At 71.5% G+C, this 111,770-nt stretch carries 108 protein-coding genes and 6 pseudogenes (2 of these 114 only partly in view); 56 read left to right on the top strand and 58 right to left on the bottom strand.

Annotated features, from left to right (window positions below; genetic code table 11):
- Positions 1–239: the final stretch of a sensor histidine kinase gene (locus tag N8I84_RS36240; protein WP_263233693.1), read on the top strand. The gene continues 1,456 nt to the left of window position 1, outside the view; the window shows 239 of its 1,695 coding nt (coding positions 1,457–1,695); its start codon lies beyond the left edge, outside the window; it ends in the stop codon at positions 237–239.
- Between the two features lie 135 nt (positions 240–374).
- Here the strand turns inward: N8I84_RS36240 and N8I84_RS36235 are convergent, their stop codons facing one another.
- Complete coding sequence (locus N8I84_RS36235; protein ID WP_263233691.1) at positions 375–545, bottom strand: hypothetical protein; 171 nt, start codon at positions 543–545, stop codon at positions 375–377.
- 291 nt (positions 546–836) lie between these two features.
- Positions 837–1,778, bottom strand: a complete 942-nt coding sequence (locus N8I84_RS36230) for a universal stress protein (protein ID WP_263233689.1) — start codon at positions 1,776–1,778, stop codon at positions 837–839.
- A 207-nt stretch (positions 1,779–1,985) separates the two neighbouring features.
- On the opposite strand from N8I84_RS36230, the gene ppk2 reads away from it, so the two are divergent.
- The gene (gene ppk2, locus N8I84_RS36225) at positions 1,986–2,789 is read left to right on the top strand and encodes a polyphosphate kinase 2 (RefSeq protein WP_263233687.1); all 804 of its coding nucleotides are present in this window, start codon (positions 1,986–1,988) and stop codon (positions 2,787–2,789) included.
- Between the two features lie 290 nt (positions 2,790–3,079).
- Here ppk2 and N8I84_RS36215 read toward each other — a convergent pair whose 3' ends face one another.
- Positions 3,080–4,024 carry a universal stress protein gene (locus N8I84_RS36215; protein WP_263233685.1) on the bottom strand — a complete coding sequence of 315 codons (945 nt, stop codon included), beginning with the start codon at positions 4,022–4,024 and terminating at the stop codon, positions 3,080–3,082.
- A 165-nt stretch (positions 4,025–4,189) separates the two neighbouring features.
- The gene (locus N8I84_RS36210; RefSeq protein ID WP_263233683.1) at positions 4,190–4,819 is read right to left on the bottom strand and encodes a hypothetical protein; all 630 of its coding nucleotides are present in this window, start codon (positions 4,817–4,819) and stop codon (positions 4,190–4,192) included.
- Positions 4,820–5,344: 525 nt separating this feature from the next.
- Here N8I84_RS36210 and N8I84_RS36205 point away from each other — a divergent pair.
- Complete coding sequence (locus tag N8I84_RS36205; protein WP_263233681.1) at positions 5,345–5,800, top strand: Crp/Fnr family transcriptional regulator; 456 nt, start codon at positions 5,345–5,347, stop codon at positions 5,798–5,800.
- Positions 5,801–5,827: 27 nt separating this feature from the next.
- Positions 5,828–5,985, top strand: a pseudogene (locus tag N8I84_RS36200) (CBS domain-containing protein); the annotation flags it as partial.
- 213 nt (positions 5,986–6,198) lie between these two features.
- On the opposite strand, the gene N8I84_RS36195 reads toward N8I84_RS36200, so the two are convergent.
- On the bottom strand, positions 6,199–6,909 hold the full coding sequence (locus N8I84_RS36195; RefSeq protein WP_263233679.1) for a CBS domain-containing protein: 711 nt from the start codon (positions 6,907–6,909) through the stop codon (positions 6,199–6,201).
- 243 nt (positions 6,910–7,152) lie between these two features.
- Here N8I84_RS36195 and N8I84_RS36190 point away from each other — a divergent pair, with 243 nt between their 5' ends.
- From N8I84_RS36190 to N8I84_RS36175, 4 genes and pseudogenes are all read left to right on the top strand, one after another.
- The gene (locus N8I84_RS36190; RefSeq protein ID WP_263233677.1) at positions 7,153–8,028 is read left to right on the top strand and encodes a universal stress protein; all 876 of its coding nucleotides are present in this window, start codon (positions 7,153–7,155) and stop codon (positions 8,026–8,028) included.
- A gap of 35 nt (positions 8,029–8,063) precedes the next feature.
- Complete coding sequence (locus N8I84_RS36185; RefSeq protein ID WP_263233675.1) at positions 8,064–10,454, top strand: glycoside hydrolase family 65 protein; 2,391 nt, start codon at positions 8,064–8,066, stop codon at positions 10,452–10,454.
- A 108-nt stretch (positions 10,455–10,562) separates the two neighbouring features.
- Positions 10,563–11,006 (top strand): universal stress protein, encoded by a 444-nt coding sequence (locus tag N8I84_RS36180; protein ID WP_263233674.1) that lies wholly within the window; start codon positions 10,563–10,565, stop codon positions 11,004–11,006.
- 133 nt (positions 11,007–11,139) lie between these two features.
- Positions 11,140–11,328: pseudogene (locus N8I84_RS36175) on the top strand (pyridoxamine 5'-phosphate oxidase family protein); the annotation flags it as partial.
- Here the strand turns inward: N8I84_RS36175 and N8I84_RS36170 are convergent.
- Positions 11,267–11,767 carry a pyridoxamine 5'-phosphate oxidase family protein gene (locus N8I84_RS36170; protein WP_263233673.1) on the bottom strand — a complete coding sequence of 167 codons (501 nt, stop codon included), beginning with the start codon at positions 11,765–11,767 and terminating at the stop codon, positions 11,267–11,269. The pseudogene N8I84_RS36175 and the gene N8I84_RS36170 sit on opposite strands and share 62 nt — an antisense overlap.
- Before the next feature lie 245 nt (positions 11,768–12,012).
- On the opposite strand from N8I84_RS36170, the gene N8I84_RS42880 reads away from it, so the two are divergent.
- Together N8I84_RS42880 and N8I84_RS36160 are read left to right on the top strand one after the other, a co-directional pair.
- Positions 12,013–12,186, top strand: coding sequence for a hypothetical protein (locus tag N8I84_RS42880; protein WP_313884316.1), 174 nt, complete (start codon positions 12,013–12,015; stop codon positions 12,184–12,186).
- Between the two features lie 64 nt (positions 12,187–12,250).
- Complete coding sequence (locus tag N8I84_RS36160) at positions 12,251–13,633, top strand: MFS transporter (protein ID WP_263233671.1); 1,383 nt, start codon at positions 12,251–12,253, stop codon at positions 13,631–13,633.
- 89 nt (positions 13,634–13,722) lie between these two features.
- On the opposite strand, the gene N8I84_RS36155 is transcribed toward N8I84_RS36160, so the two are convergent.
- From N8I84_RS36155 to lnt, 4 genes are all read right to left on the bottom strand, one after another.
- Positions 13,723–15,642: a helix-turn-helix domain-containing protein gene (locus N8I84_RS36155; RefSeq protein WP_263233670.1), complete on the bottom strand. Its 1,920-nt coding sequence runs from the start codon at positions 15,640–15,642 to the stop codon at positions 13,723–13,725.
- A 68-nt stretch (positions 15,643–15,710) separates the two neighbouring features.
- Positions 15,711–16,499, bottom strand: coding sequence for a 3-hydroxybutyrate dehydrogenase (locus N8I84_RS36150; RefSeq protein WP_263233669.1), 789 nt, complete (start codon positions 16,497–16,499; stop codon positions 15,711–15,713).
- Between the two features lie 54 nt (positions 16,500–16,553).
- Positions 16,554–17,033, bottom strand: a complete 480-nt coding sequence (locus tag N8I84_RS36145) for an NUDIX hydrolase (protein ID WP_263233668.1) — start codon at positions 17,031–17,033, stop codon at positions 16,554–16,556.
- Positions 17,034–17,042: 9 nt separating this feature from the next.
- The gene (gene lnt / locus N8I84_RS36140; protein WP_263233667.1) at positions 17,043–18,707 is read right to left on the bottom strand and encodes an apolipoprotein N-acyltransferase; all 1,665 of its coding nucleotides are present in this window, start codon (positions 18,705–18,707) and stop codon (positions 17,043–17,045) included.
- A 220-nt stretch (positions 18,708–18,927) separates the two neighbouring features.
- On the opposite strand from lnt, the gene N8I84_RS36135 reads away from it, so the two are divergent.
- Positions 18,928–19,977, top strand: coding sequence for an O-antigen ligase family protein (locus N8I84_RS36135; RefSeq protein WP_263233666.1), 1,050 nt, complete (start codon positions 18,928–18,930; stop codon positions 19,975–19,977).
- 116 nt (positions 19,978–20,093) lie between these two features.
- On the opposite strand, the gene N8I84_RS36130 is transcribed toward N8I84_RS36135, so the two are convergent.
- Both N8I84_RS36130 and N8I84_RS36125 read right to left on the bottom strand, forming a co-directional pair.
- A complete protein-coding gene (locus N8I84_RS36130) occupies positions 20,094–20,639 on the bottom strand; it encodes a hypothetical protein (protein WP_263233665.1) in 546 nt (181 codons plus the stop codon).
- A 91-nt stretch (positions 20,640–20,730) separates the two neighbouring features.
- On the bottom strand, positions 20,731–21,516 hold the full coding sequence (locus N8I84_RS36125) for a glutamate racemase (protein WP_263233664.1): 786 nt from the start codon (positions 21,514–21,516) through the stop codon (positions 20,731–20,733).
- Positions 21,517–21,572: 56 nt separating this feature from the next.
- Between N8I84_RS36125 and N8I84_RS36120 the strand changes: the two genes are divergently transcribed.
- Positions 21,573–22,748, top strand: coding sequence for a glycosyltransferase (locus N8I84_RS36120; RefSeq protein ID WP_263233662.1), 1,176 nt, complete (start codon positions 21,573–21,575; stop codon positions 22,746–22,748).
- A gap of 36 nt (positions 22,749–22,784) precedes the next feature.
- On the opposite strand, the gene N8I84_RS36115 is transcribed toward N8I84_RS36120, so the two are convergent.
- The gene (locus tag N8I84_RS36115) at positions 22,785–24,002 is read right to left on the bottom strand and encodes a TerD family protein (RefSeq protein WP_263233661.1); all 1,218 of its coding nucleotides are present in this window, start codon (positions 24,000–24,002) and stop codon (positions 22,785–22,787) included.
- Between the two features lie 294 nt (positions 24,003–24,296).
- Here N8I84_RS36115 and N8I84_RS36110 point away from each other — a divergent pair, with 294 nt between their 5' ends.
- The 4 genes from N8I84_RS36110 to N8I84_RS36095 all read left to right on the top strand — a co-directional run bounded on the left by N8I84_RS36110 (position 24,297) and on the right by N8I84_RS36095 (position 29,070).
- Positions 24,297–24,752: a DUF6643 family protein gene (locus tag N8I84_RS36110; protein WP_263233659.1), complete on the top strand. Its 456-nt coding sequence runs from the start codon at positions 24,297–24,299 to the stop codon at positions 24,750–24,752.
- A 46-nt stretch (positions 24,753–24,798) separates the two neighbouring features.
- Positions 24,799–25,626 carry an MOSC domain-containing protein gene (locus tag N8I84_RS36105; RefSeq protein ID WP_263233658.1) on the top strand — a complete coding sequence of 276 codons (828 nt, stop codon included), beginning with the start codon at positions 24,799–24,801 and terminating at the stop codon, positions 25,624–25,626.
- A gap of 282 nt (positions 25,627–25,908) precedes the next feature.
- Positions 25,909–26,514, top strand: a complete 606-nt coding sequence (locus N8I84_RS36100) for an Rv1733c family protein (RefSeq protein WP_263233656.1) — start codon at positions 25,909–25,911, stop codon at positions 26,512–26,514.
- 117 nt (positions 26,515–26,631) lie between these two features.
- Entirely contained in the window at positions 26,632–29,070 is a 2,439-nt protein-coding gene (locus tag N8I84_RS36095) for a right-handed parallel beta-helix repeat-containing protein (protein WP_263233655.1), read from the top strand.
- Here the strand turns inward: N8I84_RS36095 and N8I84_RS36090 are convergent.
- Positions 29,040–31,415 (bottom strand): hypothetical protein, encoded by a 2,376-nt coding sequence (locus N8I84_RS36090; RefSeq protein WP_390898987.1) that lies wholly within the window; start codon positions 31,413–31,415, stop codon positions 29,040–29,042. The genes N8I84_RS36095 and N8I84_RS36090 overlap by 31 nt on opposite strands.
- 276 nt (positions 31,416–31,691) lie before the next feature.
- On the opposite strand from N8I84_RS36090, the gene N8I84_RS36085 reads away from it, so the two are divergent.
- Together N8I84_RS36085 and N8I84_RS36080 are read left to right on the top strand one after the other, a co-directional pair.
- Positions 31,692–32,522 (top strand): DeoR/GlpR family DNA-binding transcription regulator, encoded by an 831-nt coding sequence (locus N8I84_RS36085; RefSeq protein ID WP_200420102.1) that lies wholly within the window; start codon positions 31,692–31,694, stop codon positions 32,520–32,522.
- 67 nt (positions 32,523–32,589) lie between these two features.
- Complete coding sequence (locus N8I84_RS36080; RefSeq protein WP_263233654.1) at positions 32,590–33,099, top strand: SRPBCC family protein; 510 nt, start codon at positions 32,590–32,592, stop codon at positions 33,097–33,099.
- A gap of 62 nt (positions 33,100–33,161) precedes the next feature.
- Here the strand turns inward: N8I84_RS36080 and N8I84_RS36075 are convergent, their stop codons facing one another.
- Positions 33,162–34,271 carry an L-cysteine desulfhydrase Cds1 gene (locus N8I84_RS36075; RefSeq protein WP_263235000.1) on the bottom strand — a complete coding sequence of 370 codons (1,110 nt, stop codon included), beginning with the start codon at positions 34,269–34,271 and terminating at the stop codon, positions 33,162–33,164.
- Between the two features lie 419 nt (positions 34,272–34,690).
- On the opposite strand from N8I84_RS36075, the gene N8I84_RS36070 reads away from it, so the two are divergent.
- Both N8I84_RS36070 and N8I84_RS36065 read left to right on the top strand, forming a co-directional pair.
- Complete coding sequence (locus tag N8I84_RS36070) at positions 34,691–35,014, top strand: hypothetical protein (RefSeq protein WP_263233653.1); 324 nt, start codon at positions 34,691–34,693, stop codon at positions 35,012–35,014.
- A 244-nt stretch (positions 35,015–35,258) separates the two neighbouring features.
- On the top strand, positions 35,259–35,783 hold the full coding sequence (locus N8I84_RS36065) for an ATP-binding protein (RefSeq protein WP_263233652.1): 525 nt from the start codon (positions 35,259–35,261) through the stop codon (positions 35,781–35,783).
- Between the two features lie 78 nt (positions 35,784–35,861).
- Here the strand turns inward: N8I84_RS36065 and N8I84_RS36060 are convergent.
- Positions 35,862–36,047, bottom strand: a pseudogene (locus N8I84_RS36060) (ABC transporter ATP-binding protein); the annotation flags it as partial.
- Entirely contained in the window at positions 36,044–36,331 is a 288-nt protein-coding gene (locus N8I84_RS36055; RefSeq protein ID WP_200420106.1) for an SHOCT domain-containing protein, read from the bottom strand. The pseudogene N8I84_RS36060 and the gene N8I84_RS36055, both read right to left, overlap by 4 nt.
- Before the next feature lie 203 nt (positions 36,332–36,534).
- Between N8I84_RS36055 and N8I84_RS36050 the strand changes: the two genes are divergently transcribed.
- The 5 genes from N8I84_RS36050 (at position 36,535) to N8I84_RS36030 (ending at position 39,360) form a co-directional block, all read left to right on the top strand.
- Positions 36,535–37,095 (top strand): TetR/AcrR family transcriptional regulator, encoded by a 561-nt coding sequence (locus N8I84_RS36050; RefSeq protein ID WP_263233651.1) that lies wholly within the window; start codon positions 36,535–36,537, stop codon positions 37,093–37,095.
- A 12-nt stretch (positions 37,096–37,107) separates the two neighbouring features.
- On the top strand, positions 37,108–37,692 hold the full coding sequence (locus tag N8I84_RS36045) for a DUF4865 family protein (protein WP_263233650.1): 585 nt from the start codon (positions 37,108–37,110) through the stop codon (positions 37,690–37,692).
- Positions 37,689–38,597: a phosphotriesterase family protein gene (locus N8I84_RS36040; RefSeq protein ID WP_263233648.1), complete on the top strand. Its 909-nt coding sequence runs from the start codon at positions 37,689–37,691 to the stop codon at positions 38,595–38,597. Before N8I84_RS36045 ends, N8I84_RS36040 begins: the two co-directional genes overlap by 4 nt.
- Positions 38,598–38,713: 116 nt before the next feature.
- Positions 38,714–38,899, top strand: coding sequence for a DUF1272 domain-containing protein (locus N8I84_RS36035; RefSeq protein WP_263233646.1), 186 nt, complete (start codon positions 38,714–38,716; stop codon positions 38,897–38,899).
- Between the two features lie 17 nt (positions 38,900–38,916).
- Positions 38,917–39,360: a tautomerase family protein gene (locus N8I84_RS36030; protein ID WP_263233645.1), complete on the top strand. Its 444-nt coding sequence runs from the start codon at positions 38,917–38,919 to the stop codon at positions 39,358–39,360.
- Between the two features lie 7 nt (positions 39,361–39,367).
- Here N8I84_RS36030 and N8I84_RS36025 read toward each other — a convergent pair.
- Positions 39,368–40,604, bottom strand: a pseudogene (locus N8I84_RS36025) (ROK family protein).
- On the bottom strand, positions 40,601–41,290 hold the full coding sequence (locus N8I84_RS36020; protein ID WP_263233644.1) for an alpha-ketoglutarate-dependent dioxygenase AlkB family protein: 690 nt from the start codon (positions 41,288–41,290) through the stop codon (positions 40,601–40,603). The pseudogene N8I84_RS36025 and the gene N8I84_RS36020 overlap by 4 nt, the downstream one beginning before the upstream one ends.
- Before the next feature lie 70 nt (positions 41,291–41,360).
- Between N8I84_RS36020 and N8I84_RS36015 the strand changes: the two genes are divergently transcribed.
- Entirely contained in the window at positions 41,361–42,503 is a 1,143-nt protein-coding gene (locus N8I84_RS36015) for a methyltransferase (protein ID WP_263233643.1), read from the top strand.
- A 45-nt stretch (positions 42,504–42,548) separates the two neighbouring features.
- On the opposite strand, the gene N8I84_RS36010 is transcribed toward N8I84_RS36015, so the two are convergent.
- Both N8I84_RS36010 and N8I84_RS36005 read right to left on the bottom strand, forming a co-directional pair.
- On the bottom strand, positions 42,549–43,433 hold the full coding sequence (locus tag N8I84_RS36010) for a class II fructose-bisphosphate aldolase (protein WP_263233642.1): 885 nt from the start codon (positions 43,431–43,433) through the stop codon (positions 42,549–42,551).
- Positions 43,434–43,445: 12 nt separating this feature from the next.
- Positions 43,446–44,342 carry an SIS domain-containing protein gene (locus tag N8I84_RS36005; RefSeq protein ID WP_263233640.1) on the bottom strand — a complete coding sequence of 299 codons (897 nt, stop codon included), beginning with the start codon at positions 44,340–44,342 and terminating at the stop codon, positions 43,446–43,448.
- Positions 44,343–44,474: 132 nt separating this feature from the next.
- Between N8I84_RS36005 and N8I84_RS36000 the strand changes: the two genes are divergently transcribed.
- Positions 44,475–45,254 (top strand): DeoR/GlpR family DNA-binding transcription regulator, encoded by a 780-nt coding sequence (locus tag N8I84_RS36000; RefSeq protein WP_263234999.1) that lies wholly within the window; start codon positions 44,475–44,477, stop codon positions 45,252–45,254.
- 102 nt (positions 45,255–45,356) lie between these two features.
- Positions 45,357–47,192 (top strand): glycoside hydrolase family 15 protein, encoded by a 1,836-nt coding sequence (locus tag N8I84_RS35995; RefSeq protein ID WP_263233639.1) that lies wholly within the window; start codon positions 45,357–45,359, stop codon positions 47,190–47,192.
- A 22-nt stretch (positions 47,193–47,214) separates the two neighbouring features.
- On the opposite strand, the gene arfA is transcribed toward N8I84_RS35995, so the two are convergent.
- The 4 genes from arfA to N8I84_RS35975 are packed head-to-tail and all read right to left on the bottom strand — an operon-like array spanning position 47,215 to position 51,531.
- Positions 47,215–48,741, bottom strand: coding sequence for an arabinosylfuranosidase ArfA (gene arfA / locus N8I84_RS35990; RefSeq protein ID WP_263233638.1), 1,527 nt, complete (start codon positions 48,739–48,741; stop codon positions 47,215–47,217).
- Between the two features lie 46 nt (positions 48,742–48,787).
- Entirely contained in the window at positions 48,788–49,861 is a 1,074-nt protein-coding gene (locus tag N8I84_RS35985) for a lactonase family protein (protein WP_263233637.1), read from the bottom strand.
- Between the two features lie 45 nt (positions 49,862–49,906).
- Positions 49,907–50,866: a sugar kinase gene (locus N8I84_RS35980; protein ID WP_263233636.1), complete on the bottom strand. Its 960-nt coding sequence runs from the start codon at positions 50,864–50,866 to the stop codon at positions 49,907–49,909.
- Positions 50,863–51,531, bottom strand: coding sequence for a bifunctional 4-hydroxy-2-oxoglutarate aldolase/2-dehydro-3-deoxy-phosphogluconate aldolase (locus N8I84_RS35975; RefSeq protein WP_263233634.1), 669 nt, complete (start codon positions 51,529–51,531; stop codon positions 50,863–50,865). The genes N8I84_RS35980 and N8I84_RS35975 overlap by 4 nt, the downstream gene beginning before the upstream one ends.
- Before the next feature lie 248 nt (positions 51,532–51,779).
- Between N8I84_RS35975 and N8I84_RS35970 the strand changes: the two genes are divergently transcribed.
- From N8I84_RS35970 to dgoD, 3 genes are all read left to right on the top strand, one after another.
- Positions 51,780–52,817, top strand: a complete 1,038-nt coding sequence (locus tag N8I84_RS35970) for a LacI family DNA-binding transcriptional regulator (RefSeq protein ID WP_263233633.1) — start codon at positions 51,780–51,782, stop codon at positions 52,815–52,817.
- A complete protein-coding gene (locus N8I84_RS35965) occupies positions 52,814–53,575 on the top strand; it encodes an SDR family NAD(P)-dependent oxidoreductase (RefSeq protein ID WP_263233631.1) in 762 nt (253 codons plus the stop codon). Before N8I84_RS35970 ends, N8I84_RS35965 begins: the two co-directional genes overlap by 4 nt.
- A 73-nt stretch (positions 53,576–53,648) precedes the next feature.
- Positions 53,649–54,794, top strand: a complete 1,146-nt coding sequence (gene dgoD / locus N8I84_RS35960; protein ID WP_263233629.1) for a galactonate dehydratase — start codon at positions 53,649–53,651, stop codon at positions 54,792–54,794.
- A gap of 116 nt (positions 54,795–54,910) precedes the next feature.
- On the opposite strand, the gene htpG is transcribed toward dgoD, so the two are convergent.
- Positions 54,911–56,818: a molecular chaperone HtpG gene (gene htpG, locus N8I84_RS35955; protein WP_263233628.1), complete on the bottom strand. Its 1,908-nt coding sequence runs from the start codon at positions 56,816–56,818 to the stop codon at positions 54,911–54,913.
- 148 nt (positions 56,819–56,966) lie between these two features.
- On the opposite strand from htpG, the gene N8I84_RS35950 reads away from it, so the two are divergent.
- Positions 56,967–58,412, top strand: coding sequence for a glyceraldehyde-3-phosphate dehydrogenase (locus N8I84_RS35950; RefSeq protein WP_263233627.1), 1,446 nt, complete (start codon positions 56,967–56,969; stop codon positions 58,410–58,412).
- Between the two features lie 87 nt (positions 58,413–58,499).
- Here the strand turns inward: N8I84_RS35950 and N8I84_RS35945 are convergent, their stop codons facing one another.
- The gene (locus N8I84_RS35945; RefSeq protein WP_263233625.1) at positions 58,500–59,615 is read right to left on the bottom strand and encodes a GNAT family N-acetyltransferase; all 1,116 of its coding nucleotides are present in this window, start codon (positions 59,613–59,615) and stop codon (positions 58,500–58,502) included.
- A gap of 459 nt (positions 59,616–60,074) precedes the next feature.
- Here N8I84_RS35945 and N8I84_RS35940 point away from each other — a divergent pair, with 459 nt between their 5' ends.
- Both N8I84_RS35940 and N8I84_RS35935 read left to right on the top strand, forming a co-directional pair.
- Positions 60,075–61,244, top strand: a complete 1,170-nt coding sequence (locus N8I84_RS35940; protein ID WP_263234998.1) for an MFS transporter — start codon at positions 60,075–60,077, stop codon at positions 61,242–61,244.
- Positions 61,245–61,368: 124 nt separating this feature from the next.
- Positions 61,369–62,103: a maleylpyruvate isomerase family mycothiol-dependent enzyme gene (locus N8I84_RS35935; RefSeq protein WP_263233624.1), complete on the top strand. Its 735-nt coding sequence runs from the start codon at positions 61,369–61,371 to the stop codon at positions 62,101–62,103.
- Here N8I84_RS35935 and N8I84_RS35930 read toward each other — a convergent pair.
- On the bottom strand, positions 62,096–62,509 hold the full coding sequence (locus N8I84_RS35930; RefSeq protein ID WP_263233623.1) for a MarR family winged helix-turn-helix transcriptional regulator: 414 nt from the start codon (positions 62,507–62,509) through the stop codon (positions 62,096–62,098). The two genes, N8I84_RS35935 and N8I84_RS35930, sit on opposite strands and share 8 nt — an antisense overlap.
- Positions 62,510–62,595: 86 nt before the next feature.
- Between N8I84_RS35930 and N8I84_RS35925 the strand changes: the two genes are divergently transcribed.
- Together N8I84_RS35925 and N8I84_RS35920 are read left to right on the top strand one after the other, a co-directional pair.
- Positions 62,596–64,074 (top strand): MFS transporter, encoded by a 1,479-nt coding sequence (locus tag N8I84_RS35925; protein WP_263233622.1) that lies wholly within the window; start codon positions 62,596–62,598, stop codon positions 64,072–64,074.
- Between the two features lie 117 nt (positions 64,075–64,191).
- Positions 64,192–64,500 (top strand): DUF6332 family protein, encoded by a 309-nt coding sequence (locus N8I84_RS35920; protein WP_263233621.1) that lies wholly within the window; start codon positions 64,192–64,194, stop codon positions 64,498–64,500.
- On the opposite strand, the gene N8I84_RS35915 is transcribed toward N8I84_RS35920, so the two are convergent.
- The 3 genes from N8I84_RS35915 to N8I84_RS35905 form a co-directional block, all read right to left on the bottom strand.
- The gene (locus N8I84_RS35915; protein WP_200420131.1) at positions 64,461–65,126 is read right to left on the bottom strand and encodes a response regulator; all 666 of its coding nucleotides are present in this window, start codon (positions 65,124–65,126) and stop codon (positions 64,461–64,463) included. The two genes, N8I84_RS35920 and N8I84_RS35915, sit on opposite strands and share 40 nt — an antisense overlap.
- Entirely contained in the window at positions 65,123–66,352 is a 1,230-nt protein-coding gene (locus N8I84_RS35910) for a sensor histidine kinase (protein ID WP_263233619.1), read from the bottom strand. Before N8I84_RS35910 ends, N8I84_RS35915 begins: the two co-directional genes overlap by 4 nt.
- Positions 66,353–66,451: 99 nt before the next feature.
- Complete coding sequence (locus N8I84_RS35905; protein WP_263233618.1) at positions 66,452–67,144, bottom strand: TetR/AcrR family transcriptional regulator; 693 nt, start codon at positions 67,142–67,144, stop codon at positions 66,452–66,454.
- A 252-nt stretch (positions 67,145–67,396) separates the two neighbouring features.
- On the opposite strand from N8I84_RS35905, the gene N8I84_RS35900 reads away from it, so the two are divergent.
- Positions 67,397–67,858 carry a nitroreductase family deazaflavin-dependent oxidoreductase gene (locus N8I84_RS35900; RefSeq protein WP_263233617.1) on the top strand — a complete coding sequence of 154 codons (462 nt, stop codon included), beginning with the start codon at positions 67,397–67,399 and terminating at the stop codon, positions 67,856–67,858.
- Here N8I84_RS35900 and N8I84_RS35895 read toward each other — a convergent pair.
- Complete coding sequence (locus N8I84_RS35895) at positions 67,848–69,080, bottom strand: geranylgeranyl reductase family protein (RefSeq protein WP_263233616.1); 1,233 nt, start codon at positions 69,078–69,080, stop codon at positions 67,848–67,850. The two genes, N8I84_RS35900 and N8I84_RS35895, sit on opposite strands and share 11 nt — an antisense overlap.
- A 211-nt stretch (positions 69,081–69,291) precedes the next feature.
- On the opposite strand from N8I84_RS35895, the gene N8I84_RS35890 reads away from it, so the two are divergent.
- Positions 69,292–70,647, top strand: coding sequence for a dipeptidase (locus N8I84_RS35890; protein WP_263233615.1), 1,356 nt, complete (start codon positions 69,292–69,294; stop codon positions 70,645–70,647).
- Positions 70,648–70,782: 135 nt separating this feature from the next.
- Here N8I84_RS35890 and N8I84_RS35885 read toward each other — a convergent pair whose 3' ends face one another.
- From N8I84_RS35885 to N8I84_RS35850, 8 genes are all read right to left on the bottom strand, one after another.
- Positions 70,783–71,919, bottom strand: coding sequence for an ABC transporter ATP-binding protein (locus tag N8I84_RS35885; RefSeq protein WP_390898986.1), 1,137 nt, complete (start codon positions 71,917–71,919; stop codon positions 70,783–70,785).
- Positions 71,920–71,945: 26 nt separating this feature from the next.
- Positions 71,946–73,022, bottom strand: coding sequence for an ABC transporter ATP-binding protein (locus N8I84_RS35880; RefSeq protein WP_263233614.1), 1,077 nt, complete (start codon positions 73,020–73,022; stop codon positions 71,946–71,948).
- 32 nt (positions 73,023–73,054) lie between these two features.
- Positions 73,055–74,047 carry an ABC transporter permease gene (locus N8I84_RS35875; RefSeq protein ID WP_263233613.1) on the bottom strand — a complete coding sequence of 331 codons (993 nt, stop codon included), beginning with the start codon at positions 74,045–74,047 and terminating at the stop codon, positions 73,055–73,057.
- 137 nt (positions 74,048–74,184) lie between these two features.
- The gene (locus tag N8I84_RS35870) at positions 74,185–75,852 is read right to left on the bottom strand and encodes an ABC transporter substrate-binding protein (RefSeq protein WP_263233612.1); all 1,668 of its coding nucleotides are present in this window, start codon (positions 75,850–75,852) and stop codon (positions 74,185–74,187) included.
- 82 nt (positions 75,853–75,934) lie between these two features.
- Positions 75,935–76,966 (bottom strand): ABC transporter permease, encoded by a 1,032-nt coding sequence (locus tag N8I84_RS35865; protein ID WP_263233611.1) that lies wholly within the window; start codon positions 76,964–76,966, stop codon positions 75,935–75,937.
- Between the two features lie 608 nt (positions 76,967–77,574).
- Positions 77,575–78,618: an NUDIX hydrolase gene (locus tag N8I84_RS35860; protein ID WP_263233610.1), complete on the bottom strand. Its 1,044-nt coding sequence runs from the start codon at positions 78,616–78,618 to the stop codon at positions 77,575–77,577.
- Between the two features lie 182 nt (positions 78,619–78,800).
- A complete protein-coding gene (locus N8I84_RS35855) occupies positions 78,801–78,995 on the bottom strand; it encodes a hypothetical protein (protein ID WP_263233609.1) in 195 nt (64 codons plus the stop codon).
- Between the two features lie 62 nt (positions 78,996–79,057).
- Entirely contained in the window at positions 79,058–80,011 is a 954-nt protein-coding gene (locus N8I84_RS35850; protein WP_263233608.1) for an ROK family protein, read from the bottom strand.
- 265 nt (positions 80,012–80,276) lie between these two features.
- Here N8I84_RS35850 and N8I84_RS35845 point away from each other — a divergent pair, with 265 nt between their 5' ends.
- The gene (locus N8I84_RS35845; RefSeq protein WP_263233607.1) at positions 80,277–81,338 is read left to right on the top strand and encodes a LacI family DNA-binding transcriptional regulator; all 1,062 of its coding nucleotides are present in this window, start codon (positions 80,277–80,279) and stop codon (positions 81,336–81,338) included.
- Positions 81,339–81,389: 51 nt separating this feature from the next.
- Here the strand turns inward: N8I84_RS35845 and N8I84_RS35840 are convergent, their stop codons facing one another.
- From N8I84_RS35840 to N8I84_RS35820, 5 genes are all read right to left on the bottom strand, one after another.
- Positions 81,390–82,694, bottom strand: coding sequence for an HpcH/HpaI aldolase/citrate lyase family protein (locus tag N8I84_RS35840; RefSeq protein WP_263234996.1), 1,305 nt, complete (start codon positions 82,692–82,694; stop codon positions 81,390–81,392).
- Positions 82,695–82,888: 194 nt separating this feature from the next.
- A complete protein-coding gene (locus tag N8I84_RS35835) occupies positions 82,889–83,851 on the bottom strand; it encodes an electron transfer flavoprotein subunit alpha/FixB family protein (RefSeq protein WP_263233606.1) in 963 nt (320 codons plus the stop codon).
- A gap of 57 nt (positions 83,852–83,908) precedes the next feature.
- On the bottom strand, positions 83,909–84,694 hold the full coding sequence (locus N8I84_RS35830) for an electron transfer flavoprotein subunit beta/FixA family protein (RefSeq protein WP_263233605.1): 786 nt from the start codon (positions 84,692–84,694) through the stop codon (positions 83,909–83,911).
- Between the two features lie 224 nt (positions 84,695–84,918).
- Positions 84,919–85,428 carry a flavin reductase family protein gene (locus tag N8I84_RS35825; protein WP_263233604.1) on the bottom strand — a complete coding sequence of 170 codons (510 nt, stop codon included), beginning with the start codon at positions 85,426–85,428 and terminating at the stop codon, positions 84,919–84,921.
- Positions 85,429–85,635: 207 nt separating this feature from the next.
- Complete coding sequence (locus tag N8I84_RS35820) at positions 85,636–86,049, bottom strand: thioredoxin family protein (RefSeq protein WP_263233603.1); 414 nt, start codon at positions 86,047–86,049, stop codon at positions 85,636–85,638.
- Between the two features lie 75 nt (positions 86,050–86,124).
- Between N8I84_RS35820 and N8I84_RS35815 the strand changes: the two genes are divergently transcribed.
- Together N8I84_RS35815 and N8I84_RS35810 are read left to right on the top strand one after the other, a co-directional pair.
- Positions 86,125–86,541 carry a DUF4395 domain-containing protein gene (locus tag N8I84_RS35815; RefSeq protein WP_263233602.1) on the top strand — a complete coding sequence of 139 codons (417 nt, stop codon included), beginning with the start codon at positions 86,125–86,127 and terminating at the stop codon, positions 86,539–86,541.
- Positions 86,542–86,723: 182 nt separating this feature from the next.
- Entirely contained in the window at positions 86,724–87,452 is a 729-nt protein-coding gene (locus N8I84_RS35810; protein ID WP_263233601.1) for a lysophospholipid acyltransferase family protein, read from the top strand.
- 6 nt (positions 87,453–87,458) lie between these two features.
- On the opposite strand, the pseudogene N8I84_RS35805 reads toward N8I84_RS35810, so the two are convergent.
- The 5 genes and pseudogenes from N8I84_RS35805 to N8I84_RS35785 all read right to left on the bottom strand — a co-directional run.
- Positions 87,459–87,773: pseudogene (locus N8I84_RS35805) on the bottom strand (cytoplasmic protein); the annotation flags it as partial.
- 34 nt (positions 87,774–87,807) lie between these two features.
- Complete coding sequence (locus tag N8I84_RS35800; protein ID WP_263233600.1) at positions 87,808–88,401, bottom strand: transglutaminase domain-containing protein; 594 nt, start codon at positions 88,399–88,401, stop codon at positions 87,808–87,810.
- Between the two features lie 97 nt (positions 88,402–88,498).
- The gene (locus N8I84_RS35795; protein WP_200420152.1) at positions 88,499–89,569 is read right to left on the bottom strand and encodes a threonine aldolase family protein; all 1,071 of its coding nucleotides are present in this window, start codon (positions 89,567–89,569) and stop codon (positions 88,499–88,501) included.
- Positions 89,566–90,317: pseudogene (locus N8I84_RS35790) on the bottom strand (SDR family NAD(P)-dependent oxidoreductase). The gene N8I84_RS35795 and the pseudogene N8I84_RS35790 overlap by 4 nt, the downstream one beginning before the upstream one ends.
- Before the next feature lie 41 nt (positions 90,318–90,358).
- Complete coding sequence (locus N8I84_RS35785) at positions 90,359–91,756, bottom strand: DUF6421 family protein (protein WP_263233599.1); 1,398 nt, start codon at positions 91,754–91,756, stop codon at positions 90,359–90,361.
- Positions 91,757–92,177: 421 nt separating this feature from the next.
- Here N8I84_RS35785 and N8I84_RS35780 point away from each other — a divergent pair, with 421 nt between their 5' ends.
- The gene (locus N8I84_RS35780; protein WP_263233598.1) at positions 92,178–92,861 is read left to right on the top strand and encodes a glycerophosphodiester phosphodiesterase; all 684 of its coding nucleotides are present in this window, start codon (positions 92,178–92,180) and stop codon (positions 92,859–92,861) included.
- A gap of 34 nt (positions 92,862–92,895) precedes the next feature.
- On the opposite strand, the gene N8I84_RS35775 is transcribed toward N8I84_RS35780, so the two are convergent.
- On the bottom strand, positions 92,896–93,453 hold the full coding sequence (locus N8I84_RS35775) for a GNAT family N-acetyltransferase (RefSeq protein WP_263233597.1): 558 nt from the start codon (positions 93,451–93,453) through the stop codon (positions 92,896–92,898).
- A 74-nt stretch (positions 93,454–93,527) separates the two neighbouring features.
- Here N8I84_RS35775 and N8I84_RS35770 point away from each other — a divergent pair, with 74 nt between their 5' ends.
- On the top strand, positions 93,528–93,920 hold the full coding sequence (locus N8I84_RS35770; protein ID WP_263233596.1) for a VOC family protein: 393 nt from the start codon (positions 93,528–93,530) through the stop codon (positions 93,918–93,920).
- A gap of 61 nt (positions 93,921–93,981) precedes the next feature.
- Positions 93,982–94,746, top strand: a complete 765-nt coding sequence (locus N8I84_RS35765; RefSeq protein WP_263233595.1) for a VOC family protein — start codon at positions 93,982–93,984, stop codon at positions 94,744–94,746.
- 153 nt (positions 94,747–94,899) lie between these two features.
- Here N8I84_RS35765 and N8I84_RS35760 read toward each other — a convergent pair whose 3' ends face one another.
- Both N8I84_RS35760 and N8I84_RS35755 read right to left on the bottom strand, forming a co-directional pair.
- Positions 94,900–95,466 carry a MarR family winged helix-turn-helix transcriptional regulator gene (locus N8I84_RS35760; protein ID WP_263233594.1) on the bottom strand — a complete coding sequence of 189 codons (567 nt, stop codon included), beginning with the start codon at positions 95,464–95,466 and terminating at the stop codon, positions 94,900–94,902.
- Positions 95,463–97,094: an FUSC family protein gene (locus tag N8I84_RS35755; protein WP_263233593.1), complete on the bottom strand. Its 1,632-nt coding sequence runs from the start codon at positions 97,092–97,094 to the stop codon at positions 95,463–95,465. The genes N8I84_RS35760 and N8I84_RS35755 overlap by 4 nt, the downstream gene beginning before the upstream one ends.
- 169 nt (positions 97,095–97,263) lie before the next feature.
- Here N8I84_RS35755 and N8I84_RS35750 point away from each other — a divergent pair, with 169 nt between their 5' ends.
- The 4 genes from N8I84_RS35750 to N8I84_RS35735 all read left to right on the top strand — a co-directional run bounded on the left by N8I84_RS35750 (position 97,264) and on the right by N8I84_RS35735 (position 100,374).
- Positions 97,264–97,809, top strand: a complete 546-nt coding sequence (locus tag N8I84_RS35750; RefSeq protein WP_263233592.1) for a DUF5134 domain-containing protein — start codon at positions 97,264–97,266, stop codon at positions 97,807–97,809.
- A 126-nt stretch (positions 97,810–97,935) separates the two neighbouring features.
- On the top strand, positions 97,936–98,871 hold the full coding sequence (locus N8I84_RS35745) for a M56 family metallopeptidase (RefSeq protein WP_263233591.1): 936 nt from the start codon (positions 97,936–97,938) through the stop codon (positions 98,869–98,871).
- A gap of 64 nt (positions 98,872–98,935) precedes the next feature.
- Entirely contained in the window at positions 98,936–99,643 is a 708-nt protein-coding gene (locus N8I84_RS35740; RefSeq protein WP_263234995.1) for a phosphatase PAP2 family protein, read from the top strand.
- Between the two features lie 32 nt (positions 99,644–99,675).
- Positions 99,676–100,374, top strand: coding sequence for an HAD family hydrolase (locus tag N8I84_RS35735; RefSeq protein ID WP_263233590.1), 699 nt, complete (start codon positions 99,676–99,678; stop codon positions 100,372–100,374).
- 22 nt (positions 100,375–100,396) lie between these two features.
- Here the strand turns inward: N8I84_RS35735 and N8I84_RS35730 are convergent, their stop codons facing one another.
- Positions 100,397–100,642 carry a DUF2630 family protein gene (locus N8I84_RS35730; protein WP_263233589.1) on the bottom strand — a complete coding sequence of 82 codons (246 nt, stop codon included), beginning with the start codon at positions 100,640–100,642 and terminating at the stop codon, positions 100,397–100,399.
- 211 nt (positions 100,643–100,853) lie between these two features.
- Here N8I84_RS35730 and N8I84_RS35725 point away from each other — a divergent pair, with 211 nt between their 5' ends.
- Positions 100,854–101,537, top strand: a complete 684-nt coding sequence (locus N8I84_RS35725; RefSeq protein WP_263233588.1) for a TetR/AcrR family transcriptional regulator — start codon at positions 100,854–100,856, stop codon at positions 101,535–101,537.
- Here the strand turns inward: N8I84_RS35725 and N8I84_RS35720 are convergent.
- The gene (locus N8I84_RS35720) at positions 101,525–103,024 is read right to left on the bottom strand and encodes an LVIVD repeat-containing protein (RefSeq protein ID WP_263233587.1); all 1,500 of its coding nucleotides are present in this window, start codon (positions 103,022–103,024) and stop codon (positions 101,525–101,527) included. The two genes, N8I84_RS35725 and N8I84_RS35720, sit on opposite strands and share 13 nt — an antisense overlap.
- Positions 103,025–103,170: 146 nt before the next feature.
- On the opposite strand from N8I84_RS35720, the gene N8I84_RS35715 reads away from it, so the two are divergent.
- Positions 103,171–103,791: a DUF305 domain-containing protein gene (locus N8I84_RS35715; RefSeq protein WP_263233586.1), complete on the top strand. Its 621-nt coding sequence runs from the start codon at positions 103,171–103,173 to the stop codon at positions 103,789–103,791.
- A 29-nt stretch (positions 103,792–103,820) separates the two neighbouring features.
- On the opposite strand, the gene N8I84_RS35710 is transcribed toward N8I84_RS35715, so the two are convergent.
- Entirely contained in the window at positions 103,821–104,285 is a 465-nt protein-coding gene (locus N8I84_RS35710) for a DUF6214 family protein (protein ID WP_263233585.1), read from the bottom strand.
- Between the two features lie 214 nt (positions 104,286–104,499).
- On the opposite strand from N8I84_RS35710, the gene N8I84_RS35705 reads away from it, so the two are divergent.
- Together N8I84_RS35705 and N8I84_RS35700 are read left to right on the top strand one after the other, a co-directional pair.
- Positions 104,500–105,852, top strand: a complete 1,353-nt coding sequence (locus N8I84_RS35705) for an FAD-dependent oxidoreductase (RefSeq protein WP_263233584.1) — start codon at positions 104,500–104,502, stop codon at positions 105,850–105,852.
- A gap of 37 nt (positions 105,853–105,889) precedes the next feature.
- Entirely contained in the window at positions 105,890–107,269 is a 1,380-nt protein-coding gene (locus N8I84_RS35700) for a nucleobase:cation symporter-2 family protein (RefSeq protein WP_263233583.1), read from the top strand.
- Here N8I84_RS35700 and N8I84_RS35695 read toward each other — a convergent pair.
- A complete protein-coding gene (locus N8I84_RS35695) occupies positions 107,189–107,548 on the bottom strand; it encodes an ArsR/SmtB family transcription factor (protein ID WP_200420171.1) in 360 nt (119 codons plus the stop codon). The two genes, N8I84_RS35700 and N8I84_RS35695, sit on opposite strands and share 81 nt — an antisense overlap.
- Before the next feature lie 158 nt (positions 107,549–107,706).
- Between N8I84_RS35695 and N8I84_RS35690 the strand changes: the two genes are divergently transcribed.
- The gene (locus N8I84_RS35690; RefSeq protein ID WP_263233582.1) at positions 107,707–108,786 is read left to right on the top strand and encodes an NADH:flavin oxidoreductase/NADH oxidase; all 1,080 of its coding nucleotides are present in this window, start codon (positions 107,707–107,709) and stop codon (positions 108,784–108,786) included.
- Positions 108,787–108,895: 109 nt separating this feature from the next.
- Here the strand turns inward: N8I84_RS35690 and N8I84_RS35685 are convergent, their stop codons facing one another.
- On the bottom strand, positions 108,896–109,465 hold the full coding sequence (locus tag N8I84_RS35685; protein WP_263234994.1) for an Rv1733c family protein: 570 nt from the start codon (positions 109,463–109,465) through the stop codon (positions 108,896–108,898).
- Positions 109,466–109,754: 289 nt separating this feature from the next.
- On the opposite strand from N8I84_RS35685, the gene N8I84_RS35680 reads away from it, so the two are divergent.
- From N8I84_RS35680 to N8I84_RS35670, 3 genes are all read left to right on the top strand, one after another.
- Positions 109,755–110,840 carry a WD40/YVTN/BNR-like repeat-containing protein gene (locus N8I84_RS35680; RefSeq protein WP_263233581.1) on the top strand — a complete coding sequence of 362 codons (1,086 nt, stop codon included), beginning with the start codon at positions 109,755–109,757 and terminating at the stop codon, positions 110,838–110,840.
- Positions 110,841–110,953: 113 nt separating this feature from the next.
- On the top strand, positions 110,954–111,631 hold the full coding sequence (locus N8I84_RS35675) for a uracil-DNA glycosylase (RefSeq protein WP_200420174.1): 678 nt from the start codon (positions 110,954–110,956) through the stop codon (positions 111,629–111,631).
- 59 nt (positions 111,632–111,690) lie between these two features.
- Positions 111,691–111,770, top strand: partial view of an N-acetylglucosamine kinase gene (locus tag N8I84_RS35670; protein WP_263234993.1) — the beginning only. Its footprint extends 889 nt past the window's final position; only the first 80 of its 969 coding nucleotides appear in the window; its start codon is at positions 111,691–111,693; the stop codon falls past the right edge of the window.

Raw genomic sequence — 111,770 nt, 5'->3', positions numbered from 1 at the left:
ACACAGTTCGGCATGCACACGCCAGCATTGTCGACGTCGGCGTCGAGGTCACCGACGCCGCTCTGAAGCTGCGTGTCGCCGACAACGGCCGCGGAATCGACCCGGCCGTCACCCGCCGCAGCGGCCTCGCCAACCTCCGCCGACGCGCGGAGGAAATGGACGGCACGTTGACGCTGTCCGCGAACCAACCCAGCGGCACCGTCGTCGAGTGGGTCGTCCCGCTCCTCTCAACCGCCTGACGCTGCCCGTCCGCGGTCGGCGTCGCGACCGTTGACGGGCGTTCGGTCCGCTCACCTCACGCCCGCCTCAGTCGGCCGTTCAAGGGAGCCGCCGGGGCTGAGCGTGCCCATGCGCTGCCAGGTGTTCCTCGGGTGTCACCCTTCTACGTGGGCGAGCCACAGGTCGGGGCCGAAGACCTCGTAGCGGATGCCGCGCGCGGGGATGCCGTCCTGGAGCAGCTGGGTGCGTAGGGACCGCATGAAGGGGAGCGAGCCGCACAGGTACACGTCCGCGTCGGCGGGCAGGTCCAGGCCGTCGAGGTTCATCAGACCCGTGTGGGAGCCGGATTCCTCGGTTGCGTCCTGCTCGTACCAGAACTCCTCCCTCGCGTCGGGCAGCTGCTCCAGCAGACGGCGGGTGTCGGCACGCAGCGGCGCTCGCCGTCACGGCCGGGATCCGTCGCGCGGATCCGACAGGCATGTCGATCAATCAGACGGGGCCGCACTGGGAATAGGGCCGAACTTCCCCGGCGACAGGGCCCGTCGGTACGGTCCCCAGCGCAAGCCCTGGCACCCGGCCTCACGCGGGATGACCGGCGCACCGGATCGAGAGAGGTCTCACTCGTGGGGAACTACGGCCAGCGGGCAGCCGACGTGATGGATGGCGGCATGGGTCACGGGGCCGATGCTCGGGAGCGTCGGCCGCTCCGACATGCGGCGGCCGACGACCAGGAGGCCCGCCGCGGAGGCGGCCCGGACCAACGCGGTGGAGGCCTTGCCCTCCACAACGGTCTCCAGGACCTCCGTCTCGCGGTACTTGTCGCGCCACACCGTCAACACCGCGGACAGGAACTCCTGCCACTCCTCGGCCCGCGCGGGATCGTTGACCAGGCCGATGTCGCCGGGACCGAGACTGATCGCGGACGGTGACTGCCAGGCGTACACGACGCGCAGCCGGGCCCGGCGCAGCCGGGCTGCCTCGAACGCGAACTTGATCACCTCGTCGCAGGCATCGGTGAGGTCGATGCCGAGCACCACATCGCGGCAGCCGTTCCGGGTGGACGGGCTGCCGTCGTCGGCCGGGAGGTGCTCGTCGTCGCCCTCCTCCCCCTTCCGCACGAGGACCACGGGGCGCCGGGCCTCGGCGACCACGCCTTGGGCGACCGAGCCGACGAGAAGTCCGCTGAGGCCGCTGAGTCCGCGGGAGCCCAGCACCAGCAGTTCGGCCTGCTCAGCGGCCTTCAGCAAGGCCGCGGTCGCCGGGCCCTCGACCTGCTCGTCGGTGAGGCGCGCGCCGGGTACGGCGCCGCGGATGCGCTCCCCCGCCTGCTTCAGGACACGACTCGCCAGGTGCCGCTGCGCGGCGATGGGGGTGCCTCCCTGCTCGAGCGGAGCCGAGAGCTTGGAGGAGCGCTCGCCTACCGTCCGACGAGGATGCCAGTTCCAGGCGTGCACCAGACGAAGCGGTCGGTGACGACGCACCGCCTCCCGCGCCGCCCACTCGGCGGCGGCGAAACTCTCGGACGATCCGTCGACTCCGGCGATGACGGGCGAAAGCACGGTGCGCACCTCCTGCGCTCGGTCTGCTCGGTTACTGCCAGCATCTTCCTGCGACCACCCGGCGGATATGGGCCGCAAAGACCGCGCCAGGTCCATTCGGCCCTGCAACCGTCCCGAGTCTTCGTCGGAGAGTCCGGGGCACGGTGGCGTCCTGGTGATCGACCTGGACGTGGTCGACACGGTGAGTCTTCGGGCGGTGGAGGCGGCATGGCCGGTGAGAAGGCGGCGAAGCTGCCGCGCAAGGTGTACGAGAAGGAACTGCTCCGCCTGCAGACGGAGTTGGTGAAACTGCAGGAATGGGTGCGGGCCGAGGGCGCCCGGCTGGTCGTGGTCTTCGAGGGCCGGGACGCGGCGGGCAAGGGCGGCACCATCAAGCGGGTCGCCGAACACCTCAATCCGCGGGTGGCGCGGATCGCGGCGCTGCCCAGACCGACCGAGCGCGAGCGCAGCCAGTGGTACTTCCAGCGTTACGTCGAGCACCTGCCGGCGGCCGGGGAGATCGTGCTGTTCGACCGGTCCTGGTACAACCGGGCCGGGGTCGAGCACGTGATGGGGTTCTGCTCCAAGGAGGAGTACCAACTGTTCCTGCGGCAGTGCCCGATCTTCGAGCGGATGCTCGTGGAGGACGGGATCCTGCTGCGAAAGTACTGGTTCTCGGTGAGTGACAGCGAGCAGCAGGAGCGGTTCCGGCGCCGCCTGGAGGATCCGCTGCGCCGCTGGAAGCTGTCACCCATGGATTTGGAGTCCATCACCCACTGGGAGGCCTACTCGCGGGCGAAGGACGAGATGCTGGTCCACACCGACATCACCGAGGCGCCCTGGTTCATCGTGGAGAGCGACGACAAGCGGCGAGCGCGGCTGAACATGATCGCCCATCTGCTGGACTCCGTCCCTTACCACGACGTGCCGCCCCCCGTCCTCGAGCTTCCGCCTCGGCCGCCGTCGACCGGCTACGAGCGCCCACCGCGCGATCTGCAGACCTACGTCCCCGACCACGCGGCGAGCCTGTGAACCGCCGGTCGCCTTCCTGCCACCCGCAGGGGTACGACGGCGACGGGGCAGCCGGAATGATGCGGCACCGCGTGGGCGACGCGGCCGAGTCGGAGGCCCTGGTGGTCCTCGCGGCGCCGGCCCCTGGGACGAGCAGGTCGGCGTCGGCCGAGGCGTCGAGCAGGACCTGCCGGGCGTGCCCCTCGACGGTCTCGACGTAGGCCGGGGCGCCCCGCAAGGCGGCTCCCGGCCGCTGCATTCATGGTCTCGTCTCTCCTCTGCGGTGGTGCCTGCGCTGTGACAGTGGTGTGTCAGTCGTGCGCGACGACGGCGACAGGAGCGGTGGCGTGGTGCAGGACGGCGTGGGTGACGCTCCCGATGTGGGCGCCGACGGAGGAGCGGCGGATACGCCGGCCGACGACGACCAGGGAGGCTTCGCTGGAGGCGTCGATCAGGAGGAGCGAGGGGCTGCCGCACCGGGACCGCTCGACGACCTCGACGTCCGGGTACTTCTGCCGCCACGGGGTCAGCGCCTCGGTCAGGGCGGCGGCGACGCCCTTCGCCATTTCCCGCTGGACTGCGGGCTCCAGGGCCATGCCGTAGGCGTAGTAGGGCGGCCGGTTCCAGCCGTGCACCACCCGCAACGGCACCGAGCGGCGCGCAGCGGCCTCGAAGGCGAACTCGATCGGCGCCGCGCTCGGGCGGCTGACGTCCAGTCCGAGAAGGACGGGGCGGAACGGTGTGGCCGCGGAGGGGATACCCGCCGGGTCCATCTCGTGCTCGTCCGCGGCCTGCTCGCCGGCGCGGACCAGGACGACGGGCCGCTCGGTGCGCGCCACGACCGAGAGCCCGACCGAGCCGACCAGGAAACCGCCGATCCCGCCCAGACCGCGCGAACCGAGGACGAGCATCTCGGCGTCCTTTGCCGCACTGACCAGAGCTTCGGCGGGCACTCCGGTGAGTTGCTCGGTGGTCACCTCGACGCCCGGGTGGCGCAGCCGCAGCCCTTCGGCGGACTCGCGGGGGATCCTCTCCCAGCCTTCGGCCGGGGGTACCCCCATCTCGCTGAGCTCGGTCCAGTGCTGGTGCGTCTCGGCACCCAGAAGCGGTGCCTGAGCCATGGGCTCCGGCACCGGCTCCCAGACGTGGACGAGCTTCACCGGCAGTCCACGCAACTGCGCCTCACGGGCCGCCCACTCGGCGGCGGCGCGGCTTTCGGCCGAACCGTCGAGACCCACGGTGATGGTGCGGGGCATGTTCTCCACCTCCTGAACCGGGGCCCTGAAGGGACCCGATTCCAGCGTCGTGTTCAGGGGTCGGTGCGGGGCAGGGGCCACTGGTCCTCCAGCAACGACTTACGGGCCCCGCGCACAGGTCGGCGGGACGGATCCGGGGCGGGGTCGGACCCGCCCGCGTGCGGGTCAGCGCAGCCAGGTGTGGTCGCGGACGATGGGCAGCCGCGCCCACAGCCGGCCCAGGCCCCAGGTGGCGCCCGCGCCCGCTGCCGCCACAACGATCAGCGCGACGGCGTAGATGACGTGGTAGTCGGCGAACGGATTCGTCGACATGCTCGGCGATCCGTCCGACAGGTGCCTGGCCGGCGGCCACTCAGCGATCCACATCAGCGCCATCATCGCCGTGCCCGCCACCGCGGCCGGCCGCAGCGCCACACCGGCCATGACGGCCAGACCGATGCCGAGCAGACCCAGCATGAAAAGCCAGTCCGCCCAGGTGTCGCCGGCCCACGAGTGGAACGTCGACTCCATCGGCCCGGCGGCGACGGAACCGAGGAAGCCCTTCGTCGGCGACCCGCCGTCGATCCATCCCTTGCCGGACGCGGTGGCGTAACCGAAGCCGAAGGTCTTGTCCAGGAACGCCCACAGGAAGACGAATCCGGTCAGGATGCGCAGGGACGCGAGGGCGAAGGCCTGCGCGGTGCGCGTGTCGGGGTGTGCCGACACGGCGGGCGCGGAGGCAAAGACGGTCCGGAGCCGGCGCAGGGCCGGCAGGTGGAATCCCGGGCTCCGGTGAGGGTGCTCGTGTAGGGCCATGATCGTGATCCCTTCGGGGTCTGGGTCGCCCTGTCTCGACGTCCCACACTCTCGCCGGGTGTGCCGGATTGCACCGGATGCCGAAGGGCTCCAGCCCTGGGGCTGAACGTCCCTGTCCGCGGGGTCCGTTGGCGGGAGACGTGCAGCCCTGCCGATGAGACGCCGAACATGTCCCGCGGACGATCGCGCCCAGTGGATGCCGAGCCCGGACAGAGGGGCGGCACATGGCGCGGGACTCGGGTGGACGCGCTCGCCGTGTACGCCCCCGTCCGCGTGATCGACCTGGCGGGATTCCACCGCCTGGCCTCCTTCCGCCGCCGCGAACTCATTCGACTGCGCGGCTCGCGCTCCCGGCCTCCTGCGACCCGGAGGACGGCGACGAACACGGAAGCCGCTCTTCCGCGCACGGAGCGCCCCGTTCAGGGACGTGTGGCCCTGCTCCGGACCGGATGGCCCCTCGCCGGACCCCGGCCCCCGCCACACGCTGGAGGTGCCAGTTTCCACACCTCGACCGGGAGGCAGGCCATGAACACTCCGAGCATGCTGCGCGCGCTATCCGCCGAGTACCGGCAACGACTCATGGGTCTCGCCCGGGAGGTCTCCTTCCCGCAGGGAACACGCATCTTCAACGAGGGTGCTCGCGCGGACCGGTTCTGGATCCTCCGCACTGGCTCGATCGAGCTCGACGCGCACGTGCCCGGCCGACGTACCGCCGTCATCGAGACCCTCGGTCACAACGAACTCGTCGGCCTGTCCTGGTTGTTCGCGCCGCATGTATGGCACCTGGGCGCCACAGCGTCGACCCCGGTTCGCGCCTACGAGTTCGATGCCACGGCCGTCCGCTCCCTGTGCCAGGACGACCCGGCTCTCGGCCAGGCCATCACCAGGTGGGTCGGCGAGGTGCTCGCCCACCGCCTGCGCTCCACCCGTACCCGACTGCTGGACCTCTATGCCCCGTACGGCGCCGGCAGCGCCGTGTGAACGGGCCGACGCCACGAAGGAGTCACCATGCACGGCACCCCACACATCGTCAGTGCGTCATGTCCCACACGGTCGCCGCCGTCGGCCGCCGGGCCGCGTTCGAGGAGATCGTGCATCTGATGCAGGACTGGAAGGTCAGCGCCGTACCGGTCCTCGAGGGCGAGGGCCGCGTGGTCGGCGTCGTCAGGCTCAGCGGACATGCCTGGGGCACGTCCTCCGTGCCCGTGGCCGCGCGTCTGGTCCGGGCCGTCGAGGGTGTGGTCGACGTGGAGTTCGGGCTGACGCGTTCCGAGGGCTCGACGGCAAGGACCGTTACCCCCGCCAACGGTGACGCGAGCCTGCCTCCGGCCTGACCGACGAGGTGCTGCGCAGCGTACGGAGCTCACCGGGGCGCTGCGTCACACACTGCTGTGGCCCCGGTCAACGGCAGGTGTGGGCCTGTCGGTCGGCTCGGCGCCGGCGCTGCGGGCCTCAGTGAGGTCGCATTCCACGTCCACGACACCCTCCACGGCTCGAGTCAGACGTGCGGCGAGGGAGATGAGCGGGGAGTCCGCGATCCGACCGCGGAGGGTCACGACTCCGTCTCTCACGTCCGCGTGGATGGTATGTGCGAGGGCTGGGAAGAGCGGGGCGATGACGATGCGGCGGACCTCTTCCTCAAGGTCCTCGTCCGACCGCAGGAAGACCTTCAGCAGGTCGGCGCGGCTGACGATCCCCCGCAGCATCCCTTCGTCGTCCACGACGGGGAGCCGCTTGATGTGCTTCACGGCCATGATCCGGGCCGCCTGCGCCAAGGTGACGTCGGGATGCACGGTGATCGCCGGGGTGGTCATGAGGTCTCCGGCGGTCGGACCTCCGGCCTTGGCCGTGGCGGACAAGCGCTCTCGCGGCTCGGACAGGCTCGGGACACCGGCGCGGAACTCCTCCTTGGCCAGCACGTCGGCTTCGGACACCACCCCGATGACGCGGCCGTCGCCCTCCAGGACGGGCAGGCCGCTGACCTTCCACTGCTCCATGGTCCTGACGATTTCCCTGAACGGCGCGTCACGTCCGACGGCCACCACCGCCATGGTCATCACATCGCTCACGATGTGCGGTGTCCCGGCCATGAAGACCTCCTCGTGCCACTACCTGGCCGGGCGCGGCAGGAAGCGCACAGCGCCTCGTCTGAAGGCATCGGTGCGTCGCGGCCTCGGCCCTGTACCTCCAGCGTCCCAGGGGAGCGACCGGTCGGAACCCGGCCGAAGGTCCCCGTCCCAGGGCCATTGCGCCTGTCGCGGGCCTCGTCCGGCGGTGCGACGGTGGTGACAGGGGGCCTCACAGTGAGCTGCGACGGGAAGGCGGTGGGGACGATGGAGCTGCCCCTGGTTGTCGGCGCCGACGGTTCGCAGTCCAGTCTTCGGGCGGTGGACTGGGCTGTGGACGAGGCAGCGCGCCACGGACTGTCACTGCGGCTGCTGTATGCCTCCCTGTGGGAGCGCTACGAGGGCAGCCGGCCGGCCTTCAGCACCGAGCGTCCCTCCGAGGAGGTCATGGCGGAGCACATCGCCGCGTCCTGCGCGGAGCGTGCCGAGCGCCGCAACCCTGGGGTCAAGGTATCGGCCGAGGTGCTGCCCGACGAGGCCGTGCACGCACTGGTCCAGGCGGGCCAGGAGGCGTTCGCCGTGGTGGTCGGTTGCCGGGGCCGGGGTGAGGTCGCGGGGATGCTGCTGGGCTCGGTGAGCCTGGCGGTGGCGGCGCGCGCCGTGAGTCCGGTCGTCGTCGTCCGTGGTCCCGAGCGAAACCGGGACGGCCGGCTCGGGCGGGTGGTGGTCGGCGTCGGGGACTCCCCCGAGAACGAGGCCGCCGTCGGCTTCGCCTTCCGTGAAGCCCAAGCACGCGGCTGCGCCCTTCACGCCGTCCGCGCCTGGCGGCGTCCGGCCCATGCACACCGGGACAGCCCCCTCGTTGCTGACGACGCGGGCACCACGCACGAGGAAAGGGCCGCCATCGCTCTCACAGCGGCGCTGCGTGAGGCCGAACGAGAGCATCCCCGTGTTCAGGTGCACCGCCGCACGGTGCAGGGACCCGCGCACAAGGTGTTGCTCGACACCGCGGCGGACGCGGACCTTCTGGTCGTCGGCGCGCAGCGGAACCCCGGCCACCATGGTCTTCAGCTCGGCCGGGTCGCCCACGCCGCACTGCACCACGCGGACTGCCCCGTCGCCGTCATTCCCCAGAGGTCATGAAGGCGAGCGCTTCAGCCACGGAGGCGGGAGGGCGGATGGCGGAGTGGATCTGGGAGTACGAGGGTTACGATCCCGCTGCCGAGCGGCTGCGCGAGGCGCTGTGCACGCTCGGCAACGGCCGTTTCGCCACCCGGGGCGCGGTACCCGAGAGCAACGCGAGCCTGGTGCACTGTCCGGGGACCTACGTCGCCGGCTGCTACAACCGTCTGGAGTCGACGGTGGGTGGACGGCGCGTGGAGAACGAGGACCTGGTCAATCTCCCCGACTGGCTGCGTCTGCGGTTCCGCTCGCACGCCGGTGGCGCCGCGGGCCCGTGGTTCTCGGCCGACACCGAGCGGCTGCTCGACCACCGTCACCTCCTCGACCTGCGCCGGGGCACGCTGACCCGTAGGTTCCGCTACCAGGACGAGGTAGCCGGTGTGCTGGGGGTCGAGCAGGTGCGGCTGGTCCACATGGGAGACCCGTATCTGGCCGCTCTGCGAACGGTGTTCACGGCCGAGGACCTGCCGGTGGAGCTCGAGGTGGAATCCTCGATCGACGGTGCCGTGATCAACGGCAACGTGCACCGCTACCGGTTCCTCAACCGCAAGCACCTGATCGGTGTCCATACGGGTGCGGTGGAGCCGGGCACGGGATGGCTGAGCTGCCGCACCAGCACCTCGGACATCGGTGTCGCCATGGCGGCACGGACGGTGGTCACCGGGCAACCGCCGGTGGTGTCCGAGCTGCGTCCCGGCCGGCAGCGTGCCGTGCACCGCCTGGTGATCCCCGTGGAGCCCGGCCGCCCAGCCGTGGTGGACAAGACGGTCGCGCTCCACACCTCACGCGACACGGCCATCGGCAGTCCTCTCCAAGCGGCGCTCGACCGGGTGGCCACCGCACAGGACTTCGACGCTCTGCTGGAATCGCACACCGCCGCATGGGCCCGGTTGTGGCGACGCGCCGACATCCAGGTGCCCGGCGAGGCGGGCCGTATCCTGCGCCTGCACCTGTTCCACGTCCTGCAGACGCTGTCACCGCACACCGCCGACCTGGACGTCGGCGTGCCCGCACGCGGTCTGCACGGCGAGGCCTACCGAGGGCATGTCTTCTGGGACGAACTGTTCGTCCTGCCATATTTGGACCTGCATCTGCCCGAGATCTCGCGCGCCGTGCTGAACTACCGCTACCGCCGCCTGCCACGGGCCTGCCGCGCGGCGGCCGAGGCGGGAAGGTCCGGGGCGATGTACCCGTGGCAGAGCGGCAGCGACGGCCGCGAGGAGAGCCAGGTGCTGCACCTCAATCCCCGCTCGGGCCGCTGGCTGCCCGACAACTCCCGCCTCCAGCACCATGTGGGCTCCGCTGTCGCCTACAACGTGTGGCGGTACTGCGAGGCGACCGGCGACACCGAGTTCCTGCACACCAAGGGCGCGGAGATGCTGGTGCAGATCGCCCGCTTCTGGGCCTCCACCGCGGTCCTCGACCACGGCTCCGGCCGTTTCCGCATCCTGGGCGTGATGGGCCCCGACGAGTACCACGACGGCTATCCGGACGCGGTCCGGCCGGGGCTGGACGACAACACGTACACGAATGTGACGGCGGCCTGGGTACTCAGCACCACCCTCGACCTGCTGCGGCGCCTGCCTGCCTGGCGCCGCGAGGAACTCATGGACCGTGTGGGGGTGGCAGACGAGGAACCTGCCGAGTGGGAGGAGATCTCACGGCGGCTGCGCGTGCCCTACCACCAAGACGTCATCAGCCAGTTCGACGGTTACGGGGACCTCGCCGAACTCGACTGGGACGCCTACCGCGCACGGTACGACGACATCAGGCGGCTGGACCGCATCCTCGAGGCCGAGGGCGACACCGTCAACCGCTACCAGGCCTCCAAGCAAGCCGACGTGCTGATGCTGGGGTACCTCTTCTCCCCGGCCGAACTGCGCGACCTCTTCCACCGCCTCGGATACGCCATGGACGACGAGGTGTGGCGCAGGACCCTCGACTACTACCTCCGGCGGACCAGCCATGGCTCCACGCTCAGCGGCCTGGTCCACGGCTGGGTGCTCGCACGCGCCAAGCGGGCCGAGGCATGGACGTACTGCCGACAGGCGCTGGAGGAGGACATCGCCGACCTGCAGGGCGGCACCACCGGCGAGGGCATCCACCTCGGCGCCATGGCCGGCACCCTGGACCTCGTCCAGCGGTGCCTGCCCGGCCTGGAAACCCGTGAGGACTCGCTGTGGCTGGACCCGGTGCCCCTGCGGGAACTGTCGGAGTACGGATTCTCGCTGCGCTACCGCGCCCACTGGGGCATCGATGTGCGCCTGAGCAGCGGGCAGCTGTGGATGGGTGTCCCCGACTCCGACGGAGCACCGATCCGTGTCGCTCTGCCCGACCGCACCGTCACCATCGCTCCGGGCGAGACCTGCACACTGCTCCGCGCATAGCGCCCACTCGGCCGCCCTTCCCTGGCGCGCTGCCACGCAGTCGCGCAGCGTGGAGGTGAAGGACGGCATTCGGCGTGGCCGGAGAGGGTCACAGGAGAGGTGAGGCGTATGGGCGCGGAGACCGCCGGGCCTCGTGTCGTGGTCGGTGTCGACGGTTCATCGTCCTCGCATGCGGCGTTGCGCTGGGCCGTGCGGTACGCGGGTCTGATCGGCGGCACCGTCGAGGCGGTGGCCGCGTGGGATCTGCCGGGCGCGTACGGCTGGTCGGCTCTGGCCGTGGACGCCGACTTCGACGAGGCCGTCGCCCGGCAACGCCTGAAACAGGAGCTGAACGATGTGCTGGGACCCGAGGAAGCCGCCTCCGCCAGGGCGCTTGTGCTCCGCGGCAACACCGTCGACGTGCTTCTGACGGCCGCCGAGGGGGCCGAGGCGTTGGTGGTGGGCAGCAGGGGGCGGGGCGGGTTCGCCCGAGCCCTGCTGGGGTCCGTCAGCCAGCACGTCGCTCAGCATGCGAAGTGCCCGGTCGTCATCGTGCGCCCGGAGACGCGCTGAAGGCGCTCCGGCAGGCAGGCATGACGACGGCCCTCGGTAACGGTCCCACTCCCGCCGAGCGCGGGTGAACTCACTCAGCGCCCCTCCTGCCGCTGCCGGTCCCGGACCTGGGTGGCGATGACGGCGGCCTGGAATCATCCGCACCCATGAGGGCGCGGCACTGACCGCACGCGCCGGGCAGGCCGAAGGCCAGGGGGGCGTCGTGGCGTACGAAGCCGACGCCATCGACCCCGACACGCACCTCGGCTGGAGCGTCGTGGTCACCGGCTACGCCCACCTGGTGACCGACTCCGAAGAACTGGCCCGGTGGCGCCCGGTGCTCGGGCAGAGAGGTGCAAGCCGTACATCGTGCGGCCGCCGACGAGCTCACGTCCGGTGACCAGTTCGGGCTCGATGCGCACGAAGACCTCCTCGGATGAGGGAGCCCAGGAGCGCGGGCCGATCCGCTCCAGGCGTTCGACCTCGGCCGTGTCGGTCACGACGGCGGCCCGGCCGGTGACCACGACGCTCCAGCCGGAGTGGGTTTCCACGTCGACCGCGTCCGCTTCGAAGGCGACGACCGCGCCGTCGACCGCACGGGCCAGTTCCGAGGCCGCCGCGGTCCGTAGCAGCACCGCCCCGTCGCTGTCGAGGCCGAAGTCGACCGGCACGACCGCGGGCAGGGCCTGGCACGTGTGGACGACACGGCCGATGGGCACGGTCGGCAGCAGGCCCAGGCACTCGCGACGACCGAGTGCGCGGAAACCATCGTTCGGGTACATGAGCAGCACGTCTTTCGCCCGGTGGAGGGGGGTTACGTTCCATGCTGAGCCCGGCAACGGCCGCGGGTGAGGGGCCGGCAGTCCCGCCCTGACCGGAGAGCGGCCCGAGGAAGCGTGGCGGCGAAGGGGGGCCGTCCGGCCCTTCCGGCCCGCCCATCGGCCCGGATGTCCCCTGACCATGGCCGAAACCCACATCACGTCCGCACTGCCGCCACACCGAACGCGCCTTCGGCGGAACGACCGTCGTGGACCTGGACGGCGAAATCGACATCCTCACGGCACCACCTCTTGGGGAGCGCCTCGACGACCTGACGGCGCCCGTCCACCCCGACCTCATGCTGGACCTTCGCGCAGCCAGCATGGTGGCCGCGCGCATAACCAACCCCCGAACTATGGTGCCCCGCCACATGTGCGCCTGACCTGCGTGTTTCTACCGTGTCCCAGCACGTACCCGTCCCCACCGCACACGAGGAAGTGGCGCACATGGCCTCCGCAGCATCCGCTCCACCCACGCCCGCCAGGCTCCCCAGGATCGTCGCCGCCAGCCTCATCGGCACCACCATCGAGTGGTACGACTTCTTCCTCTACGGGTCCGCAGCCGCGCTCGTCTTCAACAAGCTCTTCTTCCCCGACTCCGACCCGCTGGTCGGCACGCTCCTGTCGTTCCTGACCTACGCGGTCGGGTTCGCCGCCCGTCCGCTCGGGGCCCTGGTGTTCGGGCACTACGGCGACCGGCTCGGGCGCAAGAAGCTGCTGGTGCTGAGTCTGCTGCTGATGGGCGGGGCGACCTTCGCCATCGGGCTGCTGCCCACGCACGCCACCGTCGGCAGCGCCGCACCCGTGCTGCTCACCACGCTGCGTCTGGTGCAGGGCTTCGCGCTCGGCGGCGAGTGGGGCGGCGCCGTTCTGCTCGTGTCGGAGCACGGCGACGCCCGGCGACGGGGCTTCTGGGCCTCGTGGCCGCAGACCGGCGCGCCGGCCGGGCAGTTGCTCGCCACAGGTGTGCTGTCGTTGCTGACCGCCGTGCTCTCCGACGACGCGTTCGGCTCCTGGGGCTGGCGCATTCCGTTCCTCCTGTCCGGGGTACTGGTGATCGTCGGTTTGTGGATTCGTCTGTCCGTCGATGAATCGCCCGTCTTCCAGCAGGCGTTGGCTCAGGCCGAAGCCCGTAAGGCGGCCTCCGACGGCGATGCGGAGAAGTTGCCGCTGGTGTCCGTGCTGCGCCACCACTGGCGGGACATACTGGTCGCGATGGGCGCCCGCATGGCGGAGAACATCAGCTACTACGTGATCACCGCCTTCATCCTCGTCTACGCCACCACGTCGGCCGGCGTTTCCAAGCAGACGGCCCTCAACGCCGTCCTCATCGGCTCCGCCGTGCACTTCGCCGTCATCCCGGCCTGGGGCGCGCTGTCGGACCGGATCGGCCGCCGGCCCGTGTATCTGCTGGGCGCGGCCGGAGTCGGCCTGTGGATGTTCCCGTTCTTCTCGCTCATCGACACCGGCGGCTTCGGGAGCCTGATCATTGCCGTGACCGTCGGTCTCGTTCTGCACGGGGCGATGTACGCGCCGCAGGCGGCCTTCTTCTCCGAGATGTTCGCGACCCGCATGCGCTACTCGGGTGCGTCGATCGGTGCCCAGTTCGCGTCGGTGGCGGCCGGCGCTCCGGCCCCGCTCATCGCGACCGCGCTGCTGTCCGACTACGGCAGTTCCACGCCGATCGCCCTGTACGTGATCGCCGCTGCCGTACTGACCCTGATCGCCGTCGGCGCCGCCAAGGAGACACGCGATCGCGACCTCGCCCGGGTCGAGTCCGCGGACACCGAGCCCTCGGGGGCCCGAGCCGCTGATGCGCGGACCGTCTGAGTCCGACTCTTCCCGGCCGGCCCCGTGCGTTCACGCGTGCGGGGCCGGTGCGCGTCGTACCAGCGGCGTACCGAGTGAGCCGCTCAGCGTCAGGGCCGGGACGACAACCGGTGCAGTCGAAGCGCCAGTTGTATCTCCAGGGCGCGGGCGGGGCTCTGCCAGTCGTCCCCGAGGAGCCGGCCCACCCGCTCCAGGCGCTGCGCCACCGTGTTCACATGGACGTGCAGTTCGTCCTTGGTGCGGGCCGGGCTCATCCCGCAGGCGAAGTACGCGTCGAGCGTGCGGACGAGGTCGGTACCGCGCCGTTCGTCGTAGGCGACGACCTCACCGATCGTGCGTTCGACATAAGCGGCGATGTCCCGGTCGCCGGCGAGCAGCAGGCCCAGGAAGCCGAAGTCCTCGGCGGCGGCTCCGTCCCCTGCGCGGCCCAGCAGGCGCAGGGCGTCGAGGCAGCGCTGTCCCTCCGCGTAGGCGGCGGCCACGGCGTCGGGGTCGCCGGTGAGGTCCTCGACGGGGGCGGAGGCGCCGACGGTGACCGGTTCGTGGACCGCGGTGCCGAGGTGCCGGGCGGTGCGGCGGGCCAGGTCCGTCGCCGTGTCACCTGCTTCGAGCGGCAGCAGAAGCACCGTACCGCCGTCGCGGGCGGCGGCGAGTCCGTGCCGTGTGGCCGCGAGGTGGGACGCGGCGGACCACAGGCGGCGACGGGCGGCCGCTTCCTGGTCGGCGTCGGCGGCGGCGCCGTCCAGGCGGGCGGCGAGCACCACGTGGGTGGCGTCGAGGTCCGCGTGCAGCCGGGCGGCGCGTTCGCGCAGCACGCGCGGATCACGGTCGCGGGCATCGAGCAGGTCGTCCAGCAACTCGCCCCGGACGCGCTGTTCGGCCTCGACGGCCGAGCGGCGGGCCAGCAGCAGCAGGGAGGTGACCATGGCCGCGCGCTCCAGGGTGCGCTGGTCGACGGGGTCGAGCCCCGGATGTCCGCGCACCACCAGCGCACCGAGCAGTTCGCCGCCGGCGGTCACGGCGGCGATCCAGTCGTCCCCGTGCCGTACGGCGTGGCCCTCTGCGCGGGACGCCTCCAGGGGCGCGGCGGGCGCGGCGTCCGCCTCGGTGAACTCGACCGTGCCGTCCAGGACCTGGGACACCGCTGCCGCCACGTCGTGGACGCCACCGCCGCGCAGGACGAGTTCGGCGAGCCGGTCGTGGACGTCCGAGGCGCGCTCGATGACCGCGCTGCGGTCGCGGATGATCTCGTTGGCACGGGCGAGCCGGTCCAGGGCCGAACGTGTCTCGGTGAGGAGGTTGGCGGTGTCGATGGCGGCGGCGGCCAGCGCCGCGAACGAACCGAGGAGCGCGATCTCCTCCCGCTCGAAGACCCGGGCCCGCCGGTCGGCGGCGAACAGCACTCCGATGACCTGGGCGCCGATCATCAGCGGCACGCCGAGGATCGCCACGAGCCCCTCGTCTCGCACGCCCGTGTCGATCGTCCAGGTGTGCTGGAAGCGGTCGTCCTCGAAGTAGTCGGGGGTCACATACGGGCGGGCGGTCTGGGCGACGAGCCCGCCGAGCCCCTCCCCCATGCCGAGCCTGAGCTGCTGGAAGCGGGCGGCGACCGACCCCTCGGTGACCCTCATATAGGTGTCGCCCGCGGCCTCGTCGTGCAGGGTGAGATAGGCGATGTCGGTGCTCAGCAGGGAGCGGGCGCGCTGGACGATCGCCTGCAGGACGGCGTCGAGATCGCGCAGCCCGGCCAGGTCGTGGGCGGTCTCGAAGAGCGCGGACAGCTCCGCCTCGCGGCGGCGTCTGCCTTCCATCTCGGCGCGCACGTGCAGCGCGAGCCGCTTGGCCTGCTCGAGCGCGCGGATGCGCTCGGGCGGCAGGCCCTCGGCGCGGGCGAGCAGCACCGGCTGCTCGTAGGCGTCGGCCGAAGCGCCCCGGGCCAGGAGCTCCAGGAAGGGCGCCTCGGCGCCGGTGCCGGGGCGCTGCGCGGACTGTACGTGATCGCGGGACATGCCCCCAGAATGGCCCACGACCGGCCTGGACCCATCGGGCCTGTGGACAACTTCCGACATGTTCCTGCTCAGTGGGCGGTCCAGCCGCCGTCCAGGACCAGCGACGTACCGGTGATGAAGGACGCCTGCGGGCTGCAGAGATAGGCCACCGCCTCGGCGACCTCCTCCGGTTCGATCAGCCGTTTGACGGCGCTGTCCTGGAGCAGCACCTCGGACAGCACGCGTTCCTCGGGGATTCCGTGTGCCCGTGCCTGGTCGGTGAGCTGCTTCTCCACGAGGGGTGTGCGCACGTACGCCGGGTTCACACAGTTCGAGGTGACGCCGTGCGGGGCGCCTTCCAGGGCGGCGGTCTTCGAGAGTCCTTCCAGCCCGTGCTTGGCGGAGACGTACGCCGCCTTGTACGCGGAGGCGCGCAGCCCGTGGACCGACGAGATGTTGACGATACGGCCCCAGCCCTGCCCGTACATGTGGGGCAGCGCTCCGCGGATGAGCCGGAACGGGGCTTCCAGCATCACCGTCAGGACGGTGTGGAACACGTCGGGCGGGAACTCCTCGAGCGGCCGAACCAGTTGGATCCCGGCGTTGTTGACGAGGATGTCGGTGCCGGCGGCGGCGTGTTCGGCGGCGTCCAGGTCGGTGAGGTCCAGGACGTGTGGTTCGACGGTGCCCGCGAGGTCGCGGGCCGCACCGGCGAGGGCGTCGAGGCCGGCGGCGTCCCGGTCGACCGCTCTCACCTTGGCCCCGGCGGCGGCCAGCCGCAGCGCGCAGGCGCGGCCGATGCCGCCGGCGGCGCCGGTGACGAGGGCGGCTCGTCCGCCGAGATCGACTGAGGTGGTGTGGGGGTGGGGCACGGTCATGTGCCGACCCTAAGCAGCGCTGGTGCCCCACCCCATATGGCCATCACCCATACTTCACAGTGAATTCGTGGGGTCGAACCATGTGGGTGCATCCGATAGGGCCTGCTTGATCCGCACCAGGCCGTACTCGTTCAGCTCCGGCAGAGAGTCCACCGGGAACCAGCCGACCTCCAGGGACTCGTCGTCGTTCACGCGCGCTTCGCCCCCGACGGCCCGGCAGCGGAACGTGATGTCCATGTACTGGCAGGTGTCGCCGTTGCCGTAGGTCACCGGAGTCAGGGCCTGCACGAGGACCACGCGTTCGGCCACGCACCGCACGGCCGTCTCCTCGTAGACCTCGCGCACGGCGCAGGCCGCGGGCTGCTCCCCCGGCTCCGGGATGCCGCCGATCACCGACCACCGGCCGGTGTCGGCCCGGCGTCCCAGCAGCACCCTGCCGTCGTCGTCGAAGACGATGGCGGTGACGCCGGGGAGCCAGAGCAGCTGATGACCGGCGGAGGCCCGGATGGTCCGGATGAAGTCGGGAGTAGCCATGGGCAGACCCTAGCGGGTCGGTTCCGCCACTCCCGCGTCTTCGGGACGGACGACCTGCACCTTGCGGTCGCGGCGGCCGCGTGCCGCCGACGCCGCCGCCCACCCGAGGCCGCCGGCCGCGACGAGCACCAGGAGCATCTCGGGGAGGGTGCCGAGCCGGGTGGCGGGGGTCGTGTAGGAGCGCAGTGGCACCTTCTGGACGAGCGAGTCGGCGACGAACATGCCCGTGCGCTGGGTGATCCTCCCGTCGGGCATGATGATGGCGCTGACGCCGCTGGTCACCGGGACGGTGACCGTACGGCTGTGCTCCACCGCCCGCACACGGGACATGGCGAGCTGCTGGTAGGTCATCTCGCTGCGGTCGAAGGTCGCGTTGTTGCTGGGCACCGAGATCAGCTGGGCGCCGTCGGTGACGGTCGAGCGCACCGTCCAGTCGAAGGCCGCCTCGTAGCAGGTGACCAGCCCCACCTTGGCGCCCGCCATGGTGAACACACCGGGCTTGTGTCCCCGGCTGAAGTCCTGGCGCACCATCGCCGTCCAGTCGGGGTTGATGGCGTTCAGCAACGAGCGCAGCGGAAGGTACTCGCCGAACGGCTGCACCTGCCGCTTGTCGTAGGTGTCGACCGGGCCCTTGGCCGGGTCCCACAGGATCTGCTCGTTGTAGAGCCTGCCGCCCCGCTCGACGACGCCGCCGACCGAGATGGGCACCCCGATCGCCTTGGCGGCGCGGTCGATCACGGCGGCGGCGTCGGGGTTGGCGAAGGGGTCGACATCGGAGGAGTTCTCGGGCCACAGCACGAAGTCGGGCCGCGCGACCTTGCCCGCCTTGACCTCGGCGGCCAGACGCTCGGTCTCCCTCGCGTGGTAGTCCAGTACGGCGCGTCGCTGGGCGTTGAACTCGAGTCCGGAGCGCGGCACGTTGCCCTGGATGACGGCCACGGTCGCGGTCCCGTCCTCCGCCTTGTCGCTGACCAGGGAGCGCGCGGCGACAGCGCCCGCCACCGGAGCGGCGACGCTGATCAGCGCCGCGACGGCCGCCCCGCGCCGCAGCGCGTTTCCGGTGCGCCGCCACTCCACGACGAGCCGCACTGTCTCGTAGAGCCCGAAGCCGCACAGGACGACCGCGAAGCCGAGCACCGGGGTGCCGCCGACCGCGGCGAGCGGCAGGAAGACACCGTCCGCCTGACCGAAGGCGATCTTCCCCCAGGGGAAGCCGCCGAACGGCACGTGCGCGCGTGCCGCCTCTCCGGCGATCCACACGCCCGCCGCCCAGACCGGCCAGGCGGGCAGCCGGGAGACCAGCGCGATGCCCGCGCCGACCAGCGCGATGAAAATCGCCTCCACCGCGACGAGCGCGAGCCACGGTCCGGAGCCGACCTCGACCCCGGTCCACACGAGCAGCGGCAGCAGAAAGCCGAGGCCGAACAGATAGCCGAGGCCGAGACCCGCCTTCCAGGTACGGCCGCGCAGGGCCCAGCCGAAGACGGCGAACGCCGGAAGGGCCAGCCACCACAGAGTCCGGGGCGGAAAACTGACGTAGAGCAGCACGCCGGACAGCGACGCGGCGGCGGCCGGAACGACACGCCGCACCCGGCGGACGCCGCGGGCGGGTGCTGGTGCGGCCGCGGGTTCGAGCTGTTCCGGCTCGCCCACGGATGTTGCAGTGACGGTCACCCGGGGAGTCTACGGCGCGCCACCACGGCGCGGACAGCGCGGCCGTGCCTGCACCATGGACGGTCCGCCCCTTGTGCCCGGACATGGGCCACCCTCTGCTGCATCGTTTCTGCACAACCCGTCCACAAACCGGCGCATCAGCCGATACGGTGTGCCGGAGCTCTGCACCACGGCCGGACGGGGCGGCCGGGACGGTCGGGTCCGTCACAGGGGGGCGGCGGTGGGATCCACGGGGACGGAGTCCGAGGCCAGGGCCGCGGACACGGAGGACGAGAGACGGAACGCCTCGGACACGGCGGGCGTCCTGGTGCTGGGCGGGTGCGCGGCATGGTCGCTGATCACGGCCGCCGCACACGGCGGCAGGCCCGAGGGCGTCCTGCTCGCGGTGCTCGCGGTCGCCGCGGGATACGCGTCCGGACGTATCTTCGGCGCGCTGCTCCCGGTCGCGGCACCCGTCGCGGGCGCCCTGGCCGGTGTCGCACTCGCCGTGGCCGCCCCGCACGTCGCGGTGGGCCCGCAGTTCGCCGTGCCGCTCGGGCGCACCGGCGGGACCGCAGCGCTGCTGACGCTCTCCTCCGGGGCCGCGTGCTGCGCCGCGTGGGCCGCCAGGGGCCCCGCGGCACGGCTGGCGCTACGTCTGTCGGCCGCCGGGATCGCGGTGGTCGCGGCGGCGATCGGTTCCACGACCGGGCTCGTGGCCTGCACCGGTGTGCTGCTGTGCTCGCTCGCCGCCGACCGGACCCGGCACCGCGCCCCGGCACTCGCCGCTCTCGGGCTCGTGGCGGCCCTGGTGACGGGCCTGACCTGGGGAATCACCGAGGGCCTCCTCCCCGAGGGACTCAGGTCGTTTCTGACCGACCAGCTCAGCCGGCACCGGGTTCTGCTCTGGCAGGACGCGCTGGCGCTGGCGCACCGGGACCCCGCGCTGGGTGTGGGCCCCGGCCGCTTCGGGGATCTGAGCGTCACGGCCGCGCAGTCCCTCCTGCCCGACGGCAAACCGCACTCCGCGCCCTTTCAGCAGGCCGCCGAGGAGGGGCTGCTCGGCGCGGCCCTGCTCGCGGCGGTCTTCTGCTGGGTGCTGTACGCGCTGTGGCGCACCCGGCGCCCCACCCCGCTCGCGCTCACGGCGGGCGCCGCGCTGACGGCGCTGGCGGTGATCGCGTCGCTCGGCAACGCGCTGAGCTTCACGACGGTGACGGCGGGAGCGGGACTCCTGGCCGGGATCGCGACCGCGCGTCCGCTGGTGGACGAGGAGCCGCCGAACGAATGAGGAGGAGGGCGGCCCCTGATACCGCGGCCGACAGAGAGGGGCCGAGCCGGTTGATTCGAGTAATACGAGTAATCGAGTCATAGAGGAGAAGGAAGAGAGCAGACAGTGCGGAGCCGTCAGTGCGTGGCGCCGGGAAGCGTCGGATGCAGCCGGGCGCGGATGACCCGTACCGCCGTCTCGGCGTTGTCCACGGTGATCGTGAAGGTGTGACCGTCCCACAGGCGCAGGACGAGACCCTCACCGCGCCGTACGACGACGGCGGTGCCCTTCTCGGGCCTCCAGCGGTAGCCCCAGCCTCCCCACTGGCACGGTGTGACGCGGGGCACGAATTCGGCACCGGCCACGTGGGCGAGGGGGATGCGGCGGCGCGGCACACCTATGTGGCCGCAGCGCACCTCGAGGCATTCCTTGTCGACCTTCACGGCGACGTGCACGAACGCGAGCGTGCCGAAGAGGACCAGCAGGCCGGCCGCGATACAGCCCACGACCGACATGACGAGCGGGGCGATGCCGGACGTCCAGGCGGAGTCGACGGCCAGTTCGATGCCGAGCGCCATGCAGGCCGCACCGACGAGCGCCGCCAGCCACTGCGCCCGGTTGGTCGCCCGCCCTGTCCAGATGTCGGGGTGCGGGGCTTCGTCGCCATGGGGGTGGTCCCTCATGCCACGAGAGTACCCAGGTTCCGTGACGGGGGCACCGCATCGTGCGGCATCACCGGTTCGGGCCAAGAGCCGGTTCTGTCGCCCGCGTCGCTCACCGCGCCGGGCTGACCGCCTGCAGGAACCTGCCCTCGGGGTACGTCAGCGCCTCGGCCGGCAGTACGCCCTCCCGACCGCTCAACAGGACCGTCAGACCGCCCTCGGCGGGAGCCTCCGGCACCGGGTCCTCACCGATGCGGCGCAGCGCCTGCGCGGCCACCGCCCCGGCGCTTCCGTGCAGGATGAGCGGCGCCGCGCCGGGCTTCTGCACGGCTTCGCGGATGCGGTCGGCGACCAGTTCGTAGTTGGTGCAGCCGAGCACCACGGTCGTGACATCGTCCGGGGTGAGCGCCGCAGCGGCGGCGATCGCGGCCTCGGTCGCCGATTCGTCCGCATGGTGCACGGCGTCCGCGAGTCCGGGGCACGGCACCTCGGTCACCGTCACGCCGTCGGCGAACTCCTGGATGAGCCCCCGCTGGTAGGGGCTGCCCGTGGTCGCGGGCGTGGCCCAGATCGCGACGGGTCCACCCCCTGCGGCGGCCGGCTTGATCGCCGGGACCGTGCCGATGATCGGCAGGTCCGGTTCGAAACGGGCACGCATCTCCGGCAGCGAGTGCACGGACGCGGTGTTGCAGGCGACGATCAGGACATCGGGACCATGGGCGGCGGCGGCCTCCGCGACGGCCAGCGCCCGCTCCGTGATGTCCTCCGGTGTGCGCGGCCCCCACGGCATCCCGTCGGGGTCCCAGGAGAGGACGAGGTCCGCGTCCGGCCGCAGACGGCGTACCGCGGCGGCGGCCGGCAGCAGTCCGATTCCGGAGTCCATGAGCGCGATCTTCACCCGGCAACCATAGACGATGCGCCCAACGGACCCCGTTGTGGGGCAGACTGCCACGGGTGAGTGCCGTTGTGTGGATCGCCGTCGCGTCACTTGCAGCCTGGATGTGGCTGCTGCTCGGCCAGGGCCTCTTCTGGCGTACGGATGTGCGGTTGCCGCCGCGCCGGGACCCCGAGGAGTGGCCGTCCGTCTGCGTGGTCGTACCGGCGCGGGACGAGGCCGCCGTACTCCCGCGCAGTCTCCCCTCGTTGCTCGCGCAGGACTATCCCGGGCACGCCGAGGTCTTCCTGATCGATGACGGCAGTTCCGACGGCACCGGGGAGCTGGCCCGCGAGTTGGCGGAGCGGCACGGTGGGCTGCCGCTCACCGTGGGCTCCCCCGGCGAGCCTCCTGCGGGCTGGACGGGCAAGCTGTGGGCCGTACGCCACGGCATCGGACTGGCACGCGCGCGTGCACCCGAGTATCTGCTCCTGACGGACGCCGACATCGCCCACGCGCCCGACAGCCTGCGGGAGTTGGTGGCGGCCGCGCGCACCGGCGGCTTCGACCTCGTCTCCCAGATGGCGCGGCTGCGGGTGGAAAGCGTGTGGGAGAGGCTCGTCGTGCCCGCCTTCGTGTACTTCTTCTCGCAGCTGTATCCCTTCCGCCGGATCGCGGTGAAGGGGTCGCGGACGGCGGCCGCGGCGGGCGGCTGCGTGCTGCTACGGGCCGACGCGGCCGAACGGGCGCGGATTCCGGACGCCATCCGGCAGGCCGTCATCGACGACGTGGCGCTCGCTCGCGCGGTCAAGAGGAGCGGCGGCCACGTCTGGCTGGGGCTTGCCGACCGGGTCGACAGCGTGCGCCCGTACCCGCGGCTGCACGACCTGTGGCGGATGGTCTCGCGCAGTGCCTACGCCCAGCTCAGGCACAATCCGCTGCTGCTCGTCGGTACGGTGCTCGGACTCACCCTGGTCTACCTGGTGCCGTCCGTCGCGTTGGTCGCCGGGATCGTCACCAAAGATGTGACGGCCGTGGTGGTGGGCGGGCTCGCGAAGGCGGTGATGACGGCGACGTACGTGCCCATGCTGCGCTACTACCGTCAGCCTCTGTGGCTCGCTCCGCTGCTGTCGGTCACCGCTTTCCTGTACCTGCTGATGACGGTCGATTCGGCGGTGCAGCACTACCGGGGGCGTGGCGCGGCGTGGAAGGGCCGCACGTACGCGCGCCCGGACGCGGTGCTGGACGAGCGGTGAGCGGTCCGGAGGCGATGGCGATGGCGCACGATCCGGTCACTTCCTGCCCGGTGTCCAGTTCATGCCCCATCCGTAGGCACGGTCGACGGTGCGCTGAGGGCTGACCCCGCGCTCCGGGACGAGATAGCGGGCCTCGCGCTGGACGACCAGATCGCCGCCGGTGTTCGTGATGAGGGCGAGCGCGCACACGGTGGAGGGCACCGTGCACTCGTCGAGGAAGAACTCGACGGGGACGCCGTGCTGCGGCTGGAGCGTGACCGTGGCGTGCAGGTCGGCGAAGGACCGGGCGCCTTCGTAGATGGTCACGAAGACCAGGATGCGCCGGAAGCGGTCCTTGTGGTCGAGATTGACGGTGAGGTTCTCGCCCGTGTCCAGGGCTCCGGTGCGGTCGTCGCCGTCGAGGTGGATGTACGGCGGCCGGTGCAGCGAGCCGAAAGCGTTGCCGAGCGCCTGGACGACGCCCTTGCTGCCGTCGGACAGCTCGTACAGGGCGCACAGGTCCAGGTCGAGGTCCGCATGGCGGGGCACTGCCCGGCCCTGTTCGCGGCCCCCTCCGGAGTACTGCCCGCGCACCTGCCAGTTGAGATTGACGCGCATCGCTCCGGAGGTGCCGCCCTGTTTGGCCAGCGAGACGCTGGGGGCCTGCTTGGTGAGCGTGACCTTGGTGAGGCGTACCGGGGTGGTGGGCGCCGCCGGTGCGGCAGGGGGCGGAGGCGGGGGCGCGGCGTGCTGCGGCTCGTCCACCGTGATTCCGTAGTCCGTGGCCAGGCCCTCGAGTCCGCTGCTGTAGCCCTGGCCGACGGCGCGGAACTTCCAGGCGCCCTGGCGGCGGTAGAACTCCCCCAGCACGAACGCCGTCTCGACGGTGGCGGCGGGGTCGAAGCGCGCGACCTCCGTGCCCTGCCGGGCGTCGAGCACCCGGATGTACAGGCCGGGCACCTGGCCGAACGTGCCGCCGTCGGCCGAGGCGGCGAGCACCACCGTCTCTACCTCGGGCTCCACGCGCGTGAGGTCGACGAGGAGGGTGTCCGTCACGTGGCCGCCCAGGTCCTGTTTGCCCTCGTGGCGCACCGCGCCGGAGGGATGCACGGGCTGGTTGTAGAAGACGAGGTCTGCGTCCGTACGGACCCTGCCGGAGACCAGCAGCAGCGCCGAGGCGTCCGCGTCGGGCACGCCCGGTCCGGAACGCCGGCCCAGTTCGACGCGCAGCGCCGTGATCGGCACCTGAAGGTTGGACCCCTTCGCCATCGACATGTCCGCCCCCATCCACTTGTCGCCACGCCGGGACCGGGGCCCGGGCAGCGCCTCGCATCCTCGGGGCCAAACCTATTCCCCCCGGGGCCCGCGCTCCCACGACCCGCCACGCAAGACCGCTGCTCAACCGCCGGTAACCCACCCGGAGCTCGGCCTTTACACGATCCGGACCCCGTTCGCCGCCCTTTTTTGCCAAGTTCGCTCGCATTGAGGATCCCGCGTCACCCACGGCACGGAAAACAACCCTCTTATCGGTCTCCCCAACCAGCACATCGTGGGCTTAACTTATGTCCCATGACCTCCCCCCGCTCCACCTATGGCGGCGGTTACTACTCCGCGTCGCCCTTCCCGGACACTCCGATCTACGACAAGCTCGTCGCCGAGCGGGGCACCCCGCAGATCGCCCCGATCCGGGTCCCCTCCGCGTACGAGACGCCGAGCAGCAGCCTGCCCGCACTGCCGTCGGCGCTGCCCGCACTGCCGTCCGGTCCCTCCCATCAGGCCCCGGCGTACGGCTACCCCCAGACACCGCAGCCCGCGCCGCTCCAGCAGGCCCCGACGGCGTACATCCCGCAGCAGGCGGGGCCGCGCGGCTACCCGGCCCCGCAGCAGATGCAGCAGATGCAGCAGATGCAGCAGCCGCGCCCGATGGCCTCGGGCTACGAGTCGATGCGCCCCGCGGCGCAGCGGCCGGCCCCGGCGCCCTACCAGGACCCGTACAACAACGGGCAGCAGTACCGCGGATACTGATCCGCGAACCGGGTGAGGCCGTCGATGCCGGTGGCACGATGGCCTCATGCCGAATTCAGCGCTGCACTCGATTCACGTCCACCCGGTCAAGGCACTGCGCGGCCAGGCGCCCCACGAGGCCGTGGTGGACCCATGGGGGCTGGCCGGGGACCGGCGCTGGGCACTGCTCGACGACACCGGCAGGGTCGTCACCCAGCGCGAGCACCCGACTCTGGCGTTGGCGGCCGCCGAGCCCCTGCCCGGCGGCGGTGTCCGGGTGTCCGCGGAAGCTCTTGAGCCGCTGACCGTCGCCGTGCCCGATCCCGTCGGCACGACGACCGCGAAGTGGGCGGGAGAGAAGATCGAGACGGTTCCCGCAGGCCCCGAGGCGAGCGAGTGGTTCAGCGCCTTCCTCGGTGAGCATGTGACCCTCGTCCACCTCGACGATCCGGCCACCCGCCGCCCGATCGACGACCCGCCGTACGGACGCCCGGGCGAGACCGTGAGCCTGGCGGACGCCTACCCGCTGCTGCTCACCTCGGTCGCCTCCCTGGATGCCCTCAACTCCCTGATCGCACAGGGTGATCACGCCGACGAGGGCCCGCTGCCCATGAACCGGTTCCGGCCGAACCTCGTCGTCGCCGGAACCGAACCGTGGGCCGAGGACGGCTGGAAGCGGATCTCCATCGGCGAGGTCACGTTCCGGGTCGCCAAGATGTGCGGGCGCTGTGTCGTCACCACCACGGACCAGAGCACCGCCGAGCGCGGCAAGGAGCCGCTTCGCACGCTCGCCCGCCACCGGCGCTTCGGCGGCCAACTCGCCTTCGGGCAGAACCTCGTACCGGAGACGACCGGCGTGGTCCGCGTCGGCGACCCGGTCACGATCCTCGAGTAGGTCCCGGCCGGCCTCTCCGACCGTTTCCCCCGACCGGGCCGAGGCGTTTCCGGCCGCTCCCGCCGCAGTGCGGAACAGGATGCTGTGAATCCGGGGCGAGAAAGGCCTCGATGCCACGCACGGGCGGGAACCGGGGCGAGGGCCGCGGTCGTTGAGTCCGCGTGAGAAGTCCGTGAGAGGCGTGTGGGGCGGGAGAGAGGTGATTTCCCTCTCTCTTCCCCGCCCTCGCGAGTGAACGGCCGGGTGCGGGGGTTATCACGGACGCGGAAGGGGGTGCGGGACGTGCGAGCAATCAACGGCCTGTGGCGCTGGCGGCACAATCCGCTGTGCCGTACGACCGACCTGATCGAGGCATGGGTGGCGCTGGTCGCCCTGCTGCTGATCCTCGTCGCCGCGCCCGTCGCCGGGTCGCTGATCGGCTCGGTCGCCCAGGACTCCCTGCAGCGCTCCGTACGGGCCCAGCAGCACAGCCGTCACCAGGTGACGGCCACCGTCGTCAGACAGCTCAACCGCGGCCCCCTGGACCCAGATCCGGACTCCTCGACGACCCGGGACGCGCACAGCCGCGTTCTCGCCGACTGGACCGCCCCGGACGGCACCGCACAGCACGGCGAGGTTCTGGCCACCCTGTCCTCCCCGCACCCGGGTGACCGCTTCCCGCTCTGGACCGACGACCACGGCCGAATATCCACCCGCCCGCTGGACAGCGCCACCGCCACGACGCACGCCGTGCTGGCCGGCCTCGGCGCGGCCGCGATGACCGCGGGACTCATCGAGGGCTGCCGCCGGCTGATCGTCTGGCGCCTGGTCCTGCGCCGCTTCGCCCGCTGGGACCAGGCGTGGGACAAGGCGGGCCCGGACTGGGGCCGTACCGGCACGGGCAGTTGACGGCGTTCGGCCTCCGGTCAACCGGCCTCGTCCCCGCACGCTACGGTGGACCCGCCGGGCCGTCCGGCATCTTCGCGAGAACCCGCGTGAGCAACGAGGTGGGGGCACAGCAGCGCCATGGCACAGGGCACGGTCCAGGTGACGCACACCGGCACATCGCGGTGGCGGCGCCGCACGGGTGAATACGCGTCACTCGCCGCCGCCCTGGAGGCCGCGGGCGACGGGGACGTCCTGACCGTCGCGCCCGGCACCTACCGGGAGAACCTCGTCGTCCAGCGTGCGGTGACGCTGCGCGGGCCCGAGGGCTCCCCCGGCTCGGTGCGCATCGCGCCGGTGGACGGCGTGCCGCTGACCGTACGGGCCTCCGCCGTGGTCCAGGACCTGCACGTAGAGGGGCAGGACGCGGCGGCGCCCGCGCTCCTCGTCGAGGAAGGCACGCCCGAGCTGGTCGACGTGCGGATCATGACGCGGTCCGCGGCCGGCATCGAGGTCCGCGGCAACGCTCGCCCCACGGTGCGGCGCTGCACGGTCGACAATCCGGCCGGCATCGGCATCGCCGTCCTGGACGGCGGTGGCGGGGTGTTCGAGGAGTGCGAGGTGGTGGCGGCGGCCCAGTCCGGCGTCGCGGTGCGCGGCGGAGCGCACCCGCGCCTCGAGCGCTGCCGGGTGCACCACACCTCGGGCGCGGGCCTGTCGGCGACGGGAGAGAACTCCTCGCTGGAGGCGGTCGGTTGCGAGGTCTACGAGGTGAGGGGCTCCGGTGTGCAGATCACCGGGCGGGCCACGGCGCACCTGACGGACTGCGATGTGCACCGCACCACCGCGGACGGCGTCACGATGGACACGGACGCGGTGCTCACCCTGGCCGACTGCCGCATCCACGACATCCCGGAGAACGCGGTCGACCTCAGGTCCCGTTCGGTGCTCACGCTGACCCGCACGACGGTGCGGCAGTTCGGCCGCAACGGCCTGTCGGTGTGGGACCCGGGCACCCGTGTGGACGCCAACCAGTGCGAGATCTTCGACAGCACCGGGGACTACCCGGCGGTGTGGGTCAGCGACGGCGCGACCGCGGTGCTCGACTCCTGCCGGGTGCACGACGTGCCGGACGCCCTGTTCGTCCTCGACCGGGGCTCGCGCGTGGACGTCGTGGACAGCGACCTCTCCCAGGTTCGCAACACCGCCGTGTCGGTGAGTGACGGCGCCACCGCTCAGCTGGACGACTGCCGTGTCCGGGAGGCGGCGACGGGCGCCTGGTTCCGGGACCACGGCAGCGGCGGCACGCTGTCCGGCTGCACCATCGACGGCACCCAGACCGGCGTGATCGTCACCAAGGGCGCCGATCCGACGATCGAGCGCTGCACGGTGACCTCGCCGGCGGAGGCGGGCTTCTACGTCTCGGCGGAGGGCCGGGGCAGCTTCCTGAACTGCCGGGTGACGGGCAGCGGCGGCTACGGCTTCCATGTGATCGACGGCTGCCGCGCCACACTGCGGAAGTGCCGTACGGAGCGGTGTGCCCGCGGTGGTTACGAGTTCGCGGACGGCGGCCCGGGCGCGCCCGGCGGGGGCGGTGCGCTCGTCGAGGACTGCACCAGCGACGAGAGCGCCGGACTGCGGCCCGCGGTGACCCAGGAGACGGCCGTGCAGACGACGAGCCCGTCGCCCGGTCTGCTGGGCATTCCCAGCCAGCGCACCACCGAGCAGGAACCGCTCGTCACGCCGGTCCCCGAGCAGCCGAGGCCCACACGCACCTCGCAGGATGTACTCGGCGAACTGGACGCGCTCGTGGGCCTGGAGAGCGTCAAGCGTGAGGTGCGGGCCCTCACCGACATGATCGAGGTGGGGCGCCGCCGTCAGCAGGCGGGCCTGAAGGCGGCCTCCGTGCGGCGGCATCTGGTGTTCACGGGCTCCCCCGGCACCGGCAAGACGACGGTCGCCCGTCTCTACGGCGAGATCCTGGCCTCACTCGGCGTCCTGGAGAAGGGCCACCTCGTGGAGGTCTCCCGGGTCGACCTGGTCGGCGAGCACATCGGCTCGACCGCCATCCGCACCCAGGAGGCATTCGACCGGGCTCGGGGCGGAGTGCTGTTCATCGACGAGGCGTACGCGCTGTCGCCGGAGGACTCGGGGCGGGACTTCGGGCGTGAGGCGATCGACACGCTGGTGAAGCTGATGGAGGATCACCGCGACGCGGTGGTGGTGATCGTCGCGGGCTACACGACGGAGATGGAACGCTTTCTGTCCGTCAACCCCGGTGTCGCCTCGCGCTTCTCGCGGACGATCACTTTCGGCGACTACGGTGCGGAGGAGCTGCTGCGGATCGTCGAGCAGCAGGCCGAGGAGCACGAGTACCGGCTCGGACCGGGGACCGCCGAGGCGCTGCTGAAGTACTTCACGGCGATCCCGAAGGGGCCGACATTCGGCAACGGCCGCACCGCGCGCCAGACCTTCGAGGCGATGGTGGAACGGCACGCGGGCCGGGTCGCCCAGCTCGCGGACGCCAGCACCGACGACCTGTCCCTGCTCTACCCCGAGGACCTGCCGGAGCTGCCCTGAGCGCGCCCGCCGGGCGCCCCGCCCGGCGCCCAGGAGGTGTTCGCCTCTCGCGGCGCCGGCAACCCGGGTCTGAGGCGCGCCAGCAGTCGCTCGCGCTCCTCGGCGAACGCTGGGTCCGCCTGGTAGTCCCCGTGTCCGAGGATCGGCGCGGGCAGCGGGTGCTCCGGGGTCCGGCCGTAGGCGAGCGGGTCCTTGAGCGGTGGGTGGTCCACCTGCGGGCCGCAGTCGCCGGGCAGCCGGATCGGGCCGCCGATCGGGTCGGTGAGGCGGTACAGATTGCGCCAGCAGTCCACCTCACGGTGCAGGGAGTTGAGCGCGGCCGGGCCGAAGTACGCCGGGAACCAGCGTCCGTAGAGCCGCTCCAGGGGCGAGCCGTACGTCAGGAGGGCCACCCGCCTGCGTACGGAGGGCCCCAGCTGCCGGGCCGCGGCCGCCGCCAGCACGCTGCCCTGGGAGTGCCCGGACAGGACCAGGCGCCCCCCGGTGGAGCCCGTCCAGGTGGCCATGCGCCAGGTCAGGTCGGGCACGGCGCGCTCGGCGTAGCAGGGCGGTGCGAAGGGGTGGGCGGCGCGCGGCCAGAACGTGCCGACGTCCCACAGGATGCCGATGGTGCGGCGCGCGGAGGCGTCCTTGTAGGCGCGGCGCCCCCAGGTGACGAAGAGCAGGAAGCCGATGCCGATCAGCCAGGAGCCGAGGGCCTGGCAGGTCTCGGCGGCGGCCCGGACGAACGGTGGGCTGCCGCGTGCGGCTCCTCCCGGAGTGTCGCCGGTGGCGAAGGCCCCCGCCAGGGCGGCGGCGCCCAGGATCAGGGTCATGGCGGAGGTGACGGCGACGACGAGCGGTGCCCGGTCGGTGAGGGCGGCCATCGCGCGCGTGTGCGCGATCCGCAGCGTGCGGGCCGTGTCCCTGGACTCCCCCGGGTACTCCGCCTCGACCGCGACCGTCTCGGCGCGGCGTAGCAGCCGGGTGCGCCAGGCCAGCCGGACGGCGAGGAGGAGCAGGACGAGCAGCAGGGGCGGGATCGTGGACGCCTGCCAGGTCAGCAGCGCGGGCGGGCCGGCGAGGCCGTGCCCGGGGCCGTCCAGCCAGTCGGCGACCCGCTGGGCCACGCCGCCGGACATCACACCGCCGAGCGCGCAGGCCAGCAGCGCGACGGCGGGTCCGGCCAGTCCACGCATCGCGGTGCGTGTGTCGGGGTGGGTGCGGTACAGGACGTGCGCGACGGCACCGAGCGCGATGACGAGGAGACCCTGTACCAAGGTGAGCGCGCCGAACGCCGCCTCGCCGGGCAGCCGGCCCGTCGAGCGCCAGCCGGGACGGGACCAGGCGGCGTAGACCATGGTCAGGACGAGCAGGGCGAGGGCGCCGGCGGGCAGCCATCGCACCAGTGCCCGGTCGAGATCCTTGTCGAGCCGGTTCTCCGAGCGCCCCCGGCGGCACACCACCCACAGCACGACCACAGCACCCCCGAGGAACACCAGGTGCAGCAGCCAGCCCAGCGCTTCCAGCTCCACCGAGCCGTGGCGGCGGTCGTAGCGGGCGGCGCTGCCGCCGAGCGCCGCCGTGACCGTCAGGAAGCCGGCGGCGGTGTGCGCGGCGCGCAGCCGGGCCACCAGTCGGCGCCCGTACCAGAACCCGGGGCGGCCGAGCGGGAGACGGTGGGACTCGTCGTCGGTCCCGGGATCGCGAGAGATCGGCTGCTGGGACTCGTAGGCGCTCCACGTGCGGTGCGACAGGTACCACAGCAGGCAGGTGAGCGCCGTCGGCATCAGCGACGCCAGGGCGAGGCGACAGCCGGGCCGGCTCCACCAGCCGTGGCCGGAGACGGCGGGCGAGAGGAAGCCGAGCCAGGTGTGCCGCCCGGCGCACGCGCGCGTGCCCGCGCACTGCCAGGCCACCAGGTCCAGGGCGACCTCGCAGGCGGCGGCGACCAGCAGCACGGTCAGGGAGAGCCCGACGAGCCGGACGATCACTCCGTACAGGCGGACGGTCCGCCGTCGGCCGATGGTCGTGGGGCGCATCCAGTGGGCGAGATTGGCGACCATGAACGGCAGCAGCAACAGCCACAGGGCGCGAGCGGCGTTCCCGGAGGTCAGGTTGCACCAGACGTATGCCTCGGGCACCGGCTGATCGCGGTTTTCGCCGGGCCGCCGTTCCGCGTCGGCGTCGTCGGCGCGCCGGTACACCGCGGCCGTCTCGTCACCGGTGATCCTCACCGTGCGCGGATCGCCGAGCATCGCCTCGGGCGTGGTGCCGCCGACTCCGTGGACCAGGAGTTCCAGGGCCGGCGCGGACGGCTCTGCGAAGTCGCCGCACTCCCCCTCGTGTTCCCGTGCACGTTCCACTGTTCCGCTCTTCCCCCGCGCTGCGTACGGTGTGTCCGGGCAGCGACAGGATCTCCGCTGTGCCGGCGGCGCACACCTGCCGGCGCGGAATCTCCCCGATATGTGTGACAGCGGCGGGGAGGACGGAAGGATCCCAGGTGACGGGCGATGGCGCCACCTGCGGCGAGGCCGTGCGAGGATGGGGCGTCCGCGGTGCCGGCGGCGGGACAATGACCTCGTCGGAGCCGGTATAGGCGACATGTGGGATGTGGTGGGATGAAAGGGGACGGAGCGGACGTGAGCGAGAATCAGAACCTCCTCGCGGAGCAGCGCCGTGCCCTGATCCTGGACGAGGTGCGACGACGCGGCGGTGTCCGCGTGAACGAGCTGACGCGCAAGCTCGGCGTCTCCGACATGACGGTCCGCCGCGATCTCGACGCACTCGCCCGCCAGGGCGTGCTGGAGAAGGTGCACGGCGGCGCGGTGCCCGTGGTGGAGGCCAGTACGCACGAACCGGGGTTCGAGGCGAAGTCGGGCCTGGAGCTGACGGCCAAGGAGGACATCGCCCGGGCCGCGGCCGAGCTGGTCACTCCGGGCACGGCGATCGCGCTGTCCGGCGGCACGACGACGTACGCGCTGGCCCAGCACCTGCTCGACGTGCCGGATCTGACCGTCGTCACCAATTCGGTGCGGGTGGCCGACGTCTTCCACGCCGCGCAGCGCACCTCGGGCCAGCGGCAGGGCGCGGCCACGGTCGTCCTCACCGGCGGTGTGCGCACCCCGTCCGACTCGCTGGTGGGCCCCGTCGCCGACCGGGCGATCGCCTCCCTCCACTTCGACGTGCTGTTCCTCGGGGTGCACGGCATATCGCTGGAGGCGGGCCTGTCGACGCCGAACCTGGCGGAGGCCGAGACCAACCGGCAGCTCGTGCAGTCCGCACGGCGTGTGGTGGTGGTCGCCGACCACACCAAGTGGGGCACGGTGGGCCTGAGTTCGTTCGCCGCGCTGGAGGAGGTCGACACGCTGGTGACCGACGCGGGACTGCCGACGGACGCGCGGACGGAGATCTCGGAGCACCTGCGGCGGCTGGTGGTCGCGGGAGAGTCCGAGGAAGGAACAGACAGCTGACACCACGTCAGCTAGGCTGAACGCAGCCGGCTTCCGTTCGCGCACGTCCCGCGAGGAGGTTCCGTCCATGGCACACCGCCTGCGCCCGGTGGGACTCGCGTTCACGCGGACCGCTCCCGTGCGGCTCGTGTTCGCCGGGGAGATGGCCGCCGCACCCGAGGCGGTCTTTCGGGCCCTCGCCGACGACGTCCCCGGCTGGAGCGACTGGTTTCCCGCGGTGAGGTCCATAGGTCTCATCGACGAGGGCGCGGGACGCAAGGTGCGTCTCGCCGGCGGCACCCGCTTCCGCGAGACGATCGTCGCGGCCGAGCCCGACGAGCTGTACGCGTACCGGGTCGACGAGGCGACCGTCCCGGGCGTCCGCGCGCTGCTCGAGGAGTGGCGGCTCACCCCCGTCGGTACGGGCACCCGTGTGCAGTGGACGTGGGCGGCCGACGGCAACGCGCTCTTCCGCCTGCTGGTGAGGCTGTCGCGTGGTGCCCTGGCACGGGTGTTCCGCGGCGCGGTGACGGCACTGGACCGCAGGCTCGCGGATCAGAGCTCCGGACAGGACGGGCGCCGGGCTCGCGACGCCTGAGACGCACTCCCCGAGCTCTTCGAGCGGGGCCCCCGGCCGCGCCACCGAGGCACCGGCCGGGATCAGCCCGGCCAGACCCCCGTCCGCAGCAGTGACTCGATCGCCGCGGCGTACGGTGCGATGTCCAGTCCCTGTTCGGCCAGCCACACGTCCGAGTAGTACTTGTCCAGATAACGGTCCCCCGGGTCGCACAGCAGGGTGACCACGCTGCCCGTGCGCCCGTCGGCCACCATCTCAGCGACGATCTTCAGCGCGCCCCACAGGCCCGTGCCGGTCGAGCCGCCCGCCTTGCGGCCGATCCCCCGCTCCAGGGCCCGTACCGCGGCGACGGCGGCCGCGTCCGGGACCTTCATCATCCGGTCGATGGCGCCGGGTACGAAGCTGGGCTCCATCCGGGGCCGGCCGATGCCCTCGATCCGCGAGCCGCGGTCACAGGTGACCTCCGGATCGCCGGTCGTCCACCCTTCGAAGAAGCAGGAGTTCTCCGGGTCGGCGACACAGACGCGGGTGTCGTACCCCATGTAGTGCACGTACCGCGCGATGGTCGCCGAGGTGCCGCCGGTGCCGGCCGTGGCGACGATCCACGCGGGCTCCGGAAACCGCTCCAACTCCAGCTGGCGGAAGACGGATTCGGCGATGTTGTTGTTGCCGCGCCAGTCCGTGGCCCGTTCCGCGTAGGTGAACTGGTCCATGTAGTGCCCCCCGGTCTCCTCCGCGAGGGCGGCCGAGGCCTCGTACATCGTGCGCGGGTCGTCCACGAAGTGGCACCGCCCGCCATGGAACTCGATCAGGCGGCACTTCTCGGCGCTCGTCGTGCGCGGCATGACCGCGACGAAGGGCACGCCGATGAGCTTCGCGAAGTAGGCCTCCGAGACGGCCGTGGAACCGCTGGACGCCTCGATCACCGGGCGGCCCGGCCGGATCCAGCCGTTGCACAGCCCGTACAGGAACAGCGAACGCGCCAGACGGTGCTTGAGGCTGCCCGTGGGGTGGGTCGACTCGTCCTTCAGATACAGGTCGATGCCCCAGTGCTCGGGCAGCGGGAAGCGCAGCAGATGCGTGTCGGCGGAACGGTTGGCGTCGGCCTGGACCTTGCGGACGGCCGCTTTCAGCCAGGCCCGGTATTCGGGCTCACTGCGGTCCACGTCGAGGGTCTCGCCGGGTCGGGTCATCTGGGAGGTACTCACGGCGGGACTCCTTACCGGGGCGTGCAGATGTCCGGATCACTCGGTCGGACCTCTGCATCATAGGCACCTTTCACATGCCTTCTCACCTGCATAAACGCATCTTTGAGCCACCCAAAGGCGCACCTGGGAAGGGAGCGGGGAACAGGCGGAAATCCGTGGGGGCGCATCCGCGCGAGTGCGCCGGCCGGCTGCCGCCGCCTCGGTGTGCGCACTGGTGCGACGCGCTGGGCCGGGGCAGACTGCACGGCGGGACGGGAGCCGGTGCGGCGGACTCCGCACGGGAGACCCGTCCGAGCCGGGGATGCACACTGGATCACGACCGAACTCTCGATCGAGATCGCGGGATCGCGCCGCCGGGCGGGATCCGCGGCGGGGCCAGCCGAACGCACAAGGGGGCGGACATCATGGCGGAGCCGGAGTTCACGGCCACGGGTGTGCGGATCGGGAAGGGGCTGCGGTCGCTCACCCGGGCCGGGCAGGTCCGGATCAGCGACGGCAGGCTGCGACTGCTCACCAGTTACGGCAGCGAGATCGACAGCGCGCCGGTGCAGGCGGTGCGTGCGTCCCAGCCCTGGTTCGCGCCCGAGGACCGGGCGCTGGCGGATCTCAACGGCACCCGCTATTCACTGACGCTCGGTGATCACGACCCGGCGCCGGGTCAGCCGGGGCCGCCGTCGGCGCGGCGGTTCATCGAGGCGGTCCGCAAGGCGGCAGGTCGCGGCGGCTGAGCGCGGCGTGAGTTGCGGCGCGGCGTGCCCTGCGTCACTCTGGTCTCACATCACTCTCGGTTTACCGGCGATTACGCTGAAGAACCAGCCGCCGGTCACGACAGCGGGCGGCCCCCGTACGAAGCCGTTCCGCACCAGGCGGCCGGAGTACTCAGCCGCACAGCAGGCGGCGTGCACACCCGGCCACCCTGCTGGATCCGATCTCCGTGTCTTCTTCCGGACCTCAATTCGGGGAGTCGCAGCCGTGATCAGCCAGCCAAGCAGGCACTGCACGGTGGAGCTCCAAGCCCTGCCGTCGCGGATCGGCCAGGTCCGCAGAATCGTATCGGCGCAGTTGCGCTACTGGCATCTCGATTCCTTGATCGACCGGGCCGCGCTCGGTGTGACGGAGCTGTTGACCAACGTCCACCTGCATGCCCAGCCCGACAAGACGTGCACCGTGGAGATGGAGTTGCTGCTCGACCGGCTCACCGTCTCGGTGCACGACCACGATCCGCGCCTGCCGGAGTTGCGCGCGCCGGATCCCTCCGCCACCAGCGGACGCGGGCTGGCGATGGTCGCCGCTGTGGCCGCCAGCTGGGGTGCGCGTCCGGACGGCGATTCGGGGAAGGTCGTCTGGTTCACGCTTCCCGCGCCGTCGGCGGCGCCGGCCGGGCCCGTGCGCAGCCGTACCCCGTACGAACGTGCTCTCGAGGCGCCCGCCCATGGGTCGGCGGTCGACGAGCACACTACCCGCCATGCTCCCGCCCGGTCCGCCGTTGCCGGCTGACCGGGCGGTGACCCTCTTCCCGGTGCGTACCGGCCGGGTCGTTCCGTGGCGATGGCCCGCAGGACATCAAGGCGGGCCGCCCGCCGAGCAGTGCGGCAGCGTGGACCGGCCGGACGCCGAGAGACCGGTGACCACGGTGTAACGGTCGGCCGGGAAGCCGGAACTCACCTCGTCCAGGGCCCGCACGGCGGTGTCACCGCTGCCGTGGACCTTGACGGCGTCGACGACCCGGGCGGCCGTTCGCGTGCCGGTCGCCGCGGTCATGCGGGACCGCCCTTGCCGGTGCGGCCGAACTGCTCGTCCAGGACGGAGAGGCGGCGCCAGTACTCGTCCTCGTCGATCTCTCCGGAGGCGAAGCGGCGCCCGAGCACCGCGATCGGCGAGTCGCCTGTGGGGCGGCCGTCCATCGGGCGCCAGGGGCCGCCGCGGCCGCGCCGGGCGGTGCGGCGCAGGACGGTGACGGCGCCGACGACGACGGCCGCCCAGATCAGCGGGAAGAACAGGATCCACGGGCCGGGGCCGCCGTCCCAGTGAGCCAGGGTCTGCATCGTGAGGCCATCTCCCTCGGTGGGTTGTCGGGTGATGCCTCGAGACTGGCTCCGGTAGGGGGTCCGGGTCGTCGTACGGCCGAGGGCAGTGCGCGTACCTCCCGGGGAGTAGGCGGGCGTTCGGCGCTGCTCCCTCACGAGCGGGGTTCGAGAGGCGGTTCGGCAGGTCGACTTCTGTACCTACCAGTATGTACAGTGCTCGGATGGGCACACCGGAGCGACTGATCGAGTCCACCCGCGAGCTGCTGTGGGAGCGCGGATACGTGGGCACCAGCCCCAAGGCGATCCTGGAGCGCTCGGGCGCCGGGCAGGGCAGCATGTACCACCACTTCAAGGGCAAGCCGGACCTGGCGCTGGCCGCCATCCGGCGCACCGCCGAGGAGATGCGCGCCACCGCACAGGGCGTGCTCGACGGGCCCGGGACACCGTACGAGCGGATCCAGGCGTATCTGCGGCGCGAACGCGACGTGTTGCGCGGCTGCCCGATCGGTCGGCTGACGATGGACCCGGACGTGGTGGCGAGCGACGAGCTGCGGGCGCCCGTCGACGAGACGATCGACTGGCTGCGCGAGCAGCTGGCCGGAATCGTCGAAGAGGGCAAGGAGCAAGGCCAGTTCGGGCAGTCCCTGGACGCGGAGGAGATCGCGGCGACGATCCTCGCGACGGTGCAGGGCGGCTATGTGCTGGCCCGCGCCTCGGGTTCACCGGCGGCTTTCGACGCGGGGGTGCGAGGTCTGCTCGCCCTTCTCCGACCGACCTCTTAGGAGCTGTTGACGATGCATGCCATGCAGTACGAACTGGCCCTGCCCGCCGACTACGACATGGGGATCATCCGAGACCGCGTCTCCCGCATCGGGCATCTGCTCGACGACTGGGACGGCCTCGGCTTCAAGGCGTACCTGATGCGTGAGCGGGGCGTGCACGGCTCTCCGGTCAACCAGTACGCGCCGTTCTATCTGTGGAACACCGTGGAGGGCATGAACACCTTCCTGTGGGGAGGCGCCTTCCAGGGGCTCGTGGGCGACTTCGGGCGGCCGGTGGTCCGGCAATGGACGGGGCTGGCATACGAGGAGGGCGTGGCCGCGGACTCCCCCGCCGTCGTGGCGGTGCGCCGGCGTCAAGCGGTGCCCGACGGCGTCCATCTGTCCGAGGTCATGGAGGACGCGGTGCGCGAGGCCGGGCGGCTGGCCGGGGACGACGGTGCGGTGCTCGCGGCGGCGGCCGTCGACACGCGGGGCTGGGAGTTGGTCCACTTCTCGCTCTGGGAGCACGACACGCCGAAGGCCGAAGGCGACGTGTTCCAGGTGCTGCACATGTCGGCGCCCGGACGGGGTGAGCTGCCGCGGGGGCGGCAGTGGTGAGCTTCGTCCGTACGGTCCTCGGCGACGTGCGTCCCGAGGACCTGGGCGTGTGCGACGCCCATGACCACCTGTTCTTCGCCAGTCCGCAACTGCCGGGCCAGGAGCTGCGCAGCGTGTCCGCGGCCCGGGCCGAGCTGGCCGCGTTCCGCGCCCAGGGCGGCTCGGCCGTCGTGCAGTGGACCCCGTACGGCCTGGGCCGGCGCGCCGCCGACCTACCGCCGTTGTCCCGGGAGACCGGTGTGCACCTGGTCGCCGCGACCGGACTGCACCAGTCCGTCCACTACGACGACGGCACGCTCGCCGGCCTGCGCGACCGGCTGGCCGACGTCTTCGTCCACGAACTCACCGAGGGCATCGGCACGTCCGGGATCAGAGCAGGGCTGATCAAGATCGCCGGCGGTTTCCACGCCCTCGACGCGCACGCCCGCTGGACGATGACCGCGGCGGCGGAGGCGCACCACGCGACGGGCGCGCCGATCGCGGTCCACCATGAGCTGGGCACGGGCGTGCTCGACGTACTGGACCTGCTGTGCGACGAGTTGGCGGTCCCGGCCCACCGGGTGATCCTCGGGCACCTCAACCGCAACCCGGACTCCGTCGTGCACCGCCAGGCCGCGGAATCCGGCGCCTACCTGGCGTTCGACGGTCCGTCACGGGCGAACCACGCCACGGACTGGCGGATGCCGGACGCGGTACGGGCCCTGGCCGACGCCGGCTTCGGCGACCGGCTGCTGCTCGGCGGCGACACGACCACCGCCGCGGCCCGCTCCGTGGCCGGCGGCCCCGGCATGCCGTATCTGCTGCGCCGCGTGCGGCCGAGGCTCGAAGTCGCCCTGGGCGAGGAGCTGGTGCACCGCATCCTCACGGAGAACCCCGGCCATGCCTTCGGCGTGGACTGGCGCTGAGCGCCGCGGACCCGCCCATGGCCCGATCGTGTCGAGCATTGTCCCTGCCGGCGCTTTCGGCCTGCGTGGCGGACCGGAGGATGTGAAGGAACAGGTCCCGGACGAAAGGCGACGACATGGCCCTGGAGATGCGTGACCACTGCGAACGCTGCGAGACCGCCGCGCTGCCGCACGACGGGCCCGCCCGCATCTGCTCGTACGAGTGCACGTTCTGCGAGCCGTGCAGCGAGGCCATGCGGCACGTCTGTCCCAACTGCGGCGGCGAACTGGTCGCGAGGCCCCGCCGTGCCGCAGCCGCCTGAGAAAGGAACACGAGCCCATGCCCTTCGTACGTGTAGACGCCCTGGGCGCCGGCCCCGAGCGGCTCGACGCGCTCGGCCGTGCCGTGCACGACGCCCTGGTCGAGACGCTCGGCATCCCGCCCGACGACCGTTTCCAGGTCCTCACCGGCCACGACGGCACCCGCAGCACGCTGCGCTACGACGACTACCTGGGCGTGCACCGTGACGAGGGCATCGTGTACGTCGCGATCACCATGCGCTCCGGGCGTCCGCCCGAGCGCAAGCAGGCCCTGTACCGGCGGATCGCCGAACTCGCCCAGACGTACGCGGGAACCGAGCCGCGCAACGTGTTCGTCACCGTGACCGAGAACGAATCCGCCGACTGGTCGCTCGGCGACGGGGTGGCGCAGTACCTGGTCCGCCGGGGTGCGCCCGCACCTGCCGCACACGGCCCAGCCGGCGAAACCCCGGGCGGTGCCTGACGCGGCGTCAGGTGAGGGCGGCCAGTGGGTCGTCCAGTACCGGCTGCCACGCCAGCTCCGCCGCTCCGACCAGGCTGTTGTGGTCGAGTGTGCAGGCGAGGACGGGGACTTGGCCGCTGCGACCCCACAGGCTGCGGTCGGCGACGACGGCGCGCAGCCGCTCGGGGTCGGCGTCGAGCAGGGTGCGGTGCAGCCCGCCGAGGATGATGCGGTCCGGGTTGAGGATGTTGACGAGGCCGGCGAGACCGAGGCCTAGCCGGTCGATCAGCAGCTCGACGGCGCCGCGGACGGCCGGGTCGGTGGCGTACGCGGTGCGGATGAGGTCGTTGGCCTGTTGAAGCTGTGAGACCTCGGGACCGGCCTCGCGCTCGGCCGCCGCCAGGAAGGCCAGCGGGTCCGCCTCCACATCGAGACAGCCACGGCTGCCGCAGTGGCAGGGGCGGCCCTCCGGGTTCACGGTGAGGTGGCCGACCTCGAGCGCCAGACCCGAACTGCCCGTGTGCAACCGTCCGTCGAGCACCAGCGCGCCGCCCACGCCCCGGTGCCCGGTGGCCACGCACAGCAGGTCCCTGGAGCCGCGGCCCGCGCCGTGGCGGTGCTCGGCGAGCGCGGCCAGGTTGATGTCGTTGGCGGCGAAGGCGGGCCCCGTGATGCCGGCGGCGCGCACCCGCTCGGCGAAGATCTCCCGTACGGGTGCTCCCGCCGGCCAGTCGAGGTGCAGCGGGTTGAGCGCCAGGCCCTCCGGCTCGGCGACCGCGGACGGCACGGCGAGCCCGGCGCCCACACAGCGCCGCCCGGTCTCGCGCAGCAGTTCGGCGCCCGCTTCGACCACCGAGCCGAGCACCTTGGCCGGGTCGGCGTCGACGGTCTCGCAGCCGGGGGCGGTCGCGACGATGCTGCCACCGAGGCCGACGAGCGCGGCCCGGAAGCCGTCGGCGTGCACCTGGGCGGCGAGCGCCACGGGTCCGTCCTCGGCGATCTCCAGCCGGTGCGAGGGCCGCCCTGCGTCCCGGCGGCGGCCCCGGGTGGGCGTCGACGCGGATCAGGCCGAGCGCCTCCAGTTCGGCGGCCACCGCTCCGGCGGTCGCCCGGGTGACGCCCAGCTCGGCGGTGAGCACGGCGCGCGTCGGCGCACGGCCGGTGTGCACCAGCTCCAGCGCGGGTCCGAGCGCGCCGCGCCCGCGGTCCAGCCGTGTCCGTGTGTTCCCTTCCCCTACCGCCCGGGGACCCGCCTTACCGCTCATGAGGGGGAGTCTCCCATGATCCGCTGCGGGTCCCGGCCGAAGCCGCTGACCCTGAGGGTGATGTTCAGCCGGCCCGTCAGCCCCAACGCGGGCGGCGCGGTCCCCGGCCGTACCTTCGGCACCCCGTGGTGGGCGAGCCGCGCCGGTCCGCCGAAGACGAACAGGTCCCCGCTGCGCAGCTCCACGTCCGTGTAAGGGCGGGTGCGCGTCTCGGTGTTGCCGAAACGGAAGACGCAGGTGTCGCCGAGACTCAGCGACACCACCGGGGCGTCGGACGTCTCGTCGCTGTCGCGGTGCATCCCCATACGGGCGTCCGCCTCGTAGAAGTTGATCAGGGCGATGTCGTACGGCTCCCACGGCACCGCCCGCGGGCCCAGGGCGGCCTCGACCGCCTCGCGGCCCAGTGCGGCGAGCCAGTCCGGGAACGGCTTCACGGGGGCGCCGTCGCCGTCGACGACCGTGCGGGCGTACCCGTAGGGATACCAGTGCCAGCCGAGGCAGACCTGCCGCGAGGTCATCGTGCCCCCGCCGGGCGTGCGCACGGTCCGCAGTCCGGCCGGCGGGCGGGCCCACTCCCGGCAGGCGTCCAGGAGCCGCTGCTGACGGTCCCCGTCCAGCCAGTCGGGCACATGGACCGCACCGGGGGCGACCTGTGCGCGGCTCCGCGGGAACAGCTCGGCGTCCATGGCTCCATCATCACGTATCCGACCCACCGGGACGGGGCCCCACCTGCGGCTCGGCTAGCCTGGACGCACCATGAACGACCGATTGACCACGCCGTGGGGCGAGTGCGCGCTGGCCCGCTTCCCGGAGGACCCCCGCGACCGGCTGCGCGCCTGGGACGCCTCCGACGCGTATCTGCTGCGGCACCTCGCGTCGAGCGGCGCCCCGCTCGACGGTACGGTCGTCATCGTCGGCGACCGGTGGGGTGCGCTCACCACGGCGCTCGCGGCGCACCGCCCGACTCAGATCACCGACTCGTTCCTGGCGCAGGAGGCGACCCGCGCGAACCTCGCGCGCAACGGTGTCGACGCGGGCGCCGTCCGGCTGCTCAGCACCCGGGACGACCCGCCGTCCCGGGTGGACGTGCTCCTGATCCGTGTCCCGAAGAGTCTCGCGTTGCTGGAGGACCAGTTGCACCGGCTGGCGCCCGGTGTGCACGAGGGGACGGTGGTGATCGGCACCGGCATGGTCAAGGAGATCCACACCTCGACGCTGGAACTGTTCGAGCGCGTCCTCGGGCCTACCCGTACCTCGCTCGCCGAGCAAAAGGCCCGGCTGATCTTCTGCACCCCGGATCCGGACCTCGACCGGGGCAGCAACCCGTGGCCGTACCGCTACCGACTCCCTGACGGCATCGGCTCGTTGTCCGGTCGGACCGTCACCAACCACGCGGGCGTCTTCTGCGCCGACCGCCTCGACATCGGCACCCGTTTCTTCCTCCAGCACCTTCCGCGCGGCCGGGGCGCCGAGCGGATCGTGGACCTCGGCTGCGGCAACGGCATCGTGGGGCTGGCGGCCGCGCTGGCCGATCCCGAGGCCGAGGTGCTGTTCACCGACGAGTCGTACCAGGCGGTGGCCTCGGCGGAGGCGACCTACCGGGACAACGCCCGGGGGCGGGCTGCGTTCCGGGTCGGTGACGGTCTGTCCGGGGCGCCCGCCGCGAGCGTCGACCTCGTCCTCAACAACCCGCCGTTCCACTCCCACCAGGCGACGACGGACGCCACCGCCTGGCGCATGTTCACCGGCGCGCGGCGCGCCCTGCGGCCCGGCGGCGAGCTGTGGGTGATCGGGAACCGTCATCTGGGCTACCACGTGAAACTGCGCCGCCTCTTCGGCAACAGCGAACTGGTAGCGAGCGGCCCCAAGTTCGTCGTGCTGAAGGCGGTCAAGAAGTAGCCGAACCCGCCACCGTCTTCCGCGTGGAGCGTGCCGGGGGCACGCCTACGGGGGCGGGGGCTCCGATGCGGGAGTGCCGCCGTTTCGCAGCACGGTCACGAGACGGGTCACGGTCCGGGCCATCGCCTCCCGTCCCACGCCGAGGTAGCCGCGCGAGTCGACCGCCTCGGGCCGCCCGGCGAGGAACTCCCGGATCGCGTCGGTCATCGCGACGTTCAGGGCGGTGCCGATGTTGACCTTCGTGATGCCGCCCGCGACGGCCGCGGTCAGTTCGTGGTCCGGCAGTCCGGACGAGCCGTGCAGCACGAGCGGTACGTCGAGGGCGGCACCGAGCCGTTCGATCAGGGCGTGGTCGAGTGCGGCCGTGCGCGTGGTCATCGCGTGCGTGCTGCCGACGGCGACGGCCAGCGCGTCGACACCGGTGTCCGCCACGAAGGCGGCGGCCTCGGCCGGGTCGGTACGGGCGCCGGGTGTGTGCGGGCCGGGCGGCGGTTCGCCGTTCTTGCCGCCCACCTGTCCCAACTCCGCTTCGATCCACAGCCCTTGGGCATGCGCCCAGTCGGCGGCGGCCCGGGTCGCGGTGAGGTTCTCCTGGTACGGCAGCCGGGCCGCGTCGTACATCACGGAGCCGAACCCGGCGCCGGGTGCCTGGCGGAGCAGGTCGTCGCTCTGGACGTGGTCGAGGTGGAGGGCGACGGGCACGGCGGCACGCGCGGCGGCCGCGGCGGCGGCACGGGCGAGCGGGAGGAGCCGCCCGTAGCGGTACTTGACGGCGTTCTCGCTGACCTGGAGCACGACGGGCGTGTCCGCGGCCTCCGCGCCCGCGATCACGGCCTCGATGTGTTCGAGGGTGATGACGTTGAACGCGGCGACGGCACCGCCCGCCGCTGCGGCGGCGGCGATCAGCTCACCGGTGGGGGCGAGGGGCACGGCTCCTCCTTCTCACCTGGCGCGGGAATCGGGTGCGAGGATCACCGAGCGGGTCAGATGGCGCGGCCGGTCGGGATCGAGTCGGCGGGCGGCGGCGAGGGCGACGGCGAGCCGCTGGACACGGAGGAGTTCGGCGAGCGGGTCGAGGCCGCCGGCCACCCACAGCCCTCCCGTCTCCCGGACCTGTGCGGCCAGTCGGTCGGGTGCCTCGCCGAGCATCCAGGTCGCGGTGGTGTGCGTGGTGATGCTGATGGGGCCGTGCCGGTACTCCATCGCGGGGTACGCCTCCGTCCACGCCTGCGCGGCCTCCCGCAGTTTCAGCGCGGCCTCGTGGGCGAGTCCGACGGTCCAGCCGCACCCCAGGAAGGTGAACTGCGTGCGCCGGACGAGCCCGTCGGGCAGCGGGGACTCCAGGGCGGTGCGGGCGTCGGCGACCACGGCGTCCGAGTGCAGGCCGAGGTGGGCGCGGAGCAGGGTGAGGGCGGTGGTGGCGAACCGGGTCTGGACGACGGAGCGTTCGTCGGCGAAGCCGAGCTCCACCACCTCGTCGGCGCAGTCCGTCACGGGCGTGCGCGTATCGGCGGTGATCGCGGTGGTCCGCAGCCGACCGCGGAGCCGGCGGAGGAGGTCGAGGACCTCGGTGGTGGTCCCGGACCGGGTGAGTGCGACGACCCGGTCGTAGGCCCGGCCGTGCGGAAACTCGGAGGCGGCGAAGGCGTCCGTCTCGCCCTGCCCGGACCGCTCACGCAGCGCGGCGGCGGACTGCGCCATGAAGAACGAGGTCCCGCACCCCACGATCGCCACCCGCTCCCCCGCCGCCGGCAGCGCGTCCTTGTGGCCCTGCGCGCTCTCGGCGGCGCGCGTCCAGCACTCGGGCTGGCTGGTCAGCTCCTGCTCGACGTATGTCATGCCGCGCCCTCCCAGCAATGCCGGTAATGCTTGTTCTTGCAAGATAGAGCCAGATTTCGAGCAGGATCAAGCATGGCGACGGAAGTGCTGTGCGCTAGGGTCACCCGCAAGGCCGAGGAAACGGAGAGTGGGATGTCCCGCGACGCCCGCTGGAAGGCGCTGCTGGAGCTGCTCGTCGAGCGGGGCCGGCTGGAGGTCGAGGAGGCGGCGGCCGGGCTCGGGGTGTCGGCCGCGACGATCCGACGCGACTTCGACCAGCTCGCGGAGCAGCAGATGCTGGTGCGCACCCGGGGCGGCGCGGTGGTGCACGGGGTCTCCTACGAACTGCCGCTGCGCTACAAGACCGCCCGCCGCGCCTCGGAGAAGCAGCGCATCGCACATGCGGTGGCCGGCCTGATCACGCCCGGCGAGGCGGTGGGTCTCACCGGCGGCACCACCACCACCGAGGTGGCGCGGGCGCTCGCGGTGCGCGGCGACCTGACGTCGGGCTCCCCCGCGCTGACGATCGTCACCAACGCGCTGAACATCGCCAACGAGCTGGCCGTGCGTCCCCAGTTCAAGATCGTGGTCACCGGCGGGGTCGCGCGACCGCAGTCGTACGAGCTGATCGGTCCGCTCGCGGACGGCGTACTCGGCCAGATCACCCTGGACGTGGCCGTGCTCGGCGTCGTGGCCCTGGACGTCACGCACGGCGCGGCGGCGCACGACGAGGCGGAGGCAGCGATCAACCGTGTGCTGTGCGAGCGCGCCGCGCGCGTGGTCGTCGCGGCGGACTCGAGCAAGCTGGGGCAGCGCGCCTTCGCGCGGATCTGCGCGGTGGAGGCGGTGGACACCCTGGTCACGGACACGGCGGCCGGGGCGGACACGGTGCGGCGGTTCGAGGAGGCGGGCGTCCGCGTGATCACGGCCTGAGGACCCCGAGGCCGGGCGCGGATCCGCTCCCCGTGCCGCCCCCTCGCCTTGCGCCTACCCTGGGACCTGCGGTGCGCGTATCCGGTGGTCAGGGAGGCTGCGATGGCCGAAACGCCGAGCGAGCAGTACGGGCCCGGGCGCTCCCGGTACCTGCCGATCGCCGACCACGGTCTGATCGGTGACATGCGCACCGTCGCCCTGGTGGGAAGCAACGGCACCATCGACTGGTACTGCTGCCCCTCCTTCGACTGCCCGAGCGTCTTCGGCGCCATCCTGGACACCGAGCGGGGCGGGTGCTTCGAACTCGCCGCGACCGTGCCGGGCCGCACGAAGCAGTTCTACTTCCCCGACACCAATGTCCTGATCACGCGGTTCTTCACCGAGGACGGCGTCGGCGAGGTGCAGGACTTCATGCCCGTCGGGGCGGCATCGGTCGAGACCGAACGCCACCGACTCATCCGGAGGGTCCTGTGCGTGCGGGGCTCCCTGCCCTTCCGCGTACGGGTGGCTCCACGGTTCGACTACGGCAGGCAGCCGCACACTCTGCGGCTGCTCGGTGACGTGGCGGTCTTCGAGTCCGCCGACCTGTCACTGGCCCTGACCGCCACCGTCCCGCTGGAAGGCGACGACCGGGACGTGTGGGCGGACTTCAAACTCGCCGAGGGCGAGTCGACGGTGTTCGCCCTGGACCAGGTCGGTGACCATCTGGCGCCGCGCATGTGCGCACGTGTCGAGGCCGAGAAACAGTTCGCCGCCACGGTGGAGTACTGGCGGCGCTGGCTGCACCAGTCCCGCTACCGCGGTCGCTGGCGGGAGATGGTGCACCGCTCCGCCCTCACTCTGAAGCTGCTCACCTATGCCCCGACCGGCGCGATCCTGGCGGCGCCGACGACCAGCCTGCCCGAGCGGCTGGGCGGCGAACGCAACTGGGACTACCGCTATGTGTGGGTGCGCGACGCGGCCTTCTGCGTCTACGCCATGCTGCGGCTCGGGTTCGCCGACGAGGCCGAGGCGTTCATGAAGTTCGTGACCCGGCACATCACACCCGGCGACGGCGGACCGTCCGGCCCGCTGCAGATCATGTACGGCATCGACGGCCGCAGCGACCTGCCCGAGTACGAACTCGACCATCTCGAGGGCCATCAGGGCTCCGCGCCGGTCCGGGTCGGCAACGCGGCCGCCGACCAGCTCCAGCTCGACATCTACGGCGCCCTGATCGACTCCATCTATCTCTACGACAAGTGGGCGCAGCCCATCTCCAGCGACCAGTGGGACCAGGTCTGCGCGCTGGTGGACTGGGTCTGTGACCACTGGGACCAACCGGACGAGGGCATCTGGGAGACCCGCGGCGGCCGCAAGAAGTTCCTGTACTCGCGGCTGATGTGCTGGGTGGCGATCGAACGGGCCATCCGGATGGCCCGACGCCGCAGCCTGCCCGCCGACATGGTGCGCTGGCTGCAGTGCCGCGACACCATCTACCGGCGGATCATGCAGCGCGGCTGGTCCGCCAAGCGCCAGGCCTTCGTCCAGCACGAGGACAGCGACGTGCTGGACGCATCCGTGCTGATGATGCCCCTGGCCAAGTTCATCGCGCCCACCGACCCAAAGTGGTTGTCCACACTGGACGCACTCACCCAGGACCTGGTCTCCGACTCCCTGGTCTACCGCTACGACCCACAGGCCAGCCCGGACGGCCTGCGGGGCGACGAGGGCACGTTCTCCATCTGCTCCTTCTGGTACGTCGAGGCACTGGTCCGCGCCGGACGGCTGGACGAGGCACGGCTGGCGTTCGAGAAGATGCTCACCTACGCCAACCATCTGGGCCTGTACGCCGAGGAGATCAGCCACACCGGCGAGCAACAGGGCAACTTCCCGCAGGCGTTCACGCACTTCGCCCTGATCAGCGCGGCGTTCAATCTCGACCGTGCGCTGGGGTGAGGCGGAGCAGCGTGCCGCTGCCTCAGCTCTGCGTGCGTGTCAGGCGGATCATGTTCCAGGACAGGGGCTCCAGTCCGGCGCGCAGGACCCCGTCCTTGACGAGGGTGCCGGTGGCCGGGTGCGGTGTCACCCGGTCGGGGTGGTCCAGGGTGTTGCGGGCGTCGGGGTCGGCGTCGGACAGCACCAGGTGCTCCTCGACGGTGTGCGCGTCGACGCCGCGCAGGTCGATCTCGAGCGGCAGCGCCTCGCTCTGGCTCCGGTTGACGGTGAACACGGTGACGGCGCCGGTTTCGTCGTCGGTCACGGCGGTGGCGTGCAGCAGGGGCACATCGCCGAACCGGGCCGTGGGGTACGTGGGGCCGTCCACCTCGACGCGCAGCACCCGGCCGCGGCCGTACCGGGATGCCTGGGCGAAGGGGAAGAAGGTGGTCTGCCGCCAGGCGGGCCCGCCCGGCTCGGTCATGATCGGCGCGATGACGTTGACGAGCTGGGCGAGGGAGGCGGCGGTGACCCGGTCGGCGTGCCGCAGCAGGGCGATCAGCAGGGAGCCGAACACCACGGCGTCGGTGACGGTGTAGACGTCCTCCAGCAGGCGCGGCGCCTGCTGCCATTCCTCGACGTGATGCGGGTTGGGCCGGCTCTGGTACCAGACGTTCCACTCGTCGAAGGAGAGGTTGATGCGCTTGGTCGCCTTCAGCCTGGCGCGGACGTGGTCGCAGGTGGCCACGACCGACTCGATGAAGTGCTCCATGTCGACCGCGGAGGCGAGGAAGGAGTCCCGGTCGCCGTCGGTCTCCTCGTAGTACGCGTGCAGCGAGACGTGGTCGACCAGGTCGTACGCGGCTTCGAGAACGGTCGCCTCCCAGGCGGCGAAGGTGGACATCCCGGAGCCCGAGCTGCCGCACGCAACCAGTTCCAGGTCCGGCTCGATCATCCTCATGGCGCGGGCGGTCTCGGCGGCGAGCCGCCCGTACTCCTCGGCCGTCTTGTGGCCGATCTGCCAGGGGCCGTCCATCTCGTTGCCCAGGCACCACATCTTGATGCCGTACGGCTCCCCACCGCCGTGGGCGATGCGCAGGTCGGACAGTTCGGTGCCGCCCGGGTGGTTGCTGTACTCCAGCAGCCGTAGCGCGTCCTCCACTCCGCGGGTGCCGAGGTTGACGGCCATCATGGGCTCCGTGCCGGTCTTGCGGCAGAAGTCCATGAACTCGCCGAGGCCGAACTCGTTGGTCTCGGTGGTCTTCCAGGCGAGGTCGAGGCGTGCCGGCCGCTCCTTACGCGGTCCGACGGTGTCCTCCCAGCGGTAGCCGGAGACGAAGTTGCCGCCCGGGTAGCGCACGGTGGTGACGCCCAGCTCCCGGATCAGCGCGAGCACGTCCTGCCGCAGGCCGGCGGGGTCGGCGGCGGGGTGGCCCGGTTCGTACAGACCGCTGTAGACGCAGCGGCCCAGGTGTTCCATGAACGACCCGTACAGACGGGGGTGGACGGTTCCGATCCCGAAGGCCGAGTCGAGGGTGAAGCGTGCGGGGGTCGTGGTGGGGGCGGACATGGCTGCCTTTCACGTGGGATGCGGTGCGGGACGTTGTGCGGGCTTCTCAGAGGGGAAGCGTGCAGACCACCGACGGCAGGGATGCCGCCGGGGCGGGCTGTTCGAGGGTGCCGTCGTCCCGGACCCGTAGCGCGGCGAGGGTGCCGCTGTGCTGGTTGGCGACGAGGAGGTGACCGGCCGTCAGGGTGAGGCCGCGGGGCCAGGTGCCGCCGCTGGGGACCTCGCCGATCGGTGTCAGGCCGGAGCCGGTGATCCGGAACGCGGCCACCGTGTCCGCTCCGCGGTTGGTCACCCACACGAAGCGCCCGCACGGCGAGGCGACGATCCCGCCGGGATAGTTGTCGACGTCCTGGGCCGTGGTGGCGGGCACGGCGGAGCCCTCCGTCAGGATCCCCGTCTGGGCGTCGTAGTGGTGGCAGGTGACGGTGGAGGAGAGCTCGTCGCTGCTGAACACCAGCTCGCCACCGGGGGCGAACGCGAGATGGCGGGGGCCGGAGCCCGCGCGCAGCCGGCTCACCGCGCTCTGTGCGAGCGTTCCGGCGCGGGTGTCCAGCACATAGGCGAACACCGCGTCCGCGCCCAGGTCGGTGGCCAGCACGAAGCGGCCCGCCGGGTCGACGACGACCTGGTGGGCGTGGCTGCCCTCCTGCCGTCCGGTGACCGGGCCCGAACCCTCGTGCACGACGACGTCGGTCGGCCCGCTCACCCGCCCGTGCTCGTCGAGCCGGTGCACGGCCACGGTGCCGGGTTCCGTGTCGCTGCCGTAGTTGGCGGTCAGCAGCCAGCGGCCGTCGGGGTGGACGGTCAGATGGCACGGGTTCGTCCCGCCGCCGGCGACCGGGGTGCCCAGGGCCGCCAGGGCGCCGTCGGGCTGCCGGGTGACCGCGGTGACGGTTCCGGGGTCGGTCTCGTTCGTGCTGTAGAAGACGTCCAGGGTCGGGTGCGCCGCCAGGAAGGAGGCGCCGCTGACGGGCAGCGGTGGCAGTCCGCTCTCGGGGGCCGGACGGCCGCTCGCCGGATCGAAGCGCACGACGTCGAGTCCGGCGCCGTCGCCCCCGGTGTCGGGTGTGTAGGAGCCGGTGAGGACGAGGAGGGGGCCGGACGAGGCAGGTGTGGGCATGGGCTTCGCGGGACTTTCCTTGGGATGGGGCGATGGCGGGGCTGTTCAGCGGACGTTGTCGTCGTGGTGGTCGAGCAGGGCCAGTTCGGAGCGGCGGGGCAGGCCCTCCCAGTCGCCCGCGGTGCTGACCGCGAAGGCGCCGAGGAGGGCAGCCGTCCTCAGCCGCTGCTCGGGTGGCTCACCCGCGAGCAGTTCGGCGAGGTATCCGGCGGCGAAGGCGTCGCCCGCGCCCACGGAGTCGTGCACGCGCACGGGTATCGCGGGCTGCCGGTGGGGCTGTCCGTCGAGGAGGGCGAACGCTCCCTCGGCACCCAGTTTGATCACGGCACCGGACGGGCCGAGGTCGCGGATGCCCCGGGCGAGTTCCCCGGGGTCGTCGGTGCCGGGGACAGCGAGCCGGGCCTCGTGCACTCCCGCGAAGACCAGGTCGCAGCGGCGCAGCAGCGGCAGCAGGGCGTTCCTGGCCTCCTCCTCGCTCCACAGCAGGGAGCGGAAGTTGATGTCGAGTGAGATGGTCGCTCCCGCGTCGGCGGCGATGTCCACGGCCCGCGTGACGGCCTTCGCGGGTCCGTCGCCCAACGCGGGTGTGATCCCGGTGAGGTGCAGGACGGCCGCGCCGGCGACGACGTCTTCGGGGATGTCCTGCGGGGTCAGTCCGGCACCGGCCGTGCGGGTGCGGTAGTAGCGCGTACGGTGGTGGCCGGCGGTGCGCCGTTCCTTCAGCAGGAGCGACGTGGGGGCGGGGTCGCGTACGGCGAGGGCGGTGACCCCTTCCGCGCGCAGCTCGCGCAGGATGAGGTCGCCGAGCGCGTCCTCGCTGACGCGGCCGATCCAGACGGCGCGGCCGCCGAGCCGGCTGACCCCCACGGCGACGTTCGACTCCGCTCCGGCGAGCCCTAGACGCAGATCGGCGCCCAGGGACAGCGGGCCCGGCTGCGACGCGGACAGGGCCGCGAGGGTCTCCCCGACCGTCACCAGGTACGGCGTGCGCGGGGCGCTGTTCATCGGCCGACCTCCTCGGCCGCGGCGGTCGCCCCGACCGTGTCGAGCACGGTGCGCGCCCTCTCGGTGAGCGCTCCCAGGGCCGTCGCACTCGGGTCCCGGTCCGCTCCGCGCAGCAGCGGCGAGCCGATGCCCACGGCGCGGGCTCCCGCGTCGATGTAGTCGCGCGCCTGGGCGATGTCCACGCCGCCGACGGCCATCAGCGGGATCTCCGGCAGCGGCGCGCGCAGCTGGCGCAGATGGGCGGGGCCGCCCGTGCAGGCCGGGAAGAGCTTGACCGCGGCGGCGCCCGCCTGCCACGCGGCGGCCACCTCGGTCGGCGTCCAGGCACCCGGGTAGCACGGGATGCCGCTGTTCGCGGTGGTGCGGATCAGAGCGGCGTCCACGACCGGGGAGACGAGGAACTCGGCCCCGGCTGCCAGCGCGTCACGGGCCTGGCCGGTGGTCAGCACGGTACCGGCACCGACCGCCACCGCAGGTCCGAGGTCGTCCCGGATGTCGGCCAGGGCGTCGAGTGCACCGACGGTGGTGAGGGTGACCTCGAGGCAGGTGACGCCGCCGTCCGCGAGCGCCCGGGCCACGGCGGGCAGTCCGGAGGCGTCTGCGGTCCGGAGGATGGCCATGACCCGGGTCCGGCCGAGCTGCGGGGTGATGGGGGGACGCTCCATCACCCCACCGGCCCGAGCGACTTGCCGATTCCTTGCATGTCCGTCATGCGAAGTTCCTTTGGCAGAAGGGTCGGAGTCAATGCCGGTCGGCCGACGTGCTGGGCCGCACGCAGAACTCTTGTTGGGCTTCGCCCAGATATATCGCCTATTTCCGTCTGAGGAAACCGGTTGACCCCGACTCCCGCGGACGTTAAGTTCCGTCGCCGGAACGTGTCAAGACCTCCCAATCCAGCGAGAGGGGTGCCCTGTTGGCTCAACAGACCATCCGGGCCAGGCTGGTGGACGTCGCACAGGCGGCCGGGGTCTCCAAGGCCACCGTGTCCAAGGTGCTCAACGGCCGCCAGGACCTGTCCGTCCGGCCGGAGACCCGGCGGCGCGTCCACGAGGCCGCCGAAGCACTCGGCTACCGTCCCCACTCCGGGGCGCGGGCGCTGGCGGGTGCGAGCACCCACGCCCTCGCGCTGCTGGTTCCCGCCCTCACCAACCCGACGTACGTCACCATCGCCCGCGGCGCCTACCAGCGGGCCCGTGAGCTCGGCTATCTCTCCCTGCTGGCCGAGGACTTCGACGGGCAGGAAGCGGACGAGTCCTTCAACGACCTGGTCCAGGAGGGCCGCGTGGACGGACTGCTGATCGCCTCGGCCCGTCCCGGTCACCCCCTGCTCGACGCGCTCCGCCGCAGTCCGGTCCCGCACGTCTTCCTCAACCGGTCGGTCGAGGGGTCCGGCCGGAACGTCACCATGGACGTGGCCCGCTCCAGCGTCACCGCCCTGGACCACCTGTACGACCTCGGCCACCGCGCGGTCGGCCACATCGCCGGTCCGCCCGGCATCGCCCCCAGCGACACCCGCAAGCAGGCGTTCCTGCGGCACGCCGAGGAGCTCTCAGTCGCCGCTGCGGTCGCCTCTGGCGACTTCACCGAGGACGGCGGCGTGTCCGCGGCACTGGAACTGCTCCGTCCCGCCGACGGCGGCACGCACCCCCCGGTCACCGCGCTCTACACCAGCTCGCTGGCCCAGGCCATAGGCGCGATGGGCGCGATCCGGAGCCTCGGGCTTCGGATACCCGAGGACATCTCGGTGGTCGGCAACGACGACCTGCCCGTCGCCGGGCACCTCCACCCGCCTCTGACGACCGTGGCCATGCCCCTGTACGAGCTGGGAACCGCCGCCGTCGACGCCCTCGTGGCCGCCATCCAGGGCTCGCCGTCAGGAGACGTGGTCGTGCCCACCGAGCCGCATCTGGTGCTCCGCGGTTCCACCGCACGCCCCGGAGACACACCATGACCGCCGCTCTCGCCCGCTTCGCGCGCCGCACCGCCCTGCTCACCGCGGCCGGCTCCGGCATCGGCGAGGCCACCGCCCACCGCCTGGCCGCCGAGGGAGCGTCCGTCGTCGTCACCGACGTCGACGCGGAGGCCGCCCACCGGGTGGCCGAGGAGATCCGCGCCGAGGGGGGCCAGGCGCGCAGCCGCCGTCTCGACGTGACCTCGCCCGACGAGTGGGCCGCCACCGTCGCCGAGATCACCGCGCTGAACCGGCATCTCGACGTGCTGCATCTCAACGCCGGCCGGAACCTGCCCGGAGCCGCCCACGAACTGGACGACACCTCCTGGCACGACCAGCTGCGGCTCTCCCTCGACTCGGTGTTCTACGGCGTCCGGGCGACCGTCCCCCTGCTCAGAGCCGCCGGGGGCGCGGTCGTGATCACCTCCTCGATCCACGCGGCCATCGGCTTCAACGGCTTTCCCGCGTACGCGGCGGCCAAGGGCGGGATCGGAGCCCTGGTGCGCCAGCTCGCCGTCGAGTACGGCGGTGAGATCAGGTTCAACGCCGTGCTGCCCGGCGCCGTGGTCACGGCCCTGTGGGCGCACACGCCCGCGGAGTACAGGGCCAGGACGGCCGCGCGGACGCCTGTCGGCAGACTCGGGACCCCCGAGGACATCGCGGCCGCCGTGGCCTTCTTCGCCTCCGACGACGCCTCCTTCATCACCGGTCAGAACCTGCTCGTGGACGGCGGCCGCAGCATCAGCGCCCACGAGTGACATCTGCCGACCGCCCCTACCACTGCCACCGCCACTCCCCTTCGTGCGCACAGGACCCGGAGGTCCCCGCAAGATGAAGATCGCTGGTTACGAGCTCTTCCTCGTCGAACCGCGCTGGCTCTTCCTGCGCGTCGACACCGACGAGGGGATGTCCGGCTGGGGCGAGCCCGTCGTCGAGGGCAAGGCGCACACCGTCGCCCGCTGTGTCGAGGAGATGTTCGACTACCTCGTGGGGCAGGACCCGGCGCGTATCGAGGAGCACTGGCAGACGCTCGCCAAGGGCGGCTTCTACCGGGGCGGTCCCGTGCTGATGAGCGCCCTGGCCGGCATCGACCAGGCGCTGTGGGACATCGCCGGCAAGACCCACGGCGTCCCGGTGCACCAGCTGCTGGGCGGTCATGTGCGCGACCGGGTCCGTGTCTACGGCTGGGTGGGTGGCGAAACCCCCGAGGAGCTGGCGGAGTCGGCGGCCGAGCAGGTCGCCAAGGGTTTGACCGCGGTCAAACTCAATCCCTGCGGTCAGTTGGAGCCGCTCGCCACGCCCGCCGCCATCCAGGCCGTCGTGGACAACGTGACCGCCGTACGCGAGGCCATCGGCCCGGAGTGCGACCTGGCGCTGGACTTCCACGGCAGGTTCAGCGGGGCGATGTCCCGGCGGGTGCTTCCGTTGCTGGAACCCCTGCTGCCGATGTTCGTCGAGGAACCGGTGCTGCCCGAGTTCACCCAGGACCTCGGCGCCGTGGTGCGCTCCACGTCGATCCCCATCGCCACCGGTGAACGGCTCTACTCCCGCTGGGACTTCCGCTCCGTGCTGGCGGACGGCATCGCCGTGGCCCAGCCGGACATCAGCCACGCCGGGGGCATCTCGGAGACCCGGCGGATCGCCGCGATGGCCGAGACCTACGACGTCATGGTCGCGCCGCACTGCCCGCTCGGCCCGATCGCGCTGGCAGCCAGTCTCCAACTCGACTTCGCCGCACCGAACTTCCTCATCCAGGAACAGGCGCTCGGCATCGGCTACGGCGACAGCAGCGGTCTGCTGGCCTACCTCGTCGACGCCGAGCCCTTCACGTTCCGCGACGGCTACATCGAGCGCCTGACCGCGCCCGGTCTGGGCATCACCATCGACGAGGACGCGGTCCGTGCCGCGGCGGAGCGCGGGCACCGCTGGCGCAACCCGGTGTGGCGCAACGCGGACGGGTCGCTGGCTTCCTGGTAGCGCCGGACCGGAAGCGTCAAGGACCGTAGGACGCAGTCGCGCGGCCCTCACACGGGATGTTCGGGGCGACCCGCGCGACCCGGCGCCCCGAACTCCCGCCGCTGCGGCCGACCCAGCTACAGCGTGCGCTCCAGGCGGTCCGCCACCAGCTTCACGAAACGCGCGGGCTCCTTGGGCTGGCCGCCCTCCGCGAGCACCGCCAGGCCGTGCAGCAGTTCGGTGGTCTCGGCGAGCACGGTACGGTCCTCGCCTTCCTTGTACGCCTGGTTCAGGCCCTTCACGAGCCGGTGGTCGGGGTTGATCTCCAGGATCCGCTTGGTGCGCGGCACCTCCTGACCCATCGCCCGGTACATGTTCTCCAGGGCCGGGGTCAGGTCCTGCGCGTCCGAGACGATGCAGGCCGCCGACACGGTGAGGCGCGACGACAGACGCACCTCCTTGATGTCCTCGTCCAGCTGCTCCTTCATCCAGCCGAGCAGATCCGCGTATTCCTCGGTCTGCTTCTCCCGCTCGTCGTCGCCCTTCTCGTCCCCCCGCGCGCCGAGGTCGATCTCGCCCTTGGTCACGGACCGCAGTGCCTTGCCCTCGTACTCGCCCACGGCGTCGACCCACACCTCGTCGACGGGGTCCGTGAGCAGCAGCACCTCGATGCCGCGGTCCCGGAACGCCTCCATGTGCGGGGAGTTCTCGATGCTCTGCCGGGACTCGCCGGTGATGTAGTAGATGTCCTCCTGGCCGCCCTTCATCCGCTCCACATAGCTCTTGAGCGTGGTCGGCTCGTCGTCGCTGTGCGTGGTGGCGAACGAGGAGACGGCGAGGATGGCGTCGCGGTTCTCGGGGTCGGTGACCAGCCCCTCCTTCACGACGGCACCGAACTCCCGCCAGAACGTGGCGTAGCGGTCCGGGGCACCGGCCATCATGTCCTTGACCGTGGACAGGACCTTCTTCGTCAGACGCCGCTGCATCATCCGGATGTGGCGGTCCTGCTGCAGGATCTCGCGCGACACGTTGAGCGAGAGGTCCGCCGCGTCGACGACGCCCTTGACGAAGCGGAGGTACGGCGGCAGCAGCGCCTCGCAGTCGTCCATGATGAAGACGCGCTTCACATACAGCTGCACCCCTCGCTGGAAGCCCTGCGTGAACAGGTCGTGCGGGGCGTGCGACGGGAGGAACAGCAGGGCCTGGTACTCGAAGGTGCCCTCCGCCTGGAGCCGGATCGTCTCCAGCGGATCACGCCAGTCGTGGCCGATGTGCTTGTACAGCTCGTGGTACTCGTCGTCGGAAACCTCGTCGCGCGAGCGCGCCCACAGGGCCTTCATCGAGTTCAGCGTCGCGGGTTCGCGCGCGCTGTCGTCGCCCTCTGCCGTGGCCGCCCGGGAGACCAGCCGGATCGGCCAGGTGATGAAGTCGGAGTACCGCTTGACGATCTCCCTGATCTTCCACTCGGAGGCGTAGTCGTGGAGCTGGTTTTCCGGGTCCGCCGGCTTGAGGTGCAGGGTGACCGCCGTGCCCTGCGGCGCGTCGTCGACCTTCTCCAGCGTGTACGTGCCCTCGCCGCGGGACGTCCAGCGGGTGCCCTGGCTCTCGCCCGCGCGGCGGGTCACCAGGGTCACCTCGTCCGCCACCATGAAGCCGGAGTAGAAGCCGACCCCGAACTGTCCGATGAGCCCCTCGGCTCCGGCCCCGTCCTCGGCCTCCCTGAGCTCCTTCAGGAGGGTGGCCGTGCCGGAGTGGGCGATGGTGCCGATGAGTTGCCCGACCTCGTCGTACGACATGCCGATGCCGTTGTCCCGCACGGTGAGGGTGCGGGCGTCCTTGTCGATCTCGATCTCGATGTGCAGGTCGGACACATCGGCATCGAGCGTGTCGTCCCGCAGCGCGGCGAGGCGCAGCTTGTCCAGCGCGTCGGAGGCGTTGGACACGAGTTCGCGCAGGAAGACATCCTTGTTCGAGTAGACAGAGTGGATCATCAGCTGCAGCAGCTGACGGGCCTCTACTTGGAACTCAAACGTCTGGGTCGACATGATTCGCGATTACCTCACGGGTCTGAGTCGCCGGAACGGTTGGTAGTCACTGTAGGACACCAGGTGAGGACGGACCGCCGACCCGTCGCCGATAATCGAACGACAGGGGGTTAGCATATGAGCGCCGCCTAGCTCGAAAGATAAGACTGTGACTGTCAATGACGACTCGTTCACCAGCTGGAAGCACCGCGAGGAGATCGCGGAGTCGATGATCCCCATCATCGGGAGACTGCACCGGGAGCGGGACGTCACAGTCCTCCTTCACAGTCGCTCCCTGGTGAACAAGTCGGTGGTCAGCATCCTCAAGACCCACCGGTTCGCCCGGCAGATCGCCGGGGAGGAACTCTCGGTCACCGAGACACTGCCGTTCCTTCAGGCGCTCACCGCCCTCGACCTCGGCCCCTCCCAGATCGACATCGGCATGCTCGCCGCCACGTACAGGGCCGACGACCGGGGTCTGTCGGTGGAGGAGTTCACCGCCGAGGCCGTCGCCGGCGCCACGGGGGCGAACAAGATCGAGCGTCGTGAGCCGCGTGACGTCGTCCTGTACGGGTTCGGCCGCATCGGGCGCCTGCTCGCCCGCCTGCTCATCGAGAAGGCCGGCTCCGGCAACGGGCTGCGACTGCGTGCCGTCGTCATACGCGGTGGTGGTGACCAGGACCTCGTCAAGCGCGCCTCGTTGCTGCGCCGCGACTCCATCCACGGCCAGTTCCACGGCACGATCACCGTCGACGAGGAGAACGGCACGATCGTCGCCAACGGCAACGAGATCAAGGTGATCCACGCCGACGACCCGAGCGAGGTCGACTACACGGCGTACGGCATCAAGGACGCCATTCTCATCGACAACACCGGCAAGTGGCGTGACCGCGAGGGCCTGTCGAAGCACCTGCGTCCCGGTATCGACAAGGTCGTCCTGACCGCCCCGGGCAAGGGCGACGTCCCCAACATCGTCCACGGTGTGAACCACGACACGATCAAGCCGGACGAGCAGATCCTGTCCTGCGCGTCCTGCACCACCAACGCGATCGTGCCGCCGCTGAAGGCGATGGACGACGAGTTCGGCGTGCTGCGCGGGCACGTGGAGACGGTCCACTCGTTCACCAACGACCAGAACCTGCTGGACAACTACCACAAGTCCGACCGCCGCGGCCGCTCGGCGCCGCTCAACATGGTCATCACCGAGACCGGTGCCGCCTCGGCCGTCGCCAAGGCTCTGCCCGACCTCAAGGCGAGGATCACCGGCAGTTCGATCCGCGTCCCGGTGCCGGACGTCTCCATCGCGATCCTCAACCTGCAACTCGCCCGCGAGACCACCCGGGACGAGGTGCTCACCCACCTCCGCGACGTGTCGCTGACCTCGCCGCTCAAGCGCCAGATCGACTTCATCAGCGCCCCCGACGCCGTCTCGAGCGACTTCATCGGCTCGCGCCACGCATCGATCGTCGACGCCGGCGCGACCAAGGTCGATGGCGACAACGCGATCCTCTACCTGTGGTACGACAACGAGTTCGGCTATTCCTGCCAGGTCATCCGGGTCGTCCAGCACGTCTCCGGCGTGGAGTACCCGACCTACCCGGCGCCGGCGGTCTGAGCGGAGGCGGGTCGGCCTCGACCGGATCCTGCGGATCCGGCGGACTCCCGGCACGGCGGACACGCGGTGCCGGGAGCGGGACGCCCCTCAGCGTGCTCCGGGTCGCCCTCTGCCGGAGTCCGCCCCGCCCGATGTGCGCAGGGTGCCGACCGTCTTCAGCAGCCGGTCGGCCGGTTTCCGAAGCTCGGGGTGGGCCAGGACCGTGTTGCGCAGGCCGCGCACCGGCCTGCGCCACAGCCGGTACGCCGCCGCCACCGGGTGGGGGCGGGTGGCGAACCCCTCGCCCACCCGCAACTCCCGGGTCTTGAGCCAGTCCTTGTACTCCTTGTCACCCCGCCCCAGGTCCACGAGCGTCACACCGTGCCGGGCCGCCGCCTCGGCCAGCCGGAGGTGCATCATCAACCCGGGTGAGTAGTAGCGGAGTTCGGGGTCGTAGGCGGTGAACCAGGCCGCGAGCACCGTGCTGGACCTCGGCCCGAAGTGGGCGGCCATCGGCCGGTCGCCCGCGTACAGCACGGACAGCACGCCGGTGAAGTGCTCCTCGCGGACGCGGGAGAGGTGGTCCACCAGGTCGACGATCCACGGCCGCGAGAACCGGTCCATCCGTCCGGTCCGACGGTACTGGGCGGACTTCCACTGCATCAGCGTGCGCAGCGCCCGCGGATCGCGCTCGTCGAAGACGAACCGCACCTCGCCGACGTCGCGCCCCACGCGGCGCTCCTTCTTCATGACCGTCTTGGCCAGCCCCGGATACGCGCCGCGCAGCCAGTGCGGGTAGTCGCCGTCGCCGGGCTTCACATCGATCACGGGTGAGGCGAACGTCCCCGTGACGTGTCGGCCGAAGGGTCTCTGTTCCTGGACGAGATGGTCGAACTCGAAGATGGACAACCCGCAGGCCTGCAACAGGTCCCGCGCGTCCCAGGAGATCCCGGGCCGGTGCACGAGGGCCTGGCAGTCGGACAGGCCCAGACCGATGGCCCGGCCCACACCCAGGGCGTTGCGCTCGTACGGGAGGAAGCCGACGGGCTCCCCGTTCTCACGCAGCACCGCCACCCGTGCCCCACCGCGGTACCGGCCGATCCCGGTGGCGAACTCGGGTGCCAGGAAGGGATTGGCGTACTCGGGCGACACGTCCATGGCCTGGTGCCAGGCCCCGCGCAGCGCGTCGCTCAGCTCGTGCGGCCGGTGAATGGTGATGTCCACCTCACATCAACCGCCCTTCCGCAGGCTCCGCGAGGAACGTGCCGGTGACGGCACAGCCCGGCAAGGCATGGTGACGACTACCCGTGGATCTGCTCGTGGACCGCATGGACGACCGCTCCCCCCTGTGACGCTGTCGCGTCCTGTCACTGCTTCGGGCTCTGTCGGCCCGAACGCCGTTGTACGCGCTCGTTCCACGATCGAGGACCGGGACGAAACACGTTCGGCAAGGATCAAACGTCGCGAAACAGTGCGCACACTGTCAAGAGTGCCTGCCGCCACGAAAGTTCGCGCGGGAGACGTTCCGTTCGGCCGCCTCAGGCCGCCGGTTCCCCGGACTTACCGTTCCGGCGCGTGCGACGCCCGGCTCGGGCGGTACCCGCCATCGCCTTGCCCAGCCGGGGCGGACTCTCCTAGCCTCATTTTGTGCCGCTCATAAACAAATCAGTCCTGCACAAAGGCGTGCCGGGCAGCGACCTCACCCGGATCCGTGTCGCCCTCACCGCCTTCTTCGCCCTCGACGGCTTCGTCTTCGCCGGTTGGGTCGTACGCATCCCGGACGTCAAGGAGCAGACGGGCGCGTCGGCGAGCACCCTGGGGCTCGCGCTGCTGGGGGTGTCCGCGGGCGCGGTGATCACGATGACGCTCACCGGCCGGCTCTGCCGCCGGTTCGGCAGCCACCCGGTGACCGTCGTCTGTGCGGTCCTGCTGTCGCTGAGCGTGGCCCTGCCCCCGCTCACCCACTCCGCACCGGCGCTCGGCGCCGTCCTGCTTGTCTTCGGGATGGCGTACGGAGGCATCAACGTCGCGTTCAACAGTGCCGCCGTCGACCTGGTGGCCGCACTGCGGCGGCCGGTCATGCCCAGCTTCCATGCCGCGTTCAGCCTGGGCGGCATGGTGGGCGCCGGGCTCGGCGGGCTGGTCGCGGGATCGCTGTCGCCCACCCGGCACCTGCTCGGGCTGACCGTGACGGGCCTGCTCGTGACCGCGGTCGCCGGGCCCACGCTGCTGCGTCAGCGGCCCCCGGAACCGCCGGACAGGGTGCGGCCCGAGGACGCCGCGCCGCACCGTCTCGGCACGCGAACGCGGGGCCTGGTCACCGTGTTCGGTCTGATCGCGCTGTGCACCGCCTACGGTGAGGGCGCGCTCGCGGACTGGGGCGCGCTGCACCTGGAACAGGACCTCGACGCCCACCCCGGGGTGGCGGCGGCCGGCTACTCCTGCTTCGCGCTCGCCATGACGGTGGGCCGGATCAGCGGGACCACGCTCCTCGAACGGCTCGGGCGGGTCCGTACGGTGGTGGCCGGCGGCGCCACGGCATCGGCCGGCATGCTGCTCGGCTCGCTCGCGCCGTCGGTGTGGGCGGCCCTGCTCGGCTTCGCCGTCACCGGGCTCGGCCTCGCCAACCTCTTTCCGGTCGCCGTGGAGCGCGCAGGTGCGCTCGCGGGCCCGGGCGGAGTCGCGGTGGCCTCGACACTCGGTTACGGCGGCATGCTCCTCGGCCCGCCCGCCATCGGTTTCATGGCCGACTGGTTCTCGCTGCCCACCGCTCTCACCAGCGTGGCGGTCCTCGCGGCCGTCGCCTCCGCGATCGGATACGGGGCGCGCCGTGCGACCGCAGGCCGCCTGTGACCGGAGGAGTCCGTCGAGGACTTCACACCGGCGGGGCGGCCCAGGTCACCTTCATACCGGGGTCGCTCTTCGACACGGGGGTCGCTCTTTCCCTGGAGTGCGCTTCATCCGGCACACTCGCCGCATGGAGACTGCCGAGTTCGTGCGAGCCCTGGACCGGGAGGGCCGGCTGCTGGCCGCGGCGGCCGAGGAGGCGGGTACCGAGGCGAAGGTGCCGACCTGCCCGGGCTGGCAGGTGCGGGATCTGCTGCGGCACACCGGCGTGGTGCACCGCTGGGCGGCGGCCTTCGTCGCCGAGGGGCACACCTCGTACCACCCTGACGGTGGGCTGCCGGACCTCGACGGGGCGGAGCTGACGGCCTGGTTCCGGGAGGGGCACCGCCACCTCGTGGACACCCTCTCCTCCGCCGCGCCCGACGTCCGGTGCTGGCACTTCCTGCCCGCCCCCTCGCCGCTGGCCTTCTGGGCCCGGCGTCAGGCGCACGAGACGACCGTGCACCGGATCGACGCCGAGTCGGCGCGCGGCGATACATTCACCGAGATCGGCCGGGAGTTCGCGGTGGACGGCATCGACGAACTGCTGTGCGGCTTCCACGCCCGCTCCAAGAGCCGGGTCCGCAGCGAGGAGCCGCGGGTGCTGCGGGTGCGGGCGACGGACGCCGACGGCGCGGTGTGGACCGTACGGCTGTCGGGCGAGCCTCCCGTGACCGAGCGGGGCGGGAGCGGCGACGCCGACTGCGAAGTGGCCGGGCCCGCGGCGCACTTGTATCTGTCGCTGTGGAACCGGCTGCCGTTCCCGGACGTGACCGGTGACACCTCCCTCGCCACGCTGTGGCGCGAGAGGTCCGCCGTCACCTGAGGCTGAGCATCCTGGTCAGCACCGCGCGCTGCACCGGCCGCACCTCGTCGTGCAGGGCGCGGCCCTTGTCCGTGAGCGTCACCCGCACACCCCGCCGGTCCTCGGTGCACAGGGCGCGCTCGACCAGGCCGTCCTTCTCCAGGCGGGCGATCAACCGTGACAGCGCGCTCTGGCTGAGGTGGACCCGCTCGGAGATCTCCTGGACGCGGTAGCCGCAGGAGCCGTCCGCCCCCGGCCCCGGCCCGTCGGACAGCACGTCCAGCACTTCGAAGTCGCTGGCGCACAGGCCGTGCCGGTGCAGGGCGCGGTCGAGTTCGCACTGGGTGCGGGCGTGCAGCGCCAGGATGTCGCGCCACCGGTCCACGAGCGCCCGGTCGGGAGTGTCCGCCTCGTCCTTGGCAGCCATGGCCGCACCGTAGCAGAGAACAGGCATCGTTGCATCCGAATTAAATGCGCTTGCATTGAATGCAGATGCATGGAAGTCTGTTGGGCATGACCTCTCCGCTCACCACCCCCGCGTTGGGACGTTGGACCCCCCGGCTCTGGGGCACCCTGCTGGTGCTCTGCGCCGCGATGTTCCTCGACGCACTGGACGTGTCCATGGTCGGCGTCGCCCTGCCGTCCATCGGGACCGACCTCCATCTGACGACGTCGACGCTCCAGTGGATCGTCAGCGGCTACATCCTCGGCTACGGCGGGCTGCTCCTCCTCGGCGGACGCACCGCCGACCTGCTCGGCCGGCGCCAGGTCTTCCTGGTGGCACTGGGCGTCTTCGCGCTCGCCTCGCTGCTCGGCGGGCTCGTCGACTCCGGTCCGCTGCTGATCGCCAGCCGGTTCATCAAGGGGCTCAGCGCCGCGTTCACCGCACCGGCGGGCCTGTCGATCATCACCACGACCTTCCCCGAGGGCCCGCTGCGCAACCGCGCCCTGTCGATCTACACCACCTGTGCCGCGACCGGCTTCTCCATGGGCCTGGTGCTCTCCGGCCTGCTCACCGAGGCCAGTTGGCGCCTCACCATGCTGCTGCCCGCGCCGATCGCGCTGCTCGCCCTGCTCGCCGGCCTGAGGCTGCTGCCGCGCAGCGCACGCGAGAAGGACCACAACGGCTACGACATCCCCGGCGCCGTCCTCGGCACCGCGTCGATGCTGCTGCTCGTCTTCACCGTCGTCGAAGCGCCGCACGTCGGCTGGGCCTCCGCCCGCACGCTGCTGTCCTTCCTCGCCGTCGCCGCGCTCCTCACCGTCTTCGTCCTGGTCGAGCGGCGCTCCGCGGGACCGCTGATCCGGCTCGGCGTGCTGCGCTCCGGCAACCAGGTCCGCGCCCAGCTCGGGGCCATGGCCTTCTTCGGCTCGTACGTCGGCTTCCAGTTCCTGGTCACTCTGTACATGCAGTCGCTGCTCGGCTGGTCCGCACTGCACACGGCACTCGCGTTCCTCCCGGCGGGCGCGCTGGTGGCCGTGTCCTCGACGAAGGTCGGCGCGATCGTGGACCGCTTCGGCACCCAGCGGCTGATCGCGGTGGGCTTCGCCCTCATGGTCGTCGGATACGCCCTGTTCCTCCGCGTGAACCTGCACCCGGCGTACGCGGGGGCCATCCTGCCGAGCATGCTGCTCATCGGCGCGGCCTGCGCCCTGGTCTTCCCCTCGCTCAACATCCAGGCCACGAACGGCGTCGACGACCACGAGCAGGGCATGGTGTCCGGCCTGCTCAACACCTCGGTCCAGGTGGGCGGCGCGATCTTCCTGGCCGTCGTCACCGCGGTGGTGACCGCCGGCGCCCCCGCGCATCCCTCGGCGCAAGCCGTCCTCGACAGCTACCGGCCCGGCCTGGTCGTGGTCACGTGCATCGCCCTGGCAGGTCTGCTGATCACCCTCACGGGCCTGCGCACGCGCCGGACACAGCGATCCCTGGTGGTCGCGAAGTCCCTCCAGGAGGAGGCGAACGCGGAACCGGTCGGGGTCCGCGACTAGGGTCTTTCGTTCGGATCAGCCCGGCATGATCAACGAGAGGCCCTTGGGGGACGCCTCCTCACGTACGCCCGGCGGGGTTCCTTGCCCCGACGGGCGTACGCCTGTTTGACTCGGGACATGGAGAACCACGGGGGGCGTTCGTCCGGGAGCGGGCGGCGCACCCAGGCGCAGCGGGACGCGATCACCGTCGAGATCGGATACGCCCTGTGCAGTGCGGTGTTCGCGGCGGCCCTGGTGTTCGGCGCGGTGGCGGGGCCCGCCTTCGCCTTCGGGCTGTCGGGCGGCACGCGGCACACGCTCGTCACCTCGGGCATCACGGTGGCGTCGGTGGTGTTCGTCGTGCGTGTTGTCAGCGTGCTGGTCCGCTTCGGGCGCGATGTGGGCGCTCAGCCCAGCCAGCCCGGCCGTACCAGCCCCGACTCGTAGGCCAGCACGACCAGTTGGGCCCTGTCCCGCGCTCCCAGTTTGACCATGGTGCGGCTGACGTGGGTCTTCGCGGTGAGCGGGCTGACGACCAGCCGGCGGGCGATCTCCTCGTTGGACAGTCCGATGCCGACAAGGGCCATCACCTCCCGTTCCCGCTCGGTGAGCCCGGTGAGCGACGCGGTGGCCGCGGGCTCCTTGGAGCGTGCCGCGAACTCGGAGATCAGCCGCCGCGTCACGCTCGGAGAGAGCAGGGCGTCGCCCGCGACCACCGCCCGTACGGCGCGCAGGAGTTCCTCCGGCTCGGTGTCCTTGACGAGGAAGCCGGAGGCACCGGAGCGGATCGCCTCGAAGACGTACTCGTCGAGTTCGAAGGTGGTGAGCATGACCACCTTCACGCCGTCCAGGTCCGGGTCCCGGGTGATCCGGCGGGTCGCGGCGAGCCCGTCGAGCAGCGGCATGCGGATGTCCATCAGCACCACGTCGGGCCGCGCCTCGCGCACCGTGCGCAACGCCTCCTCGCCGTCGGCGGCCTCCCCGGCCACCTCGATGTCCGGCTGGGCGTCGAGCAGCGCCTTGAACCCTGCCCTGACCAAAGACTGGTCATCGGCGAGCAGTACCCGGATCAACGGTCCTCCCCGTGCGCGAGTGTCCCCTCGGTCGATGTCCTCAGCGGCAGTACGGCAAGCACCCGGAAACCGCCGTCCGCGCGCGGACCCGCCTCGATCGTGCCACCGAGCGCGGCCGCCCGCTCCCTCATCCCGGCCAGGCCGTTCCCGCTCCCGCCCGCCTCGGCGCCGGTCGCGGGCCCGTCGTCGTCGACGCGAAGGCGCAGCACGCCCTGAGCGCTGTCGACGTGCACGCGCGCGTGCCGGGACCCCGAGTGGCGGACGACGTTGGTGAGCGCCTCCTGCACGATGCGGAACGCGGCGAGATCGGTGCCCGGCGCGAGCCGCAACGCCTCGCCCTCGACGGTCACCGTCAGCCCGGCGCCCGCGGCCTGCTCGACGAGTTCCGGCAGCCGGTCCAGACCCGGCGCGGGCGCGCGCGGCGCGTCCCCGGGCGTGCGCAGGCTGTCGAGCACCTGGCGCACCTCCCCGAGCGCCTCCTTGCTGGCGGCCTTGATGGTGGTGAGCGCCGTACGCGCCTGCTCCGGGTCGGAGTCCAGCAGCGCGAGGCCGACGCCGGCCTGGACGTTGATCACCGAAATGCTGTGGGCGAGGACGTCGTGGAGCTCACGGGCGATGCGCAACCGCTCCTCGTCGGCGCGCCGTCGTAGGGCCTGCGCCCGTTCGGCCCGCTCGCGCGCCCACTGCTCGCGCCGGACGCGCACGAGTTCCGCCATCGCCACGATGGCCACCACCCAGGCGGAGATGAGCAGCTCCTGCCCCCAGGAGGCCGCGGAGTCCCCGGGCGGCGGCAGCCATCGGTACAGCCAGTGCGCGACCAGGACGTGCCCGGCCCAGAACATCCCGACAGCCGTCCACGCAGCGGTGCGGCGGCCCGCGGCGAGGGCGCTGAAGCAGCCGACGGCGACGGTGAAGAAGACCGGGCCGTACGGGTATCCGGCGCCCAGGTACACCATGGCCGCCACCGCCGTCACGAAGACGACCGGCACGGGATGCCGTTGCCGCCACAGCAGCGCTCCCGAGGCCACGACGACCAGCACGTAGGCGAGGACGTCGAGGGACGGGCGGTGGCCGTGCTGGTTGCGGGCGGAGAAGTGCGTGCCGGCGACCACGAAGGCGGTGAACAGCAGGGTGGAGCGCCAGGGCAGGCCGGAGCCGCGGGGCTCTTGCCTCCGCCACGGCGGTCCGTGCCACCGCCACGGGCCGTCTGCGCGCTGCTCCTCCATGCCGTTCACGCTAGACGTCCCTGGCGGAGGGCGGCGTCGGCCGGGTGAGGTGATCACGGATACTCCCCGGGGAGTACGCCTACCAGGGCACCGGGCCCGCTACGGGAACACCAGGCCCACGCCGTGCGCAAGCTGGGCCGCCGCGTGCCGGAAGAAGGTCGCGCGGTCCTCCACGACGTTGTTGAACTGCCCGAACAGCTCGAACCCCACCAGCCCGTACAGCTGCGCCCAGGCGGCGACCAGGGCGGCGACCGCCTCGGGCGGCAGGTCGGGCGCCAGCTCGCCGGCCATGCGCCGGGCTTCGGGCTCGAGCTCGGCGGGGACCCGGGTGCGGGCCACACCGCGCTGCCGGTACGCGTCGCGGACGATGCCGATCAGCAGGACCCCGACGCGGGAGGCGGCCGGGATGGTGGCCTGGGGTGCGGAGTATCCGGGCACGGGCGAGCCGTAGATGAGCGCGTACTCGTGCGGATGCGCCAGCGCCCAGGCGCGCACGGCCTCGCACACTGCGACCCAGCGCTGGGCGGGGGCGGCGTCACCGGCCCGGGCGTCGGCGGACTCGGCGGCCTCGCCGAGGGAGTCGTAGGCGTCGATGATGAGTGCGGTGAGCAGGTCGTCGCGGCTGGGGAAGTAGCGGTAGAGCGCGGAGGAGACCATGCCCAGCTCTCGGGCGACGGCGCGCAGGGAGAGCGCGGCGGCGCCTCCGGCGGCGAGCTGTCTGCGCGCCTCGTCCTTGATGGCGGCGGTTACCTCCATGCGGGCGCGGGCGCGGGCTCCTTGGGGGATGTTCATGCTGGGCAGTCTGCCACGGTTATGGAGCAGTGCACACAAACGAGAGCAGTGCGCACTGACGTGAGCGGTGGGCGCACAGGAGAGAGGTGCACGCAGACCGGAGCGTCGCTCGCCATGGAGCCGCGCGCCGCGCCCCGCCCGAGAGCGCCGCCCCAAAAAGAGAGCACTGCTCTTGCATTGGAGCACCGACCTCGCGCACACTGCTCTCAAGCGAGAGCAGCGCTCACACTTCCAGGCCCCAGGAGGCCCGTCATGTCCGACGCCCGGTCCGCGCACGTCCAGAAGCCCGGCTGGTTCACCGTCAACGTCTTCAACCGCGCTGTGGCCTGGCTGACCCGCCGCGGCATCAGTGTCTGGGGCTCCCGGGTCCTCGCGGTCCGCGGTCGCAAGACCGGCGAGTGGCGGACCACCCCCGTCAACCTGCTGACCGTGGACGGACAGCAGTATCTTCTCGCCCCCCGCGGCCACGTCCAGTGGACGCACAACATGCGCGCCGCCGGCGGCGGCGAGCTCCGGCTGGGCAAGCACGTGGACGTGTTCACCGCCACCGAGGTCGGCGACGACGACAAGGTCCCGCTGCTGCGCGCCTACCTCAAGCGCTGGAAGGCCGAGGTCGGCGTCTTCTTCAACGGGGTCGGTCCCGACTCCCCCGACGCCGACCTGCGCCGTATCGCCCCCGACCACCCCGTCTTCCGGATCACGGTCACGAGCTGACCTCGCCGCCCGCCGGCCGCCGGTCCAGCGCGGTCAGGGCGCGCTGGGCGATCGGGCGGTTGCGGACGATCTCGCCCAGGGACGTGGCCCCCTGCGTGATGTCCTTGAACGCGTTCCAGGCGGGCCGGAAACCGGTCAGAGCCGCGTGGAAGAGACCGGGACGGCGTTCGAACGCGTTCAGCAGCCGCTTGCCGACGCTCATCTCGACGCCCAGGCCGGCCTTGATGGCGAAGGCGTAGTTCAGGGCCTGACGGCGCGTGTCGACCGCGTCGTGCGCCTCCGCGATCCGTACCGCCCACTCCCCCGCGAGCCGCCCGGACCGCAGCGCGAACGAGATCCCCTCCCGGGTCCACGGTTCCAGCAGCCCCGCCGCGTCCCCGCACACCAGCACCCGCCCGCGCGACAGCGGCGAGTCGTCGGCGCGGCAGCGGGTCAGGTGCCCGGAGGAAATGCTCGGCCGGAACCCGGCGAGTCCGAGCCGCGCGATGAAGTCCTCCAAGTACCGCTTGGTCGCTGCGCCTTCACCACGCGCCGAGATCACGCCCACGGTCAGCGTGTCACCCTTCGGGAAGACCCAGCCGTAGCTGCCGGGCATCGGCCCCCAGTCGATGAGGACCCGTCCCTTCCAGTCCTCGGCGACGGTCTCCGGAACCGGGATCTCCGCCTCCAGGCCGAGATCCACCTGGTCGAGCTTCACCCCGACATGGGCTCCTATCCGGCTGGCGCTGCCGTCCGCGCCCACCACGGCCCGGGCGAGCAGCGTCTCGCCGCCCTGCAGGACGACGGCGACCGTGCGCCGGTCCGGCACCGCAGAGCCGTGCTGCTCGACCCGCGACACCGTGGCCCCGGTGCGCAGCTCGGCGCCCGCCTTCTGCGCGTACTCGACGAGCTGCTGATCGAACTCCGGCCGGTTGATCAGCCCGAACAGCATCTGCTTGGAGCGGCGGGTGCGGGTGAAGCGGCCGTTGTTCGAGAAGGTGACCGCGTGCACCCGGTCGCGCAGCGGCAGCTCGAAGCCGGGCGGCAGGGCGTCGCGCGAGGGGCCGATGATGCCGCCGCCGCACGTCTTGTAGCGGGGCAGCTCGGCCTTCTCCAGCAACAGCACGCTGCGTCCCGCGACCGCCGCCGCGTAGGCGGCCGAAGCCCCCGCGGGTCCCGCGCCCACCACGACGACGTCCCACACCCGCTGCACGCCGTCCGCCGAAGAGTTCTCGCCGCTCACGATGGTCTACTGCTCCCGATCAAGCCGCCTGCCGCATCTGTCCCCCGCATCCTACGGCCGCGTCCTCACAGCCCGCTGTGGGAGGATCTGCAGCGTATGCGCCCTGCGCCGGCATGCGCGTACGCCCGAAGGACCGCCCGTACACACCCGCACACGTACACACCAGAGGTACTCGTCGGTACCTGAGTCGCAACCCACGAGGAGCGCTTCCATGTCGTCGAATCCGGTCGCCGAGACCGTCGCCTCGCTGATGCCCAGGGCGAAGGAGGAGCTCACCGAGTTGGTGGCCTTCAAGTCGGTGGCGGACTTCGGTCAGTTCCCGAGGAGCGAGAGCGAGGGTGCCGCGCGGTGGATCGCCGAAGCGCTCACCGCCGAGGGCTTCCAGGACGTGGCGCTGCTCGACACCCCGGACGGCACGCAGTCGGTGTACGGCTACCTGCCGGGCCCCGAGGGTGCGAAGACCGTGCTGCTCTACGCCCACTACGACGTGCAGCCGCCGCTGGACGAGGCCGGCTGGATCACGCCTCCGTTCGAGCTGACCGAGCGTGACGGCCGCTGGTACGGGCGCGGCACCGCCGACTGCAAGGGCGGCGTCATCATGCATCTGCTGGCACTGCGCGCGCTCAAGGCGAACGGCGGCGTGCCCGTGCACGTCAAGGTCATCGCCGAGGGTTCGGAGGAGCAGGGCACGGGCGGCCTGGAGCGGTACGCCGAGGAGCATCCCGACCTGCTCGCGGCCGACACGATCGTCATCGGCGACGCGGGCAACTTCCGCGCCGGACTGCCGACCGTGACCACCACCCTGCGCGGCATGACCCTGGTCCGCGTCCAGATCGACACCCTCGAAGGCAACCTGCACTCCGGTCAGTTCGGCGGTGCGGCGCCCGACGCGCTGGCCGCGCTGATCCGCGTGCTGGACTCGCTGCGCGCTCAGGACGGTTCGACGACCGTGGAGGGCCTCGACGGCGAGTCCCCGTGGGAGGGCCTGAGTTACGACGAGGAGCAGTTCCGCAAGGATGCCAAGGTCCTCGACGGGGTGGAGCTGATCGGTTCCGGCTCGGTCGCGGACCGCATCTGGGCGCGCCCGGCCGTGACCGTCCTCGGCATCGACTGCCCACCGGTCGTCGGTGCGACCCCGTCGGTGCAGGCGAGCGCGCGGGCGCTGATCAGTCTCCGGGTGCCGCCGGGCGTGGACGCGGTCGAGGCGACGAAGCTGCTCCAGGCCCACCTGGAGACGCGCACGCCGTGGGGCGCGCGGGTGCGGACGGAGCAGATCGGGCAGGGCCAGCCGTTCCGCGCGGACACCTCCAGCCCGGCATACGCGGCGATGGCCGACGCGATGGCGGTCGCGTACCCCGGTCAGGAGATGAATTACGCGGGCCAGGGCGGCTCCATCCCGCTCTGCAACACCCTCGCGTCGCTCTACCCGGGGGCGGAGATCCTGCTGATAGGTCTGAGCGAGCCGGAGGCCCAGATCCACGCGGTCAACGAGAGTGTGTCCCCACAGGAGTTGGAGCGGCTGTCGGTCGCGGAGGCGCTGTTCCTGCGGAACTACGCGGCGAGCTGAGACCGCCGGGCGGCGACGTCCACGGTGTGGCGCGCGAAGGACGTCGGCGGGCGGTCTCCGTGCGGTGAAGCCGCCCGCCCCGTCGCACGCCGAGCGCCTCACGGGCGAAGGCCTCGGGCAGGTGCCCCCACCCGGTCAGGAGCTCCTGTCGGTCGGCGACTTCTCCAGTGCGGCGAGGGCCGGGTCGAGGACGATGTCCTCGCCGCGTGCCTCGACCGTCGGCTCCTCGGGAAAGTGGCAGGCCGTCAGATGCCCCTCGGGGTTGGCCCTGAGGCGGACGAGCGGCGGCTCGTCGGTCGCGCACTTGTCCTGTGCCTTCCAGCAGCGGGTGCGGAAGCGGCACCCCGAGGGCGGGTCGATCGGGGACGGCACGTCGCCGGCCAGGCGGATGCGCTCGCGCCGTTCGGTGCTGTCCGGATCGGCCTCGGGAACGGCGGACAGCAGTGCGTGCGTATAGGGGTGCCGAGGCCGTGTGTAGAGCGTCTCCCGGTCGGCGACCTCGACGATCTTCCCCAGGTACATCACCGCGACCCGCTCGGAGAAGTGGCGGACGACGGCCAGGTCGTGGGCGATGAAGACGAAGGCGATACCGAACTCCCGCTGCAGGTCCTGCAGCAGATTGACGACCTGGGCCTGGATGGACACGTCCAGCGCAGAGACCGGTTCGTCGGCCACGATCAGCTTCGGCCGCAGGGCGAGTGCGCGGGCGATGCCGATGCGCTGGCGCTGGCCGCCGGAGAATTCGTTCGGGTAGCGGTTGTAGTGCTCGGGGTTGAGACCCACCGTCTCCAGCAGTTCCTGGGCGCGCCTCTTGTGGCCCTGTGGCGGGTTGATCCCGTTGAGCTTCATCGGAGTCTCGATGATGGTGCCGACGGTGTGCCGCGGGTTCAGCGAGGAGTACGGATCCTGGAAGATCATCTGGAGGTGCCGGCGCGCCTCCCGCATCTTCGCGACGGGTTTGTGGGTGATGTCCTCACCGTCGAACACGATGCTGCCGGCCGTGGGCTCCAGCAGCCGCGTGATCAGGCGTCCGGTCGTCGACTTGCCGCACCCGGATTCGCCGACCAGGCCCAGCGACTCGCCGGCCCTCACGGAGAAGTCGATTCCGTCGACGGCGTGCACGGCCCCTATCTGCCGCTGGAACACGATGCCCTGCCGGATCGGGAAGTGCTTCTGCAGACCACTGACCTCGAGCAGGTTCTCGCCGGCCGGCGGCTTCGCGGACGCCGGGGAAGCGAGCTCTTGCTCGGGGATGGACTGGGTGGTGCTCACGGCATGCTCCTGTTCGTCCGTCGCCGTCACTGCTCGGCCCCTGCGGCTCGGCCGCTGCGGATCTGTTGTTTGGTCTCCGCGGTGAGGTGGCAGGCGGCGATGTGCTCGGCGGTACCGGAGACCGCCAGCAGTTCGGGCCGCTCCACCGTGCAACGCCCCTCCGGCACCCAGCCCTTGTAGGCGCAGCGCGGGTGGAAGGCGCAGCCGCCGGGAAGGTTGATCAGACTCGGCGGGCTGCCCGGGATCGGGTTCAGCCGCCGGGTGACGTCGTCGCGGATGTGCGGCATGGATTGGAGCAGTCCCCAGGTGTAGGGGTGCTCGGGCTGCTTCAGCACGTCCCGCACGGTGCCGTACTCGATCCGACGGCCGCCGTACATGACCAGGATGTCGTCGGCGATGTCGGCCACCACGCCGAGGTCGTGGGTGATGATGATGACGGCGGAGCCGAACTCCTCCTGCAGATCGCGGATCAGGTCCAGGATCTGCGCCTGGACGGTGACGTCGAGGGCGGTGGTCGGCTCGTCGGCGATGAGCAGCGCGGGGTCGCAGACCAGGGACATGGCGATCATGGCGCGCTGTCGCATACCGCCGGAGAACTGGTGCGGGTAGTCCTTCACCCGCCGCTCGGGCTGCGGTATGCCGACCCGCTTCAGCATCTCCACGGCGCGGTCCTTGGCCTCCTTCTTGGAGACCTTGTGGTGCACCCGGTAGGCCTCGGCGATCTGGGCGCCGACGGTGAAGAACGGGTGCAGCGCGGACAGCGGGTCCTGGAAGATCATGGAGACCGTTGTGCCGCGCAGCTCCCGCATCTCGTTCTCGGGCAGGGCGACGAGTTCCCTGCCCTCCATCCAGATCTCCCCGGAGACCCGGGCGCGCGTGCCTTTGTGCAACCCGAGCAGGGCCAGTGAGGTCACCGACTTGCCCGAGCCGGATTCACCGACGATGCCGAGGGTCTGGCCCTTCTCCAGGGTGAAGGACACTCCGTCGACGGACTTGACGAGGCCGTCCTCGGTCGGGAAGTGCACGCGCAGGTCCCGCACGTCGAGGAAGGAGGAGGGCGCGGGCGCGACGTCCGCGGGCTGTGGCGAGGTCTGCAGGGACACTGGTGTTTCCTTGGGGGCTGCGGGGTCGGGTGTCAGGCGAGGCGTACGCGGGGGTCGACGAGGCCGTACACCAGGTCCACCACCACATTGGCGAGGACGACGAACGTGGCGGCGAAGAGGGTGGTGCCGAGGATGACGGGAAGGTCGGAGTTCTCCACCGAGTTCACCGCCAGCTTGCCGATGCCGTTGATGCCGAACACCGACTCGGTGATGACCGCGGAGCCGCCGATGAGCGAGCCGACGTCCATGCCGAAGATGGTGATGATCGGGGTGATCGCGGCGCGCAGCCCGTGCTTGAGGACGACCGTGCCGGCCGGCAGCCCCTTGGCCCGGGCGGTGCGCATGTAGTCCTCGCTGAAGACCTCCAGCATGGAGGAACGTGTGAGCCGGGTGTAGAAGGCGAGGTAGACGATGACCAGGGTTGCCCACGGCAGAAGAAGGCCCTGGAACCACGCGACCGGGTCCTGGGTGATGGGGGTGTAGCCGGAGGCGGGCAGGATCTGCCACTTGTCGACGAACACGAAGAGCAGCAGCAGACCGATGAAGTAGATCTGCGTGGAGACGCCGACCAGCGCCAGTCCCACCGCCGCCTTGTCCACGGCCTTCCCCCTGCGGACCGCGGCCGCCGTGCCGAGGCCGACGCCCAGGACGAGGAAGGCCACCGCTGCGCCGGCGCCGAGTGAGAGGTCCGCCGGGAAGTCCTGCAGCAGTGTGGTGAGGACGGGGGTGTCGGTCTGGAAGGAGACCCCGAGGCAGGGCGCGCCGCAGTGGATGCGCATGCTCTGGTCGCCGTAGTCCCGGCCGACGAAGAGCCCCTTGAAGAACTCCCAGAACTGTGTCGTGGTGCTCCGGTCGAGACCCAGCGAGTGCTTGATCTCCGAGAGGCGGGAGGGGGAACAGGTCTTTCCGCAGGCCAGGAGTGCGGGGTCGGAGGGCAGCGCGAAGAAGATGAAGAAGGTGATCACGCTGATCACGAGCAGGATCACGGCCGCTGCCAGCAAGCGGCGGATGAGATAACGAAGCATGTCGTGCTGGGACCTGGCGGGTGCCCGGTCCGCCTCCCTCTAGCTGTGGGCCGGTGGGGTGGTGCCTGCGCCCGGTTGGGCCGGACGCGGGTGGGGTGGCCCCGCCGACGGCTGAACCGTCGGCGGGGCGACCGGGGTCACTGCTTGACGTAGACGTGCACGAGGCTGGGCTCGGCCATGATGGTGTCCGGGATGACCCCGCCCACCTTGGAGCCGCTGATGGCGCTGAACTTCATGTACATGAGCGGGACGACAGCGGCGTCCTTCATGATCTGCTCGTCCAGGTTCCCGTAAGCGGCGTTGCGCTGCGAGATGTCGGCCATCTTGGAGATCTTGGTGATCTGCGCGTTGACGTTCGGGTCGTTCAGGTACGACAGGTCCTGGTTGGCCTGAGGGTTCTGCGCGATGAGATCACCGTTGAACAGGGTGGGGAGCACGGTGGAGGCGTTCGGCCAGTCCGCGATCCAGTCGCCCCAGGTGAGGTCGTACTGGTTCTTGACGTTGTTGACGGTGTTGAAGTAGTTCGCCACCTGCATCGGCACGAGGTTCACCGTGATGCCGATCGCCGCGAGGGAGGTCTTCACCGCGTCACCGAAGTGCTCCTGGGTGGGCGTGTTCTCGATCGCCATCGACATGGTGAGCTTCGGGTCGCCGGCCTGCTTCATCAGCGCCTTGGCCTTGGTGACGTCGCCGGCCGGGTTGGTGCTGTACAGGTTGAACTTCTTGTAACCGCCGACGCCGGGGCTCAGCATCGTGCTCGCGTAGTCGCCGTACGCCTCGCCGCCGAAGGCACCGCGGACGGTGGTCTTGTCGATCGCGTACTCGATCGCCTCACGGACCCTGATGTCCTTGACCGTCCGGGTGTTGATCGCCAGGTAGTTGATGCCCGGGGCTGCGTTGTTGTAGTAACGCGACTTGATCGTCGGGTCGTTGGCGAACGAGTTGAGGTCGGATCCGGCGAGCGGGTACTGCTCGATCGAGGTCTGGGCGATCCCGCCGTCCGACTTGATCTGCTGGTCGATGGCCGCCTGGTCCTGGCCGAACTTGAAGTCGAACTCGTCGACGTTCTGCTGTCGGATCGGGTCGGTCGACTGCTGCCAGTACTTGTTCTTGACGAGGACGAGTTCCTTGTTCTTGGTGTACGACTTGATCATGTACGGGCCGTCGGACCAGACGTGCGTGTCGTAAGTCGAGCCAGTGTCATGGGACTTGGGCACCGCCGACCACCCGGACATGGCCGTCGTCTCGTTGAAGTCGGCGACCGGCTGGTCGAGGTGGAAGACGATGGTGTACTGGTCCGGCGTCTGGATGGAGTCGAGCTGCTTGCCGCTGTAGGGACCCTTGTAGTCGCCGCCGCCGACGAGCCACTGCGCCGCATACGGCGGGCCGCCGTTGATGTCGCCGGAGAAGGCGCGCTCCACCCCGTACTTGACGTCCTGGGCGGTGACGTCGGTGCCGTCCTGCCATTTGACGCCGTGGCGCAGGTGGAAGGTCCACACCGTGTCGCCCTTGCTGGGTGTTCCCGTGTCGGTGGCGAGGTCACCGACCAGCTTCGGCGTGGAGCCCGTCTCGTCCCATCCGGTGAGGGTGCGGACGAACAGCTCGTCCGTGCTCTGCCCCTCGGTCGTGTAGGTGCGCTGCGGGTCGGTGTGGTCGAAGTCCGACTCGTCGAGGACCGTCAGCGTGCCGCCCTTGACCGGGGCACTGCTGCTGGTGTTGCTCGAGGAACCACCGCACGCGGTGACCCCGAGCGCTATCGCCACGGCAGAGGCCGTAAGAGCGACCGTGCGCGTTCTGCGCATCATCTGGGAACTCCGTTCTTGTCATGGGCTCGGCCTCGGCAGTCGTTCGTGGGACGGCCTGTGCCGACACTCGAAGGGCAGCGCGTCAGCTGCGGTTGGCGCGGGGGTCGAGGGCGTCCCGGACCCCGTCCCCCAGGAGGTTGAGCGCCAGTACGAGGATCAGGAGCAGGACGCCGGGGATGAACAGGTACATCGGGTCCTGCAGGAAGAACTCGGACGCGTCCGAGAGGAGGGCTCCCCAGTCCGGGGCGGGCGGGATGACACCGACGCCCAGGTAGGACAGGGCCGCCTCGGTGGAGATGTTCTGCGGGACGGCGAGGGCGAAGGAGATCAGGATCGGCGCCCACAGGTTGGGCAGCAGCTGGCGGAACAGGATGTGCCGCCGGCCGGCGCTCATGATCCGCGCGGCGTCGACGAACTCCCGCTCGCGCAGGGACAGCACCTGACCGCGCACCAGGCGGGCGGTGTAGGCCCAGGCGAAGACCGCGATGTTGAGGACCAGGACCAGCAGCCGGAGGTTCTCGTCCGTCCCGCCGTGGCTGTTGGTCTGCAGCGCGTTCTGGATCACCGGGGTGAGCGCGATGATGAACAGCAGCTGCGGGAAGGCCAGCATGACGTCCATGACCCGCGACAGCGCGGAGTCGATCCAGCCGCCGAAGTACCCGGCCGCCAGCCCGGCCACGACGCCGACCACGGTGGACAGCACCGCCGACGCGAAGCCGACGAAGAGCGAGGTGCGCAGGCCGTAGACGATCCGGGCGAAGATGTCGTACCCCGTACCCGGCTCGACGCCGAGCAGGTGCTTGAGGCTGATTCCGCCCAGTGATCCGTACGGCTGGTTGCCCGTGTCCGGGTTGATCGCCTTGGAGTCCGGGGTGATGGGTCCCCAGCCGGTGAGCGCGGTGAGGGTCGGGGCCAGCAGCGCGACCACGATGAACAGCAGGGTGATCAGCAGCGCGATCATCGTCATCTTGTCCCGCCTGATGCGCCTCCAGGCCGTCCTGGCGGGTGAGCGGCCCTCGACTGCCGTGCCGCCGGGCAGGGAGTCCTGCGACGGTTCGCCGGCCGGGAGCGTGGTGTCGCCGACGGCCTGGACCGACTGGTGTTGCGTGGTCATCGTATGGACTTCCCGGAGGTGAGCTGGGGCCGCCGCGAGGATCTTCCGTCCGGCTCACCCACGGCCTTCGCGCTTGTCTCGTCGCCGGCGGGCGGGCGGACCGGGGTCGGGCGCGCGGTCGCCGTCGTGGTCGAACTCGTCATGGCGGTTCTGCCCCTGAATGCAGGAGGTGGCTGGCGGCCGGTGTCGGCGCCAGGAGACTGAGCGGACTTTCGCAACCGTGCGCGAGTTCGGTCAACACCGATAAGGCGCCGAAAGGTGACTGTTTACCCGAATGGACAAGGCTTGACGGATGCGGGATGCGGGGTTAGCCCTGCTGTGAATACATCGCGAGAGTTTCTTGGCCATCGATTGGCGCAACGCTGCGTGGAGAGGTCGGACACGCCCGGCTCACGGGGCGGGCCATTGGGCCCATGGCTCGATCGTCGTCGCAGGTGGCGAGGTTCCTCGAACCCTTCTGCCCCGTCTTCGAGTTGATACTCACACCCGGACGGGGCAGGCGGCCTCACGCTTCTTCGGGAACTCTACGGTCCCAGCGAAATCGCCGGGCATCATTAAGAATTCTCATAATTGCCGCCGCCGTCCGAAGGCAGGCGGGTCATCGGCTCTCAGCCGAGCGGAATTCCTGCTTCGAGATACAGCGCGGCACCGCGTTCGCGCGCCCGCAGTGCCCAGCGGAGCCGTTCGTAGCGCACGGGCGGAAGCAGAACAGCCGCTTCCTCTTCCGTGACGAACCGGCAGTCGCGCAACTCCGGGCCGGGCAGCAGGAGTCGGCCGGCTTCGGCGCTGTCGAGGCGGCCGCCGTCGAAGAGGAGGCGCAGGCCGCCGTAGCCGGGCGGCGCGGGGGACTCCCAGTCGAGGACGAGCAGCCGGGGGACCTCTTCCAGCCTGATCCCGGTCTCCTCCTCGACCTCGCGCATACCGGCGCGAGCAGGCGCCTCGCCGGGTTCGACGACTCCGCCGGGGAATTCCCACCCGGCCTTGTAGGTGGGGTCGACGAGCAGCACGCGGTCCCGTTCGTCGAACAGGAGCACTCCGGAGGCGACGGTCTCGGAGGTCGGCTCGGGTGTCTGCACGATCTCGCAGGCGGGTGCCTGGCCGGACCGGACGGCCTCGGCGATCCGCAGGGCTGCCTCGTACGGGGTGAGGGCGCTGGTGTCCACGGGGTGCGCGTCGGCGGTGAGCCAGGCGGCGAGGGCGGTGCGATAGGGCTCGATGTGGTCGTACGACCACTGGCGGATGCGCATCTCCCCGTCGGGGAGGTCGGGCGGGACCTCACGGCCGGCTATGCGCTGGCGCAGGATCGTTTCGGCCGGAGCGAGGAGGACATGGCGTACGGGGATGCGCCGGGCGGCGAGGCCGCCGAAGATCTCGTCGCGGTACTCCTGGCGCAGCAGGGTCATCGGTACCACGAGGACACCGTCGAGTTCGGCGAGCATCGCGGCCGCGGTGTCGATCACGAGCCGTCGCCAGATCGGCAGGTCCTGGAAGTCACCGACCTCGGCGAGGCGTTTCGGCGGCAGGAGTTGGGTGAGGACTGCGCCGATGACCTCGGGGTCGAAGAGCGTGCTGTTCGGGATCAGTTCGATCAGTTCCCGTGCGGTGGTCGTCTTCCCCGCACCGAACGCACCGTTGATCCAGACGACGGTCACGGTTCCCCCTCTTCTGTTGGCCCCCTGGGGCTTGCCCGCTCCACCCTGCCACGGAAACCCGGCGCTGATGAGGGGGCCTCGGCGTGGTCGAGGTCACCGCCACCCCGGCCGCCGCGCTCCGCACACCGCGGCGCCGGGCCCCCGCCTTCCGGGAGCTCCGGCGCCGCGACGTCGGCTCCCCCTCAGCCGTCCTGCCCCAGGGCATCGTCGTCCACGGCCAGGCTGTCCTGCCCGATGGTGTGGTCGACGGCGCCGATCGTGTCCTTGACGCTCAGATCGCCGACCCCGTCGTGGTCGGCGGCATGGGAGGGGCTGACGGCGGCCACGACGAATCCGGTGGCGAGGGAGGCGATGGCGAGCATGCTGCGCTTCTTCATGCCCTGTTCAACTGCCGAAGGACGCCGGGGTCACGCAACGAACCCCGGCCGGCTCTTCGGCCTCACACCCCGGCAGCGGTCGCGTCCGTGCCCCTCGTCAGCGCCGCGGCAGCCGCGCCCACCAGACCCGCGTCCGTGCCCATCAGCGCAGGCGCCACCGTCAGGCGCTGGACGAAGGACAGCGTGGCGTAGTCGGTCAGAGCCTTGCGCAGGGGGGCGAACAGGAGGTCACCGGCCCCGGCCACTCCCCCGCCGATGACCGCGATGTCGATCTCGACCAGCGTCGCGGTCGCGGCGATCCCCGCGGCCAGCGCCTGGGCGGCCCGCTCGAAGGACGCCACGGCCACGGGGTCACCCGCACGGGCGGCGGCGGCCACCGCGGCGGCCGAGGTGTCCCCTTCGGGCCCCGGCCGCCAGCCGTCCTCCAGGGCGCGGCGCGCGATGTTCGGTCCGCTCGCGATGCGCTCCACGCAGCCGCGCGAGCCGCACGGGCAGGGATCGCCGTCCAGGTCCACGCTGATGTGCCCGATGTGGCCTGCGTTCCCCGTCGGGCCCGGGTGCAGCCGCCCGCCCAGGACCAGACCGCCGCCGACCCCCGTCGACACCACCATGCAGAGCGCGTTGTCATGGCCGCGGGCCGCGCCCTGCCAGTGCTCGGCGGCGGTGATGGCCACGCCGTCGCCGATCAGCTCGACGGGCAGGCCGCCCGTCGCCGCCCGGACCCGCTCCACCAGCGGATAGCCGCGCCACCCCGGCACGTTGACCGGGCTCACCGTGCCCGCGGAGGCGTCCACCGGCCCCGCGCTGCCGATGCCGACGGCACGCGCCCGCCCCCAGAACGGGGAGCCCGTCAGCTCCCGTATGACGTCCTCGACGGCCCGCATCACGGTGTCGCCGTCCTCCTGCGCGGGCGTCGCGCGCTGTGCGCGCAGCAGGATCCGGCCGTGGCCGTCCACCAGCGCTCCGGCGATCTTGGTGCCGCCGATGTCGAGCGCGGCCACGAGGTCGGTGTGCATCAGTGTCTGATCTCCCAATGCGTGAGTGGTATCGGCCCCGGCGTACGGCGAGCGGTCTCCGCCGCGGGGTCCGGGCGCCGGGTGCGAGCGGGCAGCGCCCCTGGGGGAAGGCGCGGGCCGAAGAGTGCGGTGGACAGTCTCTCCCGCATCTGACAACGTTGTCCAGGCTCTATGCTCGACGCCACATCCTCATACAACCCCATGGAATCCCGGTAGTGCCCGGGACCGCCGCATCTTCCGTGGACGACAGACAGGACAGCGCATCGTGCCCGAGACCGCCCGCCGCACCGGCCGCCCCGCAGACCGTCACGCCGGGACCCGCTACGGCAACCGTCCGACCATGAAGGACGTCGCGGCACGCGCAGGGGTGGGCCTGAAGACGGTGTCGCGTGTGGTCAACGGCGAGCCGGGGGTCACCCCGGACACCGAGCGCCGGGTCCAGGAGGCGATAGAGGCGCTGGGGTTCCGGCGCAACGACAGCGCGCGGGTGCTGCGCAAGGGCCGCACGGCGAGCATAGGCCTGGTCCTGGAGGACCTCGCCGACCCCTTCTACGGGCCGCTGAGCCGCGCCGTCGAGGAGGTCGCCCGGGCGCACGGGGCCCTGCTGATCAACGGCTCCAGCGCGGAGGACCCGGACCGGGAGCAGGAGTTGGTGCTTGCGCTGTGCGCACGCCGCGTGGACGGACTGGTCATCATCCCGGCGGGCGACGACCACCGCTATCTGGAGCCGGAGATGAAGGCGGGAGTCGCCACGGTCTTCGTGGACCGCCCCGCCGGGAGGATCGACGCCGACGTGGTGCTGTCCGACAGCTTCGGCGGCGCCCGGGACGGAGTCGCCCACCTCATCGCGCACGGCCACCGCCGGATCGGCTTCATCGGCGACATGCCGCGCATCCACACCGCGGCCGAGCGGCTGCGCGGCTACCGGGCCGCCATGGAGGGCGCGGGCATACCCGTGGAGGACTCCTGGATGTCCCTGGGCGTCACCGATCCCGAGCGGGTGCGCCGGGCCGCCGAGGCGATGCTCGAAGGGCCCGCCCCCGTCACCGCGATCTTCGCGGGCAACAACCGCGTGACCGTCACCGTCATCCGTGTCCTGGCCGCACACAGCCGTCCGGTCGCCCTGGTCGGCTTCGACGACATCGAGCTGGCCGACCTGCTCCAGCCCGGCGTCACGGTCGTCGCGCAGGACGCCGCCGCCCTCGGCAGCACGGCCGCCGAGCGCCTGTTCCGCCAGCTCGACGGCACGCTCATCACCCCGGAGCGCATCGAGCTTCCCACCCGGCTGATCACCAGGGGCTCGGGCGAGCTGCCGCCCGTCGACTGAGGTCCCGCCCGAGGCCGCGACCGAACGCCACTGCCGAAGCCGCAGCGCACGTCACTGGGCCGAGGCCGTGAGGTCCCCTCGCCTCGGTGCCGCGAAGGCCTCCAGGTCGGCCCGGGTCAGGCCGGTGGCCCGCGTGACCTCCGCCGTGTCCAGGGCGCCGCAGTCCAGTCCCCGCAGCAGATGGCCGCTCAGCGCCTTCGCCGTGGCCGGTTCGTCCAGGACGTCGCCGGCGGTGCGGTCGGCGTAGCGGGCGAGACGTGCCGCGGCCTGCTGGAAGCCCTCACGGTAGAAGGCGAAAACGGCTGCGTACCGGGTGGGAAGGTGGCCCGGATGCATGTCCCAGCCCTGGTAGTAGGCGCGGGCCAGCGCCCGTCGGGTGAGCCTGTAGTGCAGCCGCCAGGCGTCGTGGACCTGCTCGGTGGGGCCGACGGGCAGGACGTTCGTGGAGCCGTCCGACACGCGGACGCCGGTGCCCGCCGCCGCGACCTGCATGACCGCCTTGGCGTGGTCCGCGGCCGGGTGGTCGCTCGCCTGGTGGGCGGCGGACACACCGAGGCAGGCGCTGTAGTCGAAGGTGCCGTAGTGCAGTCCGGTGGCGCGGCCCTCGGCGGCGTGGATCATGCGGGCGACGGTGGCGGTGCCGTCGGCGGCGAGGACGGCCTGGCTGGTCTCGATCTGGATCTCGAAGCCGAGGCGCCCCGCATCGAGCCCGTGCGCCTTCTCGAACGCCTCCAGCAGCCGCACCATGGCGGCGACCTGCTCCGGGTACGTCACCTTGGGCAGCGTCAGCACGAGCCCGTCCGGCAGCCCGCCGGCCTCCATCAGGCCGGTGAGGAAGATGTCGAGCGTGCGGATGCCCCGGTCGCGTACCGGCGCCTCCATGCACTTCATACGAATGCCCATGTACGGGGCGGCCGTGCCCTCCCGGTACGCCTGAGCGATCAGCCGTGCCGCGCGGGCGGCCGCCTGGTCCTCCTCGGCGTCGGGGCGCTGCCCGTAGCCGTCCTCGAAGTCGACGCGCAGGTCCTCGATCGGCTCGTGCTCGAGTTTGGCGCGGACGCGGTCGTGGACCGGCTCGGCGAGTTCGTCACCGAGACCGAGGACCGAGGCGAACGAGGCGGCGTCCGGGGCGTGTTCGTCGAGGGCGGCGAGGGCCCTGTCACCCCAGGAGCGCAGGGTGTCGGCGGCGAAGACGTCACCGGGGACGTAGACCGTGTGGACGGGCTGGCGGGTGCCGGGGTCGCCCGGGTAACGGCGGGCCAACTCGGCGTCCACCGGGGCGAGGGAGGCACTGATCTCCTCGCCGACGGCACCCGCGAGGCTCGTCGACACCCGCTCCTGCCGGCCCTGGCCCATCCCACACCCCTCCCACTTCCACTTCCACTTCCACTGCACGGAATCAACAATCCGTAGAGCGAAGCTATCCATGGCTGTCGCCGCCGGTCAACACCGTCTCGTGCATGAACCGGCCCTCCACCGGAGGCCCGGGACGAACGAAGGCCCCCGCGACCGCAGGTGCGGTCGCGGGGGCCTCCCAGCCGTGGAGCGGCTCAGCCCTTGCGGGCCCTGATCTGCTCGGTGAGCTGCGGGACCACCTCGAACAGGTCGCCGACGATGCCGTAGTCGACCAGGTCGAAGATCGGCGCCTCGGCGTCCTTGTTGATCGCCACGATGGTCTTCGAGGTCTGCATACCGGCGCGGTGCTGGATGGCGCCGGAGATGCCGGTGGCGATGTACAGCTGCGGGGACACGCTCTTGCCGGTCTGGCCGACCTGGTTGGTGTGCGGGTACCAGCCCGCGTCCACCGCGGCGCGCGAGGCGCCGACGGCCGCACCCAGGGAGTCGGCGAGGGTCTCGATCAGCGCGAAGTTCTCCGCGCCGCCCACACCACGGCCGCCGGAGACCACGATCGCGGCCTCGGTCAGCTCCGGACGACCCGTGGACTCACGCGGCGTACGGCCGGTGACCTTCGTGCCGGTCGCCTTCTCGGAGAAGGTCACCGACAGGGCCTCGACCGTGCCCGCGGCCGGAGCGGCCTCCACGGCGGCCGAGTTCGGCTTCACCGTGATGACCGGGGTGCCCTTGCTGACACGGGACTTGGTGGTGAAGGACGCGGCGAACACCGACTGGGTGGCCACCGGGCCCTCGTCGCCGGCCTCGAGGTCGACGGCGTCGGTGATGATGCCCGAGCCGATGCGCAGCGCCAGACGCGCGGCGATCTCCTTGCCCTCCGCGGAGGACGGGACCAGCACGGCGGCCGGGGACACCTGCTCGTAGGCGGCCTGCAGGGCGTCCACCTTCGGCACGACCAGGTACTCGGCGTACTCGGAGGCGTCGTGGGTGAGGACCTTGACCGCGCCGTGCTCGGCGAGCGTGGCGGCGGTGTTCTCGGCACCGGAGCCGAGGGCGACGGCGACCGGCTCGCCGATGCGGCGGGCCAGGGTCAGCAGCTCCAGCGTGGGCTTGCGGACGGCACCGTCCACGTGGTCGACGTAGACGAGAACTTCAGCCATGGGAACGGATCTCCTTGCGGATTGCGAAGTCTGAGGGACGGTAAGGGAGTCGATCCCTTAGATGAACTTCTGGCTCGCGAGGAACTCAGCGAGCTGCTTGCCGCCCTCGCCCTCGTCCTTGACGATCGTGCCCGCGGTGCGCGCCGGGCGCTCGGCCGCGGCCTCGACCGTGGTGTAGGCACCCTCGAGGCCGACCTCCTCGGCCTCGATCTCCAGGTCGGACAGGTCCCAGGACTCCACCGGCTTCTTCTTGGCCGCCATGATGCCCTTGAAGGACGGGTAGCGGGCCTCGCCCGACTGGTCGGTCACCGACACGACGGCCGGAAGAGACGCCTCGAGCTGCTCGGAGGCGGCGTCGCCGTCCCGACGGCCCTTGACCGTGCCGTCCTCGACCGAGACCTCGGACAGCAGGGTCACCTGCGGGACGCCCAGGCGCTCGGCCAGCAGCGCGGGTACGACACCCATGGTGCCGTCGGTGGAGGCCATGCCGGAGATCACCAGGTCGTAGCCGGCCTTCTCGATCGCCTTGGCCAGCACCAGCGAGGTGCCGATGGCGTCCGTGCCGTGCAGGTCGTCGTCCTCCACGTGGATCGCCTTGTCGGCGCCCATCGACAGCGCCTTGCGCAGCGCGTCCTTGGCGTCCTCCGGGCCCACCGTCAGGACGGTCACCTCGGCGTCGTCCGCGTCCTCCGCGATCTGCAGCGCCTGCTCGACCGCGTACTCGTCGAGCTCGGAGAGCAGACCGTCCACGTCGTCACGGTCGACGGTCAGGTCATCGGCGAAGTGCCGGTCGCCAGTGGCGTCGGGCACGTACTTCACAGTGACAACGATCCTCAAGCTCACGCCGGCTCTCCTACTGCATCGTCATTTCTGGGCTGCCTTCTTGCAGGCAGCATAGGCGCCTGAAGCGGCCGATCCCGGTCGGGGCGACCCCGCGCTCCGAACGAAATATTACTCGCCAGTACATCGAGTGAATGCCCGCTAAGCAAGCGCTTTGAACTGTGACCTTGACAACGCTGCGTAACCGGCCGGGCGACGACTCGGGCATGGAGGCCGCGGATGACGACTCAGTCGCGGAGGCCGTTGAACCGGCCCTGGTGGTACAGGAGGGGGCGTCCGGCACCCGAGGGATCACCGAGGACGACCTCGGCGAGGACGATGCGATGGTCCCCGGCCGGCACCCGGGCCACCACGCGGCACACCAGCCAGGCGAGGACGTCGTCCAGAAGGGGCACCCCCTCCGGGCCCTCGCGCCAGCTGGTCGGTGCCCCGAACCGGTCGGCGCCGCTCTTGGCGAAGGTGCCGGCCAGGTCCTCCTGGTGCTCGCCGAGTATGTGCACGCCGACGTGCTCGGCCTCCGAGACGACGGGCCAGCTGGAGGAGCCCACGCCGATGCCGAAGGAGACGAGCGGGGGCTCGGCGGAGACGGAGGTGAGGGAGGTGGCGGTGAAGCCGACCGGCCTGCCGCCGCCCTGGGCGGTGATCACGGCGACTCCGGCCGCGTGCTGCCGGAAGACGGAGCGCAGCAGGTCCGGGGAGGCGAGCCGATGGGTGACGAGGTCGGGCGTGGCCCTCATGGAGTGGTCCTTCTGGGAGAGTTGACCTGGGGTCCGTGGGTGCTCAACACGCCGGACAGCAGGCACTCGCGGTGCGGGCCAGATCCACGTGGACACGCTCGAAGAGAAGGAGTTCCGGGGGCATACGGTCAGGCTGACGATAGGTGGTACGCGCAGTCAAGTGCGTCCCGGCATCCGGGAGGCACGTCACCGTCGTGGGCACAACCGTCAAACCGCCTCGCCCAGCGCCGCGATGACGTCGGCCTTGCGAGGCTGGCCGGTGGCTCGCCGCACGACCCGTCCACCGGCGTCGAGGATCAGGACGGTGGGCGTCTTCAGGATGTCGAGTTCGCGCACGAGGTCGAGGTGCGCCTCGGCGTCGATCTCGATGTGGGACACGCCCGGAACCATGTCGGCCACCTCGCCCAGGACCCGGCGCGTGGCCCGGCAAGGAGCGCAGAAGGCACTCGAGAACTGGACGAGCGTCGCCCGCTCGCCGAGCCCCTGGCCCAACTCGGCCGCGCCGAGCCGCTTTCCCTCGTCCCGCCCGCGCACTCGCACTCTCCCGCTCCGCCGCCGGTGCAGCACTCCGTACGCGCTCGCCAACGCGAGCACGGCCACGCACACCACAAGTCCCGTCATCGTCTGCTCCAGCGTTCACCAGACCGCAAAGATTCCCGGCTCCCCGATCCGATTCTCATGCGGAATGCTTGAATCATGGACATCGATGTGAGGGGGCCGCGCTTCGGGGCGGCCGTGACGACCGTTGTGCTGGCCGTGGTCCTGGTCACCGGCAGCGCCTGGCTGCTGGCCTGGCAGTTGCTGGCCTTCGCGCTGGGCGCGGCCGGGGGCGTGACGCGTTCACCGTACGGATGGCTGTTCCGCAGGGTCGTACGCCCGCGGCTCGGGCCGCCGACGCAGTTCGAGGCGCCGCAGCCGCCGCAGTTCGCCCAGGTGGTCGGGCTCGTCTTCGCCGTCGTCGGGCTGGTCGGCTACACCGCGGGGCCGCGGTGGCTGGGGCTGGCGGCCACCGGTGTGGCGCTCGCCGCGGCCTTCCTCAACGCCGCGTTCGGGTACTGCCTGGGGTGCGAGGCGTACCTGCTCATGCGGCGTGTGGCGGTCCGCGCGGACTGACACGGCATCAGGCGCGGCTGGTGCGAACGGCTGACGTGACGAGGATCTCGCCGCACACGGGCACCAGGACTGGCCCCGCGTCCGTTCTTCAGGCACGATCTGCGGCAAGCCGTAAACCTACGGCTGCGTAACTTTCCGCTGGGAGTCCCTTCCCAGGCAGAGAGAAGGGTCCGTCCCCATCCATGGCTGAGCTCGTCTACCGTCCCGTCATCGGTCTCGCCCGCACGATGTTCAAGGCGTGGGACCTGAAGATCGACTGCGAGGGCTCGGAGAACATCCCCCGCTCCGGCGGTGCGGTGCTGGTGAGCAACCACATCAGCTATCTGGACTTCATCTTCAACGGCCTGGCCGCGCTGCCGCAGAAGCGCCTGGTGCGCTTCATGGCCAAGGAGTCCGTCTTCCGGCACCGCATCTCCGGCCCGCTGATGCGCGCCATGAAGCACATCCCGGTGGACCGCAAACAGGGCGAGGCGGCGTACGCGCACGCGCTGGACTCACTGAGGTCGGGCGAGGTGGTGGGAGTCTTTCCGGAGGCGACCATCTCCGAGTCCTTCACCCTGAAGAGCTTCAAGTCCGGTGCGGTGCGCCTGGCCCAGGAGGCGGGCGTCCCGCTGGTCCCGATGGCCCTGTGGGGCACCCAGCGGCTGTGGACCAAGGGCCACCCGCGCAACTTCAAGCGCAGCCACACCCCGATCACGATCCGGGTCGGCGAGGCGATCGAGGCCTCCCGTGAGACATACGCGGGCGTCCTGACCCGTCAGCTGCGCGAGCGGGTCCAGGAGTTGCTGGATGCCGCGCAGCGCGCCTACCCGGGCCGGCCCAAGGGCCCGGAGGACGCCTGGTGGATGCCGGCCCATCTCGGCGGCACCGCGCCGACCCCCGAGGCGCTGCGCGCCGCCGAGGCGCACTGAGGCCCTTCAGGCAGGGGCGTGGACGGTGATCCTCGCCCCGGGGCTTGAACTTCTCCAGCGGTTCCGCGAGTTCGGCACCGGCCTGCTCGACGTCGGACACCGGCATCGGGGCCAGGCCCTCCAGCAGGAAGAGTGCCGAGGTGGACTCCTCGGTGAGCCGGGTGCGCGGACCCTGACGCCAGTTCCAGCGGCGGCAGGTCACGCCGGCCTCGTCGCGCCGGACGACCTCGCCGGTGCCCGGGTCTTCCACGGTCTCCTCCTCCCTCCCGCGACGGGTACGAACTCCTCGTCCCCCGCGGCCCGTACGGGGTGCCTGGCGCCCTAATGCGGTCGAGGCCGGCAGTCATCGCCTGCCTCAGAGTGCGGTGGGGAGCGTCTTCCAGAGGGTGGACCGGTCGGGTGCGGCCTTGAGGGCCCTCACCACGGCCGGGTGAGGTACTGCATACAGGACTGGATAGTCCACCTCGCTGGACTCTGCATCGGGGGTCCAGGCGAGGCGCTCACCGTCGAGGGAGAACTGGGCGTCGACGCCCGGTTTGTTGCCGCGGGGGTCCTGACGATGCCAGGCGCCGTTGAACCGCACGGCGACCAGACCGTGCACGGCATGACCGCCGTCGTCGTCGTGCGCCAGCCGCTGGTAGCACAAGGCCGTCGGAATGTCCTCCGCCCGTAGGAGCGCCGCCAGGGCGTGGGCCTTGGCGTAGCAGATGCCGGTGCGCCGCTCCAGCACGTCGGAGGCCCGCCAGGTGACCCGCGGGTCACCGCTGTCGGCGGAGTGCGGAATGGCGTCGCGGACGTATTCGTAGGCCGCTCGCGCATAGGCATACGAGTCCTGGACGTCCTCAGCAAGGCGCGCGGCCGTTTCCCGCACCAGGGGATGGTCATGGTCGATGACCTCGTCGGCGGCCAAGTACGCGGACAGGTCGGGCGTTTCCTGGATCAGCTCCATGCCCGCAGAGCATAGGAATGCGGCCACCCGAGAGTCAATGATTTTTCGGGTGACCGCATAACTATGCATTCGATGTGCTGACGTGTCTCTGTGGCGGCTAGCGCGCCATCTCCTCCTTGAGAGCCGCCACGAACCGGTCCACGTCGTCCTCGGTCGTGTCGAACGAGCACATCCAGCGCACGTCGCCCGCGGCCTCGTTCCAGAAGTAGAAGCGGAAGCGCTTCTGCAGGCGCTCGCTCACGTCGTGCGGCAACCGCGCGAAGACGGCGTTGGCCTGGACCGGGTGGAGGATCTCCACTCCGTGGACCGCGCGCACACCCTCCGCGAGGCGCTGGGCCATCTCGTTGGCGTGGCGGGCGTTGCGCAGCCAGAGGTCCTTGGCGAGCAGGGCCTCCAACTGCACCGAGACGAAGCGCATCTTGGAGGCGAGCTGCATGGACAGCTTGCGCAGGTGCTTCATGCGGCGGACGGCGTCCTGGTTGATGACGACCACGGCCTCGCCGAACATCGCGCCGTTCTTCGTCCCGCCCAGGGACAGGATGTCCACTCCGGCCGCGTTGGTGAACGTGCGCATCGGCACGTCGAGGGAGGCGGCCGCGTTGGCTATGCGGGAGCCGTCCAGGTGCACCTTCATGCCGTGCGCGTGGGCGTGCTCGCAGATCGCGCGGATCTCGTCGGGCGTGTAGAGGGTGCCAAGTTCGGTGCTCTGGGTGATCGAGACGACCTGCGGCATCGCGCGGTGCTCGTCCTCCCAGCCGTACGCCTGCCGGTCGATCAGCTCGGGTGTGAGCTTGCCGTCCGGGGTCGGCACGGTGAGCAGCTTGAGGCCGCCCACGCGCTCCGGCGCCCCGCATTCGTCGACGTTGATGTGGGCGGACTCCGCGCAGATCACCGCGCCCCAGCGGTCGGTGACCGCCTGGAGCGCGACGACGTTGGCGCCGGTGCCGTTGAAGACCGGGAAGGCCTCGGCCGTGGCACCGAAGTGGCTGCGGATGATCCGCTGGAGGTTCTCGGTGTACGCGTCCTCGCCGTACGCGACCTGGTGCCCGCCGTTGGCCAGGGCCAGGGCGGCGAGCACCTCCGGGTGGGCCCCGGCGTAGTTGTCGCTGGCGAAACCGCGGACCTCCGGGTCGTGATGACGGCGCGCGTCGGTCTTGGGAGGGTTCACGGCTTCTCGGTCAGCCACAGACGGGTTCCGTTCACTTCGGTGGCGGGCTTCTCCCAGACGCCGACGATGGCTTCGGCCAGGTCCTTGACGTCGGTGAAGCCCGCGAACTTCGCGTTGGGGCGTTCGGCGCGCATCGCGTCGTGCACCAGCGCCTTCACCACCAGGATGGCAGCCGCCGACGTCAGCTCGCCCTCACCCTTCGCCTTGTTGAAGGCGTCGGCCATGGCGAGCGTCCAGGCCTCGGCGGCGGCCTTCGCGGCGGCGTAGGAGGCGTTGCCCGCGGTGGGCTTGCTCGCGCCCGCCGCGCTGATCAGGACGTACCGGCCGCGGTCGCTGCGCTGCAGGGCGTCGAAGAAGGCGAGCGAGGTGTGCTGCACCGTGCGGATGAGCAGCAGTTCGAGCAGGTCCCAGTCGTCGAGCTTGGTCCTGGTGAAGGTCTCGCTGCCGCGCCAGCCGCCGACGAGGTGCACCACACCGTCGACCCGGCCGAAGTCCTTCTCGACGTGGGCGGCCCAGTCGCGGGTGGACTGCAGGTCGAGCAGGTCCACCGTGTCCCCGGTGACGCTGGCACCGCCGTACGCGTAGCGGGCCGCGTCCACCGCTTCCGCGAGCCGCTCCGGGTCGTTGTCCGAGCCGACGACGGTGGCGCCCGCCTCGGCGAGCCGGAGCAGCGCCGCCCGGCCGGCCGGCCCGCCCGCGCCGCCACCGCGATCACCGCACCGGCCAGTGGCCCGTTCCCGTTCCGCATCTTCGCCTCCTGCCGAGCGGCCTTACGGGTTCCAGGGGCGCTCACGCGGCGACCCGCTCGGCCGCCTGAGCCGTGATGCCCTTGGTCGAGGCGATCACGTTCTTGAGCTTCTTCTGCAACGCCTCATAGAACATGCTCAGCGGAAACTCGTCCGGAAGCACGTCGTCCACGAGCTTACGCGGTGGCTGCGTCAGATCGAGGGCATCGGGGCCCTTGGCCCACTTGGAGGCCGGGTGCGGGGCGAGGTAGGTGGAGACCAGCTCGTATCCGGCGAACCAGTGCACGAGCTTGGGGCGGTCGATGCCGTCCTTGTACAGCTTCTCGATCTCTGCGCACAGCTGGTTGGTGACCTGCGGCGCGCGCTCCCAGTCGATCGACAGCTTGTTGTCGGTCCAGCGGACGACGTCGTGCTTGTGCAGGTAGGCGAAGAGCAGCTGTCCGCCGAGGCCGTCGTAGTTGCGCACGCGCTCGCCGGTGACCGGGAAGCGGAACATGCGGTCGAACAGCACCGCGTACTGCACGTCACGGGCCTGGGGCACACCGTCGGCCTGGAGCTTCACGGCCTCCTTGAAGGCGGTGAGGTCACAGCGCAGCTCCTCGAGGCCGTACATCCAGAACGGCTGGCGCTGCTTGATCATGAACGGGTCGAACGGCAGGTCGCCGTGGCTGTGGGTGCGGTCGTGGACCATGTCCCAGAGCACGAAGGCCTCTTCGCAGCGCTTCTGGTCGTGGACCATCGCGGCGATGTCCTCGGGCAGCTCGAGGCCCAGGATGTCGACGGCGGCCGCGGTCACGCGGCGGAAGCGGGCGGCCTCGCGGTCGCAGAAGATGCCGCCCCAGGAGAATCGTTCCGGCGCCTCGCGCACGGCGATGGTCTCCGGGAACAGTACGGCGGAGTTGGTGTCGTAGCCCGCCGTGAAGTCCTCGAACTTGATGCCGCAGAACAGCGGGTTGTCGTATCGGGTGCGCTCCAGCTCGGCCAGCCAGTCGGGCCAGACCATGCGCAGCACGACCGCTTCGAGGTTGCGGTTCGGGTTGCCGTTCTGCGTGTACATCGGGAAGACGACCAGGTGCTGGAGGCCGTCCTCGCGCCTGGCGGCAGGCTGGAAGGCCAGCAGCGAGTCCAGGAAGTCGGGCACCTGGAAGCCCTCGTCGGCCCACCGACGCAGGTCCTTCACGAGCGCCTCGTGGTAGGCGGCGTCGTGCGGCAGCAGCCGGGAGAGCTCCTCCACGGCCTGTACCGCACGGCCCACGGCGGCCCCCGCCTCCGCACGCTCCGGTGCGCCCTCGGCGTCGAAGTCGATCGATCCGTCCTTGGCCTGCCATGGCCGGATCTGCTCCACGGCATCCTTGAGCACGGGCCAAGCGGGGTGGTCCACCACCCTGTCCTGCGGAGGAACCCGCTCCTCCGAACCCACCTGCACAAGAATTTCCGTCATGACCCATCCTTCACGGGAGAACCTCTCGTAAGCACACCGTATGCATACCGGGTTTCTCCCAGCAAGAGGGCAGTCGACAAATTGTCCTGTCGGACCACGTCTTCACCGCTCATTTTCCTGTTCTGGACAAGACATGCGACGACTTCCGCTGAACGCTTGTTCGGCTCCCGCTTGCGGGCCAGTGAGGCGACTTCCGGCCATCGGGCGCGGGGCACGGGACGGTCAACACGGGCGAGACGCGCCCACCCCGGGGTGACACCGGACCGGCCGCCCAGTCCGGTTTCGCGCCGCTCCGCGCGCTCCGGGCCCCGGCACGGTCGGGTTCGGGGCGCGGCCGGGCCACTAGGCTGCGGCCGAGCCGCGCCGGTCCGGGAGCACCGCGCGGCTGCCCGAGCCGCCGTCGACGGAAGCGAGCCGAACCTTGAACTTCCTCACCATCGGTCACCGCGGAGTGATGGGTGTCGAACCCGAGAACACCCTCCGGTCCTTCGTCGCCGCCGAACGCGCGGGCCTCGATCTGATCGAGCTCGATCTGCATCTGAGCAAGGACGGTGCCCTCGTGGTCATGCACGATGACCAGGTGGACCGTACGACCGACGGTACGGGTCCGATCGTGGAGAAGACCCTCGCCGAGCTGCGCGCGCTCGACGCGGGCCGTGGTGAGCGCGTACCCGTCTTCGAGGAGGTCCTGGACGCGGTGCGGACACCGATCCAGGCGGAGATCAAGGACGTGGCGGCGGCACAGGCACTGGCCGAGGTGATGCACCGCAGGGACCTGGTCGGCCGGGTGGAGGTGTCGTCGTTCCACGACGAGGCGGTCAGGGAGATCGCCCGGCTCGTGCCGGGCGTCCGCACGGCGCTGATCGCGGACCGCTACGGCACCGACGTCGTGGAGCGGGCCGTGCAGGCCGGCGCGGCGACCCTGTGCCTCGACATCCGCCGGCTGACCCTGGAGGTCGTCGAGCACGCGCGCGGGGCGGGCCTGCGGATCATCGGCTGGATCGTCAACACCCCCGAGCATCTGCGGCTCGTCCGCGCGCTCGAGCTGGACGGCGCGACCACCGACTACCCGGAGATCAGACGCACCGGCCGCTTCACGGCGTGACCTTCACGCACACGGTCACACCAGACGCACACGGTCACACCAGCGGCTTGACCAGCAGCTCGAACTGGAGGTCGTCGCGCTGGGGGATGCCGAAGCGCTCGTCGCCGTACGGGAAGGGGCTCATCTGTCCCGTACGGCGGTAGCCGCGCCGCTCGTACCAGGCGATGAGGTCGTCCCGGACGGAGATGACGGTCATCTGCATCTCCTCGGCGCCCCAGGTCTCGCGGGCCGTGCGCTCCGCCTCGGCGATGACCGCCTTGCCGAGGCCGCCGCCCTGCAGCGTGGGGCTGACCGCGAACATGCCGAAGTAGGCGTGGTCGCCACGGTGCTCGAGCTGGCAGCAGGCGATGATCGCCCCGTCGCGCTCCACGGTCAGCAGCCGGCTGTCGGGCGACTTGATCACCTCGAGCACGCCCTCCGGGTCGGTCCGCCGGCCCTCGAGGATGTCCGCCTCGGTGGTCCACCCCACCCGGCTGGAGTCTCCGCGGTACGCCGACTCCACCAGCGCGACCAGCGCGTCGACGTCGGCCTCCGTGGCGTCGCGGAAGGTCAGACCGGTCGTGGCGGTGTCAGCGGCGGCGGGGCTGTCCATTGGGATGCTTCTCCGTGTTCCGTGGCGCGGCGCGGGCATCGATGAGGGTAACCCGCCCACTAGGCTCCCCATGCATGGTCCACGTACTGAGCAGCCGCACCCTTCTGCGCCCGGCCGATCCGGAGCGGTCCCGGGCCTTCTACGGCGGAAAACTCGGGCTCCCGGTCTACCGGGAGTTCGGCACGGGGCCCGATCGCGGGGTCGTGTACTTCCTCGGCGGCGGCTTCCTCGAGGTGGCGGGCCGCAGCGAGACCCCGCCCTCACCGGCCCTCAAGCTCTGGTTGCAGGTGCCGGACGTGGCCTTGGCGCACACGGAGCTGGCCGATGCCGGGGTCATGATCGTGCGGCCGCCGGTGAAGGAGCCGTGGGGTCTGATCGAGATGTGGATCGAGGACCCGGACGGCACCGAGATCGTGCTCGTCGAGGTCCCGGCCGACCATCCCCTGCGGTACCGGCCGGGGACCTGATGCCGCCCGCCAGGGGTGGCCTTAGCGTGGTCAGGGGGACCGCCGCGACCGGAGGTGTCCGATGAAACTCGACGCGCCGGTGACCGGCGGTCCCTGCTGGACGGAGCTGGGCACCAGCGATCTGGAGGCCGCCAAGCGGTTCTACACCGAGCTGTTCGGCTGGCGGCCGGAGACCGACACACGGCCGGAGGCGGGCGGCTACACGATCGCGCATCTGGGCGACGCGGCGGTCGCGGCCCTCGCCCCGCTCTTCCAGGAATCGCAGCCGGTCGCCTGGAACGTGACGTTCTCGGTGGCCGACGCGGACGCGGCGGCCGAAGAGGTGCGCGCGGCCGGCGGCACGGTGCTCCTCGGGCCGATGGACGTCTTCGACGCGGGCCGTTTCACGGTCGCCGGCGATCCGGGCGGCGCCGTCTTCCAGATGTGGCAGCCGCGGGCCTTCCCCGGGGCGGAGCTGCTCAACGCGCCGGGCTCGCTCGGCTGGGTGGAGCTGCTGACCCGTGTCCCGGAGCGGGTCACCGACTTCTACACGACCGTCTTCGGCTGGAGCGTGCACCCTTCCGAGCAGTACACGCAGTGGGGCCTCGACGGCGCGGACTTCGGCGGCATGGTGACGATGGGCGACCGGTTCCCGCCGGAGGTGCCGTCGCACTGGCTGCCGTACTTCGCCGTGGAGGACGTGGACGCCTCGGTGCAGCTCGCGACACAGGCGGGCGCAGGCGTCCTCATGGAACCGACCTCGGTCCCGGACGGCCCGCGCATCGCCGTTCTCAAGGACCCGCAGGGCGCGGTCTTCGGCATCTACGTCGCAGGTCAGGAGGGCTAGTCCGGGTGCCTCCGGCTCTCGTCGCACAACCCCGGGGAGATGCCGCGGTCGGCGGCGTGAGCGTCGCCCGGTCGATGAGCGGGGCGTACGCCGAGCGACCGTACGCCGAGCGACCGGCCATAGGAGTTGCGGGTGTCGCCGTCGAGTGCGCCGTCAGCCGCGCGGTGCGCCGAGCCGGCCTTCCAGCTGGACCAGCAACTCGCCCAGCAGTTCCGCGAGTTGACGCCGGTCGTCGGTACCGAGCCCGGACAGGACGGCGGTTTCGTACGACAGTTGCTCGGGCAGGACGGCGTCGACCAGGTCCCGGCCCGCCTCCGTCAGATGCACATGCGCCACGCGGCGGTCACGGGCGTCCCCGCGCCGCTCGACCAGGCCGCGCTCGGCGAGCTGCTTGATCCGTTTGGTGACCGCGGCACCGGAGGAGAAGGTCTCCCGGGCCAGCTCTCCGGGCGTCAGCTCGTGCCCCGTGCGGCGCAGCGTGCCGAGGACGTCGAACTCCGGTCGGGTGAGCCCGGCTCGGCGCAGCGGGGCGTCCTCGGCCTGCTGGAGCAGGGCGGCACAACGGTTGACCCGCCCGATGATCTCCATGGGCCCGGTGTCGACGTCGGGGCGGACGGCCCGCCACTGGCGCACGACGGCGGCGACGATGTCGCCCGCGACGGGCTCAGGTCCGGCCGCGCCGCCCTGCGCCCGCGTCGTCGGTCCGTTCACAGCCGTCATGTCCGTGCGCCTTCCGAGGTGTGCCGTCCCTGCCGTCGTACCGTCGCGGCGAGCGTACGGTGTCCGGCCTGTTCGGCGCGCAGCACCCGCTCCTCGGGCAGAGCGCGCTGCCACCACTCGCCGGCTGCGGCGTCGGCCGTGGCGCGCAGTTCCACGAGGGCTGCGGCGAGAGCGCGGCGGGCGCTTTCCCGGGCTCCCGGCTCGTCGTGCTCCGCGGCCAGGAGCCGGGCCGCCCGCTCACGGGCGCGGTCCGCGGCGGCGAGGGCGTGGTCGAGACGGTCGCCGGCGCGCCGGTTGGTGACGACGATCGCGGCGACGAAGCCGACCAGCGCTCCGATGAGGGTGTCCACGACCCGGTCTGCCATCAGCGCGGCGGGCTCCTGGTGGCGGGCGAACTCGGTGATGAGCAGGGCCATCGGGGTCACGCAGACGCTGCCGAGCCAGTAGTTGCGGCTGATGAGCGCCTCGGCGCCGAAGTTGAGGACAAGGCCGCACAGCACCAGGGCCAGCTGGTTGAGGTGCGCGAGCGGGGCGATGGCCGCGAAGAGCAGGACGCCGAGGAGGTTGCCGATGACGCGCTGGACGCCTCGGCGCCAGGTGAGGGTGACATTGGCCTGGTACAGCGAGGCGGCGGTGACCAGCGCCCAGTACGGGCGGCCGACGCCGAGCGCCAGGGAGACGTATCCGGCGAGGGCGCAGCCGAGGGCGGTGCGCAGGGCGATGGGGGCGAGCGGGCCGAGCCTGCGGCGCAGGGGGCGCCGCGGGCTCGCGAGTTCGGCCTCCACGCCGAGGAGTTCGTCGGCGGTTCCGCCGAGGTCGTCCGGGATCGGGACGCGCCTGGTGCCGCGCAGCTCCCGCGCCCAGGCGCGCAGCCGCTCGGGGTCGGTGTCGTCGGGCGCCGCGAGCGCGACCTCGGCCCGCACGACGAGCCGTGCCAGGGCGCGCCGAGATGCAGAGCCGGTCGACAGCAGCGACTGCCAGGCGGTGTGCACGGCGGCCGCGGCACCGGCCCGGGCGGCGGCCGCCCCGGTCTCGGCGAACACGGCGGCGGCGCTCAGGGCGTGGGCGGTGGCACGGCGCTCGGGGCCGTGCGGCCGCAGCAGGCCGGGGGCCATGCCGACGATCCAGGACCAGGCGCCCGCCGCGGCGGCGAGAGCGAGGTGGGCGGGGACCTGACCCGGGGTCTGCGGGGCGAACAGGGACGCCGAGCTGACGAAGGTGAAGATCACGTTGCCGGGCGGCCCGATGCGGGTCGCGTCGCAGAGCGCCTTCTGCACCGCCGCCAGCAGGGCGCCCACGGTCACCAGGACCACGGCGTTCGTGGTGAGGGACGCGGCGACCAGGGCGACGGCGAGTCCGCCGAGCATGCCGAGGACGACCCGGACGAGAGTCAGGGCGCGGGCCGCGTACGGACGGTTGTGCGCGTAGAGGGCGCACAGCGAGCCCGCCATCGTGTAGACGGCCAGGTCGAGGCGGCCGAGGGCGAGCAGTGTCAGGTTCGGCGGGGCGACCGCGGCGACCACGCTCAGTGCGGGCTTGAACCAGATCTCCGAGGGCCTGCCGAGGCGCAGATGACCGGAGAGGGGCAAAGGGCGCATTCGGGAGGTTCGGGGGGTGACACTGCTCATGCACATAAGCTTAACAGGTGTTTTACTCGTAAACGATTGTGGGGCGACCGCCCCGGCCTGCCGCGCGATCCCCGCGCTCCCCTTGTACGCCTGTGCGCTTGGGTGCGCACCCTGCGTCACGGGCATGCCCCCGGTGACCGTCCGAGACCGTCCAGCGGGGAGGTACGCGGTGCACGGACCGGCTTCGCCCGGGTGGCTGCTCGTCGCGCTGTGCGCGGCGACCGGGGCCTACTGTCTGCTGCGGATGCGCAGCACCGTCGAGGAACAGCGCCGGGCCGCGGGCGGCGAGGCGCTGATGGGGTTCGGCATGGCGGTGATGGCCGTGCCCGCGGCGGTCGCCGTGCCGCCGCGCGCCGTGTGGGTCACCTACGCCGTGGTCTTCGGCGGGGCGGCCGTGCGGGCCCTGTGGGAGGCCCGGCGCGGCGCCCACCATCTGCACCATCTGATAGGCGCGTGCGCCATGGTCTACATGGCGGCGGCGATGGCCGCCTCGCACGGACACCACACGCACGGCGGCGTATCGCTGCTGACCGGGACACTGCTGCTGTACTTCACGGTCTATGTCCTGTGGTCCGGAGTACGGCTGGTGCCGGCGGTGGCGGTGGCCGCGGCCGGGGTTGTGCCGGGCCCGGGCTGGGGCGACCGGCCCGAACTCGCGCGTGCCTGCCGCCTGTCCATGGCGATCGCGATGCTGGCGATGCTCCTCACGCTGTGACCCGGGCGCCGAGCGGGGCCCGGCATCAGGTCGGCGTGGGACAGGACGCCGCACAACCGTGGCGTGCGTCACTTTGCCGCGACAGTACGTAGGCCGTGCCCCGGACCGGCTCATAGGCTTCGGCCCATGATGGTCCCCGCGGCACTGCTGCTGCTCGGCGCGCTGACCGCCGTCCTCGCTCCACGGCTGCTCGCCCGGGCGGACTGGCCGGACCGCGAACCGGTGGTCGCCCTGTGGGTGTGGCAGTGCGTGGTGGCGGCGGTCCTGGTGTGCTGCGTGCTGTCGATGACGCTGAGCGCGGCCGCCGCGTGGGCGGCCGTGCGGGGCCATGTGTTCGCCCCCGCCCCGCACTCGGTCGTGGCCGCGTACGCGCTGAGCACGGGGAGCCCCTGGGCCGCGACGACCGCCGTGGCGCTGGCGTGCGGCGGCGTGTGGAGCGCGGCGATGCTGGTCCGGGAGGTCTCCCGGGCACGGGCGCGCCGCCGGCACAGCCGCACCGAACTGCTGGTGCGGGCCCCGCTGTTGCCCGGCGAGGAGCCGCGTGGCGACCGACTGGTGGTGCTGGAGGGGGAGCGACCGGACGCCTGGTGGCTGCCCGGACCGGCACCCCGACTGGTCGTCACCACGGCCGCGTTGCGCCGGCTCAAGGGCAGGCAGTTGGATGCGGTGCTCGCCCATGAGCAGGGCCACGCGCGAGCCCGGCACCACTGGCTGCTGCACTCCTCGGCCGCGCTGGCCAACGGGTTCCCCCAGGTGCCCGTCTTCGCCGCGTTCCGCGACGAGATGCACCGGCTGGTCGAACTCGCCGCCGACGACATGGCCTCGCGCCGCCACGGCCGCCTCACCACCGCGCTCGCGCTGGTGGAACTCAATGAGGACCGTGGCGTGTTCGGGCCCTGCCCCACCCCACAGGCCCACGTTCCGCAGCGTGTGCACCGCCTCCTCACTCCCCCGGACCGGCTTTCGGCGGCGCGGCGGCTGCGGCTGACGGCGACCGCGGCGCTGGTCCCGGTGATTCCGGTGCTGGTGGCGTTCGTGCCGGGGCTGCGCGCACTCGGGTAGTCACGGCAGGCTCCCGGCGGCTCGGACTTGACCCATGGCCGCACGTGTCGGCGAGGATCACGGTATGCACCCCGCGCCCGTCGACTCACCGCCCCGCCCTCCGGCCCCGCGGACCGCGGCGCTCGTCGCCGCCGCCCTCGCCGCCCCGTCAGTGCTGCTCCTGGTGCTGGTCGCCCTCCCCTGGCGGCCGCTCATGACACTCGACGGCGACATCGCGACCACCACGCACCGCTGGGCGGTCGAACACCGCGGAATCACGCACGCGTCCCGCATCCTCACGGACTGGGTGTGGGACCCCCAGACCATGCGCGCCCTGTGCGTCGCCGCCGTGGTCTGGCTGCTGTGGCGGCGCAGAGCGCGGTGGCTCGCGCTGTGGGTGGCGGCCACGTGCGCGCTCGCGGCGCTGGCGCAGAACGGCCTCAAGGCGGCTGTCGACCGCCCCCGCCCGGTGTGGCCGAATCCCGTCGACTCCGCCCACTACGCGGCCTTCCCCTCCGGTCACGCCATGACGGCGACCGTGGTGTGCGGACTGCTGCTGTGGCTCCTGCACCGCCACGGCGCCGGGCGCCTGTTGTGGCGTACGGCGCTCACGGTGGCCGTGGTCTCGGTCGTGGGCGTCGGGCTGACGCGCGTCTGGCTGGGCGTGCACTGGCCGTCGGACGTGCTGGGCGGCTGGCTGCTGGGGGCCCTGCTGGTCGCGCTCGCGGTGGCGTCGTACGAGTGGTGGTGCCAGGGGGAGGAAGTGCCGGTTGGGCGCGAACGGCGTCCTTGACCGGGAGGGGAGTGTCACGAAGGATCGGCCTCATGGCGATCAAAGGCGTGCTCTTCGACTTCTCCGGGACCCTCTTCCGCATCGAGTCGACCGAGTCGTGGCTGCGCGCGGTGCTCGCGGAGGCCGACGTGACGCTGCCCGAAGGCGAGTTGCTGCGGCTGGCGGGGCAACTGGAGGCCGCGGGCGCGCTGGCGGGCGGCGCCTCCCCCACGGGGCCGCTGCCGGACGACCTGGGCGCCCTGTGGGCGGTGCGGGACCGCAGCGCCGAGGCGCACCGGGCCGCGTTCACCGGGCTCTCCCGCCGGGTGGAACTCCCGGACGCGCGGCTGCACGACGCGCTGTACGACCGCCATATGACGCCCGCCGCCTGGCGGCCCTACCCCGACACGGTCGAGGTGCTGGCCGCGCTGCGCGAGCGCGGGGTGGCCGTCGCCGTGGTCAGCAACATCGGCTGGGACCTGCGGCCGGTCTTCCGCGAGCACGGCGTCGACGGGTATGTGGACGCGTACGTGCTGTCGTACGAACACGGCATCCAGAAGCCGGACACCCGGCTGTTCGGGCTCGCCTGCGACGCGCTCGGCGTCGCCCCGCAGGACACGCTGATGGTCGGCGACGACCGCCGCGCCGACGGCGGTGCGGCGGACCTGGGCTGCGCGGTGCACTTCGTGGACCACCGCACCGTGGTCGAGCGCCCGGAGGGGCTCCGCCCGGTGCTGGACCTCATCGACTGAGCCGGGCGCGCGCCTTCCGCCGTCAGCTCTCGTAGCCCTCGACCTGCGACGCCGGGCGGACCTGTGCCTCGTCCGGGTTCTCTCCGAACTCGGTCTTCGCGCGACGCTGGCGCAGCAGGTCCCAGCACTGGTCCAGGGCGCGTTCCAGGTCGCCGAGGCGCTCCTGTTCCGTCGCACTGTCGATGCGGCCGGACGACACCGCCTCCCGCAGAGCGCGCTCCTCCTCCACCATGGCCGAAATCCTGCCCAGGATCTGGTCCTGATCCATGTCTGTACGCCTCCTCGGTGACTGCTGACCACTCTAGGGAGGGTTCACCGGCTGTGCGACACCGGTGGCGGGAGAGGAGAGGTGGCGCGCCTGCCCTGGACCATCCCCCGTGTGGCCCGGGGCAGGCGCCGTCCGGGGCCGGCGTGCGAGGCGCGGTCCCGGGACGCACTGAGTATAGTTGGCTGGCAGCCAGTCAACGCAGGAGTCCAGGATGTCGCCGCGCAGCGCCTCGGTCAATGAAGAATTGCGGCGGCGTTCCCGCGAGCGGCTTCTGCACGCAGCCATCGAACTGGTCAGCGAGCGCGGCTACGACGCGACCACGCTCGGCGACATCGCGGACCGCGCCGGCTCCGCGCGTGGCCTGGTGTCCTACTACTTCCCCGGCAAGCGGCAGCTCCTCCAGTCGGCCGTGCACCGGCTGATGCACCGCACCCTGGAGGAGGCGCTGGAGCGCGAGCCGCGCACGGAGGACGGCCGGGAGCGGATGGCGCGGGCCATCGACGCGATCCTGGGCCTGACCGTGCACCACCCCGTGCTGATGCGGCAGCACATGGCGGGGATCCTCCAGGCCGAGGGGTTCGTGCAGTGCCCCGAGCAGCAGCGGCTGGCGGAGCTGCTGCGGGACACGGTCGCGCGGCAGGGCTCGGCGGCCCCCGAGACCGACTACCCGATGCTGCGGGCCCTGCTGATGGGCGCGGTCTACGCGGCGCTGGTGCCGGGCGTTCCCATGCCGCTTGACGTCCTGCGGGCCGAGTTGTTCAAACGGTACGGCCTCGCCTGGGAGATGGGTGCCCCGCCGGCCCCCGAGGGGACCGACGAGGCCTACGACGCGGATCTGTCACGGTTCTTCGCTACGGAGGACCGTCCGCCGCAGAACAGCCGTCAGCCGAAGTAGTCCGGCTGCGTCTGGACGTTCAGCTCACCGAGCCGGACCCGCTGCGCGGGGTCCGTGCGGCGGTCGGTCAGCTTCAGGACGTCGAACCCCTTGGCGATGTCGTTCGAGTAGATGTACCCGTTGTAGTAGTACGCCGACCAGGAGCCGCCGACGGTGAGGGTGTCCGTGCTGAGCGGCCCGCGCTCGAAGTAGGCGATCTCCTTGGGGTGCGCGGAGTCGGTGAAGTCCCAGACGGAGACACCGCCCTGGTACCAGGCCTGGACCATGAGGTCGCGGCCCTTGACCGGGATCAGCGACCCGTTGTGGGCGACGCAGTTCTCGGTGTCCGCCTGGTGGCGCGGGATCTTGTAGTAGCCGCGGAAGACGAGCTTGCGGCTCTCGCCCTTGCCGACGATGTCATAGATGCCGTCGGCGCCGCGGTTCGGGCCGGTCTGCGCGTTGCAGGTGGCCCCGCCGCCTCCGCCCAGCTCGTCGGTGAAGACGACCTTGTCCGCCTTCTGGTTGAAGGTGGCCGAGTGCCAGAACGCGAAGTTCACGTTGTCCTGGACCCGGTCGATGACCTTCGGATGCTCCGGGTCCTTGATGGACATCAGGATGCCGTCGCCCATGCAGGCGCCCGCCGCGAGGTCCTTGGAGGGCAGCACGGTGATGTCGTGGCATCCGGTGGTCTTGGAGACGCCCGGGTTGGTGGGTGCGCCGGGGTTGCCGCCGCCGTCCGGTCCTTCACCGGGGAAGAGCACCGGGAAGCTCACCACCGCCGCCTTCTCGGGCGCCTTGCGCGGCACCTTGATGACCGAGATGCCGTCGTGCGGCGGCTGGCAGTCGGGGAACGTGCTGCTCGGCGAGTACGAGGAGACGTAGATGTAGACGTTGTCGCGCTTCGGCACCAGCGAGTGCGTGTGCGAGCCGCAGGCGGTCTCGACGGCGGCGACATACCTGGGGTTCTTCTTGTCGGTGATGTCGAAGACCTTCATGCCCTCCCAGGACGACTTCTCGGTCGCGGGCTGCGTGGTGCTGTTGCAACTGCTGTCGCTGCGCGAGGAGTCGGTGGACAGGAAGAGCAGATTGCCGGAGACGGAGACGTCGTTCTGCGAGCCGGGGCACAGGACCTGGGCGACCGTCTTCGGGGCCTTGGGGTCGGCGATGTCGAAGATGCGGAAGCCGTCGTAGTTGCCGGCGAAGGCGTATCTGCCCTGGAACGCCAGGTCCGAGTTGAAGCCGGGGAGCGCGTCCTTGGGGATGTTGGCCAGATGCTGGACGTTGGCCGAGTGGACGATCTCGTCCTGGCCGGGTATCTCGCCGTCCGCGATCACCTTCCTCGCCTGGGTCTCGGTGCTCTTGGACACCTCGCGGGAGGCCGGGACGTCTCCGGGATCGGGGGTGGCGGCCGCGGGTTGGGCCGTGAGCAGTGCGGCCAGGAGTCCGGCCGCGAGGGCGCCGACGCCCAGGCGTCTGCGCCGCGTTCGGTGGTCGTGGGACAGGGTCACTGTGTCCTCCCTGGTAGCCGTTCGGGCTTGAACGGTTCACGGACCTCCGAAGTATCGTCTTTCTCATGGGCAGATCAACAGATGGCAATGCACTCGTAACGAACGCCTTTGGCCGCGCGCGTGCTCTCCGCCGCCGTGCGTCCGTCATGTCGCTGGTGGCGTTGCCGCTGGCGATCACCCTGCTCACCGGCTGCGACTCCGGGTCGGGCGACAACTCGGCCGCCGGGGGCGGGCCTTCGGTGATCGCCCCGGGGAAGCCCGGCGAGGCGGCGCAGACGCTTTCCGCGGAGGAGGCCGGCAAGCGGCGCGCCGAGGACGACACTCCCAACGTGGCGGACTTCTCCTACGCGCGGATGATGATCGAACATCACCGGCAGGCGCTCGAGATGACACAACTGGCACCGCAGCGTGCCGAGTCGGACCGGGTGAAACGACTCGCGGAACGGATCACTGCCGCACAGAAGCCTGAAATAGCCGCAATGGAAGCCTGGTTGACGGCGCACGCGAAGGACGACCACGGCAGCGCCCACCAGCACGACGCGATGCCGGGGATGGCGACCGAGGCCCAGCTGAAGCAGTTGCGCGCGGCGGAGGGCAAGGCGTTCGACGAGCTGTTCCTCAAGCTGATGATCACTCATCACGGCGGGGCCATCACGATGGCGACGGACGCGAAGGCCCAGGGCAACAACATCCAGATCGAGGAGATGGCCGACGATGTGATCGCACAGCAGACGAGCGAGATCAGCCGGATGCGGGCGATGTCGTGAGGGGTTCGCTCGCGCGCGGTCCCACCCGGTCAGCGCCGGGCATGACCCGGCGTCAGGAACCCGGCATCGCGCGCTCCGGCGATCAGTTCCAGCGAGCGGCGCCGGCTCAGCCCCGTCGCACACATGACCGCGTACACCGGGTCGACGCCCTCGGCCTGCGCCGCGCGGTAGGCCTCGGCGACCAGACGCCACCCCTCGGCACCGCGCGGCCAGGCGGGACGGTACCGGTCCGCCGGCGCTCCGAGGGGCTCGCACGGCGACCCGGAGTCCACACCGCACGCCTCGAGCAACGGATCCTCGATCCAGTCCACGAGGGCCGCCAGATCGCCGAGTGAGAGGGGTGGCTGGGCCCGCACCTCCTCGATCGACACGCCGCCACCCGCGACCACGGCGAGGACGTCGACCCGGCCCCCGTCGGGCAGGTCGAGCCGGACCGCGTACCACGACGTGACGCTCCCGTGCTCCCGCACTTCCCAGGCGGGCCACACGGCCACCGGCACATCCGACCGGGATCGATCGGAAAAATCCTGAAAGGACACTTCCAGCACACACGGAACGTAAGCGAACGATCACATACCATGCGCAGAGCCACGCACAGAAGGAGCGCGCACCGCACCCCGTCGGCCCAGCGGCACGCCCCCTCCCCTCCCGCCGTGCGCGGTGCAATGCTGGAGCCACCAGCGATCTCCTCCGCGAGGGAGTTCCGCCGTGCTGCATGTCGCCGTCGTCGGCTCGGGTCCGAGCGGGGTCTACACCGCCCAGGGCCTGGTCCAGCAGGATCCACAGGTGCGCGTCGACGTTCTCGACCGCCTGCCGTGCCCGTACGGACTGGTGCGGTACGGCGTGGCCCCCGACCACGAGAAGATCAAGTCCCTGCAGAACAATCTGCGCACGGTCCTGGAGCACGAGCGGATCCGCTTCCTCGGCGGCGTCCGGGTGGGCGGGGGCGGGGTGCCGCCCGCGCGGCTGCGCGAGCTGTACCACGCGGTGGTCTACTGCGTGGGTGCCGCCACCGACCGGCATCTCGGCATCCCGGGCGAGGACCTGCCCGGCAGCTGGTCGGCCACCGAGTTCGTGTCCTGGTACAGCGCACACCCGGACTGCGTCGAGCAGGGCTTCCTGCACGACGCGCGGGCGGCCGTGGTGATCGGCGTCGGGAACGTCGCGGTCGACGTGACCCGGATGCTGGCCCGCGAGGTGGTGGACCTGAGCCCCACCGACATGCCGCAGGCGGCGCTCACCGCGCTGGCCGCCAACAAGGTCACGGAGATCCACATGGTGGGGCGGCGCGGCCCCTCCCAGGCCCGCTTCACCACCAAGGAACTGCGCGAACTGGGCACCCTGCCGGACACCGACGTGGTCGTGGACGAGGGTGAGCTGGCGCTCGACCCGGCGTACGTCGATCCGTCAGGGCTGCCGGCCACCCAGCGCCGCAACGTGGAGGTGCTGCGCGGCTGGGCCGCGACGCCCCCGAGCGGTGCGGCGCGGCGGATCCGGCTGCGGTTCTTCCTGCGCCCGGTCGAAGTGCTGGCCGACGGGGGCCGGGTGGGCGCCGTGCGCTTCGAGCGCACGCTTCCCGACGGACAGGGCGGGGTCACCGGCAGCGGGCGGTCCGAGGACATCGAGGCGCAGCTCGTGCTGCGTTCGGTGGGCTACCGCGGAGTGCCGCTGGAGGGCCTGCCGTTCGACGCGAGGACCGGCACCGTGCCGCACCGGGCGGGACGGGTGCTGCGCGAGGGGGAGGTCTCCCCCGGCGAGTACGTGGCGGGGTGGATCAAGAGGGGCCCGACGGGCGTCATCGGCACGAACCGCCCCTGCGCGAAGGAGACGGTGACCTCCTTGCTCCAGGACGCGCCCGGCCTCGCCGCCCGCGAGGTCCCGGACGACGCGCTCGCGGTCCTGCGGGCGGACGGGGTGCGGCCGGTCGAGTGGCCGGGATGGCTGGCGATCGAGCGGGCAGAGGCGGCGCTCGGTGCGTCGCTGGGCCGGGGGGTGGTGAAACTCCCGGACTGGCAGTCGCTGATGACCGCCGCGCACGACACAGTCCCGCAACACCCCTGAAATCAACAAACTGTTCAAGGAGCTTACGTTCTCCCCCATGCCCACCGTGCACCCCGTTGACGAAGTCCCCCCGATACGCCAACTCGCCGCCTACGCCCTCCAACACGTCCTCGCCATGTACGCCGGCGCCGTGGCGGTGCCGCTGATCGTCGGCGGCGCCATGAAACTGCCGGCCGCAGACCTGGCCTATCTCATCACCGCCGACCTGCTGGTGTGCGGCGTCGCGACCCTCATCCAATGCGTCGGCTTCTGGCGCTTCGGCGTACGGCTGCCGATCATGCAGGGCTGCACCTTCGCCGCCGTGTCCCCCATGGTGCTCATCGGAACGACGGGCGGCGGACTCCCCGCCGTCTACGGCTCGGTGATCGTCGCAGGCCTCGCGATCGTGCTGCTGGCGCCCGTCTTCGGCAGACTCCTGCGCTTCTTCCCGCCCCTCGTCACCGGTACGGTCATCCTGATCATCGGCCTGTCGCTGCTGCCGGTGGCCGGCAACTGGGCCGCCGGCGGCCAGGGTTCGAAGGACTTCGGGGAGCCGAGGAACCTGGCCCTCGCGGCCTTCGTCCTGCTGGTGGTGCTCGCGATGCAGCGCTTCGCACCGGCGTTCCTGAGCCGGATCGCGGTGCTGATCGGCATCGTGGTGGGGCTGGCGGTCGCGGTGCCGTTCGGCTTCACGGACTTCGGCGGGGTAGGACACGCCGACTGGGTCGGGATCAGCACGCCGTTCCACTTCGGTACGCCCGTCTTCAACGCCTCGGCGATCGCGTCCATGCTGGTGGTCGCGGTGGTGACGATGACCGAGACCACCGGCGACCTGATCGCGGTCGGCGAGATGACCGGCCGCAGGGCCGAGCCTCGCTCCCTCGCGGACGGCCTGAGGGCCGACGGGCTCTCGACGATCCTCGGCGGTGTGTTCAACACCTTCCCGTACACGGCGTACGCCCAGAACGTCGGCCTGGTCGGCATGACCCGGGTGCGCAGCCGCTGGGTCGTGGCGGCCTCCGGCGGCATGCTCGTACTGCTGGGCCTGCTGCCCAAGCTGGGAGCGGTGGTCGCGGCCGTTCCGGCGCCGGTGCTCGGCGGGGCGGGTCTGGTGATGTTCGGGACGGTCGCCGCGAGCGGACTGCGGACGTTGGCCGACGTCGACTTCCGGGGCAACCACAACCTGACGGTGGTCGCGGTCTCGGTGGCGGTCGGCATGCTGCCGGTCGGGGTGCCGACGGTCTACGAGAAGTTCCCGGACTGGTTCCAGACGGTGATGAACAGCGGCATCAGCGCCGGTTGCCTGACCGCGATCGTATTGAATCTGCTCTTCAACCACCTGCCCTCGAAGGGCGGTTCAGCCGTCCTGGAGGCGGACGGCCTGACGAGCGGCGGCGGCGAGGAGGGTGTCGAGGAGCCCCGGGAAGAGATCGTCTAGATCGTCCCTGCGCAGGCCGTTCATCTTGGCCGTGCCCCGGTAGACCTGCCGGATCACCCCGCTCTCGCGGAGCACCCGGAAGTGGTGCGTGGTGGTGGACTTGGTGACGGGCAGGTCGAAGTGCGAACAGGAGAGCTCGTCGCCGACGGCGGCGAGCTCCCGCACGATCCGCAGCCGCATGGGGTCGGACAACGCGTGCAGCACGGCCTCCAGACGGATGTCCTCACGCACCGGGTGCGGAAGGTCGCGGCTGCCGAGAGCGGGGGCGGCGGGGGTCACAACAGCTCCAGTTCGTCCGGGGGTCCGTCCGGCGGGGCGTCCGGGAGACCCCCCTTCACACCTTCATCGTACGAGGACCATCGTAGTTTGACACCTGCCGTACTACGACGGTTATCGTACGACGGTCGTTGTCGGCACCGCACCGAATGGAGTCCGCCGTGAGCGCGCTCTTCGAACCCCTCACCCTGCGCGATGTGACGGTCCCGAACCGCCTCTGGATGCCTCCGATGTGCCAGTACTCGGCGGCCCCCGAGGGGCCTGCCACGGGCGCACCGACCGACTGGCACTTCGCGCACTACGCGGCGCGCGCGACCGGCGGCACGGGACTGATCGTCGTCGAGGCGACGGCCGTCTCCCCCGAGGGCCGCATCTCCCCGTACGACCTCGGCCTGTGGAGCGACACGCAGGTCGAGGCGTTCCAGCGCATCACAGGCTTCCTCAAGGAGCAGGGCACGACTCCGGCGGTCCAGCTCGCGCACGCCGGCCGCAAGGCTTCGACGGACCGGCCCTGGAAGGGCGGCGCGCCGGTCGGCGCCGACGCGTACGGCTGGCAGCCGCTCGCGCCGAGCCCGGTGCCGTTCGACGCACGCCACCCCGTGCCGACGGAGCTGACCGCGACCGGTATCCAGGAGATCGTGGGGCAGTTCGCGGACGCGGCCCGCCGCGCCCTGGCCGCCGGCTTCGAGGTCGTGGAGATCCACGGCGCGCACGGATACCTCATCAACGAGTTCCTCTCCCCGCACTCCAACCACCGCACGGACGCCTACGGCGGCTCCTACGAGAACCGCACCCGCTTCGCGCTCGAGGTCGTCGACGCGGTGCGGCAGGTGTGGCCGCAGGACAAACCGCTCTTCTTCCGCGTCTCGGCCACCGACTGGCTGGACGAGGGCGGCTGGACGGCCGACGACACGGTCCGCTTCGCGGGCGACCTCAGGACGCACGGCGTGGACCTCCTCGACGTCTCGACCGGCGGCAACGCGGCGGGCGTCCGCATCCCGACGGGCCCCGGCTACCAGGTGCCCTTCGCCGCCCGGGTGAAGGCGGAGACTTCCCTGCCGGCGGCCGCGGTCGGACTCGTCACCGAGCCCGAGCAGGCCGAGAAGATCCTGGTCAACGGGGAGGCGGACGCGGTGCTGCTGGGCCGCGAACTGCTCCGCAACCCCTCCTTCGCCCGCCTCGCGGCCCGCGAACTGGGCGGCGAGGTGCGGATCCCGGACCAGTACCACCGTTCCGTCTGATCCTGTCCTCCCCACCCGCGCGAACGTCGAGCGCACCGGGGTCACGCCCGGCGTGACCCCGGGCGTCGGCACATCGGCGACGGTCAGGTCGCGTGCGGCCGGTCGCGGGTCAGCCCGTCATCCGGCCCCACAGCGGCCCGAACCGCGCCCAGGCCTCGTCCCACTGCGCCATGCGCCGGCGTTCCAGGCGTTCGCGCAGGATGCGTCCGCCCAGGAACGGGACGGCCGCCGCGCCTGCCCCCGCCAGCAGCCCGACCATGGCCGCGCGGACCTGCGCCTGGGACTCTGTGGCGGGCTGTGTCACCAGGGAGCCCCCGGGGTCCGTCCACACGGTGACGGCCGTGCCCGTGGGGCTGCCGGCGGCCACCCGGGCCTGCCCGGTGTGCGATGAGCCGTCTTCGCCCGTCCACCGCACCTTCGCCCACACCCGCTGCGCCCCGGCGGCGCCCCTCTCAGGGGCGTCCTGGGTGAGCAGGGCCACGACCGGGTGCCACTGCGCCCGCTCCTCGGCCAGCCCTCGCTCCACCGAGTGCGTCGCCGCCCATCCCGTCAGCATTCCCCCGACAACGGTCACGGCCCAGACCACCGGCACCACCCAGGCCTCCAGCGCATCGCTGCGGCGCCGCAGCGGATTGCGCCGCCACCGCCACAGCCACACCCTGCGACCGCGGAACGTCATCGACGACAGCCACCTCATCGATGGCATCCTCCTCACGCATGCACGGACACCCCCCGACCGCCCTCCCATACGCGAGCGGGACCGCCGCTGCTCACCCGACGTCAGCCGGCCTCGGGTTCACGGCCCCCGCGCAAAGCCCCCAAGGCTTCCCTGTGGCCCGGCGCGCTCCCTCTCCGCTCTCCGGAAACACGGCGCTGACCTGCGGTGACTCGGTCGACGGGGGTGACTGTCAGTGCCGGGGTGCAGACTGGCCCATGTCTGGAACAACGGCGTTTCGGAGGTGGCCGGCATGGCCGACGTACTGCTCACCGTGGGCACACGCAAAGGACTGTTCATCGCGCGGCGCCGAGGCGGCGCCTGGGAGTTCGACGAAAGCCCCTACTTCAACGCACAGGCCGTCTACTCGGTGGCGATCGACACCCGCGGCGCCACCCCGCGCCTGCTGGTCGGGGGCGACAGCGCGCACTGGGGGCCCTCGGTCTTCCACTCCGACGACCTGGGCCGCACCTGGACGGAACCCGCGCGGGCCGCCGTCAAGTTCCCCAAGGACACCGGCGCTTCGCTGGAGCGCGTCTGGCAGCTGCACCCGGCCGCGGCGGAGCCGGACGTGGTGTACGCGGGCACGGAACCGGCCGCGCTGTACCGCTCCGAGGACCGCGGCGAGAGCTTCGAGCTGGTGCGCCCCCTGTGGGAGCACCCGACGCGCGACAGGTGGGTGCCGGGCGGAGGCGGCGAGGGCCTGCACACCGTGGTCACCGACAGACGGGACCCGAAGGCCGTGACGGTCGCCGTGTCGACGGCCGGCGTCTTCCGCACCCGGGACGGCGGCGCGAGCTGGGAGCCGTCCAACTCCGGGGTGTCCGCGGTGTTCCTGCCCGATCCGAACCCCGAGTTCGGCCAGTGCGTGCACAAGATCGCCCAGGACGCGGCGGCTTTGGACCGGTTCTATCTGCAGAACCACTGGGGGGTGTACAGAAGCGACGACGCGGGCGCCCACTGGACGGACATCGGCGAGGGTCTGCCGTCGACGTTCGGGTTCGCCGTGGCCGCCCATCCGCACCGCGGGGACACGGCGTACGTCTTCCCGATCAACGCGGACGCGGACCGTGTCCCGGCCGGGCACCGATGCCGCGTGTTCCGGACGGCGGACGCGGGCAAGAGCTGGGAGGCGCTCATGGCGGGGCTGCCGGCCGAGGACCACTACGGCACGGTCCTGCGGGACGCCCTGTGCACGGACGACGCGGACCCGGCGGGCGTCTACTTCGGCAACCGCAACGGCGAGGTCTACGCGTCGGCGGACGACGGTGACAGCTGGCAGCAGCTCGCCTCCCATCTGCCGGACGTGCTGTGCGTACGGGCGGCGGTGATCGCCTGATCCGACATCAATGCGCCGGTTGAGGGCCCTGTTCGCCCGCCGCGCGATCATTCCCGGTCACCCATGGGTCACCGGTTGATCGCCGATGCGCGCGCGGCAGTAGGGTGACGCCCGTGGCACCACGACCGTTGCATGAAATCGTCGAAGCAGGCTGGGCGAAGGCCCTGGAGCCGGTGGCCGAACGGATCGCCGCGATGGGAGACTTCCTGCGCGCGGAGATCGCCGCGGGGCGCACCTACCTCCCGGCGGGCCCGAACGTCCTGCGGGCCTTCCAGCAGCCCTTCGACGAAGTCCGCGTCCTGATCGTCGGCCAGGACCCCTATCCGACACCGGGCCACGCTGTCGGGTTGTCGTTCTCCGTCGCTCCGGACGTGCGGCCGCTGCCCGGCAGCCTGATCAACATCTTCCGGGAGCTGAACGCCGACCTGGGGCTGCCCCAGCCGTCCAACGGCGACCTCACCCCGTGGACCGGGCAGGGCGTGTTGTTGCTCAACAGGGCGCTCACCACGGCCCCGCGCCGTCCTGCGGCCCACCGCGGCAAGGGTTGGGAGGAGGTCACCGAGCAGGCGATCCGGGCGCTGGCCGGGCGCGGCAAGCCGCTGGTGTCCATCCTGTGGGGCCGCGACGCGCGCAATCTGCGCCCGCTGCTGGGTGATCTCCCGGCGATCGAGTCCGCGCACCCGTCCCCGATGTCGGCGGACCGGGGCTTCTTCGGCTCGCGGCCGTTCAGCCGGGCCAACGACCTGCTGATCCGGCAGGGTGGGCAGCCGGTGGACTGGCGTCTGCCGTGACACCCGCCGGGCAGGGGCCCGTTCCGTCGGCGGACGTACCCGGCACGGTGCCGGAAGCCGTGCTCGCCGTGGACTCCGGAGGCTCCGGCCTGCGGATCGCCCTCGCCCCGCGAGGCGGACCGGCCTCGGCGGCGACGAC

This window comes from Streptomyces cynarae (assembly GCF_025642135.1).
In the GTDB taxonomy this organism is placed as follows: Bacteria; Actinomycetota; Actinomycetes; order Streptomycetales; family Streptomycetaceae; genus Streptomyces; species Streptomyces cynarae.
The sequence above is the reverse complement of the archived record's forward strand: the minus strand, read 5'-3'. Positions and strand labels throughout refer to the sequence as shown.

Coding starts and splice junctions, on each gene's coding strand:
- N8I84_RS35685 (WP_263234994.1), bottom strand. CDS start 109,465: ATGACGTTCCGCGGTCGCAGGGTGTGGCTGTGGCGGTGGCGGCGCAAT.
- N8I84_RS35840 (WP_263234996.1), bottom strand. CDS start 82,694: ATGGGCCAGGGCCGGCAGGAGCGGGTGTCGACGAGCCTCGCGGGTGCC.
- N8I84_RS35785 (WP_263233599.1), bottom strand. CDS start 91,756: ATGACGGAAATTCTTGTGCAGGTGGGTTCGGAGGAGCGGGTTCCTCCG.
- N8I84_RS35925 (WP_263233622.1), top strand. CDS start 62,596: ATGACCTCTCCGCTCACCACCCCCGCGTTGGGACGTTGGACCCCCCGG.
- N8I84_RS35850 (WP_263233608.1), bottom strand. CDS start 80,011: ATGCACACCGACCTCGTGGCCGCGCTCGACATCGGCGGCACCAAGATC.
- N8I84_RS36020 (WP_263233644.1), bottom strand. CDS start 41,290: ATGGACGCCGAGCTGTTCCCGCGGAGCCGCGCACAGGTCGCCCCCGGT.
- N8I84_RS35975 (WP_263233634.1), bottom strand. CDS start 51,531: ATGGAGCGTCCCCCCATCACCCCGCAGCTCGGCCGGACCCGGGTCATG.
- N8I84_RS35900 (WP_263233617.1), top strand. CDS start 67,397: ATGTCCGACGCCCGGTCCGCGCACGTCCAGAAGCCCGGCTGGTTCACC.
- N8I84_RS35935 (WP_263233624.1), top strand. CDS start 61,369: ATGGAGACTGCCGAGTTCGTGCGAGCCCTGGACCGGGAGGGCCGGCTG.
- N8I84_RS35745 (WP_263233591.1), top strand. CDS start 97,936: ATGATGGTCCCCGCGGCACTGCTGCTGCTCGGCGCGCTGACCGCCGTC.
- N8I84_RS35965 (WP_263233631.1), top strand. CDS start 52,814: ATGACCGCCGCTCTCGCCCGCTTCGCGCGCCGCACCGCCCTGCTCACC.
- N8I84_RS35985 (WP_263233637.1), bottom strand. CDS start 49,861: ATGCCCACACCTGCCTCGTCCGGCCCCCTCCTCGTCCTCACCGGCTCC.
- N8I84_RS36150 (WP_263233669.1), bottom strand. CDS start 16,499: ATGACCGTGCCCCACCCCCACACCACCTCAGTCGATCTCGGCGGACGA.
- N8I84_RS35755 (WP_263233593.1), bottom strand. CDS start 97,094: ATGAGCAGTGTCACCCCCCGAACCTCCCGAATGCGCCCTTTGCCCCTC.
- N8I84_RS35875 (WP_263233613.1), bottom strand. CDS start 74,047: ATGCTTCGTTATCTCATCCGCCGCTTGCTGGCAGCGGCCGTGATCCTG.
- N8I84_RS36080 (WP_263233654.1), top strand. CDS start 32,590: ATGGCACACCGCCTGCGCCCGGTGGGACTCGCGTTCACGCGGACCGCT.
- N8I84_RS36055 (WP_200420106.1), bottom strand. CDS start 36,331: ATGCAGACCCTGGCTCACTGGGACGGCGGCCCCGGCCCGTGGATCCTG.
- N8I84_RS35855 (WP_263233609.1), bottom strand. CDS start 78,995: ATGAAGAAGCGCAGCATGCTCGCCATCGCCTCCCTCGCCACCGGATTC.
- N8I84_RS36190 (WP_263233677.1), top strand. CDS start 7,153: ATGGAGCTGCCCCTGGTTGTCGGCGCCGACGGTTCGCAGTCCAGTCTT.
- N8I84_RS36180 (WP_263233674.1), top strand. CDS start 10,563: ATGGGCGCGGAGACCGCCGGGCCTCGTGTCGTGGTCGGTGTCGACGGT.
- N8I84_RS35775 (WP_263233597.1), bottom strand. CDS start 93,453: ATGGACAGCCCCGCCGCCGCTGACACCGCCACGACCGGTCTGACCTTC.
- N8I84_RS36000 (WP_263234999.1), top strand. CDS start 44,475: ATGTCCCGCGACGCCCGCTGGAAGGCGCTGCTGGAGCTGCTCGTCGAG.
- N8I84_RS35995 (WP_263233639.1), top strand. CDS start 45,357: ATGGCCGAAACGCCGAGCGAGCAGTACGGGCCCGGGCGCTCCCGGTAC.
- N8I84_RS36115 (WP_263233661.1), bottom strand. CDS start 24,002: ATGTCGATGGCGAAGGGGTCCAACCTTCAGGTGCCGATCACGGCGCTG.
- N8I84_RS35770 (WP_263233596.1), top strand. CDS start 93,528: ATGGTCCACGTACTGAGCAGCCGCACCCTTCTGCGCCCGGCCGATCCG.
- N8I84_RS36110 (WP_263233659.1), top strand. CDS start 24,297: ATGACCTCCCCCCGCTCCACCTATGGCGGCGGTTACTACTCCGCGTCG.
- N8I84_RS36215 (WP_263233685.1), bottom strand. CDS start 4,024: ATGCCCCGCACCATCACCGTGGGTCTCGACGGTTCGGCCGAAAGCCGC.
- N8I84_RS35810 (WP_263233601.1), top strand. CDS start 86,724: ATGGCTGAGCTCGTCTACCGTCCCGTCATCGGTCTCGCCCGCACGATG.
- N8I84_RS35740 (WP_263234995.1), top strand. CDS start 98,936: ATGCACCCCGCGCCCGTCGACTCACCGCCCCGCCCTCCGGCCCCGCGG.
- N8I84_RS36185 (WP_263233675.1), top strand. CDS start 8,064: ATGGCGGAGTGGATCTGGGAGTACGAGGGTTACGATCCCGCTGCCGAG.
- N8I84_RS35890 (WP_263233615.1), top strand. CDS start 69,292: ATGTCGTCGAATCCGGTCGCCGAGACCGTCGCCTCGCTGATGCCCAGG.
- N8I84_RS35905 (WP_263233618.1), bottom strand. CDS start 67,144: ATGAACATCCCCCAAGGAGCCCGCGCCCGCGCCCGCATGGAGGTAACC.
- N8I84_RS36030 (WP_263233645.1), top strand. CDS start 38,917: ATGCCCTTCGTACGTGTAGACGCCCTGGGCGCCGGCCCCGAGCGGCTC.
- N8I84_RS36070 (WP_263233653.1), top strand. CDS start 34,691: ATGGCGGAGCCGGAGTTCACGGCCACGGGTGTGCGGATCGGGAAGGGG.
- N8I84_RS36005 (WP_263233640.1), bottom strand. CDS start 44,342: ATGACATACGTCGAGCAGGAGCTGACCAGCCAGCCCGAGTGCTGGACG.
- N8I84_RS35765 (WP_263233595.1), top strand. CDS start 93,982: ATGAAACTCGACGCGCCGGTGACCGGCGGTCCCTGCTGGACGGAGCTG.
- N8I84_RS36155 (WP_263233670.1), bottom strand. CDS start 15,642: ATGTCCCGCGATCACGTACAGTCCGCGCAGCGCCCCGGCACCGGCGCC.
- N8I84_RS36045 (WP_263233650.1), top strand. CDS start 37,108: ATGCATGCCATGCAGTACGAACTGGCCCTGCCCGCCGACTACGACATG.
- N8I84_RS35820 (WP_263233603.1), bottom strand. CDS start 86,049: ATGACGGGACTTGTGGTGTGCGTGGCCGTGCTCGCGTTGGCGAGCGCG.
- N8I84_RS35735 (WP_263233590.1), top strand. CDS start 99,676: ATGGCGATCAAAGGCGTGCTCTTCGACTTCTCCGGGACCCTCTTCCGC.
- N8I84_RS35930 (WP_263233623.1), bottom strand. CDS start 62,509: ATGGCTGCCAAGGACGAGGCGGACACTCCCGACCGGGCGCTCGTGGAC.
- N8I84_RS36235 (WP_263233691.1), bottom strand. CDS start 545: ATGAACCTCGACGGCCTGGACCTGCCCGCCGACGCGGACGTGTACCTG.
- N8I84_RS35730 (WP_263233589.1), bottom strand. CDS start 100,642: ATGGATCAGGACCAGATCCTGGGCAGGATTTCGGCCATGGTGGAGGAG.
- N8I84_RS36075 (WP_263235000.1), bottom strand. CDS start 34,271: ATGACCCGACCCGGCGAGACCCTCGACGTGGACCGCAGTGAGCCCGAA.
- N8I84_RS35865 (WP_263233611.1), bottom strand. CDS start 76,966: ATGACCACGCAACACCAGTCGGTCCAGGCCGTCGGCGACACCACGCTC.
- N8I84_RS35980 (WP_263233636.1), bottom strand. CDS start 50,866: ATGAACAGCGCCCCGCGCACGCCGTACCTGGTGACGGTCGGGGAGACC.
- N8I84_RS36050 (WP_263233651.1), top strand. CDS start 36,535: ATGGGCACACCGGAGCGACTGATCGAGTCCACCCGCGAGCTGCTGTGG.
- N8I84_RS36035 (WP_263233646.1), top strand. CDS start 38,714: ATGGCCCTGGAGATGCGTGACCACTGCGAACGCTGCGAGACCGCCGCG.
- N8I84_RS35725 (WP_263233588.1), top strand. CDS start 100,854: ATGTCGCCGCGCAGCGCCTCGGTCAATGAAGAATTGCGGCGGCGTTCC.
- N8I84_RS36145 (WP_263233668.1), bottom strand. CDS start 17,033: ATGGCTACTCCCGACTTCATCCGGACCATCCGGGCCTCCGCCGGTCAT.
- N8I84_RS35815 (WP_263233602.1), top strand. CDS start 86,125: ATGGACATCGATGTGAGGGGGCCGCGCTTCGGGGCGGCCGTGACGACC.
- N8I84_RS35760 (WP_263233594.1), bottom strand. CDS start 95,466: ATGACGGCTGTGAACGGACCGACGACGCGGGCGCAGGGCGGCGCGGCC.
- ppk2 (WP_263233687.1), top strand. CDS start 1,986: ATGGCCGGTGAGAAGGCGGCGAAGCTGCCGCGCAAGGTGTACGAGAAG.
- N8I84_RS35870 (WP_263233612.1), bottom strand. CDS start 75,852: ATGATGCGCAGAACGCGCACGGTCGCTCTTACGGCCTCTGCCGTGGCG.
- N8I84_RS35835 (WP_263233606.1), bottom strand. CDS start 83,851: ATGGCTGAAGTTCTCGTCTACGTCGACCACGTGGACGGTGCCGTCCGC.
- N8I84_RS36130 (WP_263233665.1), bottom strand. CDS start 20,639: ATGAGGGACCACCCCCATGGCGACGAAGCCCCGCACCCCGACATCTGG.
- N8I84_RS35800 (WP_263233600.1), bottom strand. CDS start 88,401: ATGGAGCTGATCCAGGAAACGCCCGACCTGTCCGCGTACTTGGCCGCC.
- N8I84_RS35700 (WP_263233583.1), top strand. CDS start 105,890: ATGCCCACCGTGCACCCCGTTGACGAAGTCCCCCCGATACGCCAACTC.
- N8I84_RS35680 (WP_263233581.1), top strand. CDS start 109,755: ATGGCCGACGTACTGCTCACCGTGGGCACACGCAAAGGACTGTTCATC.
- N8I84_RS35910 (WP_263233619.1), bottom strand. CDS start 66,352: ATGGAGGAGCAGCGCGCAGACGGCCCGTGGCGGTGGCACGGACCGCCG.
- N8I84_RS36195 (WP_263233679.1), bottom strand. CDS start 6,909: ATGGCCGGGACACCGCACATCGTGAGCGATGTGATGACCATGGCGGTG.
- arfA (WP_263233638.1), bottom strand. CDS start 48,741: ATGTCCGCCCCCACCACGACCCCCGCACGCTTCACCCTCGACTCGGCC.
- N8I84_RS36015 (WP_263233643.1), top strand. CDS start 41,361: ATGAACGACCGATTGACCACGCCGTGGGGCGAGTGCGCGCTGGCCCGC.
- N8I84_RS36095 (WP_263233655.1), top strand. CDS start 26,632: ATGGCACAGGGCACGGTCCAGGTGACGCACACCGGCACATCGCGGTGG.
- N8I84_RS36170 (WP_263233673.1), bottom strand. CDS start 11,767: ATGTACCCGAACGATGGTTTCCGCGCACTCGGTCGTCGCGAGTGCCTG.
- N8I84_RS36105 (WP_263233658.1), top strand. CDS start 24,799: ATGCCGAATTCAGCGCTGCACTCGATTCACGTCCACCCGGTCAAGGCA.
- dgoD (WP_263233629.1), top strand. CDS start 53,649: ATGAAGATCGCTGGTTACGAGCTCTTCCTCGTCGAACCGCGCTGGCTC.
- N8I84_RS36160 (WP_263233671.1), top strand. CDS start 12,251: ATGGCCTCCGCAGCATCCGCTCCACCCACGCCCGCCAGGCTCCCCAGG.
- htpG (WP_263233628.1), bottom strand. CDS start 56,818: ATGTCGACCCAGACGTTTGAGTTCCAAGTAGAGGCCCGTCAGCTGCTG.
- N8I84_RS35920 (WP_263233621.1), top strand. CDS start 64,192: ATGGAGAACCACGGGGGGCGTTCGTCCGGGAGCGGGCGGCGCACCCAG.
- N8I84_RS35715 (WP_263233586.1), top strand. CDS start 103,171: ATGTCGCTGGTGGCGTTGCCGCTGGCGATCACCCTGCTCACCGGCTGC.
- N8I84_RS36205 (WP_263233681.1), top strand. CDS start 5,345: ATGAACACTCCGAGCATGCTGCGCGCGCTATCCGCCGAGTACCGGCAA.
- N8I84_RS35825 (WP_263233604.1), bottom strand. CDS start 85,428: ATGAGGGCCACGCCCGACCTCGTCACCCATCGGCTCGCCTCCCCGGAC.
- N8I84_RS36210 (WP_263233683.1), bottom strand. CDS start 4,819: ATGGCCCTACACGAGCACCCTCACCGGAGCCCGGGATTCCACCTGCCG.